Below are 105035 nucleotides of genomic sequence, written 5' to 3' on the forward strand. Positions count from 1 at the left end.
CAGGATTGATCACTCTGGGCGACCGACGGGACGACGGTGCGTCAAGGGTCACGTCCCGTGACTCGGCCTGTCGACGGATTTGTCGCGATAAGTCGACCGCCGGGGGATGTCTGATCTACCTGGGATGAAGATTATGAACTGGTTGACCCGGATATGTAGTTTTTGTAGGCCCGGAATTACGATCTTCATGCGAGGGTCGACCATACCCGGGAGTCGCCGACGGCGGCTCCGCAACCCCTTGGTCCGGTGGTGAAGTGAACGCGACGCGGCACGAGGAGTTCCGCGCGTACGTGGCGGAACGCGGGCCCGTGCTGCTGCGCGCCGCGACCCGGCTCACCTCCGACCGCGCCGAGGCCGAGGACCTCCTCCAGGCCGCCCTCGCCAAGACCTACCTCGCCTGGGACCGTATCGAGGACCGCGCCGCCGTGGACGGCTACGTCCGGCGCGCCATGGTCAACACGCAGATCTCCTGGTGGCGGCGCCGCAAACTGGAGGTCTACCCCACCGACCGGCTCCCGGACCGCCCCGTCGACGACCACACCGACCGCAGCGAGATGCGCGACGCCCTCGGCCGCGCGCTCGACCGCCTCCCCGAGCGGCAGCGCCTCGCCGTCATGCTCCGCTATTACGAGGACATGTCGGAAAGGGAGATCGCCGAAGTGCTCGGCGTCAGCGTGGGCACGGTGAAATCCACCGTCTCCCGAGCAATGGCCCGCCTAAGGGAGCTGTACTAGCCGCAGGCTTGGCCCAGGGAGCGACTCCCCCTACGCAAACAGGGATTCCAGGGGGTCGCCCCCCTGGGCCAACACTGCAAGAATCCGGTTCTGGAATCCGCTGCGAGCTGGAGGTCGCTCATGTGGAGCACCATGCAGGATTTCCCGCTGACGATTACGACGATCATGCGCTACGGCGCGGAGATCTTCGGTTCCGCCGAGGTCTCCACCTGGACGGGGGACGGCGCGCGGCGCCGGAGCTACGCGGAGGTCGGGGAGCGCGCCGGCCGGCTGGCCGGGGCGCTGCGCGGCCTCGGGGTGGACGGCGACCAGCGCGTCGCCACGTTCATGTGGAACAACGCCGAGCATCTGGAGGCGTACCTGGCGGTGCCGTCGATGGGCGCCGTCCTGCACACGCTCAACCTGCGGCTGTTCCCCGACCAGCTCGTCTACATCGCCGACCACGCCGAGGACCGGGTCGTCATCGTCGACGGGTCGCTGATCCCGCTGCTGGCGCCGGTGCTGCCGCAGCTGAAGACCGTCCAGCACGTGGTCGTGGTGGGGGACGGCGACCGGGCGCCGCTGGAGGGCGCGGGCAAGGAGCTGCACGGGTACGAGGAGCTGCTGGACGCGGCGCCGGCGGAGTTCGCGTGGCCGGAGATCGACGAGCGGTCCGCGGCGGCGATGTGCTACACGAGCGGCACGACCGGGAACCCGAAGGGCGTCGTCTACTCGCACCGGTCGGCGTACCTGCACTCGATGGCGACGTGCACGGGCAACGCGATCGGGCTGAGCGCGTCCGACGTCGTGCTGCCGGTGGTCCCGATGTTCCACGCGAACGCCTGGGGGATGCCCTACGCGGCGGTGATGGCGGGCGCCTCGCTGGCGATGCCGGACCGGTTCCTGCAGGCCGAGCCGCTCGTCCGGCTGATCGAGACCGAGCGCCCGACGGTCGCCGGGGCGGTGCCGACGATCTGGTCGGACGTCCTGCGGTACACGCGGGAGCACGGGTCCGACCTCAGCTCGCTGCGGCTCGTGCCGTGCGGCGGGTCGGCGGTGCCGGAGGCGCTGATGCGCGGGTTCGACGAGATCGGCGTCCGCATCGTGCAGGCGTGGGGGATGACCGAGACCTCGCCGGTCGCGTCGGTCGCGCACCCGCCGGCGAAGGCCGCGCCGGACGACGCGTGGCGGGCCCGGATCAGCCAGGGCCGCGTCCTCGCGGGCCTGGAGATGCGGATCGTCGGGGACGGCGACCGGGTGCTGCCGAACGACGGCGAGGCGGTGGGCGAGGTCGAGATCCGCGGCCCGTGGATCACCGGCGCCTACCACCTCGACGCGGACCCCGCGAAGTTCCACGACGGCTGGCTGCGCACCGGGGACGTGGGGACGCTGTCGGCGGACGGCTTCCTCGTCCTCACCGACCGGGCGAAGGACGTCATCAAGTCCGGCGGCGAGTGGATCTCGTCGGTGGAGCTGGAGAACCATCTGATGGCGCATCCGGACGTCGTCGAGGCGGCCGTGGTCGGCGTGCCCGACGAGCGGTGGCAGGAGCGGCCGCTGGCCTCGGTGGTGCTGCGCGAGGGCGCGGAGGTCACCCCGGCGGCGCTGCGGGAGTTCCTGTCCGACCGAATCCCGAAGTGGCAGCTGCCCGAGCGGTGGTCGTTCATCGCCGAGGTGCCGAAGACGTCCGTGGGCAAGTTCGACAAGAAGGTGCTGCGGCGCCGGTACGCCGACGGTGACCTGGAGGTTCGCCGCGCGGACTGAGCCGGCCGGGCGGCTGACTCGATTCTGACGACGAGTCATGCGCCACGTGGGCACGGAGAGAGGCGATAACGCGCCCGGGTGTTACCTTAATGGTGATTTCGGGAGATGATGTGGTGCGAATGGGGTCCGCGGGTGTATGCAAGGTGGGCTGATTGTCCGGATGACCCCCGTGGGGGCGGACCCCTCATGCCGCTGCCGGGAGCGTGAATGCCCAGGTTGTCCACCTCCGCACGCTCGGCCGACCACAAGCTGGTCAAGGGGCTGAACGAAGGCGACGAGGCGGCGCTCGCCGCACTCTACGACGAGTACGCCGAGCGCCTTTATGACTACGCACTGTCAATGTCGGGCGATGCGAAGGTCGCGGCCGACATCGTCCATGACGCGTTCATCGACGCCTGCCGCCGGGCCCCCCGGATGCGCGACCATCTGTACCTGAGTTCCTGGCTGTACGGGGCGGCGCGGCGGCGCTGCGTCCGGCGGGGCCGCGCGAAGGCGCTGTTCTTCGACCGGGACGCCGAGTTCGCCGACCCGCCGTTCCCGGACCGTGCCGACGGCGACGGCCCCGGCCTCGACTGGCCGCCGTCCGGCGACATGCACCGCCTGCTGCGCGCCGCCCTCGCCCGGCTGGAGCCGGTCGACCAGGAGGTGATGCTCCTGGCGTTCCGGCACGGGCTGCGGCCCGCCCGGCTCGGCGCCGCGCTCGGGCTGTCGCCGCGGCGGGCGGCGATGCGGGTGCGCAAGGTCCGCGCCGAGCTGGAGGACGCCCTCCGGGACGCGGTCCGCGCCGCCGAGCGCGCCTGCGCGGCGGGCCCGGTGGAGGAGGCCCCCGAAGCCGCGGGGGACGCCGGGATCGCCGTCCTGGCCGCCCGCGCCCCGGCGGAGGAGGCCGAGGAGGCGGCGCCGCCCGCGCCCGCCGCCCGTCCCGGCCCGGCCGGACGGGTGCTGCGGATGCTGCGCGGCGGGGGCGACGACTCCCCCGCCGACCCCGAGACCGAGCGGCACGTCGCCGACTGCCTCGCCTGCCTGCGCCGCGGCCGGGTGTCCCCCGCAGCGCTGCTGCGCCGGGCGCCCGCGCCGGTGCTGCCGGCCGCGCTGCGGCACCGCGTCATGCACACCGCCACCGACCCGGAGCTGGCCGGCTACCGGGCCGACATCGCCGCGCGCGGCGGCCCGCTCACCCCGTCCGGCCTGCCGAGCCAGCCGGACGTGCCGTCGCCGTTCACCCGCCGCTGGCTGTTCACCGTCGGCGGCATGGCGGGCGCGCTCGTCGCAGCGCTGGTCGCGGCGTTCGTGATGGGGCCCGGCATCGGCAGCGGCACGCTGTCATGGCCGCCGTTCCGCACGGGCCCGCAGCCGTCGATCACCCACGAGTCGCCGCAGGAGCGCGGCTCCGGCGGCGGCGGGCACCCGTCGCCCGGGGGCCCGAGCGGGGGGCCGCAGGCCCGGCCCGTGCAGCCGTCCCCCGGCCTGCGGCCGGACGAGAAGACGACCGTGCACCCCACGGACCCGTCCTCGCCGACGCCGCCGGCGCAGCCGACGCAGCCGCCCGCCAAGACCGGCGTCCTCGTGGTGAACCCCGCCAAGGTCGAGATGTACGGCACCAAGACCGCCCACGTCAGCCTCGCCGCCGAGAGCGGGCCGGTGTCGTGGACGGCGATGACGTCGTCGAACCAGCTGATCCTCTCGGAGATGCAGGGCGGCATGTCGGCGGGCGGCACGACGGAACTGACGCTCACCCTCCGCACGGCCCTCATCGGGCTGCCCGGCCAGGGCACGCTCACGTTCACCGACTCCGAGGGCGCGAGCCACCAGGTGAAGGTCGTCTGGGGCGCCACCCTGCTGTGACGGCTCAGCCGTCGGCGGGCTGCCGCTCCAGCGCGTCGCGGAGCGTTTCGAGCCGCTCGCCGAGCGCCTCCTGGACGCGGGCCTCCATCGCCCGCGCGATGAACGGGTCGACGACCATCTTCACCAGCGGCCGCATCCGGCGGACCACGGCGGCGATCTCCGCGACCTCGGCGCCGTCCGGGGACGGCTGCCGCTCCAGCCGGTCGAAGACGTTCTCCTGGACGAGGTTGACGAACCGTCCGGCGATCACGTCGCAGTCGGCGCGGATCTCGGCGGCGATGTCGAGGACGGAGTCGAGCGGGATGCCGGCGGCGACGAGTTCGGCGCCGACGTGCAGCAGGCGCGGGCTCGGCACCCGGAACGTGTCGCCGTCCGGCTCGATCAGACCGAGTTCGATCGTGCGCTCCCGGACGCGGGCCACCTCGTCCTCGTCGAGGCCGGCGCCGAAGATCTCGACCAGTTCCTCGTAGGTGGTGGTGCCGGGAATCTCGTCCGACCACGGGTCGGTGAGGACCTTCTCCAGCCCGAGCACCTCGCCGACGTCCTTGCCCGTCTCCCACGCCGACAGCAGGTCCTTGATGACCGCGAAGGTGTAGCCGCGGCCGAGCAGGTTGCCGATCAGCCGGAGCCGCGCGAGGTGCGAGTCGTCGTAGAGCCCGACGCGGCCCTCCAGGCGCGGCGGCGGCAGCAGCCCCCGGTCCTGGTAGGCGCGGATGTTGCGCACGGTGCTTCCGGCCAGCCGCGCCAGCTCGTCGATTCGGTACTCGGCCATGCCCCGTCCGCCGGCTCGTTCGATGTCCCCCCGTGATCTTACCCGCGCGGCATTGTTACATCGTCCGATGGCACATAGGCTGCCCGGCATGGCGGACGACATCGAGGAGACCCTCCTCGGCGGCCCCCTGCGCTACACGCGCAAGGAGGTCGAGGCCCTCTCGGGCGTCACGGACGACTACGCGCGCCGGATCTGGCAGGCGCTCGGCTTCCCGGCCCCGCCCGACGACGAGGTCGCGTTCACCGACGGCGACGTCGCCGCGCTCCGCGAGATCAAGGACCTGCTCTCCCACGCGATGGTGGACGAGGAGATGGTGCTCCAGCTCGCCCGCGCCGTCGGCCAGACGATGGGCCGGCTCGCGAGCTGGCTCGGGGACGTGTGGCTGCAGCGGCTCGCCGCGCTGCCGTCCGACGAGCCCGTCACGGCGGAGCTGGTCACCGCCGCGCTGGCCGCCACCGAGGAGCTGCGCCCGGCGTTCGAGCGGCTGCTGCTGCAGGGCTGGCGCCGCCAGCTCACCGCCGCCGGCATGCGCGCCGCCGCGACCACGGCCGCCGCCCAGTCCGACCCGGCGGCGGGCCTCGCCCACCTCGGCGTCGGCTTCGCCGACGTCGTGTCCTTCACCCGCCTGAGCCGCCGCCTCGACGGGGACGGCCTCGCCGCCTTCGTCGAGCGCTTCGAGTCGGCGACCGCCGAGATCGTCGCCGAGGCGGGCGGCCGCGTCGTGAAGACCCTGGGGGACGAGGTCCTGTTCGTCGCCCCGTCCCCGTCCGCCGCCGCCGAGATCGGCCTGCGCGTCGCGGAGCACTTCAACGAGGCCCCCGACTTCCCGCAGGTCCGCGTGGGTCTCGCGTACGGCGAGGTCATTCAGCGCCTGGGCGACGTGTTCGGCACACCGGTCAACATGGCCGCCCGGCTGACCTCCACCGCCTATCCGGGGACGGTCCTGGCCGGGCCGGACCTGGCGGCGGCCCTCCCGTCCGGCGCCTTCCACACGTCCGGCCTCCGCCCCCGCCCGCTCCAGGGACTGGGCCGCGTGCGGCCCTACGTGCTCCGCCGCCCCCGCCGCGCCTGATCGCCCGCCGCCGAGCGCGCCGTGTCGGTCGTGACCGGCCTTCGGCGGCCTGCGGCGGAGGAGAAGGCCGGTGATTCGCGCGATGCCTCAGGCGCCGGGGGCGGCGGACACTGTGCTTCCCCCAACCCGCTTCCACGGAGGCAACCATGCGCCTGGCATTACGGCTCCCCAAGCGGCGGGCGGCCGCCGCGACCCTCGGGGCGGTGCTGTCCGCGGCACTGCTCAGCGCCCCGGCCGCCGTCCCCGCCGCCCATGCGGCCACCGATCCGGTGACCAGTGTCCCGCCCGCCGGTGAGCACGGCTTCCCGTTCCTGGCCGCGGCCGAGGACCTCGGCTCGTTCGGCTACACCGAAAGCGAGTACTTCTTCTCCGGCACGGCCGCGTCCTACGCCAAGGCCGGCCTCTGGCGGTCGGACGGCCGCTGGGACGTGCGCGAGTCCGGCCGCGCGGCGTTCAAGAGCCGGCTCCTGGTGCGCCGCCCCGCCGATCCGGCGAAGTTCAACGGCACCGTCGTGGTCGAATGGCTCAACGTCAGCGGCCAGCTCGAAATCTCCCCCGACTACTGGTTCACGCGGGACGAGCTGCTCCGCAAGGGGTACGCCTGGGTCGGCGTCTCCGCGCAGTCGGTCGGCGTCAACGGCGGGCTCGGCGAGATCAAGGGGCTCAAGGGCTGGGACCCGGCCCGCTACGGCACCCTCGTCCACCCCGGCGACGCCTACGCGTACGACATCTTCTCCCAGGCCGGGCGGGCGCTGCGCAGCCCGGACGGCCCCGACCCGCTCGGCGGGCTGAAGGTCACGACGCTGCTCGCGGACGGCGAGTCGCAGTCCGCCGGCTTCATGACCACCTACGCCAACGCCGTCCAGCCCGTCGCGCGCGTCTACGACGGCTTCATGATCCACAGCAACAGCGCCGTCGCGTCCCCGATCAGCGGCGAGCTGGCCGACATCCTGTGGATGCCGAACCCGTCCCGGATCAGGACGGACCTGACCGTCCCGACGTTCGTCGTGCTCACCGAGACCGACGTCCCGGGCGCGTTCGCGGCCCGGCAGCCCGACACCGGAACCGTCGTCCACTGGGAGCTGGCCGGGACCGCCCACGGCGACCAGTGGGCGTTCGACCTGGGCGGTCCCACGATCAGGAAGTCGGCCGGCGACGCCGCGCCCAAGCCCGACTGCGCCGCCGGATCGGCGCCGTTCAACGACGGCCCCGGCCACTACTCGATGAACGCCGCGCTGCGCCTGCTGGCGGGCTGGGCGCGGGGCGGAGCGGCGCCGCCGAGCGGGCCGGAGCTGAGCACGGTCCTGCGCGACCCGCGCACGGGCCTCGCCACCGGCGGCATCCGGCTTCCGGACGTCGCGGTCCCCACCCGGACCCTCAGCGGCGAGCGCGACACCAGCGGCAGCGGCATCTTCTGCGGGCTGTACGGCGCCAGCGACCCGTGGAACGGCGACGCCGACCCGTGGGACCGGCACGACGGCGGCGACCCGTCCGACCCGTCGTTCCCCCGCACCGCCGAACCGGTGCTGAGCAGCCTCTACCCGACGCACGCCGACTACGTGGCCAAGGTGCGGGCCGCCGCGCAGCAGTCCGTGGACGCGCGCTACCTCCTGCCGGAGGACGCGGCGGCGATCGTCGCCGCGGCCGAGTCCGGACCGAATCGGTCAGGAATCGAGAAGCGCAGGTCAGGAGGCCGTGCCTAGCGTGGTGTCCATGGACATCACCATTCACACGAGCTTCCTGCCGCACGACGACCCGGAGGAGTCCCTGGCCTTCTACCGCGACGTCCTGGGCTTCGAGGTCCGCAACGACGTCGGGCAGGGCAAGATGCGCTGGATCACGGTCGGCCCCGCCGGCCAGCCCGACACCTCGATCCTGCTGGCGCCGCCCGCCACCGACCCCGGCATCACCGAGGACGAGCGCCGCACCATCGCGGAGATGATGGCGAAGGGCACCTACGGCTGGATCCTGCTGGCCACCCCGAACCTCGACGAGACCTTCGAGAAGGTGCAGGCCCACGACGTCGAGATCGTCCAGGAGCCGACCGACCAGCCGTACGGGATCCGCGACTGCGCGTTCCGCGACCCCGCCGGGAACTTGCTCCGCGTCCAGGAGCACCGCTGATCCATCCGTCCGCCGACCCGTCCACCGACCTGTCCACCGACCTGTCCACCGACCCGTCCGTCCCCCGTCCCGGCCCGGTACGTCCGGGCCGGGACGGGCTGCTTGTCCCCCGAGCGAGCTACCGGAGAGTGTCCACCGCACGGTGAAGATTCCGAATCGCGTGATCCATAGCGTTTCTCCTGGCCGCGGCGCCCATGCCGCGGGGATCTCGCGAAGGAGTCACCATGAAGCTGCTGATCCAGCTCCTGGCGGTCGGGGCGGTCGCCGCCATCGGCGGCGCCGCCACCCAGGCGGTCACGTGGAGCACGCTCCCCACGCTCGGCCTCGGCCTCGCGTCCGCCGTGCTGGCGCTGGTCGTGTACGCCTTCGTGGTCGGCCGGACGGAGCGCCGCCCGGTGGACGAGCTGGCCCGCGAGGGCGCGCTGCCCGCCCTCGGCCGGGGCGCGCTGATCGGCCTGGCGATGTTCGGCGCCGTCATCGTCAACCTCGCCTTCCTCGGTGACTACGAGGTCGACGGCATCGGCTCGTGGACGGGCCCGATCGCGCTGGTCGGCTTCATGGCCGCCGCCGCGGTGACGGAGGAACTGCTCTTCCGCGGCGTCCTGTTCCGCATCGTCGAGAAGCGCATCGGCACCTGGTGGTCGCTGGCGCTCACCGGCCTGGTGTTCGGCCTGATGCACCTGGGCAACGAGAACGCCACCTTCTGGGGCGCCATCGCCATCGCCATCGAGGCGGGCGGCATGCTCGGCGCCGCCTACGCCGCGACCCGGAGCCTGTGGCTGCCGATCGGCCTGCACTTCGCCTGGAACTTCGCCGGCGCCGGCATCTTCGGCACCGCGGTCTCCGGCAAGGACGCCCCCGAGGGGCTGCTGGACGGCGTGACCTCCGGCCCGACCCTGATCAGCGGCGGGGAGTTCGGCCCGGAGGCGAGCCTGTACTCGGTCGTGTTCGGCGCCCTGCTGACGGTCTTCTTCATGCGGCTGGCCCACCGGCGCGGCAACCTGGTTCCCCGGAGGCGCCGCGACCGCGCCGCCGCGACCGCTAGCCTCGCCCAGTGATCGATCTCCGGACGATCCCGGACATGTGGCGCCGATGGGACGTCATGGTCCGGGATCTGCCCCTCGCGCTGGTGCTGGTGGTCGGGTCGCTCATCCCGGCCCTGCACGGCTACGGAACCCACGTCGGCGACGTCGCGAACCGGCCCTACGACGCGCTGGCGATCGTGGCGGTCGTCCTGCAGGGCCTCCCCCTCGTGGTGCGCCGCCGGTGGCCGGACGTGTGCCTCGCCGTCGTCGCGGCCGGCTTCGCGATCGACCAGCTCCGCGGCTACCACACGTTCGCGGGCACCGGGCTGGCCATCGCGGTGCTGAGCATGGGCGCGCACCAGGAGCGGTTCCGCCGCACCGTTCTCGTCGTCGTCACCGCGGCGTACGCGGTGCTGGCGGTCGCCCTCGACCGGGCCGGCGGCGGCGACCGGCCGGACGAGTACGTGACGTTCTACCTGGCCCTGGGCGTCGTGTGGGGCGTGGGGGCGTGGCTGCGCTCCACCCGCGCCGCCGAGGCCGAGCGCCGCCTCCGCCTCGCCGAGGCCACCCGCGCCGCCGAGCGCAGCCGCATCGCCCGCGAACTCCACGACGTCGTGACCCACCACGTGACGGCGATGGTCGTCCAGGCGGAGGCGGCGCGCTACCTGACCGCCGCGCCCGACCGGCTGGACGACACCCTCACCGCCGTCACCGACACGGGCCGGCGCGCCATCAGCGACCTGCGGCAGCTGCTCGACGTGCTGAACCCCGACCACGGCGCCGAGCCGAGGATGCCGTCGATCGACGACCTCGGGACGCTCGTCGAGCAGACGCGGCGGGCCGGGCAGCCAGTGGAGTTCACCGAGGAGGGCACACCGGCCACCTCGACCGGTAACGCCGAATTCACCACCTACCGGGTGGTTCAGGAGGCCCTCACGAACGCGCTCAAGTACGCTCACGGCAGCCGTACCGAGGTACGCGTCCGCTACGCCGAAAAGGAGATCACCGTGGAGGTCGGGAACGACGGGTCCGGGTCGCGGTCCGCGTCTCCCGGGGGCGGCGGGCGCGGGCTCACCGGGCTGCGCGAGCGGGTCGGCACCCTCGGCGGCGAGTTCAGCGCGGACGGCCGGCCGGACGGCGGCTTCACCGTGCGGGCGCGCATCCCCGCGGGGAGCGGCTCGTGACCGATCCGGTCCGGGTGCTGGTCTGCGACGACCAGGCGCTGATCCGCACCGGCTTCGCGACGATCATCGACGCGCAGCCCGACCTGGAGGTGGTGGGCGAGTGCGGCGACGGCCGCACCGCCGTCGACCTCGTCGGCAGGCTGAAGCCCGACCTGGTGGTGATGGACGTCCGGATGCCCGTCCTCGACGGCATCGAGGCGACCCGGCTGCTCGCGGGCGCCGGGGTCGCCGACCCCGTGAAGGTGCTCGTGGTGACGACGTTCAACCTCGACGAGTACGTGTACGAGGCGCTGCGCGCGGGGGCGAGCGGGTTCCTGCTGAAGGACGCCCCGCCCGCTCAGCTGCTGCACGGCATCCGCACCGTCGCCTCGGGGGCGGCGCTGCTCGCGCCCGAGGTGACGCGGCAGCTCGTCGGCCGGTTCGCGGCCCGGATCCGGCCCACCGAGGACACCCCGCCCGAGACCGCGCTGACCCCGCGCGAGCTGGAGGTCCTGCGCCTCATCGCCGACGGCCTGTCCAACAGCGAGATCGCCGGGACGCTGGTGATCAGCCAGGAGACCGTCAAGACGTACGTGTCGCGGATCCTCACCAAGCTCGACCTGCGCGACCGCGTCCAGGCGGTCGTCTACGCCTACCGCCGCGGCCTGGTGACCTGACCCCCGGCGCCGGGCGGCCTACGAGCTGGACGGGACGGTCTTGATGACCTTGCCCTTCCGGTTGACGGCGAGGTAGCCGCCGCCGTAGTCGTCGGTGAGGTAGACCATCATCGTCGGCTGGTCGCCATTGAACGTCCAGGCGGCCTTCACGATGACGTACCGGTTGGTCGGCTTGGGCACCTTGAGCGTGCGCTCCGCGCGGCGCATCAGCGCGGGCAGCGCGTTCCAGTCGAAGGTCGCGGGGTTCACCTTGGCGTCGCCGGTCGTGATGGCGATGCTGGGCCGGCGGCGCACCGCCGCGTCCGCGCCCTTCTCGTAGGTGTAGTTGTCGAAGGCGCCGCGCCGCCCGGCCACCGGGGCGTCGGCGTCGGCGTGCTCGGGGTACACGGTGAGCTCGGCGAACTCCCTGCTGCCGGAGGCCGCCGCGAACTTCTTGATCACGTCCCGGACGGCGGCCGGGGTGAGCAGGGTCGCGGGCTCCTTCGGGCCGCTGCCGGTCTCGGCGAGGCTGTCGGTCGGGGACGTGTTGGGACGGCCCTCGCCGAGGGACGCCGACTCGCCGGCCGCGTCCAGGAGGCCGGGAAGGACGACGAAGGCGGTCCCGATGAGCGCGGCGATCGCGGTGACCACCGGGACGGCGGCGATGAGCGCGATCAGCCCGGCCCGGCTCCGCCGCCGCTGCGGCGGAGGGGCCGCCTGCGCGGGGTAGGTGCGGGGGCCGTTGCCAGGAGCGGGAGCAGGAGTAGGAGTAGGAGCGGGGCCGGGGGCGAAGGACAGGTGCGTCGGGCTCTGCCCGGCGACCTGGGCGAGCATGTGGTCGAGCTGGTCGGCCGTGGGACGGGCCGTCGGCTCTTGGACCAGCAGCGACTGCAGGACGGGCGCCAGAGCCCCGGCGTTGCGGGGCGGCGGCACCTGGGCCGTCATGATGGCGGCGAGCGTCGCGGCCGTCGTGGACCGCCGCAGCGGATTGGTCCCCTCGACGGCCACATAGAGCAGCAGGCCGAGGGACCAGAGGTCGGAGGCGGGGTCGCCCTCGTGCCCGTTCAGCCGTTCCGGCGCGATGTACTCCGGCGAGCCGACCAGCCCGCCGGTGGCGGTCACGCGGGACGCCTCCCGGAGCACCGCGATGCCGAAGTCGGTGAGGACCGGCGTCCCGTCCGCGCGCAGCAGGACGTTCGCGGGCTTGACGTCCCGGTGGCAGATCCCGGCCTCGTGCGCGGCGCGCAGCGCGGCCAGGAGCCCGCGCCCGACGGCGGCGGCCTCCCCGGGGTTCAGCGGCCCGCGCGCCAGCCGGTCGTGCAGGGACTCCCCGCGGACGAGCTCCATGACCAGCCACGGGTGCGGCATGTCGGGCGTGTCCACGATGTGGTGGATGGTCACCACGTTCGGATGGTCGAGCCGGGCGAGGGCGCGGGCCTCGCGCATCACCCGCTCGCGCAGCATCCGCGCGACGTCCGGGTCGGGGTCGGCGGCCCCGGCCTCGGCGAGCCGCACCTCCTTCAGCGCGACTTCGCGTTCCAGGGCGAGGTCGAACGCGCGCCAGACGGTGCCCATGCCGCCGCTGCCGAGGCGGTCGCGCAGTTCGAAACGGCCGTCGATCACCGTCTTCGCAGAGGTCACGGCGACAGCCTAAGCCCACGAACCCCGGCAAAGCGGAGCAAAACACAACCAGTGGGCGACGAGGCCCGGCCCGGACTACACCCGGGCCGGGTGGGAGCGGGCCGCCGCGCCCGCTCAGTGGTCGGCGACGACGAGCGGCGTGTCGACGAGGTGCTCGGCCAGGAACCAGGCTTGCAGCTCCCCGGTGCGGATGACGTCGGACACGAGCACGTCGTTGGTGCCGTCGTCGCCCTGCTCGGCGGTGCGCGCCGCGGCGTCGTGCGCCTCGGTGAGGATGATCTCGTGGGCCTCCAGCAGCCGGGACAGCATCGCCGGGACCTCCTCGACGCCGTCCGGCGGGCGCGGGACGGCGGTGATCTCGGCGACGTGCCGCGGGTCGCCGACGGCCACGCCGCCGAGGGTCTGCACCCGCTCGGCGATGGTGTCGACCAGCGCGAGCTGCTCTCCCGCGTGCTTGTCCAGCAGCAGATGCAGCTGGTAGAAGGTCTGCCCCCGGACGAGCCAGTGGTGCTTCTTGTAGAGCGCGTAGAGGATCTGCGTGTCCGCCAGGATCCGGTTGAGGCGCTGGCAGGAGTACAAGCGGGCGTCACGGGAGAGGGCCAGCGGGAACTGCCGTACCGTCCCGAACTGCTGGATCTCGCGTCCGTGCTGGTGCAGCCATGGCTGGCTGCCGGCGGGTCGGGTCCCGTCCGTGCTCATGTGCGGGTTCCTTCCGGGTTCACATCGAATGGCGAAGGGTGTGTTCCACCCGGCGAGGGGGCCAAACGGGTCCGGTCCCTGGTCACCGCCCTGGTCGCCGCCCTGGTCTCGCACCGGGGCCCGGGATTGTCCGATCCGGCCGCTAGCTTGCGGGGCCATGGGCCAGACGGTGGAGATTCCGGTCGAGTGGCATGAGCACGTCCATCCGCGGCGGGGCGGCATCGCCGGGCCCCGGCTCGTCCCCGACGAGGACGCCGCGCGCGGCGCCCGCGCGTGGGAGCGCGCCGCCCGCCCGATCGCCGCGGAGATGGCGGAGCACGCGGGTACCGCCCCCGACCTCGCCGCCGCCGTCCGGGCCTGGCTGGACGGCGATCCCGACCCGGTCGGCGCGGCGGCCGTCGCCGCGATCGCGGTGAAGCACGTCGAAGGCTGCGGCGGTGACGGCTTCGCCGACGCCTGGATCCTGGACCACGGGCTCGCCTTCGCCGCCTGCGCGCTCACCGAGGCGTCCTCCATCGCCCTCGGCCCCGTGCCGCGCCCGGCGCGCCGGGACACCGCCGGAGCGGTCTGGCTCGTCTCCTACAGCGGGCCGAACGAGGGATGGCGCGGCGAGATCCGGCGGGCGACCTTCGACGACCGGATGCGCGCGAGCGACTGGGGCACCGAGGACACCGCCGCCAGGCGGCTCCGCGCACTCCTGGCGGCGGCGCCCGAGGCCGAGTACGCCGACGCCGTCGCGCGGCTGGCCGCCCACCGCGGCGACGCGACGCGACGGCGCGTCGCCGCCTACCTCGTCCCGACCGAGACGGCCTGGGTGGACGAGTCCCTCACCGACGCCGCCCGCATGACCGTCGCCGACCACGAACTCCTGGTCTGCTCGCTGTCCACCGCCGAGCAGGCGCCCCACGCCGGCTGGATCAGGGTGACCCCGGCCGTGGTCGCGACGCTGCTCGACGGGCTCGGCGCGGACGCCTTCCCCCTGCTGGCCCAAGCCCTCAGGCCCGCCCACGACGCCGAGAAGACCCGCCCGATCGTGCTGAAGGCCCTCCTGGCGATCCCCGACGAGCAGATCTTCTCCGTGCTCCTCGACCACATCGGCGAGCAGGGCGTCCCGGCCGCCTTGCAGGAGGCGGTCGAACGGTACCCCGACCACGCGCTCCGGGTCCTGGAGCCGCTGGCCGGCGACGGCACGACCCGGGGCCTGCGGGCGGCCGGGCTGCTGCGCGGGCTGACGCGCACCGAACGGGCGGAGCCGGCCGTCCCCGACGCCGACGACCTGCCCGGCGTCCTCGCGGGGAAGCCGCCCGCCCGCAGTGCGAAGACCGACTGGGCCGACCCGGCGCGCCTGCCGCGCGTCCTCACCCGCGACCGCGACCGGGCGCTGCCGGCCGCCGCGACCCGGCGCCTGCTGCACCTCCTCGCCCGGAAGCCCCCGGAGGCCGCCGGCGTCCGCGACTTCTGCGACCGGCACTCGCTGGCCGAGTTCTCCTGGGCGGTGTTCGAGCGCTGGTACGCGCTCGGCGCGCCCACCAAGCACAACTGGGCGCTCGCGCAGCTCGGCCTGATCGGCGACGACACCACCGTGCGGCGGCTCAGCCCGCTCATCAAACGCTGGCCGGGCGAGGGCCTCACCGGCCGGGCCGCGTCCGCGCTGGACGTCCTCGCCGGCATCGGCTCCGACGTCGCCCTCACCCACCTCTTCGAGCTGACCCGCACCGGCAGGTACAAGGGGCTCAAGAACCGCGCCGCCAAGAAGATCGACGAGATCGCCGCCGCGCGCGGCATCACGCCGGACGCCCTCGCCGACCGCGCCGTCCCCGACTTCGGCCTGGACGACCAGGGCGCCCTCGTCCTCGACTACGGCCCCCGCCGGTTCACCGTGACCTTTGACGAGCAGCTCGTCCCCCTGGTCACGGCGCCGAACGGCAAGACCCGCAAGAGCGCCCCGAAGCCCGCCGCGACGGACGATCCCGCCCTCGCCGCGTCCGCGCACGCGCTCTTCACCGGCCTCAAGAAGGACCTGCGCACGCTGGCCGCCCAGGAGATCAAGCGCCTCGAACAGGCCATGACGACCCGCCGCAGCTGGACGCCCGACGACTTCCACACGTTCTTCGTCAGCCATCCGCTGCTGGGGCACATCGTCCGCCGGCTGGTGTGGATCACCGACTCCGGCACCGCGTTCCGCGTCGCCGAGGACCGCACCTACGCCGACGTCCGCGACGACGCGTTCACCCCCGCGCCGGACGACCGCATCGGCATCGCCCACCCGGTCCTGCTGGACGACCTCGAAGCCTGGGCGGAGCTCTTCGCCGACTACGAGATCCTGCAGCCGTTCGAGCAGCTCGGCCGTCCCGTGTACCGGCTCACCGCCGACGAGCGGGCCGCGCACCGGCTCGCCCGGGTCGAGGGGCTCGTGCTGCCCTACGGCAAGGCGAAGGGCCACTCGCAGGGCCGCTGGGAGTCCGTGGACGCCGACGGCGGTTTCGCGGGCGGCTGGCTGGCCCGCCGCGACCCCGCCGGCCTGTACGTCGTCGCCGGCCTGAGCCCCGGCCTCTACGCCTACATGTACGGCGAGGGCGACGACCAGAAGGTCACCGCCCTCTGGGCGGGCCCAGCCCCCGCGCAGACCCCGAAGGACGCCGTGCCGCTGGGCCGGGTCGACCCGGTCACGATGAGCGAGGCCGTCCACGACCTCCTCCGCAGCGCGTCCTGACCCGCCCGTTCAGTCGCCCGCGGACGCGGCGGCGCGGCGTTCACCGGGCTCCGTGCCCATGAGCCGCCCGCTGGAGAGGAGCAGCAAAGCGAGCAGCGGGACCAGGCCGACCGCGGCGAAGGCCGGGTCGCCGTGCCCGCCGTACAGGGGGACGCACACCATCGGGGCGAGCGCGCCGCCGAAGAACTGGGCGGAGAGCACCAGCGACGTCGCGCCCCCGCGGTTGGACGGAGCGCTGTCGGCGGCGAGCGCGTTCACGGTGTTGCGCAGGCCGGGCACCGCGATCCCGGCGACGACGACGCCGCACACCAGCAGCGTGAGGGACGGCCCCAGCGCGGCGGTCAGGACGCCGGCGGTCAGCACGACGCTCAGCGCGATGCCGAGGCGGCGCGGGCCCGCCCGGTCGAGGGCGCGGCCGAGCGCGGTGGCGCACATCAGCCCGGCGACGCCGAACCCGGCGCTGACGAGGCCCCGCTCGGCCGGTCCGAGCCCGAAGCGCTCCTCCGCGCGCAGCACCGTGAGGACGGTGAGCGCGACCGCGGGCAGGTAGCACAGGAACGACAGCGCCGCGGTCGCCGCGAGCCGCCGGTCCGCCAGGACCCGCCAGGACGCCCGGCCGGCCGCCCTGCGGGCGGTGGCGGCCGCCGAGGGCGGGAGCAGCACGAGCGCGAGGGCGACGGCGGTGGGGAAGGCGAACGCCAGCCGCCAGTCCGCGGCGGCCGAGATCCCGCTGATCAGCGGGCTGAACGACTGGCCGGCGGCCTGCATGGCGGCGAACCGGCCGAGCGCCCGCCCGAGCCGCTCCCGCGGCGTGATGTCGCTGATCGCGGCCAGCAGCAGCGGCGTCGTGAAGGCGTTCGTGGCGCCTTGCAGGACGCGTCCCGCCAGGAAGACCTCCATGGTGGGGGCGAGGGCGCAGACCCCGGACGCCAGGACGTAGCAGAGCAGGGAGAGCCGGAGGGTCCGGCGCCGGCCCCAGCGCTCCGCCCACGTCCCCGACACCAGCATCAGCGCCGCGAAGGGGATCATGTACGCGGTCACGGCGGCGGCGGCCGTCTCGGGCGTGCTGCCGAGGCCGTCCGCCGCCTCGTGCAGGATCGGCGTGACCATGGTGCCGCTGTAGGGGCCGAGGAAGCCGCCCGCGTACAGCGGCCAGACGCGCGGCGGGCGTTCCGGGCGCCCGCCGCGCGCCCGGAACCGTGAGAGGGACGGGGCGTTCAAGCCGCGCGCGGTCAGCCCTGGTCGATCTGCATGACGACGGCCTTCGGCTCGGTGAAGAACTCGCGGCTGAAGTCGCCGCCCTCGCGTCCGACGCCCGACGCCCCGACGCCGCCGAACGGGGCGCGCAGGTCGCGGATGAAGAAGCAGTTCACCCAGACCGTCCCGGCGCGGAGCGCCGCGGACACCCGGTGCGCCCGGCTGAGGTTCTCGGTGAACACCATGGCGTTGAGGCCGTACGGGGTGTCGTTGGCCAGGGCGACGGCCTCGGCCTCGGTGTCGAACGGGGCCACCACGACCAGCGGGCCGAAGATCTCCTCCCGGCAGTGCGGCGCGTCCTGCGGCATGTCCGTGACCACGGTGGGCCGGACGACCCAGCCGGAGCCGAGCCCGCCGGTGCGGATCCGGCCGCCCTGCGCCTCGATCGTCTCGACGTAGCCGCTGACCTTCTTGTAGTGCTCCTGCGAGGCCAGCGGGCCGAGCTGGGTGCCCGGGTCGGACGGGTCGCCGACCACCATCGCCTCGGCGGCGGCGGTGAAGCGGTCGAGGAACGCGTCGTAGATCTCGCGCTGCACGTAGAGCCGGCTGCCGGCGAGGCACACCTGCCCGGCGTTGGTGAAGATGGCCCGGATCGACCAGTCGACGGCGTTGTCCAGGTCGGCGTCGGCGAACACGACGTTGGCGCCCTTGCCGCCGAGTTCCAGGCTCACCGGCACGAGGTTGCCGCCGGCGATCTGGGCGATGGCCCGTCCGGTGCTGGACGCGCCGGTGAAGGTGATCCGGTCGACGCCGGCGTGCTCGGTGAGCGCCTGCCCCGCCGACCGCGGGCCGTACCCGTGCACGACGTTGAGGACGCCGGGCGGCAGGCCCGCCTCGGTCGCGAGCCGCGCGAGCAGCGTCGCCGAGGCCGGGGTGTCCTCGGCGGGCTTCAGCACGACGGTGTTCCCCCACGCCAGCGCGGGCGCGATCTTCCAGGTCTCCAGCATCAGCGGGAAGTTCCAGGGGGAGATGGCGGCGACGACCCCGGCCGGCCCGTAGGCGGTGTAGGCGTGGTGGCCGCTGTCCATCGGCAGCCGGTCCGCCGCCGAGAGGTGCGCGTGCTCGGCGAAGAACCGCAGGTTGTGGGCCGACCGGCCGACGTCGTTGCCGATGCTCTGGGTGACCGGCTTGCCCATGTCGCGGGTGTCGGCCATGCCGAGCCGGTCCTTGTTCTCCTCCACCAGGTCGGCGAGGCGGTGCAGGACGCGGCCGCGCTCGGCGTATCCCATGCGGGGCCACGGTCCGTCATCGAACGCGCGCCGCGCGGCCGCGACGGCGCGCTCGACGTCGTCCCGCGAGCCGAGCGCCACCTGCGCCCAGGGCTGCCGGGTCCAGGGATCGACGCTGTCGAACCGTGCGGCGTCCTGCGATTCGACTTCCTCGCCGTCGATGACGTGCCCGAAGAACTCCATGTGCTGCTAACCCTCATTCCTCTGTAGTGCCGGGGGCGGGGGTGCCGGGGGCCGTGCCGGTGGGACGGGCGCCGGCGCCGGGAGGGGCGCCGGGGCCGTCGCGCTCGGCGAGCGTGACGCCGCCGGCCGCCCAGTGCGTCTGCGGGAGCTCCTGGACGAGCACCCGGACCCGGGCCGGATCGCTACTGGTGGCGCGCACGACCGCGTCGTGCACCTCGGCGATCAGCCGCCGGATCTGGTCGGGCGGGCGCCCGGCGGCGAGGCTGATCTGGACGAGTGGCATGTGCTGCTCCTTCTGGGTCAGGGCCGCCGCGCGGAGGAGTCCGGCCGCACGGAGGGGATCAGCCGCGCCGCGTTGCCGGCGAGGACGGCGCGCTCGGCCGCCGGGTCCAGGGCCAGCCGCCGGATCGCGGCGACCGCGTCCACGTCGGCGAGGTCGAACGGCAGGTCCGTGCCGAGCAGGACCCGCTCGTGCCCGACGTCCTCGATGAGGCGGCGGAGCGCGGTGCCGTCGAAGACGGCGGTGTCGAAGTACAGCCGGCGCAGGTACTCGCGCGGCGACCGCGGGACGGTCCGCGCCTCCTTCTTGCGCTCCCAGCCGAGGGCCAGCCGGGGCGCCAGCGCGGGAAGGCAGCCGCCGCCGTGCACGAGGCACAGCACCGGGTCGTGCCGGTCCAGCACGCCGCCGAAGATGAGGCGGGCGGCGGCGAGCGCCGTCTCCGCCGGATAGCCGAGCAGCTGCACCAGGTAGAAGTCGCGGAGCCGGGCGGGGGCCGAGGCGCGGCTGGGGTGCACCAGGCCGAAGGCCCGGCGCTCGGTCATGAGGGCCCACACGTCCTCGTTGACGGGGTCGTCGAGTTCGCGGCCGCCGCCGTAGGTGCCCATCGCGAGTCCGGCCATGCCGAGTTCGTCCAGGCAGCGCGCCGCCTCCGCCGCCGCGCCGGGCAGGCCGACCGGCACCGTGCCGAGCGCCGCGAGCCGTCCCCCGCCCGCCGCCGCGTACTCGGCGAGCGCGTCGTTGGACCGGCGGGTGACGGCCATGACGAGCTCGCCGTCGTCCGAGTCCGACCCGAACACGAACGGCGGTGCCGAGACCAGCTGCAGGTCGATGGCGGCCGCGTCCAGCGCGGTGAGGCGGCGGGGGACGTCGTACTGGTCGGCGGGCAGCGGGATGCGGGCGCCCTTGGGGACGCCGGAGACGGCCGGGTCCAGCAGGAGCACGCCCGCGCCGACCTCGGACAGGTCGGCGAGGCCGCGGTCGGCGAGGTACCGGAGCAGCGGCATGGGCAGCGCGTGCGCGTGGACGTCGACGGTCGCCGGCCCGTCCGCCCCGGCGGGGGGCTCGGACGCGGCCCGGTCGTGACTCGGTGTCATGCCTTCCTCCGACCCTAGTTTCAGATAACCATTATGATGGATTATGTCGAAGCTGACAATCATCCGGATGGTGGGCCAGGTCAGAGGCGGTGCGGTCAAGAAGGATCATTGACTCTAACGAATATGGTGGTTAGAGTCGCGCCGAAGCGAGGGGCGAGGTAGCCCCCGGACCGTCTCCGCCGGCCGGACGACGAGTCGAGCGAGGAGTGCCATGTCGAAGATCTCGGTCAGTTCCCCCAACGCGCCCAAGGTCGGCTTCTCCGCCGGTACCGTCCCGCCGCTGTCACAGGCGATCGTGCACGGCGGCCTCATCTTCTGCTCCGGGACGGGGCCCCTGGACCCCGCGACGCGCGAGATCGTCTCCGACGACATCGCCGAGCAGGTGCGCCAGACGCTCACCAACCTGCTCGCGGTCGTGGAGGCCGCGGGCGGCACCAAGGACTCGATCCTCAAGTGCAACTGCTACCTGCGCGATGCCGCGCAGTTCCCCGAGTTCAACCAGGCGTACCGGGAGTTCTTCGCCGACTGCGAGAGCTTCCCGGCCCGCACGACGGTGAACGCCCCGCCGCACCGCGCCGGCGTGCGCGTCGAGGTGGAGTGCGTGGCGGCCGTCGTCGAGGCGGACTGACCCCCGGATGGGAGCGACCATGAGCCAGCCGTACCGCATGCCGGTCGTCGACCTCGACGCGATCGCCGAGCGCCTCGGCGAGAGCGGCAGGCGCGTCGAGGTGCTGTGGCAGGAGAGCGAGTCCCTCGCGTTCGTCGCGCGCGGCCGCGAGTACCGCAGCGAGTTCCACCTCAACCCGAGCGACGAGGTCATGTACACGATCCGGGGCGAGCTGCGGCTGCACAGCCGGCAGCCCGACGGCACCGAGGTGATCGACGTGATCCCGGAGGGGTCGGCGATCTTCACCCCGTCCCGGCTGCCGCACTCGCCCCGGTTCGACCCCGACGCCTTCATCATCGTCATCGAGCGGCTCCGCCGCCCCGGCGAACTGGACCGGTTCCAGTGGTTCTGCCAGGGCTGCGGGGAGTTCCTGCACGAGGAGTCGTGCCACATCGCCGACTACTCGACGGACCCGGTCGGCGAGGCCTACCAGCGCTTCTTCGACGACGTGGAGGCCCGCACCTGCAAGAGCTGCGGCGAAGTCCTGCAGCCCTACTGAACCCCCCTCGGTTACCGGCGGTGACCGGCCGCAGAGAGAGTCCACCATGGAACGAACACAGGTCGCCATCATCGGAGCCGGCCCGGCCGGCCTCCTCCTCGGGCGGATGCTGGAACTCGCCGGGGTCGACGCGGTGATCCTGGAGCACCGGACCCGGGCCTACGTGGAGGGCAGGATCCGGGCGGGGATGCTGGAGCACCGCACCGCCCTGCTCCTGGACGAGCTGGGCCTGGCGGAGCGCATGCACCGGGAGGCGGCCGTCCACCACCGGTTCGAGATGCGCTTCGACCGGCAGCGGTACCAGATCCCGATGGCCGAGCTGACCGGCGGCTGCACCGCCGTCATGTACAGCCAGCAGGAGATCGTCCGCGACGCGATCGAGGCGCGGATCGCCTCCGGCCTCCCGCTGGAGTTCGACGTCGACGACGTGCGCCTGGAGGACGTCGACGGCGCCGAGCCGAAGGTCCGCTACCGGGCCGCGGACGGCTCCGAGCACGTGCTGGCCTGCGACTTCATCGCGGGCTGCGACGGCTTTCACGGGGTGTCGCGGGCGTCGGTCCCGGCCGGCGTGCTGACCGGGTACGAGCACGAGTACCCGTTCGCGTGGCTCGGCGTGCTGGCGGACGTCCCGCCGTCCACCTTCGAGCTCATCTACGCCTGCCACGAGCGCGGCTTCGCGCTGCACAGCATGCGGTCGCCCGAGGTCAGCCGCTTCTACCTGCAGGTGAAGCCGGACGAGGACCTGGCCGCGTGGCCCGAGGAGCGGATCTGGAGCGAGCTGCGGACGCGGCTCGGCACCGACGACGGCTGGGAGCTCGCCGAAGGCGCCGTCACAAAGAAGGGCATCACCGCGATGCGGAGCTTCGTGGTGGAGCCGATGCAGTACGGGCGGCTGTTCCTGGCGGGGGACGCCGCGCACATCGTCCCGCCGACCGCGGCGAAGGGCCTCAACCTCGCCGCGGCGGACGTCCGGCTGCTCGCCGACGCGCTGTGCACCTGGTACGAGTCCGGTGACCGCGCGGCGCTCGACCGCTACTCCGACGACGCGCTCCGCGGCGTGTGGCGCGCGCAGCAGTTCTCCCGCTCCATGACGTCGCTGCTGCACCACGACCCGAGCAGCCCGATGGAGTGGCGGCTGCAGCACGCCGAGCTGAAGCACGTCTGCACGTCCGAGGCGGCGATGAAGGACTTCTGCGAGAACTACGTGGGGTACCCGGCGGTCGGACGCATCCACCGGCGCGCCCCCGAAAGGGCCGATACATGACCACTGGGACCGACATCCTCGACCGGGCGGCGGAGCGGCTGGACGCCGCGCAGCACACCGCGACCGCAGTCGAGCAGCTCCCCGCCGGGCTCACGCCCGCCGACGCGTACGCCGTGCAGGACGCGGTGATCGCCCGCCGGCTCGGCCGGGGCGAGCGCCCGGCCGGGCTCAAGCTCGGCTTCACCAGCAAGGCGAAGATGGCGCAGATGGGCGTCTCCGAGGTGATCGTCGGACGGCTCACCGACGCCATGCGCGTCGCCGACGGCGGGGAGGTGGCGCTGGGGCGCTTCATCCATCCGCGCGTCGAGCCGGAGATCGCCTACCGCATCGCCCGCGACGTCGCCCCGGACGACGAGGAGATCCCCGTGGACGCGGTCGCGCCCGCGCTGGAGATCATCGATTCGCGCTACCGCGACTTCCGGTTCAGCCTGCCGGACGTGATCGCCGACAACGCCTCGTCCGCCGGGTTCGTCGTCGGCCCCTGGCGGCCGCTGGGCGCCGACCTGGGCGATCTCGCCGTCCGGCTCTCCGTCGCCGGCGCCGTCGTCGAGACGGGCTCCACCGCGGCGATCCTCGGGCATCCGGACCGGGCGCTGCCCGCGCTGCTGGAGATCGCCCGCCGCCAGGGCATGGCGCTGCGCGCCGGGGACGTCGTCCTCGCCGGCGGCGCCACCGCCGCGGCGCCCTTCACCCCGGGCCGCGTCGAGGTCCACGTCGAGGGCCTCGGCACCGTGTCCGCGACCGGCACCGTGAGCTAAACCCGTAGGCGACGCGAAAAGGTGGGCCGGATCCGATCGGATCCGGCCCACCTTCTTCGGTTCGGGTCAGGACTTCGGTTCCTGGATCAGGTCGTCCAGGGTGACCGGCTTCTCGATGAGCTTGTACTTCTGGGTGAGGCGCACCAGCTCCTCCAGCGAGTCGCGCTGGAAGGCGGCCGGCCAGTCGACCATCTTGATCTGCGCGGCCTGGTCCGCGGGGATCTTGGCGTAGGTCGGGATGATCTTGCGCGCCTCCTCGGGGTGGGCGTTGGCGTACTCCAGGGACTGGCGCACCGCCGCGTCGAACCGCCGCACCACGTCAGGGTTGCTCTTGGCGTAGGCCGTCGACGTGAAGTACGAGGCGATCGCCAGGTTCGGGTGGGTCTCCGCGTAGTTGTTGAGGATGGTGCGGGCACCGCGCTCCAGCAGCGAGGTGACGAACGGCTCGCACTCCCAGGCCGCGTCGATGCGGCCCGTCTCGACCGCGGTGACCATGTCGGGGAAGCCGAGCTCGGTGAACTTCACCGAGCTCGGGTCGACGCCCTTCTTCTCCAGCGCGGCGCGGATCGTGACATCGCCGATGTTGTTGAGCGTGTTGACCGCGACGGTCTTGCCGGCCAGGCCCTTGACGTCGCGGATCGGGCTCTTCGCCGGGACCAGCACCTGGCAGGCCTCGTTCTTGCCGGGGGCGATGCCGACGCCCGGCGTGATGGCCTGCAGCGGTACGCCCTTGCTCTTGGCGATGATGAGCGAGACGTTGTTGGAGAAGCCGAACTGGTTGCTGTTGCTGACGACGGCCGGGACGATCGCCGCGCCGCCCGCGGCCAGCTGCGGCTCGACCTTGAGCTTCTGCGCGCTGAAGAAGCCCTTCTGGACGCCGAGGTACAGCGGGGCGACGTCCGTGATCGGGATCAGGCCCACTTTCACCGTGGTCACGCCGTCGGCGTCGCTCTTGCCGGCCGAGGTGCCCCCCGAGCCGCAGCCGGCGGCCAGGCCGACGGCGAGCGCCGCGACGACCACCCGGAGTCGGCGCCGTCGGATCGTTCTCATCATGGCTCACTCCTCTGAGTGGAGCGGCGTCTGCCGCCACTTAAACCCGAACGATTATCATCAATACGCGGGGAAGGTCAACGGTGTTCGCCGAGAGGGACCCCCTGATAACGTACAATCGTTATGAGGAATCTTCAGGGTGACTACATCGTCCGGGCCCGGAGCGTGCTCACCATGGACGCGGATCGGCCGCGCGGCGAGGCGCTCGCGGTCCGCGGCGCGCGCGTCGTCGCCGCGGGCTCGTTCGACGAGGCGCGCGCGGCGCTCGGCGAGCACGCGCCCGTCCTGGACCTGGGCGACGCGACCGTCCTGCCGGGACTGATCGACACGCACATGCACCTGCTGTGGACGGGCCTCGCGCACGTCCTGCTCGACCTGGAGGGCGAGCGCAGCATCGAGGGCATCCTCCGGGCGACCCGCGCCTGGGCCGACGCCCATCCCGCCGCACCCTGGGTCGTCTCGGCCGACGGGTGGGAGGTCGAGGACGTCGCCGAGCGGCGGCTGCCGACCCGCGACGAGCTCGACCGCGCCTGCCCCGACCGCCCGGTGCTGATCCTGCGCTGCGGCCACCAGGGCGCGGCGAACTCGGCCGCGCTGGCCCTGGCCGGCCTCACCGACGGCACGCCCGACCCGCCCGGCGGCCGCCTCGGCCGGGACGCCGCCGGACGCCTCACCGGCGAGCTGGTCGAGCCGCCCGCGATCGAGCTGGTGCGGCGGCACGTGCCGCCGCAGGACGACCGGGCCCGCCGCGCCGCGGTCGCCGCCGCGGCGGAGCGCGCCCTGGCCGCCGGGCTGACCTCGGTGATCGAGCCGGGGCTGCGCCCCGAGGAGCTCGCCACCTACCAGGGGATGCGCGCGGACGGCGAGCTGCCGCTGCGGGTGACCGCGATGCCGCTGCAGCTCGCCGGCGCCTCCGTCGAGGACGAGGTCGCGCGGCTGTCGGGCCTCGGGGTCGGCTCGGGCTTCGGCGACGACCTGCTGCGCCTGGGCCCGGTGAAGGTGTTCCTGGACGGCGGCGGCTCGCTGGGGACGGCCTACCTGCGCGAGCCCTGGCCGGGGCGGTGCGGCGACCACGGGCAGCTGCTGCTCGACCCCGACTCGATGCGCGCGCTCGCGTCCGGGCTGGTGGCGCATGGCTGGTCCCTCGGCGTGCACGCCGTCGGCGGCGGGGCGCTCGACCTGCTGTTCGAGGTGCTCGACCACGCCGACCGGGTGGCTCCGGTGAAGCCGCTGCGCTGCCAGGCCATCCACGCGTACCTGACGCCGTCGGAGCGCAACATGGCCGACGCCCGCCGGCTCGGCGTGGTCGTCGCGACGCAGCCGACGATGCAGGAGCAGTTCGCCGACCGGCTCATCGCCCAGCTCGGCGCCGAGGCCGCGGCGGCCGCCACCCCGCTGGCCACCTGGCACCGCGCGGGCGTCCGGCTGGCCGGCGGCTCGGACTCGCCGGTCACCCCGTTCCAGCCGCTGCGCGGGATCTGGCAGGCGGTGACCCGCCACCATCCGCCGTCCGGCGGCCCGCTCGGCCCGGACGAGCGGCTCGACGTGGCGGCGGCCCTGCGGATGTACACGGCGGACGCCGCCTACGCCGCGTTCAACGACCACGCCGTGGGCGTGCTGCGTCCCGGTATGCGCGCCGACTGGGTCGCGCTGGGCGCCGACCCGACCCGGTGCCCGCCCGACGAGTTGCGCGACCTGCCGGTGCTGGCCACGGCGGTCGACGGCCGGATCCGCCACCGCGCCTAGCCGGGACGGCTCCCGGGCGCGGCCTCGCGCCGGGCCGCGTCCGGGGGACCGGGGACGCGGCTCGGCGCGCCCGCGCGGCCGCCCCCGGTCAGCTGAGGGTCGTCTTGGGCGGGGTGTGCCGGCGCACCGCGCGGCGGACCCGCGCCGGGTCCTGCGACTCGACGGCGTCGACGAGCGCGACGTGCGTGCGGAAGGTCTTGCTGGCGGTGAAGAGGTCGTCGGAGCTGACGTGCTCGATCTCGTTCTCGATCATGTCGAGCATGGTGGTGTAGATGACGCGCAGCACCAGGTTGGGGGTGATGTCGGCCAGCCGCCGGTGCACCGCCCAGTTGGCGCGCAGGAACGCGGCGGCGTCGGTGCGCTGCTCGTCCATGCGGTCCAGCAGCTCGCGGAGGTCCGCGAGGTCCTCGTCGGTGCGGTGGGCGGCGGCGTCCATCAGGATGGGCTCCTCCAGCGCGTCGCGCACCGCCAGGCAGTTCGCGCTGGTGTCGCCGTTCTCGCGCAGCCCGAGGACCAGGTGGTTGATGCGCACGTGGCTCGGGGCGCGCAGGGTGAACAGGCCGCCGCCGGGGCCCGGCTTCGCCGAGACGACCCCGCGCGTCTCCAGCAGCCGGACGGCCTCGTTGACGGTCCCGACCGCGACGCCGTACTCCTGGCGGACGTCCTCCTTGGTGCCGAGCCTGCTGCCGTCGGGCAGCGCGGAGTCGATGATCTTGCGCTCGATCTCCCGCGCGATGGCCTCGGCGCGCGAGAGCCGCCACTCGGTGCGGTCGGTGTGGTCGGGACGACTCATCGGGTTGCTCTCCAGATCGTCGGTCGGATAGCGGCCGGTCAGCGAGGTGGTGGGGCGGGTGCCGCCATGCCTTGACAGATAATCATCATGCTTAATACCGTCATTATAGGGCTGAAGGAAGCCCCGCGGTGGCCACCCCGCCACCCGAACGGTTCGCGGTGTCCCGACGTGCCCCGACGTCCCCCGCGTGTGGCCAGGGTCGGCCGTTCCGCCGCTGCGGACGCGGCGGGGCCGTATCCGGAAGGAGCTTCCGTTGACCCGGACCTCGACCATGTCGACGTCAGTCGTCCCCGGCAGGAGGCGGCGGCTCGCCCGCTCGCCGAGACTCGCCGACGGCCTGCTCGGCGCGGCGGGGCTCGCCGCGACGCTGGCCGTCCTCGAGCTCTCCACGATCGCCGGGCTGCTGCCGGAACGGACGTTCCCGCGCATCTCCAGCGACCTCGGCGAACTCGCCCGGCTGGCCGGCGGCACCGAGCTGTGGACCGCGATCGGCCGCACCCTGCAGGGCTGGGCGATCAGTTTCGGCATCGCCGTGGCGGTCGCGGTGCTGCTCGGCGTCGCCATCGGCTCGAACAGCCTGCTGCGGGCCGCGACCAACGCCGTCATCGAGTTCCTGCGCCCGATCCCTTCGGTCGCGCTGATCCCGCTCGTCGTCCTGGTGCTCGGCACCGGCCTGCAGAGCAAGGTCTTCCTGGCCGCGTTCGCCGCGGCCTGGCCGGTCCTCATCGCCACCATCTACGGCATGCGCGACGTCGAACCGGTCGCCCTCGAAACGGCGCGCGCGTTCCGGGCGCGCCCGCACGACCGGCTGCTGTCGGTGGTGCTGCCCAGCGCGGTGCCCTACATCGCCACCGGGCTGCGCGTGGCGTCGACGACCGCGCTGATCCTCTGCGTCACCGCCGAGCTGGTGATCGGGTCGCCCGGGCTGGGCCAGTCGATCACCGTCGCGCAGGCGGGCGGCCAGTACCGGCTCATGTACGCGCTGATCATCGCGACCGGGCTGCTCGGCGTGCTGCTCAATCTCGTGTTCGTCGCGCTGGAGAGGCGGCTGCTCCGGTGGCACCCGTCGCAGCGCGCCAAGGAGGTCGTCCAGTGAGCCGCCGCGCAGTGCTTCTCGGCGTGCAGATCGCCGCGCCCGTCCTCGTCCTGCTCGGCTGGGGGCTGTGGTCGGCCGGCAGCGCCAACATCTTCTACCCGCCGCTGACCCAGATCCTCTCGGTGTTCCGCGAGACGTGGCTGTTCGACCGGGTCGGCTCGGACGTCGTCCCGAGCCTGACCAACATGTTCTCCGGCTTCGCGCTGTCGATCCTCATCGGCGTGCCGCTCGGCATCCTCATCGGCCTGGTGCGCAAGCTCGGCACGGCGCTGGCGCCGGTCATCGAGTTCGTCCGGGCGATCCCGCCGCCCGCGCTGATCCCGTTCGGCATCGTCGTGCTGGGCGTCGGGACGTCGATGAAGGTGTTCATCATCCTGATGGTCAGCCTGTTCCCGATCCTGATGCATACCATCGACGGGGTGCGCGGCGTGGACCCCGGCCTGCTGGACAGCGCGCGGGCCTACCGCGTCGGCCGGCGCGACCGGCTGGTGCGCGTGGTGCTGCCGGCCGCCGCGCCGCAGATCTTCGCGGGGGCGCGCGTCGCGCTGTCGCTCTCGCTGATCCTGATGGTGATCAGCGAGATGGTCGCGAGCACCCGCGGGATCGGCTACTTCATCCTGGAGGCCCAGCGCACCTTCGCGATCCCCGAGATGTGGTCGGGGATGGTGCTGCTCGGGGTCCTCGGCTACCTGTTCAATCTCGCCTTCGGCGTCATCGAGCGCCGCGCGCTGCGCTGGCACCACGGGGCACGAAAAGGAGCGTCTTGATGAGCAACGAAGCGCCGATGCTCGAGGTCGAGGGCCTCGGCAAGGTCTACGGCGGCGGCGACCAGGCGGTGCACGCGATCGACGAGATCAGCTTCACCGTCGCGCGCAGCGAGTTCGTGTGCGTGGTCGGCCCGTCCGGCTGCGGCAAGACGACGCTGCTGCGCTGCCTGTCCGGGCTGATGCCCGCCACGACCGGCGAGGTCCGCGTCGAGGGCAGGCCGATCGACCGGACCCCCGAGGACATGGCGATCGTCTTCCAGGACTACAGCAGGTCGCTGTTCCCCTGGATGTCGGTGGAGGAGAACATCGCCTTCCCGCTGCGGCGCAAGCGGCTGGACCGCAAGAAGCGGCAGGCGCTGATCAGCGACTCGCTCGCGGCCGTCGGCCTCGCCGACGCCGGCCGCCGGTACCCGTGGCAGCTGTCGGGCGGCATGCAGCAGCGCGTGGCGATCGCGCGCGCCCTCGCGTACGAACCGCAGATCCTGCTGATGGACGAGCCGTTCGCCTCGCTGGACGCGCAGACCCGCGCCGACCTGGAGGACCTGACCCTCAAGCTCCGCCACGAGTACGGCGTCACCGTCGTGTTCGTGACGCACGACATCGACGAGGCCGTCTACCTGGCCGACCGGGTCATCGCGCTGACCCCGCGTCCCACCCGGGTCCGCGGCATCGTCGACGTCGACCTGCCGCGCCCCCGCGACCAGCTCAGCACGAAGGAGCTGCCGGAGTTCGCCCGGCTGCGCGGGCGCGTCTACCGGGAGGTGCGCCAGCTCGGCGACCCGGAGGGCGCACCCGACCCGGTGGACGCGGGCGCCGGCGCCCACGGCTCCTAGCGGCGCGGAGCGCCGGCCAGGCCGTTGAGGAGGTGCTCGGCGGTGATCGGGCGGTCGCGGACGCGGACGCCGGTCGCGTGGAAGACGGCGTTGGCGACCGCGGCGCCCGAGCCGACCTGCCCGATCTCGCCGACGCCCTTGACGCCGAGCGGGCCGGTGACCGGGTCGTCCACCTCGATCAGCGCGATGTCGACGGCGGGCGCGTCGGCGTTGACCGGCACCAGGTAGTCGCCGAGGCTCGCGTTGGCCCAGCGGCCGAGGCCGGTGTCCATGCGGGTGCCTTCGAGGAGGGCCTGGCTCATCCCCCAGAGCATCCCGCCCATGAGCTGGCTGCGCGCCGTCATGGGGTTGAGGACGCGGCCCGGCGCGAACGCGGCGGTCATGCGCCGCACCCGGACGAGCCCGAGGTCGGCGTCGACCGCGACCTCGGCGAACTGGGCCCCGAACGTCAGCAGCCCCCACGGGGTGTCCAGCGGCGGCGGGTCCCAGCCGCCGATGGCCTCGGCGTCGTTCATGAGGTGCCGCTCCATCAGGTCGCGGTAGGTCTCGGCGCCGCCGGAGGCGGTCATCCGCCCGTCCGCGACGGTGACGGTGACGGGGTCGGCGCCGTGCAGCGGCGAGTCCGGGTCGCCGACGGCCGCGGCGATCATCTGGTCGCGGACGGCGACGGCGGCGTTGTGCACGGCGGCGCTCACCATCATCGCGCCGTTGGAGCCCACGGGTGACCCGGCGGTCGGCATGTCGGTGTCGCCGTACTCCAGCCGCACGTCCGCGAGGCCGACGCCGAGGCCGTCGGCGGCGACCTGGGTGAGGACGGTCGTCATCCCGGTGCCGAACTCCTGCGCGGCGGTGGATATGACGGCGGTGCCGTCGGAGTACAGGCGGGCGCGGGCGCGCTGGGTGCGCATGAAGAACGCCACCGGGTAGGCGGCGGTGGCCATGCCGGTCCCGATCAGCCAGTCGCCTTCGCGGCGGACGCCGGGCGCGGGGTCGCGGCCGTCCCAGCCGAACCGCTCCGCTCCTTGCCGCAGGCAGTCGGCCAGCCCGCTGCTGGACCACGGGTGGCCGGTGTTGGGGTCGACGTCGCTGATGTTGCGCAGCCGCAGCTCGACCGGGTCGATCCCGAGTTCGTGGGCGAGTTCGTCCATCGCGCATTCGAGGCTGAACATCCCGGCGGACTCGCCGGGCCCGCGGGTGAACGTCGGCGTCATCGTGTTGCCGCGCACCAGCCGGTGGACGCCCTCGAACGCGGGGCTGGCGTACACCTGGGACGACGCGCCGAACGCGGGTTCGGCCCAGTCGTCGAACGGCGAGGTGACGGAGATCTTGTGGTGCCGGATCGCGGTGAGCGTCCCGTCGCGCCGCGCCCCGAGCACGATGTGCTGCTCCTGCTCCTCCCGGTGCCCGCAGGAGGTGAACATCTGCTCGCGCGTGACCGTGAGCCGGACCGGCCGGCGGACGTGCCGGGCGGCCAGCGCGGCGAGGGTCACGTGCGGCCAGACCATCGCCTTGGACCCGAACGCGCCGCCCACGAACCGCGTCAGCACCCGGATCTTCGACGGCGACATGCCGAGCAGGGCGGCGACCGTCAGCTGCACGGCCTTGATGCCCTGGCACGAGTCGTACAAGGTCAACCGGTCGCCGTCCCACACGGCGGTGGTGGTCATGGGCTCCAGCGCGTTGTGGTGGTTGGCGGCGAACCGGAACACCGTGTCGATCTGCGTGTCGGCCGCCGCGAGCCCGTCCTCTATGTCGCCGCGCCGCAGCTGGGCGGGCATGAAGCCGCCGAAGATCTTCTCGGGTTCGTAGGCGTCCGCGCGGCCCTGCTCGACGACGGTGACGGACGGCGCCTCGGCGTACTCGACCCGGACGAGGGACGCGGCGTACTGCGCCTGCTCCAGCCCGTCGGCCACGACGACCGCGACCGGCTGGCCCGCGTAGTGGACCGTGTCGTCCTGCATCGGGAAGAACGTCTCGCCGGGCGCCGGACCGCCCATCAGGGACGGCACCAGCGGCACCTTGGCGACCTCGGGCAGGTCGTGCCTGGTCAGCACGGCGGCGACCCCGGCGGCGCGCTCCGCCTCCGCCGTGTCGATCGAGGCGACGCGCCCGGCCGCCACCCGCGCGCCGACGATCCGCGCGTGCGCGAGGCCGGGCAGCGCGATCTCCCCCGAGTAGCGCGCCGCGCCGGTGACCTTCTCCCGGCCGTCGACCCGCGGGACCTCCCGTCCGATGGATCCGCTCATCGGTCATCCCCGTTCGTGAGCATCGTCAGCGCCCGGACGATCGTCCGGCGCGCCAGTTCGACCTTGAAGGCGTTCTGCGGCCGGGGCTCGGCCGACGCCAGTTCCCGTGCGGCGGCCTCGGCGAAGGCGTCGGGCGTCGCGGGCCCGCCGAGCAGGCTCCGCTCGGCGGCCCGCGCCCGCCACGGCTTGGTCGCGACGCCGCCGAGCGCCAGCCGCACCTCGGCGACGGCGCCGTCCCGGACGTCCACCGCCGCCGCGACCGAGACCAGCGCGAACTCGTAGGACGCGCGGTCGCGGACCTTCAGGTACACCGACCGGCGGGCCGTCGGGACCGGCGGCACCTCGATCGCCGTGATCAGCTCCCCGTGCTCCAGCGGACGCTCCCGGTGCGGGGTGTCGCCGGGGAGCAGGAAGAAGTCGTCGATCGGGATGCCCCGCTCGCCGCCCGGCCCGCGCGTGCGGACGACCGCGTCCACGGCGACCAGCGCCACCGCGACATCGGACGGGTGCGTCGCGATGCACAGGTCGCTGGTGCCGAGCACCGCGTGCCCGCGATGGAGGCCGCCTAGGGCCGAGCAGCCGCTGCCGGGCTCCCGCTTGTTGCACGGCGAGACGGCGTCGCGGTAGTAGCCGCACCGGACCCGCTGGCACAGGTTGCCGCCCATCGACGCCATGTTCCGCAGCTGCGCGGACGCGCCGAGCAGCAGCGACTGCGCGATGAGCGGGAACCTGTCCACCACCCCGGCCGCGCGGGCGACGTCGCTCATGCGCGCGAGCGCGCCGATGCGCAGCCCGCCGTCGGGGAGGTCCTCGACGCGGTCCAGGGGCAGGTCGTTGATGTCGACGAGCAGGTCCGGGCGCAGGACGTTCTGGCGCACCAGGTCGACCTCCGTCGTGCCGCCCGCGAGGAACGCGCCGGCCGGGTGGGCGCCGACCGCCGCGATCGCCGTGTCCACGCCGTCCGCCCGCGCGTAGTCGAACGCCCTCACCGCCCCGCGCCGCCCTTCGCGTCGCGGACGTCGCGGATCGCGGCCCGGATGTTCGGGTAGGCGGTGCACCGGCAGAGGTTGCCGCTCATCCATTCGGCGATCTCGCCGTCGTCGGCGGCGCGGCCCTCCTCCAGCAGCGCGACCGCCGACATGATCTGTCCCGGCGTGCAGTAGCCGCACTGGAACGCGTCCCGGGCGATGAACGCCTCCTGCATCGGGTGCAGGCGGTCGCCGTCCGACAGGCCCTCGATCGTGGTGACCTCGCGTCCTTCGCAGGCGATCGCGAGGGTGAGGCAGGCCAGCACGCGGCGGCCGTCCACCCACACCGTGCAGGCGCCGCACGTGCCCTGGTCGCAGCCCTTCTTCGAGCCGGTCAGCCCGAGATGCTCGCGCAGCGCGTCCAGCAGGCTCACGCGGGGTTCGATCCGCACGGGCCGCTCCCGGCCGTTGACGGTGAGAACGACCGCGCGCGCCTCCGGGCCGCGCTCCAGCGGCCGTGTCCCGACGTCCATCCCCATGGGGACTCCTTAATGATCAGATGTCGCTCACTCTCCGTATCGGGGCATTGCCCATAGGTGCCGGGTCTTCACATCGGACGGGGGCCACGATGACGACATCCGACAGCACGGCCGGTGGCGGGGCGCCGCGCGGGCGGCCTGACGCGGTCGCCGTGCTCGCCGCGGACGGGACCGTGACCGGCTGGACGCGCGCCGCGCGCGAACTCCTCGGCCACGGCGACACCGGTCTCGGCCGTGGCGAGGTGCGTCTGCTCCCGCCGCGCGGCCCGGACGCCGGGCCGCCCACCTGGCCGGACGGGACGGAACAGCACTGGTCGGGCCTGCTGGAGGTGCAGGGCGGCGACGGCGGCGCGCTCGTCGTGCACGCCGACGTCCTCCGGCTGGACGGCGCCGGGGAGCGGCCGTCCTGGCTGGTCTGCATGGGCTCCGTGGAGGACGCGTCCGACCGCATGTCCTCGATGCTCGAACCGCTCCTGCGGCGCTCGCCCCTCGCCCTGCTCGTCTGGGACCGCGACCTGAGGTGCGTCTGGGTGAACACGGCGGCCGAGCGCCTCCAGCCGGTGTTCCCGCACTACCGGGTCGGCCGCCGGCTCACCGATCCGCCGCCCGGGATCGACACGCGGGCGGCGGTGGAGGCGGTCAGCCGGGTGCTCGCCGACGGCGTCCCGCTGTTCGACGAGGAGGTGCACCGGACCTCGCCCGACGGCCGCGAGGACGTCACCCTGTCGATCTCCCACTTCCGGCTCGACGGCGTGGACGGCCGGCCGCTCGGCGTGTGCTCGGTCGCGCTGGACATCAGCGACAGCCGGGCCCGCCGCCGCCTCGCCGTGCTGCGCGAGGCCAGCACCCGCATCGGCACGACCCTCGACGTCCGGCAGACCGCGCAGGAGATGGCGGACCTGGCCGTCCCGGACCTCGCCGACTTCGTGACCGTCGACCTGGCCGAGTCCGTCCTGCCGGACGCCGAGCCATTGCAGCATCTGACCTCGTCGGAGAACAGCGTCCCGGTGTTCCGCCGCGCGGGGGCGGCGTCGATCCACGACGGCGTCCCCGAGTCGATGTGGCCGATCGGGGAGCCGGTGTACGTGCCGCCGGCCTCGCCGTTCACCCGCGTCCTGGACACGGGCCGGTCCCATTTCGAGCCGGTGCTCGACACCTCGCCCGGCGGCTGGCTCGACGTCGACCCGGACCGGTCCCGGGTCATCGCCGCCACCGGGATGCACACGCTGATCGTCGTCCCGCTGAAGGCGCGCGGCGACATCCTGGGCGTGACCGTGTTCGTCCGCACCGACAACCGGACGCCGTTCACCCGCGACGACCTGGTCCTCGCCGAGGAACTGGCCGCGCGGGCGGCGCTGAGCCTGGACAACGCCCGCCAGTACACCCGCGAGCACGCCGCCGCCCTCGCGCTGCAGCGCAACCTGCTGCCGCGCAACCTGACCGGCGGCGGCGCGGTCGACGTCGCCTCCCGCTACCTGCCGTCCGACGCGCACGTCGGCGTCGGCGGCGACTGGTACGACGCGATCCCGCTGGACGGCGGCCGGATCGCCCTGGTCGTCGGGGACGTGACCGGCCACGGCATCAACGCGGCGGCGACGATGGGCCGCCTGCGCACCGCCGTCCGCACCCTCGCCTACCTGGACCTGCCGCCGCACCGGGTGCTCCTCCAGCTGGACCGGCTGGTCGTCCGGCAGGCCGAGGAGGAGCGCACCCCCTTCGACCCCGCGGGCGCGACCTGCGTCTACGCCGTGTACGACCCGGCGTCCGGGTTCTGCACGATCGCCACCGCCGGGCATCCGCCGCCCGCGATCGTCCATCCGGACGGCGAGGTCGCCTTCCCGCGCCCGCCGGGCGGCCTGCCGATCGGGCTGGGGATCGGCGACTACGAGCCGCTCACCGTCGATCTCGCCGAAGGCAGCCTCATCGCCCTCTACACCGACGGCCTGATCGAGACCCGCGACGCCGACATCGAAACGGGCATCGAGCGCCTGGGCACGGCGCTGGCCCAGGCTGAGCCGCCCTTGGACGACTTCTGCACCACCGTCATCCGGCTCATGACCGGGAACAGGCAGGCCGAGGACGACATCGCCCTCCTCGTCGCGCGAACCCTGCGCACCTAGCCCCTGGGTGAGTCACCTTCGGCGGCCCTGGTGCGTCTGGTGTGTAGACGAACACGAAGGACAGGAGGGGACGTGAGTACCGACCAGGCAGCGGCCTTCGACCGCGAGCGACCGCATCTGCTGGCGGTGGCGTTCCGCATCCTCGGGTCGGACGCGGACGCGCAGGACGTCGTCCAGGAGTCATGGACCAGGTACGCCCGCGCCGAACCGGCCGACATCCGCAACACACAGGCGTGGCTGACCACCGTGGTGACCCGCCTCTGCCTGGACGTCCTGCGCCGCACCCACGAGACCCCGCGGAGCCCCGAGGAACTCCCGACCCCCGCGACCGGCGAGGACCCCGAGGACGTCGCGCTGCTCGCCGCCGAGCTCACCGCGGCCTTCACGGTGGTGGTCGAGGAGCTGACGCCTCCGCAGCGCGTCGCGCTCATCCTCCACGACGTGTTCGGCGCGCCCTTCGAGGAGATCGCCCACATCCTGGACACGACACCGGGCTCGGCGAAGAAGCTGGCCAGCCGCGCCCGGGGCCGCGTCCGCCGCACAGAGTGGCCGGACGCGGAGTCGGGCGAGGCCCAGCGCGTGGTCACCGCCTTCATGAAGGCGGCCCAGCAGGGCGACATCGACGGCCTGGTCGAGGTCCTGCATCCCGATGTGGTCAGGACGGCCGACCCGCAGGTGCTGCGCCCCGGCTCCCCGCAGCGGGTGCACGGGATCGAGGCCGTCGTCGAGGAGACCCGCGCGATGCGCTCCGCCGCCGTGCGGGCACGCCTCGTCCGCATCGACGGACGGCCCGGCATCGCCGTCGGCCCGGGCCGCCCGCGCGCCGCCCTCGTGTTCCACATCGCCGGCGGCCTCATCGTCCGCTACGACGTCGTCGCCGACCCCCGGCGGCTGGCGCTGCTCCACATCGAGGACTGACCATGTCCACCACGTACATCGCCGTCACGCTCATCACGGTCGCGATCAACGCCGCGATCGTCGTCGCCGACCTGGCGAAGGCCCGGTTCGTCCTGGCGAACTCGGCGGAGGTCGGGGTGCCGCGCTCGATGCTCCCGCTCCTCGCCGCGCTCAAGGGCGCCGGCGCCGCCGGGCTCGTCCTCGGACTGCTCGGCCTGCACGTCATCGGGATCGCCGCGGCCGCCGGGCTCGTCGCCTTCTTCGTCATCGCGGTGGCCGCGCACGTCCGGGCGAGGGTCTTCTACAACATCGCCTTCCCCGGCGCCTACCTGGCCTTGGCCGCCGCCTCACTCACCCTGGCCATCGCCAACTGAGATGGCGACCTTTCCCCGAGCGTGGCCGCGTTCGATGTACCGCAGCGCCTCGGGGACCTCGGCGAACGGGTAGGTCCGATCGATGACGGGCGTGACCTTCCCGCTCTCCATCAGCTCCGCCAGGTACTCCAGGTCGGCAGAGTTGGGCTTCCAGCTGACGTTGGCGATGCGCTGGCCGACGAAGGGCGACACCAGGACGCCTCGCAGCCCCAGGGCGGCGGGGCCGAGCAGCCTGCCGCGAGCCGAGGCGATACCGCCCACGATCACGAGCGTCCCGCGCGCGACCAGCGGACGCCGCAGCCGCACCAGCGACCGGTTGCCCACGATGTCCATGACGAGGTCGTACCGCCCGTCCCGCTCGGTGAAGTCTTCGCGGGTGTAGTCGACGACGTCGTCCGCGCCCAGGGAGCGGACCAGCTCGACGTTCCGGGTGCTGCACACGCCGGTGACCTCGGCCCCGAGCGCCTTGGCGAGCTGGACGGCGAACGTGCCGATCCCGCCGGACGCCCCGTTCACGAGGACCCGCTGCCCGGCGGCGATCCGGCCGTAGTCGCGCAGCCCTTGCAGCGCGGTGTGCGCGGCCATCGACACCGACGCCGCCTGCTCGAACGTGAGGCGCGCGGGCTTGGCGGCCAGCCTGTCCTGCGGGACGGCGGCGGCCTCGGCGAACGAGCCCAGCTTGACCTCCCCGAACACTGCGTCGCCGGGCCGGAACCGGGTCACCCCTTCGCCGACCCGCTCGACGACGCCGGCGAGGTCGGCCCCGAGGACCAGCCCCGGCTTCGGCCTCCGCAGCCCGGCGCTGAGCCGCGCCAGCTTCGGGTCGGCCATCGCGTGGCGCCAGTCGTAGGGGTTGGCGGACGCGGCCCGCACGCGCACGAGCACGTCGTCCGGGCCGACGCCGGGCTCAGCGGCGTCCACGAGCGTCAGGACTTCGGACGGCGGACCGTAACGGTGCCAGCTCCAAGCCTTCATGGCGGGTTCCCTTCGGGGGGTGATGGAGTCCCGTGCCTGTCTTCGTCGTACGTCGTAAGTCTGTCGTACCCTGTAAGGCTAACGTACGCCGTAAGAGAGTCAAGGGGCTCGCTGAAGAAAGGGTCACCCGATGGAGGTCACTCGGTCGGCGTTACGAACCGGCGGCGCGGCGCCGCTCCAGCCCTTCCAGGATCAGGTCCAGCGCGAACTCGAACTCGAACTGGTCGTCGCAGAAGCCCAGCGTGCCGTCCGGATCGTCGTGGACGGCGTCCGCCAGCATCCCGACGATGTTGGGGAACCGGTCGCCCATCTCCGCCATGGCGGCCTCGGCGTCCACGCCTTGGGCGGCGTCCGGCTGGAACAACTCCTGCGTGAAGCCAAGGGCGCGGCTGCCCAGGACGTGCAGCGCGCGGTGCGCGAGATCAAAGGAGAACCCGCCCGCCCGCAAGATGCCGACGACCTGGTCGTAGTAGGCGATGACGAGCGGATTCGTGCGGGTCGCGAGCAACTGCGGAGCCCACCGGTGGCGCAGCAGCACCTCCCGGGCCGCGAGGACCCGCGCCCGCAGGGCCGCGCGCCAGTCCTCCGCCGGGTCGGGCGCTTCGACCTTGCCCACGGCCTCCATGACCTCTTCGAGGACCATCTCCGCCAGGCCGTCGAACACGGCCTCCTTGTTGGCGACGTGGTGGTAGAGCGACATCGCCTCCGCCCCGACCTCCTGCGCGAGCTTGCGCATGGTGAGCGAGTCGACGCCGTCCCGGTCGGCCAGCCGCACCGCGCCGCGCAGCACCCGCCTCCGACTCAACGGAATTCGGGGCAGATCGTCGGTATTACTCGGCAGGGTCATAACTCGGTCCTCCGGACGCACCCTATCCGTCCGCGCGGACGAGGCCCGTGCCCGCGCCAACAGAGGCGGCGGCGCGGGCCGGGGCCTCGCCATCGTCGACTCCCCGGTCCGGGCCGACGGCGGCCACGTGGAGGTTCGCACGACCCCGGACACCGGCACGACCTTCCGCGCCCTGCTACCCCCGCATCCTTGACACGGCCACCCGGCCGTTGCGCAGCGACCGGCTGTGCGCGGCGGGCGATCCGATCTCACGGGCGAGGCGCAGCAGGTCGGCGTCCCTCTCGACGGCGAAGCCCCGCGCCGCCAGGAGGCCGGCCATCTCGGCGGGCCTCCATGCCGAGCGCCACGGCTCGTCCGCCGTGGCCGTCTCGACGCGGCCGGCACGGGCGACGAGGTTGAGCACGCCTCGGCCGAGCGCGGCCGTCAGCGAAGGCACCTGGTAGTTCACCAGCAGGACGCTGCCGGGCGCCGACCGTCCCGCCAGCGCGGTCGCCGTCGCGGCGACCTCGGGCTCGCGCAGGTAGGGCACGACTCCCTCCCAGACCCAGACGGTCGGCGCCGCCCGGTCATGCCCGGTGGCCTCGAGGGCGGCGTCCAGCGGCTCGGTGGTCAGGTCGACCGGGGCGAACACCAGCCGTCCCGCCACCGGCGTCAGCCCGGCGGCACGCTCGCGGGCGTCGGCCTGCGTGGCGGGGTGATCGACGCAGAACACCGTCGCGGCCGCCAAGGCGGGCAGGCGCCACGGCCTGCCGTCCAGCCCGGCGCCGAGCAGGACCACCTGCATGCCGTTCCGGTCCGTCACGGCGCGGGTCACCGCCTCGTCGATCACCACCGTGCGGGGGACCACGACCTCGGCGCAGGCGCGGACGGACTCCACCGCCCACCGCTCCCGGCCGCCGGCCCGCTCGGCGGCGGCCTCGTCCCGCGCCGCCTCGACCGGCTCCAGCTCGTCCGGCCGGAGCAGTCGCCTTGCCACCGGATCGCTGAACCGCCCCGCGGCCAGCCTGCCGTCCGCCACCGCGCGCCCCTGGCACACGAAGACCGCCGTCCGGCTGGCTCCGCCCGACTTCATCGCACACCCCCTCGCCGCAACGGTCGCACCTCAACGCGCTCACGAGCAACGCGCGGCACGTGTGGACGCCTGGCGGATGTCCAGGCGACCAGCGCGCACGTTGCGAAAGCGGCGCCGAGGAGGCTGGAGCCCGTCCAGCCGTGGGAGGCGAAGACGGCGGTGGTCGCGGCCGCGCCCAAGGCGGAGCCGAGCGAGTAGAAGACCATGTAGCCGCCGATGGCGCTGCTGGTGCGATCTGGATACGAGGCGGTCAGGACGTGCTGGTTGCTCACGTGCACGGCCTGGACCGCGAAGTCGAGGACCACGATTCCGACGCCGAGGAGCCACAGCGACCACGGCAGTTGCCCGATCGCCGCCCACGAGACGATCAGCAGGACGAGCGCCAGAACGGTGACCGGTGCCGCCCGTCCCGCGTCCGCCCCCCTGCCCGCACGTGCCGCGCCGAGCGCGCCCGCCAGCCCGGCGACGCCGAACAGGCCGATCTGGCTCTCGCTCAGGTGCCACGGCCCGCCCGCCAGCGGCAGGGACAGCCCGCTCCACAGGCTTCCGAACGAGGCGAACAGGAAGAACGCGATGAGCCCGCGGGTCAGGAAGACGCGCTGCCCGAACAGCCCGCCGAGCGAGACGACGGCCTGCCCGTACCCCGTCCGATCGCGACGCTCTTCCGCCGGTAGAACGGCAAGGACCAGGCCCGCGAGCCCGAGCGACAGCACCGCGAGCACGGCGTAGACGCTCCGCCAGCTCCACACCTCGGCGAGCATGCCGGTGACGACCCGCGCGCCCAGGATGCCGACCACGACGCCGGAGGTCACGACGCCGATGGTCCGTCCGCGCTCGCCGGGCGGCGAGACGGACGCGGCGTAGGCCACGGTCGTCTGCACCACGACCGCGAACACCCCGGCCGCCGCGAGCCCCGCGAACGCGACCCATGCGGCCGGCGCCGAGGCCGTGACGATCATGCCGAGGGCGGTGAGCGCAAGGTGCACGGCGATGAGCCGGCGCCTGTCGACCACATCGCCGAGCGGCACCAGCAGCACGAGCCCCGCCAGGTAACCGACCTGCCCGACCGCGATGATCCACCCGGTGTGCCGTGCTGGCACACCGAGATCGCGTCCCATCGGCTCCAGAACCGGCTGCGCTGCGTAGATGCTCGCCACCGCGACACCGCACACCACCGCGAGCAGCAACCGCCGCCACACGCCCATCGCCCCTCCAAGCTGATTAGTAGCAAATTGCAACCAATCGGACCGTACGGCATGATGGTTTCAATCCGCAACCAATCGGGAGGGGTCATGGGGCGCGCTCAGGACGTCGACTGGACGGACCCCACCTGCCCTGTCGCGCGCACGCTCGACCTCGTCGGCGACAGGTGGAGCCTGCTCATCGTCCGCGACGCGATGGACGGGGCACGCTCGTTCACCGAGTTCCAGCGACGCACCGGCATAGCCCGCAACATCCTCACGGACCGCCTGCGCAAGCTCACCGCCCACGGGCTCCTCGACCAGCGCACCGCGCCGTCCGGCCGCCGCCAGGAGTACGTCCTCACCGACGCAGGCCGCGACCTCTTCCCCGTCGTCCTCACCCTGCGGCAGTGGGGAGAACGCCACGCCTTCGCCCCCGGCGAGGCCCACTCAACCCTCGTAGACCAGCACGGCGACCCCGTACCGGAACTCACCCCGACCAGCACCGACGGCACCGTCCTAGACGCCGACACCACCCACGTACAGAAGCCCCACTAACCGACCGTCCTCAGCCCGCTGTCTCGCTGAGTACTGCTCTGCCTAGGCGCGGGTTGGCCAAGGTGGCGGCCGCCGGGCGGCAACTCGGCTCGCACAGAGGGACCGGGAGAACAACGCAAGAAGGACGGACTGATGTGTCCGCCCTTCTTGCGACATCACGTGCAGATGACCAGTTGCTCGACCGGACGAACCGGGCGTCTAGGTTCGACTCGTCCGACGCCTCCTTCAGGAACTGATCACTGAGTTGAACAGTCCGATCGCTGCGCCCCCGGCGGCACCGCCGGCGATGAGGGCCTCGGGGACGGAACGGCGTGTCGCGTAGGTGAGCAGGCAGACTGCGACCGCGACGAGCGCGGCCAGGAGGAAGATCAGCGCGCTGCGGATGGTGAGTAGAGCCGGCCCCTGATCGGAGTTGGGACGCTGAGCCATGATGTCGCACTCTCCTTGAGAGAGGGGCTGAAGTGGTGGACGCCAAGGCATAGGCCCATCCGTCCCGTTTCCCCTCGCGTTGATCGAGTGAACTGATCTGGGTGGTGTTCTCCCAGCTCAAGGCTGTTGCGTGAGGGACGCCCCAAAAAACCTGGTGATGGCGCGAGGGGAAACCTGCGTTGCCGTCCTATGTCGTCGTGCACGGTAGTAACCCTCAAGAGCCGCGACGGGACGGAGGCGTGGCATGTCCACGGTGCAGGATGAATCGCCAGGGCCGCACGTCCCGCCCGGGACGGGTTCTGCGACGGGCCAGGACCACGAGGTGGAGGTGCCCCAAGACGAGGCTGAGTTGGCCATCGACCTCGACCTGACTCAAGAGTTGATCGCCGATGCCGAGGCGGAGCTGGTACCGGAGGCATCGGGGCAACCCGCACCAATTTCCAAGGCCGAACGGCTGAAGGCCGACCACCTGATGGTCACGATGGTGATCGAAGAGGGGGTTGGCGGCCCTCGCGAGGCTTATCTCCTGCAGCAGTTGGTGCGGTACGCGCGTCCTGTGCTCAAGGCGTTGTTGCGCGACGGCCGGATCTTCGCCAAGTGCAGCAGACTGCATCGGCCGGTCGGCGATGAGATCTCCTTCCTGGATTGGTCGGACATGGACCGCGACGAGATCGCCCAGGACATGATCTCCGATGCGTTGCCGGTGTTCAGGAAGAGCGTCTTCGAGCAGCGAAGGTGGGCTCCTGAAAAAGGGGCTTCTCTCGCCACATACTTCGTCAATGCCTGTGCTCTCCAGTTTCCGGCCATCTATCGCAAGTGGAATGAAAATCGTCGGCGGATGGTGTCGCTTGAAGACGAGCACATCAAGGCTCTGTCGGATGGCCGGAGCGCCGACCCGGCCTTGCAGGCGGTGACCCAGGACAGGCTTGCTCGGGCGCTGGGACCCGTGGACCCGCAGATAAAAAATGCTCTTGCATATTACGCCGCAGGATTTACAATGAAAGAAGCCGCCGAGCGAGCAGGAATAACGGAGAAGCGGCTTGAGGGAGCGTTGGCCAGGCTTCGTAAGAAGCAAGCAGGTGGAAGGGATCCACGGCCTGGCGGAGGGGAAGGGCAGTGCTGATGGCTGGACAGGATGACTTCGAAGCCCCGACCGATGTTCCCGAATCCCAACCGGACGACAGGCCGGCGGAGGCCAATGAGGCGGGGCAGGTGGACGATCAGTTCCGCATGCTTCTTGAGACTTCCTCGCTCGGCACTCCCGCGGCCCGCCGAATCAGGTCTATGACCGCTCCGGAGGAAGCCGAACAGATCATGCAGGAGCAATCTTCCGGTTCCTCCGCGGATGCCGGTGAACTACCACCCGCAGGATCCGGAGCCGTTGAGTCCGCGATGCTCGCAGTACCAGAGCGGTTCCCGAACGCCGAGTACGGCGATGACATCATCGAGACCATGATCGGCGCGATGAAGCCACGTGAGCAGCGCGGCGGCTTCACGCTCGTGGTGTCCTTTTGTCGAGAAGAACCACTTGCCGACCGCTATCACCTCCTCAAGCTGGTCACCGATGCCATGACCGCATCGCATCCTTTGCGCTGGTATTGGACGGCGCTCAATGACGCTGACGCTTTCCTCTTGCCGATCACGCTGGCAGATGTCTCCTTGGTCGGGGATGTGGTCAAGCTGCTCGAACAGAAACTGGCCGCCTACAACACTGGCCAGGAGAGGCCATCCCAGTTGAAGGTCACGCTGCATGCGGGCATGGCCGCTCTTGGTTTCGAGGCGAACAGCCCGGCTCCGATCTTCACCAGGCGCCTCCTCGGGGCGAAGGAATTCGATCGGTTCTTGGACCTGTCGCCGTCGGCGGGCCTGGCGATGATCCTTCCTGACTGGATCTTTCGGCGGATCCAAGAGTCCCGGTATGACATCGGTATGAGTCCGAAGATGTTCCGCCGGACCTATCTCCGAGAGCTTTCAACGGCCGTCTGGGTCTATGTCGGAAGGTCGAGCGGTCTTGAAGGGGGAGGAGTAAGCGGTCCAGGCTCCTCTCCCGTGCGGGACCACGTCCACGAGATCGAGCGAAACCTCGGAGCATCGACTGATCCGCAAGCCGGCCAGGCGCTGGTGTCGTCCGGGGTGTTCATCATGTGTGTGGATTCCCTCGACGACGGAGAGTCTTTTCCGCAACGCTCCTGGGCGGCGGTGATGTACGCACTGCAGTCCGCCGCGTTCGCGACGGGCGTGGTGTTGCAGGAGCCGCGATGCTTTGAACGCAACGGATACGCCGTTTTCGCCATCTCGGCTCTCCCCCAATGGGAGGCGGCCAGCATTTTGCCAGCCGTCGCGACCCGGTTGCGAACCTCCAGCGCTCATACCTTGCCGGTCCGAGCGGGCTGGGTGAACATGCCGGAGGCTGCTGGAAGCGACTTGTTGGCTGATCTCGCACTGCTGGCCGAGCCCGGCGATTGCGGGTTGAGGAGCAAACGAACGCGGTCGATGCCTCGGACGCTGCCGGCCGAGTCGTCTTCCGGACGTGTGCTCCAGCGACAACGATCACTGCTGCTGGCAGTGGAGTTGAACTACAAGGAGGCCCAGGGTCGGGACGGGTTCCTGCGTCGTTACCCCTCCGGCGGCGAAGCCGATGTGGCGAGCGTGCTCTACGCGATGATCCATCAAGCGTTGGCAGCCGCAGCGCGCATCTGGAACCCGACGACGTACGAGACCGGTGAGAGCGGTTTGCTGGTCGTGGTGCAGGCACCGATCTGGCAAAGCTCCGAACTGCACGAACTGGTAGAGGACCTCGTCGGGCTGGTGGGCCGCTTCAACAGTGTCCGTTCCGCCGCCGACCACGTGAGAATCACCCTTGCTCTCCATGGAGCGGGGCGCACCGGTCAGGACGAACGGCCCAATCGGCAGCTGATGCAGTTGATGCAGCTGCTCGAGATCGCGCGTGCCGACAGTACGCCGCGAGCGGACTTGGCGGTCATCACGTCCGACCACATCCATTCCGAGTTGCGAGCCGGGCCGTACTTCTCCAATGCCTCCCCAGTCACGGTCAGCGGCCGGCCGGCGGGCTGGCTGGCCTATCCAACCGGGCGTCCGCACGAGATCAACGACCGACCTGGCCGTCCGCGCTTCTCGCTGAACGGCCCACGTCTCAAGGCCCCTGCCGTTCCTGAGAGCAGCGAACGGGCACACGGCCAGGCTGCGGATGCGGGTAGAACATGCTCCGAGATGTGGGAGTCGGATCTGGATTCGGTCGCTACCCCTGCTGCATTCGCCGCCGCACTCAAAAGGGTGCACGCAGGCGCGGGTAGCCCCTCATATCGCCGCCTAGAGGCGGTCACCAAGGATTCCCCGTTCCCCCTGCGCCGTTCAACCATCGCCGACTTTCTCGCCGCGCGGCGGATGCCCAGTAAGGGGGCACTCGAGACATTCCTGCGAGCATGTGATGTGGCGCCACCCCGTATCGCCGCCTGGGAGGCGGCATGGCGACGTCTCAAGTCCGATGACAGGCAACGCAGCGACAGGCGACGCGGCGCCCCTGCGACCGCCGGTCCCGCGGCTCCAGCCCAAGAGGGCTCCTCCTCCCAGCGGCCCGGGTTCTGGAGTGCCCTCACTAGTGTTGAGAGAGCCGACCTTCTCGCGATCGCGCAGGAAGCCGTGCATCCGGCCGGGACGGTGCTGTGGGAGGAAGACGATGTCGCCGACCACGCCATCGTGATCAAATCCGGATCGGTGCGCGTCTGCGTGGAGCGGGACGGGCGCGAACGGATCATCGCCTTCCGAGGCCGCGGCGACATCGTCGGCGAGCGCGCCGCCCTGCTACTGCGGCGGCGGTCGGCGACCATCGTCGCGATGGAGCCGCTGCACGTGCTCGGCCTGACCACGCAACAGTTCGTCGGCTACTTGAGCGCACATCCCCGCGTGGTGGGCGTATTGGAAGGCGAGATGTACGAGCGGCTTACCGAGGAGCCGCTCCAGCAGCAAGGTGCACAATGGACGGCCGCAGGGTTGGACGGGGAGGCGTCACAGTACGCCCCGCCCCATCCGGCGTCGTTGGTCAGAGCCATGACACCATCTCGACGGAGCAGCCTTTACGACACAGACGCATTGGCGAGCATCCTCACCACTCCTGCCGGAGGCACCCCAAGCGCTAGTGGTTTGGTTTCCATGGGGGAGCCGTCCGTCCGCACTCCTTCGTTGCTGTCTGGAGGGAGCATGCAGTCATCGCCTCTCGCGCAGCAGACCCCGTCGATGGCCTTTACTCCGGCCGCATCCTCCGGTCCGGCGCCGGCACACCAGCACTGCACCATCGTGTTCACTGATATCACTGGCTTCAGCTCCCGCAGCCGCGACGAGAAGAGCAGGATCGAGATGCGGCGTGCCATGTTCGCCGCCCTGCGTGAGTCGTTCGAGGAGGCGCGGATTCCCTGGGAATCGTGCTACAGCGAGGATCGCGGCGATGGGGCATTGATCGTCGTGCCGGCCGAGGTCCCCAGCGCTACGGTCGTCGACCCGGTCATCGCTTCCCTTGAAATGCGTCTGCGTCGTCACAACCGGCGGTCTGCCAGCGCGGCCCGCATCCAGCTCAGGGTCGCGGTCGACGTCGGACCCGTGCTGCCCGATCCACCGGGTGTCTCCGGCTGGACGATCATCAACGCGGCCCGGCTCCTCGACGCCGCACCACTGAGGCAAAGACTCGCCGCGACGGGGGCCGACCTAGGCGTCATCGCGTCAGGGCTGACCTATGACACCGTCATCGCACACAATCCCGGCCATGTAAACGCCGATGAATACGAATCCGTCAGTTGGGATGTGAAGGGAACACGCATCAAAGGCTGGATCTACTTGTCCGGATGTCCGCAACGGTTCACGATGCCGGCGGGCGGTGTTCTATTGGGCAGTGGCGTACGTCCAGCAACAGAAAGCCAGACCAGCCATCCGGCACCGGCTCTGGAGTGCTGACCGGCGACTAGGGAACCGCGCCCGACTCAGATCTTGTCACCCGCCTACTTGCTTGACGTCCACGTAGTGGTCGTCATTGTTCCGACAACCGTTCATGCTCCGGTCTGGGGACGGACGGACAGCCCCGCTCCTCGTAGTAGCGAAGTCGCCAGTGGTGTCGCAGATCCTGCACTGAGCATGATGCCCGATGGGACGAAGCCGTCCTCAGCCTGCCGTCCAGTGGCGGAGCTTTTCGGGGTTGCGCATTACCCAGATGTGCTTGATGCGGTCGCCGACGACGTCGAACGCGAACACCGTCACGGTGACGCCGTCCTCCTGAGCCACTAGGCCAGGCTGACCGTTCACCGTGCGTTCCAAGAGCGCCATGTTGGCGGGCCTCAGGTTGGCCAGTTCGACCCAAGCGTGCGCGATCGGCTCGCCGCCTTCGATGGGGTCCAGGAAGGCGACGGCTTGGCCGCCGCCGTCGGCGATCGCCGTGGCGTCCGGGTCGAGCAGGCCGATGAGGGCGTCGATGTCCTTGGCCTCCCACGCCCGCTTGAAGTCCCTGACAACCTCGGCGCGCTGGGCGGTCGTCCTCGCGGGGGCCTGCGCATTGCGGATGCGGCGGCGCGCCGACGAGGCCAGCTGGCGGCAGGCCGCCGGCGTGCGGCCGACGATCTCGGCGACTTCGGCAAAGGAGTGGCAGAAGACGTCGTGCAGGATGAACGCGACGCGCTCCGCCGGAGTCATCGATTCGAGCACGACCAGGAAGGCCAGGTTGACCGACTCGTCCAGGGTGATCCGGTCGGCCGGGTCGGCGGGGACGCCGCCGGTCCACTCCGCGCGTTCGGGGAGCGGCTCGGGGATCCACTCGCCCACGTAGGTCTCGCGCCGCGCGCGCGCCGAGTTGAGCACGTTGAGGCAGATGCGGCTCGCGACCGTCGTCAGCCAGGCGCCCGGCGACTGGATGGCGTCCTGCTGCTCCCGCGACATGGCGTACCAGCGGGCGTAGGTCTCCTGGACGGCGTCCTCGGCCTCGGCCACCGATCCGAGCAGCCGGTACGCGAGATTGATCAGCTGGCGCCGCTCTCTCATGATCGCGTCCAGACCCGGGTCGAGCGGGTCCTCCCCTCGGGTGGTCATGGTGCCGGCGGCTCCCTCGGTCGCTTCCGTCCTCACCTGTCCGACAAGACGGCGCCCCGGAATGTGAGGCCGGCCCGCCGCCTCACATTCCGGACGGCCACGTTGTCGAACCACCGAGACCAGCACATCACCCGGAGGCTCACGAAGACCATGACCACCTCAACGCCGGAAGCACCGTTCACCGTCCCGGCGCCCACGCAGCGCTTGGAACGGGCGGCCGCCGCACTGACCGCGCACGGTTTCACCGTCGAGATCCTCGATGACGCCGCCGCGGCGCGTGAGCGCGTCAAGGAGCTGATTCCCGAGGGCGCCGACGTGTTCACCGGGGCCAGCGAGACCCTCCGCCTGTCCGGGATCGACGAGGACATCAACGGCAGCGGGCGGTACGCGTCCGTCAAGGCGCGCAGCAGGACCATGGACCGTGCCACCCAGCTGAACGAGATGTGGCGGATGATCGCCTGCCCCGACGTCATCGTGGGCAGCGTCGCCGCGGTCACCGAGACCGGATCCCTCGTCGCCGGCTCGGCCAGCGGAAGCCAGCTGGCCGGTTACTCGGGCGCCGCGATGCGCGCGATCTGGATCGTCGGAGCGCAGAAGGTCGTGCCCGACCTGGACACGGCGCTGCGCCGAGTCGAGGACCACTGCCTCCCGCTTGAGAACCAGCGGGCCATGGGCGTCTACGGGCAGCCCAGCGCCCTCAACCGCGTCCTCATCCTCAACGCCGAACCCGAGCCGGGGCGCGGCATCGTGCTGCTGCTCCGCGAAGCCATCGGCTTCTGAACCGGGACCGGTCCCTCCGACCAGCGCGAGGGACCGGTTTTTGGTTACTCTCCAGCGCGGTGCGGTCACAGGACGGTATCCTCCTGCCCGGGCAAGCCACGCCTGCCCGTCTGAGCACTGAGCGCCTACGCCGCTGGTGCGCCGACGACGAAGCGTCCTCGGACGACGCGTGGTACCCGAGCCCATGCCGTCCAGCGGTGCGCGTAGGACTCCGCCGGAGGACGTCGTGACCGCCGACCCCCATCGTCGCCCTTCCCGCAACCTGCAGCGCCGCATCCGCCGCCGCCAGGCCGCCACCGGCGAGCCCTACATGGCCGCGGCCACCGCCGTCCGGACGGAATGGGAGCGCGGCCAGCGCTACCTGTCCGACCCGTCGGTACCCGAGGACGTGGCCGCCGCCGTGCGGCGCGTCGGATTCATCCCCCTCGAACCCTTCGACCTGTCGGTCCACTGGGAATGGTGGTGCCGCTGCCAGTGGTGCGACGCGGTCGTCGAGGTGAGCCCCCGCGGCCACGGCTACCAATCACCGGGCCGCTGCCCCTACATCGTCTACGGCAGCATGCACGTGGACGGCCGCTGCACCCTCCCCGCACCGGACCCGGTGATCCGCACAGAGCCGCTCACCGAAGAGGAACTCCAGCAAATCTGGCAGCTCCCCCCACAACGCGCCCACAAAGTCTTCCCAACCCCAGGCCGCCGCCCCAGCCGATGAACACCGCGGCCTCACCGCCCCACGATGGGAGGCCGCCGGCGCCCCAAGCTGTGGATGCCGTCGGCGCGCTGCGCTACAGGCTGGCCGACGCCAGGGGCTAGGGAAGTGACTCCCCTCCCCGGGCTCTCAGGGAGGCATCAGGAGGTGCCGGCCCCGGCTGGTCAGGCGGTGCCTGACATGGGTGCCGTCCCGCTCGCTGTGGACCAGGCCCGCGTCCCGCAGCACCTTCAGGTGACCGCTCACCGTGGACGCGGGCATGCCCAGGCGGACGGCGACGGCCCCCGTCGTGAACCTGACGGTCAGGGCGCTGAGCACACGGGCCCGGCCGCTGCCCAGCAGGGCGGCGAGGGCGTCAGCGTGGCGGGTGGCGGTGCCGGACTCCCGGGGCTCGCCGCGGATCGGGTAGACCACGACCGGCGGCAGGCTGGGGTCGGCGATGGCGATCGGCGCGGTGTGGCAGAAGAAGGACGGGATCAGCCGGACGCCGCGTCCGTTCAGGCGCAGTTCGGCGTTCACCGGGTACGGCGCGGTGAGGACGGGGTCTCGCCACACGAACGGTGCCAGCGTCTCCAGCATCGCCACCGGGCCGCCCTCCAGCGCCTCCATCCGCCGCTCCCAGTCGGTGGCGACGGTGGCCTCGACCTCGCTCCAGTCCGGTGCGATCAGCCGGGTGTGGAAGTGCAGGACGGCGTCCGCGACCTGGTCGAGCAGGGCGCGGTCGCCCGAGGCGAGCCGCCGGGTCCAGCCGGGGAGCGTCCGATGGCGGGCCGCCTCGCGCAGTTCGCGGGCCAGCCGGGCGCCGGGCGTGGCGCGCAGCGTCCGCAAGGCGGCCGCCATCCCCTCCTCCGACTCGGTGGGGGTCAGAAAGTCGGGAAAATACGCGGCGTCGGCGGGCGCCAGGTCCCGGAGCAGCCGGGACGCCGCGCGCAGGTCGTCGTCCCGCAGCCGTTCCACCGCTCGGCGCCGCCACGGGTGCAGCCGCCGGGGCAGCCGGGCCAGGGACGTGGTGAGGACGTGGAGCCCGAGGAACGCCTCCCATATCGGATCGGCGGATCTCGCGAGCTGCACGTGCCGAAAATCGCGGTCACTGAAGTGAATGCGCAGGACGCCGCCCATCGCCCAAGATTAAAGAGCGGCGGTCACGAGGGGATTTCGACTGGGCCCGAATACCTCCGCCGCCTTCTGTTTCCCAGGCCCTTACCATCCGCTGCGTGCTGATTCGTCTCCCGAGTGCCGACGCGGAACCGCGGCCGAAAGAGCCCCGAGGCGGCGGATCCGCGCGCGTCCTGCCGGGGCGCCGTCTCCGCTGCCCGGGGCACCTCCGCTGCCGAGGTCCGCCGCTCCCGGCCGCGGCTCCGCGCACCCGGCGGCACGTGTCCGCGGGCCGTCGCCATCGCCGGTCCGCCTCTCATTCCCGGACCGGACGGCCATTCCGGGGGAGCACGCACGAGTCGTCCGACCGGCCGCGGCGGCCGCATCCCTGGATTCTTCGCGGTCGCCTCCGGGGCGCGACTTCCGGAGTTCCGCCAAACCGATCTTCTTCCGACCGGAGCAAGGAAATCCCCCACCAGGAGGTTCGGGTGAGCCAATCGAACATGTCCCGCCGGCAGGTGCTGAAGACCGCCGGCGGCGTGACCGCCGCGGCCGCGCTCGGCGGCGCGGGAGTCATCGGATCCGCCACCGCCGCCCACGCGGCCGGTGACGGGTTCGGCCTGCGGATCGTCGAACGCAACGAGAGCGACCCCCGCATGAAGTACTACCGTTTCGCCACTGACGCGATCGGATGGAACCCCGGGGTCAATGTCCTCCTTCCCAGCGACTACTCGAGCGGGCGGCGCTACCCCGTCTTGTACCTGTTCCACGGCGGCGGCCTCGACCAGGACTTCATCGCCTTCGACCGATGGGGCATCCGTCCCATCACCGTCGGCAAGCCCATCATCATCGTCATGCCCGACGGGGGGCACGCCGGCTGGTACAGCAACCCCGTCTCCTCCAACGTCGGCCCCCGCAACTGGGAGACGTTCCACATCGCCCAGCTCCTGCCCTGGATCGACGCGAACTTCCGCACCTACGCCGAGTACAACGGACGCGCGGTCTCCGGCTTCTCCATGGGCGGCTTCGGCGCGCTGAAGTACGCGGCGAAGTACTACGGCCACTTCGCGTCCGTCAGCGCCCACTCCGGCCCCGCGAGCCTGCGCCGCGACGCGGGCCTCGTCGTGCACTGGGCGAACGTCAGCTCCGCGGTCGCCGACCTCGCGGGCGGCACCGTGTACGGGGCGCCGCTGTGGGATGAGGCCAGGGTCACCGCGGACAACCCCGTGGAACGCATCCCCAGCTACCTCAACAAGCGGATCTTCCTGGTCGCCGGGACCAGCCCCGACCCGGTGAACTGGGCCGACTATGTCAACGAGACCCAGGTGCTCGCCGGCCAGCGGGAGTTCCGCGCCCGCCTCGGCGACGCCGGCATCCCCCACGAATGGCATGAGGAGCCGGGCGGCCACGTCCTCCGCGAGGGCATGTTCCGCCTCGACCTCGACGGCATCATCGGTCGGCTCCGCAAAGCGTGACCAGTCGTTCCCGGACGTCCCGGTCCCTGCTCCCCCGCCCCTCCTCGTGATCCCCACACGACGCCCGCCCCAGGAGCCCCGATGCGCAGGAGACTCATCCCACCCGCCATAGGTACCGCCGTCGCGACCGCCGCCGTCCTCACCGGCCTGGCCGGACCGGCCGCCGCGCAGGATCCCCCGTCCCCGGCCCCGGTGATCGTGGCCGGCCATGCGACCTCCGCCGGAACGGCCCTGGTCGCCGGCCAGAACAGGCCAGGAACCCGGCTGCACGTCGAGCCCGCGCGGACCACCGCCGTCCGCACGCTGGAGATCGACTACCAGGTCCAGGAGACCGGCTACTGGTGCGGGCCCGCAGCCACCCGCATCGCCCTCTCCGCGCGTGTCGCGCCGCCGAGCCAGGCGACCCTGGCCGCCGAACTGGGCACCACGCAGAACGGCACGGACCACATCAGCCAGGTGACATGGGTGCTCAACGCCCGGCTCGGAACGGGCTGGTACGAGACCAAGGAGATGCCCGACGACCCGCCCACGCAGGCGCAGCGCGACCTGCTGTGGCGGGACGTCGTGCTCGACATCGACAACAACTATCCGATCGTCGCGAACATCGTGGCCCCGCCCGGCAACCAGCCGCCCGGCTACCCGTCCGACCAGACGATCTACCACTACTTCACCGTGATCGGCTACGACGACGTGCAGCGCACCGTCCTCATCGCCGACCCCGCCTCGTTCGGGGGCTACCAGATCTACTGGCTCTCGTTCAACCAGCTCGCGACGCTGATCCCACCGAAGGGCTACTCGGCCTGACCTGGTGACGCGCGGTCTCGCCGCCCGGCCTTCCGACCGGCGGGACCGCGGTGGCGGGGAAGGTCGTGATCTCCGGCCGCGGAGCCCACCCGGGCGGCGCCGCTCCCGCACCCGACCGGGCGTCGGCGGCGCGGGGAAACACCCACCTGCCCACAAATCGTGCCGCCTCCGGCAGCGCTGCCGGAGGCGGCCAGGCATTCGATTCCGACCCTTCCATGACTATTCTCGGGCCCTGTGACGACAACTGGGCAGAATCGGCTCCTCCGTACGCAGCGAGAGCTTGAGGCGGTCGCGAGCAGCGATCCGGACGCCATCGCAGCGGTGCTTCGGGGCCACGCGCCTCATTTGGGGGAGAGGGAGGTAGTGCTGCGGGGATTGCTGCTCCTCGGTGGGCGCGGTGACGTCCCGTTCTCCCCGAACCCCTGGGGTATATCCGCCTCTTACGGCCTCGACGAGGCGCTGAGCCGCGTGTGGCTTCCGGTCGCCGAGCGGTGTCCGCAATTCCTGGCCGCCGTCCGGCGGGAGATTTTCGGGCTGGCGCTAGTGGAAGCGTCGGGTGAGTTCTCACTCGCCTACCTATTCCTGCGATGCTTCGGCCGACGGGCCTCCTCGTCGGCGCCGAGGAGCCTGGATGCGCTGCTCTCGCGAGCCGAAGAGGGAGCCCGGCTGGAGGTGATGTGGGGAGAGAGGCCGTTCCCGCCGGACTCGCCTCCCATTTCGGTGCTGGACGTATCCGTTCCCGCCGCAATCCAGGCGCTGGCCGGGGTGCACACCGTGCTGAGGTCCCCTGAGTCCCATTTGCAGTTCACCGACTCCGGCGGCGAAACCCTCGGCGACCTGCTGCGGGAGCGCAATGCCGAGTTCTATGAAGAAGACGTGGACGAGGAAGAGGAGGAAGAGGAGGACTGGCAGCTCGCGGATCTCCGCGCGGGAGTGTTCGACCGATGCATCTATCTAGGGCACTGCGATGAGGCCGCCGAGGGGTATTACTACGACCTCGGCAACGGGCGACCGTCCCCGGACCCGTTGGTCGTGACACATGACCAGGACGGCTCCTCGCACGGCGACAGTCTCCTGGAATGGTTCGACCGCCGTGCCCAGGAATTGCTCCTGTGCGTCCCCTCGGGCTGACGTGACGATCACAACGCGCCGTTCCGGCAGCGGCTGATAGATCCACACGTCCAGGAGCGGACCAGCCTTCACGCTCCAACCGCTCTCTTCGGGTGCTGAGGGGCCCCGCCTGCGTGACCGGGCCCGCGTGAAAGCGATCCGGGAAGCGAGCGAAGTACGGGTGACGACCATCCACCCGGAGGTGCCCATGCCGGACCCCACGGAAGGGGCGGCAGCATGACCGCCCCGCCCGACACGGCTCCGACGGACGCGGAACTGCTCGCCGCTTCCGTCCGCGACGGCGACCACTTCGCCGCCGTCTACGACCGGCATTACGCCGATGTCCACCGCTACATCGCCGGGCGCCTCGGCCCGCAGGCGGCCGACGACGTCGTGGCCGAGACCTTCCTCGCCGCCTTCCGCAGCCGCGCCGCCTTCGACCCGTCCCGCGGGTCCGTCCGGCCCTGGCTGTTCGGCATCGCGACCAACCTCGTCGCCCGGCACCGCCGCACCGAGACCCGGCGCTACCGGGCGTTCGCGCAGGTCGGGGTGGACCGCGACCCCGGCGGCCACGACGACCGGGTCGCGGCCTCGGTGTCCGCGGCGCGGCTCCAGCCCGCGCTGGCCCGTGCGCTCGCCTCGCTGTCCCGCAAGGACCGCGACGTCGTGCTGCTCAAGGCCCTGGCCCAGCTCACCCACGAGGAGATCGCCGACGTCCTCGGCATCCCGTACGGCACCGTCGGCTCCCGCCTGAACCGGGCGCGCAAGAAGTTGCGCGCCGGACTGCCCGCCCACACGGAAGGACTGTGACCATGGACGAGTTCCAGATGATCGCCACGATGCTGGACGAGCCGCCCACGCCGGAGACCGAGGCGGCCGTCCGCCACCAGGTCCTCAACGGGATGCGCGGGGCGCAGCGGCCCGCGCGCCGCGTCTGGCGCCGTCCCGCCCTGTGGAGCGGCTTCGGCCTGGCCGCCACCGCCGCCGCCGTCACGGGGACGGTCGTCCTGTCGTCCGGGACGACCCCGCGTGCGCCCGATCCCGGCCACGGGCCGGCCGCCGTGCAGCCGATGTCGGCGAAGACCGTGCTCCTCACCGCCGCCGAGCACGCCGAGACCGCCCCGGCCGGCGGCAAGTACTGGCATGTCCTGAGGGTGCAGTCGAGCGCCTTCTGGAACGAGAAGGAAGACTACTGGTCGTACGGACGCCAGCTGATCGGGCAGTGGAGCCGCCCGGACGGCCGGTCCTGGACGGGAACCCGAGGACTCGACCCCGTGCCCATGTCCCCCAAGGACGCGGCCCCCTTCCGGCGGGCCGGCTCGCCCGACCCGAACCCGATCCGCCCCACGCTCGACAAGGACACCGGGACGAAGACCTTCCTGGTCTGCGACAGGGGCATGACGTTCAAGCAGGTCCAGGCGCTGCCGACCGACCCCGGCGAGCTGAGGAGCGCGCTGAAGCGGGCGATCCCGCGCGACCACCCCACCGCGGGGGGCACACCGGACGAGGTCGTGAAGAACTGCGCGACCGATCTGCTCAGCTCCGTCCCCGTGCCCCCGAAGGTTCGCGCCGCCACCTACCGGATGCTCGCCGCCATGCCCGGGGTCACGGCCGTGGGCGCGGTGACCGACGAGCGCGGACGCAAGGGAGTCGGGCTGCACGTGCGGGTCATGCGCGAGGTGGCCGACACCCTGGTCATCGACCCGGAGTCCTCCTTCGTGCTGAGCCTGTCGCGCACCACTGCCAATGTCCCCGGCGAGGTCGACAAGACCCTGTACCTCCAGGCCGGCTGGACCGACAGCGCCCCGAGGATCCCCACCCTGCCCTGACCGTCCACGCGAGCGCCCTTGGATGACGAGCCGCAGGAACTGGTGAGCCGGGTCTGGACGGCCGCGTGATCGCGGCCGTCCAGACGCCGTCCCAGGCCGTGCGGATGTCGGAGACCGGATCGGTGACGGGGTCAAGGCGGCTAATGGGTTGCATGCGGCGCACGTCTGCAGAAGGCTCCCTTGAATGGAGCCGTTAGCGCCGTCGGATCCCGCCCGCATCGCCTCCTACGAGTTGCTGGCCCGGCTCGGCGCGGGCGGTATGGGCCTCGTCTACCTGGCACGTTCTCCCGGGGGACGGCTCGTCGCGGTAAAGGTCATCCACACTCACCTCACCGACGCCCCCGGCTTCCTGCGGCGCTTCCGGCGCGAGGTCGAGGCCGCCAGAGCGGTCAGCGGCTTCTATACGGCCCCCGTCATCGACGCCGATACCGACGGCCGCCCCGCATGGCTCGCGACAGCGCACGTGGCGGGTCCCGCACTCGACGCCGTCGTCCGCACGCGCGGGCCCTTGCCCCGGCGGACGGTCACGGCGCTGGCGGCGGCGCTCGCGGAGGCGCTCAAGGCCGTTCATACGGCCGGGCTGGTCCACCGGGACCTCAAGCCGTCCAACATCCTGCTCGCCGAGGACGGGCCCCGGGTGATCGACTTCGGGATCGTGCGGGCGGCGGACGGCACCGAGACGACCGGCGGGTTCGTCGGCACACCCGCCTACATGTCGCCGGAACAGGTCCACGGCGGGGAGATCGGCCCCGCGAGCGACGTGTTCTCGTTGGGCGGCGTGCTGTACTTCGCCGCCACCGGCCACCCGCCCTTCGGGTCCGGTGACCTCCCGGCGGTCCTGCACCGCGTGTTGACACAGGAACCCGACCTGGCCCCCGTCCCGGCGGAGCGGCGCGACCTCATCGGCCGCTGCCTGGCCAAAGAGCCGTCCATGCGCCCCGTACCGGACGAGATCCTCGCTGAACTGGCCGACTCGGTCGCGGAGGGCCCGGTCGACTGGACGGCCGGGCCGCAGCGCACGCTGATCGACGAGTACGCCACCAGGATCTCGTCGTACACCGGCCCGAAACCCGCCCCGGAGCCGCAGCCGGAACCGGAGCCGGAACCGAGGCGGAGACCCGAGCCGGACCCGGAGATCGAGACCGAGCCGCCGCTCCAGCCGGCCCCCGAGCCGAGGCCCGCCGCTTCACGGCCCCGCCCTCCTGAGGCGATCGTCCGCACGTCCCGGCGGTCCCGGCGACGTGGTTGGACGATGCTGGCGCTCGCGGCGCTGCTGGGCACGATCGTCTTCACCGTGCTGGATCTGGGCGGCTCGGGGCGGGATGGAGGTTTCCGGCCGTGGTCCGTCGATGACGCGGTCGGAGCCGCCGTCGTCTCCGACGGGCTGGTCTACATCGGTAAGAAGGACGGGACCGCCGCCCATGACGCGCGGACGGGCAGGCGGCGCTGGGAGTCTAAGGCAGGCGAGAGAGAAGTGGTGGTCGGCCGTCACGGCGCCGTGCTCGTCGTCTGGAGCCCGACGCGGCTGAGCGCCCTCGATCCGCGGTCGGGGAATCGGCTCTGGCGGATCCCGATGGATCCGGACGGCTGCGCGACCCGGCCCGGCTCTTCGGGCCTCATCCTGGTGATCGACAAGAGCGACCGGCAGGACGGCGCGCGCGTGTCGGCCGTCGAAACCGCCACCGGAGCCCGGATCTGGAGCAAGACGCTCCGCGCCAGTGCCTGCACATCCGACATAGGGGTCACCGAGCGAGGCATCATCGCGGTCACGTCCGGCAAGGACGAGGACGAGAACGTCCTGGTCTTCTTGGCGGCCGAATCCGGCGAAGGCTGGCGCGCGACGACCGAACGGGTGGCGACCTTCACGGCCGGCGACTCGAACGTCTACACGGCCACCAAGGCCGAAGACGGGTATCGGATCCGCGCATATGCCGCGGACACGGGCCGCCGTCGCTGGGACGTCGCACTGCCGAGCCCGGACGGTGCGAATGATGTCGACGACCCCGAGATGACCACGGCGGGCTCGGATCTATACGTGCTCGAAGACGGCACTCTCTACGCCTTCCGAGGTTCGGACGGGCGTCAACTCTGGAAGTCCCCCATCTCGGATGAGACCTCTGGGCGCCTCTTCGTCACGGGCGGCGTGGCCTACGTTGACTGGAACGACAGCTATACCCGCTACATCCACACCGTTGAGCGAACTTCGCTGGCGGCGATCGACGTCCAGACCGGCCGGCGCCTATGGCACAAGCGCCTCGACTCGGGAGCGGGTTTCGCCGGGGTCGAGGGGCGCACGGTCTATGTGGCCTCCCACAAGGACCGCTCCTTCCGGCCGGACGACAACACGCTCATCGCCTTCGACGCGCGAACGGGGCACCAGCGCTGGACACGGGACTCGGACGTCAGAAGCGGCATCGTCGTCGCTTCCGGCGTTCTCTACGTCCTCAACGAGGACAAACTCGAAGCGATCGACGCCGCCACCGGCGGCGGGCCCTGAACCCGCGGTCCGGGAATGTCCGAGGCGGTCGTCAGGACGCCCTTCTCGGAGCTGATGCGCTGGAGTGACGCATGGGTGCGGAGCATCGATACCGAACCTGACCCGGACGTGGTGCGCACTCGCCGGCTCGGTTTCGCCTGTGAGAGGGGCGGGGGGCAGCGGCCCGTCCGGGATGTGGGACGGGACATGCGACTCGCCGCTACTCAAGGGGGCCAGCGGGGTGGTAGTGCCGGGTGGTCAGTGAATGTCGGTGGCGGATTGGACGGCTGTGCGGAGGGCTGCGCGGGTCAGTAGGAGGACGGGGCCGTCCGGGTCCTTGCTGTCGCGGACGGCGACCGCGCCGGTGACGGCGGCCAACTCGACGCAATTGCCGCCGTTGGAGCCGGTGTGGGTGCTCTTGCGCCAGTGGGTGTCGGGAACGCTCGCCAGCTCGACGCAGTCGCCGCCGTTCTCGCCACTGTGGGCACTTCGGCGCCAGTTGAGGTCTTTCAGAGACATGGAGCCAGTGTCGGACGCGCGGTCGAGCTTGTCAGCGGGCGTGTCCGTCCGGTTGGGGTTGCCCCTGGGGAAGGTGGACGGGCTTGGGCTCCGCCTGTGGCGATGGGTGAGGTGCGGCGGGTCGTCCGGGGCGGGCGATGCGACGACTCGCCGCTACTCAAGGGGGCCCAGCAGGGTGGTGGTGCCGGGTGGTCAGTGGGTGTCGGTGGTGGATTGGAGGGCTGTGCGGAGGGCTGCGCGGGTCAGTAGGAGGACGGGGCCGTCCGGGTCTTTGCTGTCGCGGACGGCGATCGCGCCGGTGACGGCGGCCAACTCGACGCAATTGCCGCCGTTGGAGGTGGTGTAGGTGCTCTTGCGCCAGTGGGTGTCGGGGATGCTCGCCAGTTCGACGCAGTCGCCGCCGTTGGAGGCACTGTAAGTGCTGCGGCGCCAGTTGACGTTTTCCAGGGGCATGGGGCCAGTGTCGGACGCGTGGTTGAGCTTGTCAGCGAGCGTGTCCGTTCGGCTGGGGTTGCCTCTGGGGGAGGTGGACGGGCTCGGGTCTCGCCTGTGGCGAAGGGTGAGGTGCGGCGGGTCGTCCGGGCAGGCGATGCGACGACTCGCCGCTACTCAAGGAGGGCGGCGGGGTGGTGGTGCCGGGTGGTCAGTGGGTGTTGGTGGCGGATTGGACGGCTGTGCGGAGGGCTGCGCGGGTCAGTAGGAGGACGGGGCCGTCCGGGTCCTTGCTGTCCCGCACCGCCACCACCGACGCACCGACCGCTCCAGCCACGTCCGCTAGCTCGACGCACTCACCGCCGTTGGGACCGCTGTAGCTGCTCTTTAGCCAGGAGAGCCCTGTCAGTTCGACGCAGTTACCGCCGTTGGAACCGCTGTGGCTGCTCTTGCGCCACTTGGCGTTTGTCAGGTCCATCTTTCCTCGATGACCTTTCGGATCAGTTCACGCGACATCGCCTGCGTGAGCGCCTGAGAACGGAGCTCGACCAGAGTTTTCGCGAGGTTGGACAGATCCGCGGGGTTGTCTGTGGTGATACCTCGGATCGCTGTCTCGATGTAGGCGATCTCGCTCCGATCCTCCATCGTCGCGACCACGAAGGCGCCCAGGACGCCTTCGTGCTCACCACTAGACAACACTACTTGAACCGTGACGTTGGGCAACAAACTCAGCTCTAGAAGGTGTTCGAGCTGTTCACGCATCGTCTCCGGCGTCCCGACGAGGTTGTACAGGACGTGCTCGTCGAGTAGGAACAGGACTGTCGGTGGGGCTGGGTCGTCCCTGGTGAGGATGGCCTGGCGGCTGATACGAGCGTCGGCGGCTTCCTGGTTGCCGCGCAGCATTGCCAAGGCGTAGGCAGGTGTCTGGGCCAGCCCAGGGACTACGGAGTTCTGCCAGTTCACCAGCATGACCGCGTCCGACTCGATCTGTGGCCAGTCGAACCAGATCGGTACCGGGTGCCCGTCCTTGTTCAGGTCTTCCCACAGGCTGATGAGAGAGCCGCCTGCCTCCAGGTGGTCGTCCACGGCGACCACGAATGACCGTGTTGCGCGCTTCTTTCCGTTCTCGATGCGGCTGACCTGGGGGCCGCTCACCTTCGTCAGATGAGCGATGGTCTCCTGCTTGATGTCTTTGGCCTCCCTCAACCGGCGCATTTGGCGACCGAAGGCGACGAGGGCGGGCGACTCACGGGGGCGTTGGCGTCGTGGGGGCATGGGTTTTACCTCTCGGCGGAATCTGTCGAGTTCGGGGGATGACCTACCACTGCCTGCCACCTCACAGCGGTAGCCACATCTTAACGCGAAAATAGCGCACTGTGTGTTGCACGCCACACACAGTGAGGAGAGGTCATGGGGCAGGCGGCGACGCAGAACGAGATGGTGGTGAAGCGGGATCCCAAGGTCGTCGCGGAGGTCCGGCAGTTCGTGCGGCTGGTCACCGGCGAGTACGGGATGGACGACTTCGTGCCGTGTCTGGTGGCCAGCGAGTTGGTCACCAATGCGCTTCAGCACGCGAAGTCGGAGACGGACGAGGACGTGGTGCTGCGGTTGAGCCGGACCGAGGACGACGCGCTGTGGATGGAGGTCCAGGACGCCGCCTGCGGCCTGCCGCACATGCTGGCGGCCGATACGACGAGCGAGACGGGCCGGGGCCTGTTCATCGTCGATCAGTACGCCCGCTGCTGGGGCATCCGCTCCCTGGCCGGCAATGTCGGCAAGGTCGTCTTCGCGGTCATCGACCGCACCTGAAGGCCAGCGGAGGGGCGTTCCCTCCCGTCCGCCCCTCCGCCCCCTCCGGGAAGACCGGTGCCGCGCCACACAGAGCCAGGGCCGGCCGGCATTGACGGTCGCCTGGAAGGTGGCGGGGTGTGGCGGGTCGTGCAGGGTGCTGAGGGACCGGCGCCGCGTCCACCGCGGTCACGGCCGTGACCTATATGCCCTGACGGCCTGACCCGCGTGCTCGGTTGTGGCTGCTCGGCAGCGGACGGGGCCGCCATCGCGATGGTTTCGCCGGCGTGAACTGGTCCGGCTTGAGCGACATATCGTTTATCGTTAATATCGAGATTCGATATGCGTCAGCCTGGGGACGAGGAGGTGCCAGAGACGTGAGCGACATGCGCTGGTGGACCTGGAGCAAGGGAGACAGCCGCATCCTGGAAGCGACCGTAGGTCTGGCCTTGCTGCTCGTGGCCCTGTTCGGTGCGCTCTTGCCGATTCTGGGCGTGACCGGGCTGCGAGAGCCGACCCGCACCCGTCAGGTCGAAATCGAGGATCTTGCGCAGGTGCCCGCGGCGGCGTCGGCAGGCAGTGTGAGACTGCGCGGCACGCACACCGCCGAGCTGAGCCTGGCCGACCCCGGCCTCGCCGAGCGCCTGCTGCTCGTCCTTCCCGGCCTTGTCCAGGCAGCGCTGCTGCTGGTGATCCTGGGACTCCTCTACCGGATGGCGCGCACCCTGCGATACGGCGACGTCTTCGTGACGCAGAACGCCCGACGGCTGGGCGTCATCGCACTGGCCATCCTGACCACCGCCACCATCGTCCCGCTCGCCGACACCGTCACCACCCACCTTCTGGTCAGCGGCACGGCACTCGCCTCCAAGGTCCCGACCACCTACGAGCTGTCCGGCTCCACCCTGCTCCTCGGGTTCTTGGTCGCCGCCGCCGCTGAGGCATTCCGCCAAGGCACCCTGCTGCGCGCCGACACCCAAGGGCTGGTCTGATGCCACCCGAAGAACCGCACCAGATCAAGGTCCACCTCGACCGCCTCCTGGCCGAACGCGACATGACCCTGGCCGAACTCGCCGAACGTGTCGGCGTGACCGTCGTCAACCTGTCCATCCTCAAGAACGATCGCGCCAAGGCCATCCGTTTCACCACCCTCAGCGCCATCTGCCGCGAACTCGGCTGCCAGCCCGGCGACCTCCTCACCTCCGACCACCCATAGGCCCACCCTCCGCCTGTGGCGTGGGCGGGGTGCGGCGGGCCATGTGTCCGGTCGCGGACTGGACACACCACCCTCCGAGTACGGCGCGCCACGATTGTCCTCGCGCATCGCGAAACTCGATGCGGTGGTCGCGGCGGGCTGGAGCCGGTGTCGTTTCCGTCCAAGACGGGTTCATGTCCGCGGCCTAGTGTGAAACTCGGCAGCCGGCTCGGAACATGAGGAGAAAACGCTATGCGCAAGCTGGTCTACACCGGTTTCATGTCGCTCGACGGGGTCGTGGACTCGCCCGGCGGTGGGCCGGGGGAGGGGCACCGCAGCGGCGGCTGGGTGTTCAAGGACCTCGAGTTCGTTCCGGAAGCCTGGTCGCTGAAGGGCGAGGAGCTCGCCGACACGACGGCGCTGATGTTCGGCCGCCGCAGTTACGAGGCGTTCGCGCCGGTCTGGCCCGGCTCGGCGGACCACGCCGACTACAAGGAACTGCCCAAGTACGTGGTGTCGACCACGCTGGGCGACGACGCCCTCGTCGACGGGTGGGGGCCGACGACGATCCTGCGCTCGACCGAGGACGTCGCCGCGCTCAAGGAGTCCGACGGCGGCGCGATCTTCATCCACGGGAGCGCGGAACTGGCCCGGCGGCTGGCGGACGCGGACCTGATCGACCAGTACAACCTGCTCGTCTTCCCCGTGCTGCTCGGTGCCGGGAAGAGCGTGTTCGCGCGGGCCGACCGCGACAAGCAGATGCTGAAGCTCCGGGAGTCGGAGACCTACCGGAACGGGATCCTGAAGCTGGTCTACGACGTCGCGCGCTGATCCAGGGCGAGGCCGATCGCGCCTCCGCCGCCCTCGCGCAGCTGCCCGGCGGTGCGTCCGACGTAGGTGCGCAGCGCCCGGGCCAGGTGCGGCTCGTCGAAGTAGTCGAGCTTGGCGACGACGGCGGCCGCCGGGTCGCCGGCCGCCAGCAGCCCGGCCGCCGTGCGGGCCCGCTCGATCTGCCGGACGGCGCCGCGCGTCAGCCCGGTCGCGGCGCGGAACCGGCGTTCGACCGTGCGCCCCGAGACGTCCGGGCGGTGCCCCCGCAGCACCTCGGCGACGAGCGGGTCGGCGACCACGATCCCCGACCGGACGAGACGGTCGACCAGGGCCTCGGCGTCGTCGGGGCCGGGCGTCTCCCAGCGCGCGCCGTCCAGCCGGAACGTCCGGCGGGTGGTGTCGGGGAGCACGACGCCCGTGTCCACCAGCGCCGGCGTGGGCATGGCCCGCAGCGAGGTGCCGACCGCGAAATCGATGCCCGTGAAGGTCGCGCCCTCCGGCACCGGCGCCGTGCTGGTCCGGGTCTCGGGCCCGGTGACGGTCGTGTGCGCGCGGCCGTCCTGCTCCCAGAACACCAGGCCCCAGCGCACCCCTGCGACGGACGTCATCTCCGTGACCTGCTCGCTCGTGCAGGTCCAGACGGCGTCGATCCAGGGCGAATCGGACTCGCGCGTCCCGAAGCGCAGCTCCACGGCCGAAGGATACGCCGCACCGCGGACCCGCGCGGGAGGCCACTTTGTTGATGCTAACATCAGGTTCATATCTGCCCCGTGCGGCCGAGCCTCCACCGCGGTTCCGGTGCGCGGCGCGGTGCGGTCCAGCGAGCAAAAGCCGATGTTAGGTTCAGGTGTGGAGAAGGCACAGACCCCCCGTCCGACACAGCGCGGGCGCAAGACGCTCGCGGCCATCGAGGCGGCCGCCCGTCGGATCATCGCCCGTAAAGGCTTCCTGTTGATGACGGTCGCCGACATAGCGCAGGAGGCCGGGCGCTCGCCCGCCTCCTTCTACAACTACTACGACTCCAAGGAAGACCTGCTCGCCCACTGGGCGGGCGGCTTCCGCGAGGAGGCCAAGGCCCGCGCCGTCGTCGCCTACAAGCACGGGGTCCCGCACCGCGAGCGCGTCATGGAGTCGGCGCGCGCCCACTGGGAGACCTACCGCGAGCGGCTGGCCGAGATGGTGGGCGTCTTCCAGCTCGCCATGATCAACGAGGAGTTCGCCGGGCACTGGCGGGAGCTGTGCGACGACGCCGTGCAGAGCATCGCCGACGGGGTCCGGCGCGCCCAGCGCGAGGGGTACTGCCCCGGCGCCGACCCCGAGCTCACGGCCAGGGCCATCGTCGCGATGCTCAACCAGTTCTGCTACGACCTGCTCGCCGGGGCCGGCGAGGGCGCCGACATCGACGACGAGGCCGCCGTCCGCACGCTCGGCGAGATCTGGTACCGGGCGATCTACTGGCGGGCCGACGACGACTGAACCGCGGCCGCCCCGCCGGGCGCGGCGGCCCGAGCAAGGAGCGCGAAGATGGCGCCGACGACGCTCGCCGGAAAGATCTGGGACCGTCATGTCATCGAGCGGGGCGATTCCGACCTCCTCTACATCGACCTCCATCTCCTGCACGAACTGACCTCGCCGCAGGCGTTCGAGGGGCTGCGCACGGCCGGACGCGCGGTCCGCCGCCCCGACCTCGCCGTGGCGACCGCCGACCACAACGTCCCCACCTCGGCCGAGGGGCTGTCCCTGCTGGACGGCCTGAGCGCCCGGCAGCTGCGGATCCAGCGCGACAACTGCCGGCAGGCCGGCATCGAACTCCATCCGCTCGGGTCGCCGGGGCAGGGCATCGTGCACGTCATCGGCCCCGAACTCGGCCTGACCCAGCCGGGCATGACGATCGTGTGCGGCGACAGCCACACCGCCACCCTCGGCGCGTTCGGCGCGATCGCGTTCGGCATCGGGACGAGCCAGGTCGAGCACGTCCTGGCCACGCAGACGCTCTGGGCGCCGCGGCCGCGCACCATGGCCGTGACGGTGCGCGGAACACCGCGTCCCGGCACCACCGCCAAGGACCTGACCCTCGCGATCATCGCCCGCATCGGCACCGCCGGGGGCGCCGGGACGCTCATCGAGTACCGGGGCGAGGCGATCGCGGCGCTGCCGATGGAGGGGCGCATGACCGTGTGCAACATGGCCATCGAGGCCGGGGCGCGCAGCGGGATGATCGCCCCCGACGAGACCACCTTCGCCTACCTGGAGCACCGCGAGCGCTCACCGCGCGGACGGCTCTGGGAACGTGCGCTGGACGACTGGCGCACCCTCCGCACCGACGACGGCGCGGTCTTCGACCGCGAGGCCGTCATCGACGCGGCCTCGATCGGGCCGCAGGCGAGCTGGGGCACCAACCCGGCGCAGACCACCGGCATCGACGGGGCCGTGCCCGCGCCGGAGTCCTTCGCGGACCCCGCCGAACGCGCCGCCGCCGAACGGGCACTGGCCTACATGGACCTCGCGCCCGGCACGGCCATGCGCGACATCGGGATCTCCACGGTCTTCATCGGGTCGTGCACCAACGGCCGGCTCGCCGACCTGCGCGCCGCCGCCGACGTGCTCCGCGGCCGCAGGATCGCGCCCGGCGTCCGGGCCCTGGTCGTGCCCGGCTCGACGCGGGTCAAGCGGCTGGCCGAGGAGGAGGGCCTGGACGAGGTCTTCCGCGCCGCCGGGTTCGAATGGCGCTCCTCCGGCTGCTCGATGTGCGTCGGGATGAACGGCGACGCCGTCGAGCCGGGCGGGCGCAGCGCGTCCACGTCCAACCGCAACTTCGAGGGACGCCAGGGGCCGGGCGCGCGCACGCACCTGGTGTCGCCCGAGTCCGCCGCCGCCTCGGCGGTCCTCGGGCACCTGGCGAGCGCCGCCGATCTCCGGGAGCACTGATGGAGCCCGTCACGGTCGTCACCGGCCGCGCCGTCCCGCTGGACCGGGGCGACGTGGACACCGACCAGATCATCCCGGCCCGCTGGATGAAGCGGGTCGAGCGCACCGGCTACGCGGACGGCCTGTTCGAGAAGTGGCGCCGCGATCCGGACTTCGTGCTGAACCGCCCGGAGTACCGCGGGGGGACGATCTTGATCGGCGGCCCGAACTTCGGCTGCGGCTCCTCCCGCGAGCACGCGCCGTGGGCGCTCCGCGACTACGGCTTCCGGGCGATCGTCGCGCCGGGCTTCGCCGACATCTTCCGCGGCAACCTGCCGAACAGCGGCCTGGTCCCGGTGCAGGTGGCGCCCGAGATCGCCGCGGCCCTGCTCGCCGCGGCGACCGCCGACCCCGCCACGGAGATCGTCATCGACGTCGTGGAACGATCCATCGACTGCCCGGCCGCCGGGGTCCGCGACAGCCCCTTCCACCTGGACGACTCCGCCCATCACCGGCTCGTGAACGGCCTGGACGAGATCGACCTGACCCTGGGCCGGAACGAGGCCATCACCGCCTACGAACGCACGCGTTCTCCCTGGTTGCCGACGGGCCGCGCCTGACATCGGTGCCGCTCCGCGTATGGACATCGTCCTCGGCCGCGGGCTAAGGTCCAAATCCGACGTCAGGTTTACTTTTGGGAGTGTCGCCATGCCGGTGGAGCGTCTTTTCGTCGGGCTCGACTCCCCCACGGCCCAGCGGGCCGGTGCCGGGGGACACCCGTGCCAGGGGGTGTACCACCGCCCATCGGGCCGGTCCCCGAAGATCGCGCTGATCGCGACGCACTACTCCGTCGACTTCTCCGAGCACTACCTCGCCGACTTCATCGCCGAGCGCGGCCTGGGGTTCCTGGGCTGGAACACGCGCTTCCGGGGCGCCGAGAGCCACTTCCTGCTCGACCACGCCCTCGTCGACATCGGCAGCGGGGTCCGGTGGCTGCGCGAGGAGGCGGGGGTCGAGCGGGTCGTCCTGCTGGGGAACTCGGGCGGGGGGTCCCTGATGGCCGCCTACCAGTCGCAGGCCAGGGAGCCCAACGTCGCGCCGCTCCCGGGCATGCGGCCCGCGCGCGGCGTCGAGGAGCTTCCGGCGGCCGACGCGTACATCTCGACCGCCGCGCACCTGGGCCGCCCCGAGGTGCTCACGGCGTGGATGGACCCGTCGGTCGTCGACGAGTCGGACCCGGTTTCGACCGACCCCGCGCTCAGCCTCTTCGACGAGGGGAACCCGGCGCCCTACTCGGCGGAGTTCCTCGCCCGGTACCGCGAGGCCCAGACGCGGCGCAACCACCGCATCACCCGCTGGGTGAAGGACGAGATGCGCCGGCTCAAGGCGGCCGGGGTCCACGACCGCCTGTTCAACGTCCACCGCACCTGGGCGGACCCGCGCATGGTGGACCCCACGATCGAACCGACGCGGCGCGAGCCCAACTCCTGCTACGGCGGGGAGCCCGCCCGCGCCAACGCGTCGGTCTTCGGCATCGCGAGCACCTGCACGCTGCGCACCTGGCTCTCCCTCTGGAGCCTGGAGGACTCCCAGACCCGCGCGACGCCGCACCTCGCCCGCATCAAGGAGCCCGCGCTCGTGGTGAACGCCGACATGGACACGGGCGTCTTCCCCAGCGACGCGGACGCGATCCTGGAGGCGCTCGGCTCCGCGGACAAGGAGTCCCACGTCATCGCGGCCGACCACTACTTCCGCCGGGACGGGGGCGACGCGGCCCGCGCCGAGCTGGCGGACCTGGTCGCGGACTGGACGAAGGCGCGCCTGGCATGACCGGTGCGTCGGCCGACATCGGCCTGCTCGCGCTGCGCGTCGTCTTCGGGCTGTACCTCGCCGGGCACGGGCTGCAGAAGTTCGGCCGGCTGGGCGGGCCGGGGCTGGCCGCGACCGCGCAGGCTTTTGAGCGGGGCGGCTTCCGTCCGGGACGTCCCATGGCGGCCCTCGCCGGAAGCCTCGAGATCGCCGCAGGGCTGGCCCTGGTCGCCGGGTTCGCGGGCCCGGCCGCCGCCGCGACGGTCGTCGGCGTGATGCTGGTGGCCTGCTCGCTGCACGTCCCGAACGGCCTGTGGGAGAGCAGGAAGGGCGTGGAACTGCCCGCGGTCTTCGCGACCGCCGGCCTCGCCCTGCTCTTCACCGGGACCGGACGCGTCTCGCTCGACCATCTTCTCGGCATCGACGACCTCGCGGGCCTCCGCGAGTCGGCGCTTCTTCTCGCCGTGGTCCTCGCCGGGGTCGTCGCGACCCTCGTGCGCCGCCGCGCGCAGCTGCGGTCGGCGGCCGTCCGCTCCGCTGAGCAGCAGTAATTCGCTCCCGAAGTATTGACACTGACGTTAGCTTCGTAAATGCTTAGCTAAATCTGAGGTCAGTGTCACATCCCCCGCCAGCCTTCAGCGAATCATGAGGTAGCGCCTTGAGAACACGACTCGCCTGCATCTCCCTGGTGGCCACCGCCGCGCTGGCCGGCGCATGCGCCACCCCGGCCGCGTCCACGAGCAAGGACGGCGTGAAGGTCGACGCCGGAGTCACCGCCGACGAGATCAAGATCGGTCTCTTCAACGGCTACACCGGCCCCGTCGCCGCGGGGGCGATCGCGGGGGCCGCCGGCTTCGACGCGCGCCTGGCCAAGGCCAACGCGGCCGGCGGCGTGTGCGGGCGCAAGCTCGTCTCGGTCCGCGCCGACACCAAGTACGACCCGGCCGTGGCGGTGCAGGTGTACCGCGCCAACGTCAAGGACATCGTCATGATCGGGCAGCTGCTCGGCGCGACGAGCATCTACGGGCTGAGCCAGCAGATCGCCCGCGACGACATCGCCACCCTCGCCGCGACCAGCGCGGCCGAGGTGATCAAGCTGGAGAACGTCTACCTGTTCACCACCCCGTTCCCCATGTACGTGATCAACGGGCTGGACTGGGCGAAGCGGGAGCAGGCCGGGTCCGGCGGCAAGCTCAAGGTCGGCGTCATCTACCAGGACGACGCGTTCGGCCAGGAGGGCCAGAAGGCGGTGCGCTACGTCGCCGCCAACGACCCGGACGTCGAGGTCGTCGCCGAGGCGGGCTACGACGTGAAGGCGGAGGACTTCACCGCCCAGATCCTGAAGATGAAGAAGGCGGGCGCCGAGACCGTGTGGATCCACGGCATCGCCTCCAAGACCGGCCCCATCCTCAGCCAGGCGTCCCAGCTGGACTTCTCGCCCCACTGGCTGACCGTCGACTCGGGCTACGAGAGCGCGCTGGCGCCCCAGCTCGGCAAGCTGCTCGACAAGCTGCACGTCGTGACCAGCAGCGTCCTCTACACCGAGAACGTGCCCGCGATGGCCGAGGTGAAGAAGAACGTCGAGAAGGTGGCGCCCGGCACCAAGCCCGACCAGCTCGTCATCGCCGGCTGGATCGACGCGTCCGTCGCCGTCGCGGCGCTGGAGAAGGCCTGCGAGAAGAAGGACCTCACCCAGAAGGGCGTGGTCGCGGCCATGTCCGGGCTCAGCGTCACGACGGACGGGCTCAGCCCCGACCTCGAGTACGGCGCGGCCGGCCCCGACAGCCGGATCCCCTCGCGGCAGACCCGGGTCAACAAGATCGACCTGAAGACCGGGATCCCGGTGCCGGTCACCGGCTTCGGCGCGACGGACCTGGCCGCCAAGTGGCGGCTGGCCGACGGCGCCAAGGGCTGACGGGCCGGCGAGGCGATCATGAACAACTTCCTGCAGCTGGCCTTCCAGGGGATGACCCTCGGGTGCATCTACGCGCTGATCGGCCTGGGCTTCGTCATGGTGTTCAAGAGCTCCGGCGTGTTCAACTTCGCGCACCCGGTGTTCGTGATGATCAGCGCCTACATCGTCGCCGCGCTCGCCCCCCACGGGTTCGGCTGGGGCGTCCTGGTCGCCCTGGTGTGCATGGCGGCGCTCGCGATCGTGTGCGAGAAGGTCATCCTGCGCCGCCTGGCGGGACGCTCCCTCTACGTCGTGATCATGGCGACGCTCGGCCTGTCCGTGATGGGGCAGGCGGTCGTCGCGATGTCGTGGGGCGTCAACCCGAAGGGGTCGACCGAGGGGCCGATGGGGCGCGGAGTGCTGCGCGTCGGCGGCGTCGCCCTCTCCTGGACGGGCGTGTGGATCATCACCGTCTCCCTGCTGCTCCTCGCGCTGCTGTGGACGTTCTTCCAGCGGACCCGCTACGGCCTCGCCCTGCGGGCCGCCGCGGACCACCATGAGGCGGCCCTGGCGCAGGGCATCAACATGCGCTGGGTCCAGACCGTCTCCTGGGGCATCGCCGGGGTGCTGGCGGTCGCCGGCGGGGTCTTCCTCGGCGCCTTCCCGCGCCGCGTCTCGCCGGACATGGTCGACACGGCGCTCGGCGCGCTGCCGGCGCTGGTGATCGGCGGGTTCAACTCGCTGGCCGGCGCGGTCGTCGGCGGGATGAGCGTGGGGCTGCTGCTGGTGCTCGGCTCCGGCTACCTGGCGGAGTACGGCGGCGTGCACGTCGTCCTCCCGTACCTGGCGATGCTGCTGGTGCTCACGCTGCGGCCCTCCGGACTGTTCGGGCACCACGAAGCGGAGCGCATCTGATGACCTCCACCGTCTCCACCCGTCCCGGCACCGGCGCCGCCTCGGCGCCGGGCGGCCGGCCCCGCCCGTGGACGTCCCGCGCCCCGCGCGCCGCGGCGGTCGCCGCGCTGCTGGCCGTCCCGCTGTTCACCACGCCGCAGTGGCAGGCGATCGCCGTCTTCTCGGTCATCTACGCGATCGCCGCGCTCGGCCTGCACGTCCTGACCGGGATGGCCGGGCAGGTCTCGCTCGGCCACTCCGCCTTCGTCGCGGTCGGCGGCTACACCGCGATCTGGCTGGGCGCCGACCAGGGCCTGCCCATCTGGGTGTGGCTCCCGGCCGCGGCCCTGGTCAGCGCGGCGGTCGGGCTGCTCGTCGTCCCGTTCGCGGCCCGGCTGCGCGGGCTCTACCTCGCGGTGGTCACGCTCGCCGTCCTCTTCGCCGCCGAGTACCTGTGGGACGTCTGGGAGACGCTCACCGGCGGGAGCAAGGGCCGGCCCTCGCAGTCGGCCGTCCTGTTCGGCCACGACCTGCTGGACGACGTCATCATCGGCCGGTTCATGCTGACCGGCGACCAGCAGTTCTTCTACCTGGCCTGCGCGGTGCTCGCGGTGGCCGCGGTGGCGGCCCGCAACCTGAGCCGCACCCGGCCGGGGCGGGGCTTCGCCGCGATCCGCGACCGGGACCTGACCGCCGCCGTCGTCGGCGTCCCGGTCGCCCGGATGAAGAGCGCGGCGTTCGCCGTCGCCGCCGCGTACGCGGGCATCGCCGGCGCGCTCCTCGTCGCCTACCAGACGTACGCGGTCCCCGACCAGTGGGACCTGATGCTGTCGGTCGAGCTGCTCGCGATGATCATCATCGGCGGCGTCGGGTCGCTGCGCGGCGCCATCGCGGGCGCGGTCTTCGTGACCGCCATCCCGCAGGTGGTGACGCTCCTCGCCCGCGTCGTCCCGGGGATCAGCACGACCCCCTCGGCGGGCGGCGGCGTCTCCGTCGACGTGCTCGCGAACTTCCTCTACGGGCTCACCGTGGTGGCGGTGCTGGTCTTCGAGCCGCGCGGGCTCGCCGGCATCTCCGAACGGGTGCTGGACGCCGCCGGCCGGAAGAACCGGAAGGGACGGTCAGATGGCTGAGAAGAACGCGGCTGAGAAGAACGCGGCGGCGAGCCTCGCCGTCGACGACCTCACCGTGGGCTACCGGACGGGCGGCGTCGTCCTGGAGGAGGTCTCCCTGAAGGTGCCCGCCGGCCGGATCGTGACGCTGGTCGGGCCGAACGGCGCCGGCAAGACGTCGCTGCTGCGCGCGGTCTCCGGGCTCCTCAAGCACCACGAGGGCGCGGTCCACCGCGGGCGGGTCACGCTGGACGACGACGTCATCACCGGCGCGGACGCCTCCGCCGTCGTGCGGCGCGGCGTGGCGCAGGTGCTCGAAGGGCGGCAGGTCTTCCCCAACCTCACGGTGCGGGAGAACCTGCTGGCCGGCGCGCACACCCTGCGCCGCGACGACGCCCGCCGGGAGCCGGCGTTCGAGGAGATCCTCGACCTGTTCCCGGTGCTGCGGCGGCGGCTCGGGCAGCGGGCGGGCTTCCTGTCCGGCGGCGAGCAGCAGATGCTCGCGATCGGCCGGGCGCTGATGACCCAGCCCCGGCTGCTGGTCCTGGACGAGCCGAGCCTCGGGCTGGCGCCGCGCATCGTCGAGGAGATCCGCGACGTCGTCCTGGCGATCAACGCCAAGGGCACCACCGTCCTGCTGGTCGAGCAGAACGCCCTGCTGGCCTTCCAGGTCGCCGAGTACGGCTACGTGCTGGAGGGCGGCCGGATCGTGTGCGGCGGCCCGGCCGCCGAGCTGGCCGGCGACGAGCGGATCGCGCGCTACTACATGGGCGGGCAGGACATGAGCGGGCGGCGTGCCCGGCGGACCGCGGAGAGGGCGAGCCGATGACCACCACCGAGCACCCCGTGGTACTCGAACTCCAGGACGTCACGCTGAACTTCAGCGGCGTCAGGTCCCTCGACGGCGTCTCGCTGGAGATCCGCGAGGGGGAGACCTTCGGCATCATCGGGCCCAACGGTGCGGGCAAGTCCTCGCTGTTCAACTGCGTGTCCGGGGTCTACCGCCCGCAGGAGGGCAGGATCCGGCACCGCGGCCGGGACATCCTCGGTTCCCGGCCCGACCGGGTCAACGCGCTCGGCATCGGGCGGACGTTCCAGAACGTCGAGTCCTTCCCCACCATGACCGTCCTCGACAGCGTGCTGCTCGGCTGCATCGCCCGGCAGCGCGCCGGCATCCTGCGCGGCATGCTCTGGTACGGCTGGGCCGCGCGCGAGGAGCGCGAGAGCAGGGCCAAGGCCGAGGAGACCCTGGAGATGTTCGGCCTGGGCGAGCTGCGGGACACGCGGATGGGCGAACTGCCCGGCGGGACGCAGCGCCAGGTCGAGCTGTGCCGGGCCCTCGCCGCCGAGCCCGACGTGCTGCTGCTGGACGAGCCCGTCGCCGGGATGACGCACGACGAGGTCGAGTCCATGGTCGACGCCATCCTCGACGCCCACGAGCGGCTCGGGCTCACGGTGGTGCTGATCGAGCACAACATGGGCGTGGTGATGGACATCTGCGACCGGATCGCCGTCCTCGACTTCGGCCGCCTCGTCGCCGTCGGCACCCCCGAGGAGATCGGCCGCGATCCCGCGGTCCTCGCCGCCTACCTCGGCAGCGCCGAGGCCGACCCCGCGTGACGTCCGAAGAACCCTCCAGCCGTCAGGAGCATTAAGTGGCCGAGCCACAGTCCGATCTGTTCGACCTCACCGGGCGCGGCGTGATCGTCACCGGTGCCTCGTCCGGTCTGGGCCGGCGCTTCGTCCGGTGCCTGGCCGGGCGCGGGGCCCGGGTCGCGGCGGCCGCGCGCCGCACCCGCGACCTGGAGGAGCTGGCGCGGGAGCTGGGCGAGGACCGCGTCCTGCCGGTGACGGCGGACGTGACCGTCGAGGCCGAGGTGCGCGAGCTCGTCGACCGGGCGCGGGCGTGGGCGGGACGGCTCGACGTGCTGGTGAACAACGCCGGCGCGACCCATGTGAAGACGGTGGCCGAGGAGACCACCGACGACTTCCGCCGCCTGCTGGAGGTCAACCTGGTCGGCCTCTACACCTGCGCCCGGTACGCCGGGCTCGCGATGGTCGAGCAGGGCGGGGGGAGCATCGTCAACATCGCCTCCGCGCTGGGCCTGGTCGGGTCCAAGCGCATCCCGCACGCGGGGTACTGCGCCAGCAAGGCCGGAGCCGTCAACCTCACGCGGGAACTGGCCTCGCAGTGGGCGCGCGAGGGGGTGCGCGTGAACGCGATCGCGCCGGGCTACTTCGAGTCGGAGATGAGCCAGGAGCTCTTCTCCACCGACCAGGGCCGCGCCTATATCCGCCGCACTATCCCGATGGGCCGCGGAGGGCGTGCCGACGAGCTGGACGGGGCGCTCGTGTACCTGGCTTCGGACGCCTCCACGTACGTCACCGGCAGCACGCTATCCGTCGACGGTGGATGGACGGCGGTCTAGGAGAGGTGACCATGTCAGCACCCCATGAGGGCATGCCGTCGGCGGCTTCTCCTGCGTCCGCGACCGGCCGTCCGTCCGGTGAGGTGGGCGTCGAGGACGTGGGGGCGGTGCGCGTCTTCAGGCTCAACCGGCCTGGCAAGAGGAACGCCTTCACCATGGAGTCCATGGCCGTCTTGCAGGGGCGGCTGGAGGAGGCGCTGGACGACCCTGGGGTCCGGGTCTTCGTCCTTACCGGCTCCGAGGGGACGTTCTGCGCCGGTGTGGACATCGCCGTCCTGCACAACGCGACCGTCGCCTCGACCCATGACAACCTCGTCGCGCTTCATCGCACGGTCCGCACGCTGGCGGCGGGCCGGAAGCCGGTGGTCGCCGCGGTAGAGGGGCATGCGGTCGGTGCCGGGCTGTCCTTGGCGCTGGCCTGCGATCTGGTGGTCGTCGCCGAGGACGCGACGTTCCGGTGCGCCTTCCCGCGCCTGGGGCTCATGGCGGATCTGGGTCTGCTCTGGTCTCTGCCGCACCGGGTGGGCTACGGCATGGCTCGCCGGATGCTGCTGCTAGACGAGCCGGTGCGCGGGGCAGAGGCGGTCGACGCTGGCCTTGCCGACTACCGGTCGCGGCCAGGGGAGGCTTTGGAACGCGCCATGGAGATAGCCCGCGTGCTGGCCGAACAACCCCAGGCGGCCGTGGCGTTCACCAAGGCCATGCTGGCCGCCGGTCCCCAAGGGCTGGATGCGGTGCTGCGCCAAGAGGCGAGCGACCAGGCGCTGCTGCACGGAACGGACGACTTCCGCGAGGGCGTGCGCGCGTTCACCGAACGCCGTCCGCCGGTGTTCACGCGCCGCTGACACGCGGCGCTCCGCGCTTCGCCGGGGAGTTCCGGCGGCCTAAAACTGAATCTAACGACAGATTTATCCCGCTCTATTCGGAGGTGCACGCAATGCCGGCCCCAGGAATCCACCACGTCGCCTATGCCTGCCGCGACCTTGAGGCGACCACACGCTTCTACGAGGAACTGATGGGGTTCCCGCTCGTCCACACCGAGGTGGCGGCGGGACCGAGCGGCGGGTTCTTCCGCCACACGTTCCACGACACGGGCGACGGCAGTTGCATCGCGTTCTTCGACCTGCACGGGGCGGGGGAGCGCGAGGGCTGGAGCTCGGAGATCTCCATCGGCAACAACCTGCCCCGGTGGGTGAACCACATCGCGTTCAACGTCACCGCCGAGAAGGTCGCCGAGGTGCGCGCCCGGATGGACGCCGCCGAAGTCAAGCCGTACATGGAGGTGGACCACGACTACCTGCGCTCGCTGTACTACATCGACCCCAACGGGATCATGATCGAGCTGTGCGTCGACACCCCCGGCTTCGAGGCCGATCCGGCGGAGGCGCACCGGCTGCTGACCGCGACGCTCGACGACGTCGACCACAGCCGGAACAAGTCGATGCTGTCCACGCGCGAGTAGCCGCAGATGAATCCATCGACTCTCACCAGCGCGTTCTCGGTGCCCGAGCACGTCGTGCCGCTCCGCCGGGCGGTGCACCGGTTCCTCACCGAACGCGTCGAACCCGTCGAGCACGCGCTCGGCACGCGCAGCCCCGAGTCCCGCGAGCTGCTCGCGGAGCTGCAGGCCCAGGCCAAGAAGGAAGGGCTCTGGGCGCTCGGGCATCCCGCAGACATCGGCGGCGGCGGGATGCCGTTCCTCGACTACGTCTACGTGAACGAAGTCCAGGGGCGCTCGGACTTCGGCCAGTACGCCCTCGGCACCTGGACGCTCCAGGACTCGCTCATGCTGTCCCGGCACGCGGCGGGCGAGTGCCGCGACCGCTTCCTCGACCCGCTGGTGCGGGGCGAGGTGGGGCCGAGCTTCGCCATGACCGAGCCGGACGTGGCGTCCTCGGACCCGACCGGGCTCACCACGTCCGCCGAACTCGTGGACGGCGAATGGGTGCTGAACGGCCGGAAGTGGTTCATCACGGGCGCCGGTGACGCGGCCTTCACCACGGTGCTGTGCCGCACCGAGCCGGACGCGCCGCCGCACCGCGCGTTCTCGCTGATCGTCGTGCCGACCGACACGCCAGGGTTCCGGATCGTCCGGGAGACCCCGGTGCTGGGGATCTCTAGCGGGCACTACGAGCTGACCCTGACCGACGTGCGGGTGCCCGCCGGCTACCTGCTCGGCGAGCGCGGCGCGGGCTTCGCCATCGCCCAAGAGCGGCTCGGACCGGGACGCATCTTCCACTGCATGCGCTGGCTGGGCCAGGCGCAGCGGGCCTTCGAGCTGATGTGCGACCGCCTCAACGGCCGCATGCTCAAGGGAGCACCCCTGGGCGAGACGCAGCTGATGCAGCGGCACGTCTTCGAGAGCTGGGCGCAGATCCAGTCCTGTCGGCTGCTCACCCTGGACGCGGCCAGCAAGATCGACCGCGGGCACGGCGCACGCGTCGAGATCGGCGCGATCAAGGTCGTCGGGGCGCGCATGCTGCACGACGTCATCGACCGGGCCGTCCAGGTGCACGGGGCGGCCGGCCTGACCGACGACACCCCGCTGAGCCGGATGTACCGGGCCGCCCGGTCGGGCCGCATCTACGACGGCCCGGACGAGGTGCACGTGGTCAACGTGGCGCGGCGGCTGCTCCGCGAGTTCCGTAACGGGAACGGCTGGGACTTCGGAGCATGAGCGCGGCCGAGGAAGGAGACGAGGGCGCATGGTGACGAGCGAACGGGCGACCGAGCCGGCGGCGCAGGCAGGGTCGGTGGCGCAGGCAGGGGCGGTGGCGCAGGCCGGGGTGGACGAGCTCGTCCGGCCGGACAGGCTCGGCGCCGCCCTGGCCCGGGCGACCGGCGACGCGGCCTGGACCGAGCTGACCGCGACCCTGCTCGCCGGCGGGAAGTCGAACCTGACCTTCCTGCTCACCAGCCCCGCCGGGGAACTGGTGATGCGCCGGCCGCCGTCCGGCGAACTGCTGCCGAGCGCCCACGACATGGCCCGCGAGGCGCGGGTGCAGCGGGCGCTCGCCTCCTCCCCCGTGCCGGTGGCCCGCGTCGTCCTCGACGACGACGGCGCCCTCATCGGCTCGCCGTTCTACGTCATGGAACGCGTCCAGGGCCATGTCATCCGGGACCGCATGCCCGACGGCTACGCCGACGGCCCCGGGCAGCGGGCGGAGCTGGCGTTCGCGCTCGTCGACGTCCTGGCCGCCCTGCACCGGATCGACCCGCGGTCGGTCGGGCTGGACGGCTTCGGCAGGCCGGACGGCTTCCTCGACCGGCAGGTCCGCCGCTGGACCGACCAGTGGCGGCGGTCGCGCACCGCGGCCGTGGCCCCGGTCGAGGAGCTGGGGCGCCGCGTCGCGGAGGCCGTGCCCGCGTCGCGGGGGGCCTCGATCGTCCACGGGGACTTCAAGCTCGACAACTGCGTGATGGACCCGCACGACCCGGGCCGGATGCGGGCCCTGCTCGACTGGGAGATGTCCACGCTCGGCGATCCGCTGACCGATCTCGCCCTGCTGCTCTTCTACTGGCAGGAGCCCGGCGAGCCGGGCCTGCGGCTGACCCCGGCCGTCACCGCGCTGCCCGGCTTCCCGAGCCGCGCCGAGATCGCCGCCCGCTACTGCCGCCAGACCGGCGTGGAGATGGCCGACCTGCCCTTCTACGAGGCGCTGGCGCACTTCAAGTGCGCGGTCATCACCCAGGGCGTCGCCGCCCGGCAGCGGGCGGGCGCGATGGCCGGCCAGGAGTTCGGCGACCTCGACGACGAGGTCCGCGCGATCGCCGAGCGGGGGCTGCGGCGGCTCGACGCCCGCAGAACATCTTATTGAAAGTGACGTCAGGTTAGTGATAGGTACGGGTGACCGCTGTCCCGGCCCCCGGATGCGCCCCGCCGGCGGCATCGGGACGGAACCGGTCCGAAGTTCGGTGGGAGGCGCATTCAGCATGGACGACCGCGGATTCACCAGCACGATGGCCGACATGGTCGACCATTGGGCCCGGGAGGCACCGGACCGGCCCGCCACCGGCAACGCCGGCGGCAGGCAGCTCACCTTCGCCGAGCTCGCGCACCGCTCCGCCCAGGTCGCGAACGCGCTGGCGGACACCGGCGGCCCGGTCGCGTACCTCGGCCGCGACGCCGCCGTCTGGGCCGAGCTGATGGCGGGCGCGAACAGGCGCGGCATACCCGCCGTCCCGCTCAACTGGCGGCTCGCGCCGGCCGAACTCGCGCGCGTCCTCGACCACGCCAGGCCGGAGGCCGTCGTCGCCGACACCGCGTACCTGCGGGCGCTGGGCCTGGCGGAGGAGGACGTCGCGCCCGCCGGGGAGAACGTCGTGGTGCTGGGAGGCGACCTGCGGCTCGTCTCCGGCTACGACGCCTGGCTCGACGGGCGTCCCACGACCGCCGACCGGCATCCGGCGGACCCCGGCGACACGACCCTCCTGATCTACACCTCCGGGACCTCGGGCCACCCGAAGGCGGTGCAGCTGACCAACGCCAACATCGCCGCGAACCTGGCGACGCCCGCGCCCTGGGAGGTCGGCCCGGGATCGGTCGTGTCCGTCCCCGCGCCGCTGTTCCACGTCTCGGGGACGGGGTGGCTGTTCTACTGCCTGGGCCGGGGAGCGCGGTCGGTCTTCCTCACCGACGCCTCGCCCGAGGGCGTCCTGCGCGTGCTGGCGGACGTCCGCGCCACGCACATGCTGAGCGTCCCGGCGGTCGTCCAGACCCTGGTGCAGAGCCCGGCGGTGGCGGACGCCGACCTGAGCAGCCTGAAGACCCTCATCTACGGCGGGTCCCCGATGCCGCCCGCGGTGATCGAGGAGGCGCGGACGGCGCTCGGCTGCGACCTCGTGCAGAGCTACGGGATGACCGAGGCGTGCGGGCCCATCACGTTCCTCGGCCCCGACGACCACCGTGCGGGAGGCGTGCGGCTGGCCTCCGCCGGGCGCGCCGCCGAAGGGGTGGAGATCCAGATCCGCGATCCCGCGACCGAGAAGGAACTGCCCGCCGGGGCGACCGGCGAGGTGTGGACGCGCAGCGCCCTGCTCACCCGCGGCTACCTCGGCAACGAGGCCGACACCGCCCGCGTGTTCCGCGCGGGCGGCTGGTTCCGCACCGGCGACGCCGGCCATCTGGACGAGGACGGCTACCTGTTCCTCACCGACCGCATCACCGACATGATCATCACCGGGGGAGAGAACGTCTACCCGGTGGAGGTCGAGAACGTCCTCGCCGAACACCCCGGAGTGGCGGAGGCCGCCGTCGTCGGCGTCCCCCACCCGCGCTGGGGCGAGACGGTCGTCGCGACGATCGTCGCCAGGGACGGCGCCCGGCTCACCGAGCCGGAAGTGATCGCCTTCTGCCGGGAAAGGCTCGCACACTACAAATGCCCGACCCGGGTCGACCTGGTCGACGCGCTGCCCCGCACGCCCAGCGGCAAGGTGCTCAAGCGCAGCCTCCGTGAGCCGGTCGCGGGGAGCGTGCCCGCGAACCCGTGAGCGCGCACGGCGCCGCGGCCCCGGAACCGGCCGGGCCCGTGCGCGCGTCGTGGCCGGCCGTCGTGCAAGAGAAGGAGAGCGTGTGCGTATCGTCGACATTCGAGAAATGTCCATCCCCCTTCAGGGGAACGTGACCAACTCCGTGGTCAGCTTCGCCGACCACACCGTCTCCCTGGTCGCGCTGATCAGCGATGTGCGCCGGAACGGACGCCCGCTCGCCGGCGTGGCGTTCAACTCCATCGGACGCTTCGCGCAGGGCGGCATCCTGCGCGAACGCATGATCCCGCGCGTGCTGAGCGCCGACCCGGATTCGCTGCTCGCGCCCGACACGGGACTCCTGGACCCGGGCCGCGTGCTGAAGCGCGCCATGAAGGACGAGAAGCCCGGCGGCCACGGCGACCGCGCCGCCGCGGCCGCCGCCCTCGAACTCGCCTGCTGGGACCTGCTCGCCAAGCACGCCGCCGAACCGGCGCACGTGGTGATCGCCAAGGCGTACGGACGCGCCCCCGGCTGGGACGGCGCCCCGGTCTATGCCGCGGGCGGCTACTACCGTCCCGGCGACGACGTCCGGCATCTGAGGACCGAGCTGAGCGGCTACCGGGACGACGGGTACCCGGCGGTGAAGATCAAGATCGGCGGCCTGCCGCTCGGCGAGGACCTGCGCCGCGTCGAGGCGGCGGTCGAGGTGATGGGCGGCGGCGGCGCGGTCGCCGTCGACGCGAACGGGCGCTTCGGCTGGACGCAGGCGCTCGCGTACGCCGAGGCGCTCGCCGGCCACCGGCTCCGCTGGTACGAGGAGGCCGGGGACCCGCTCGCTTTCGACCTGCACCGGCGGCTCGCGGAGGTCTATCCGGGAGCCGTCGCCACCGGCGAGAACCTGTTCTCCGTCCAGGACGTGCGGAACCTGCTGCTCTACGGCGGCGTCCGCGCCGGCCTCGACGTGTTCCAGATGGACGCGGGCCTGAGCTACGGGCTCACCGAGTACGTCCAGATGATCGAGCTGATGGAGGAGCACGGGATCGACCGCCGGTCGGCGTACCCGCACGGCGGTCACCTGATCAACCTGCACATCGTGACCGGCCTCGGCCTCGGCGGCTGCGAAGCCTACCCGGGCGTCTTCCAGCCGTTCGGCGGCTACGGCCCCGGCTGCCGGCTCGCGGACGGCCGGATCCATCCCGCCGACGACCCCGGCTTCGGACTCGAGGCGAAGCCGGGCCTCACCGAGCAGATCGCCCGGCTGGTCGCATGACCGCGGAAGGAAGAGCCATGAGAATCGCCGTCGTCGGATGCGGCGCGATGGGATCGGTGTACGCCGGACGGCTCGCGTCGGCGGGCCACGACGTCCTCGTCGTCGACCGATGGGCCGAGCACATGGCGGCCATCGCCGAGCACGGGCTGCTGGTCTCCGGGCCGGACGGGGAGACCCGGGTCCCGGTGCGGGCGCACACGACCCCGCCCCGGCAGCCGGTGGACCTCGTCGTCCTCGCCGTCAAGGCCGCGGACGTCGAAACCGCCACGCTCCAGGCGCGGCCGCTCCTCGCGCCCGAGACCGTCGTCCTGACGATCCAGAACGGCTTCGGCTCGGCGGACGTGGTCGCCGCCCAGCTCGGCGGCGACCGGCTCGCCGTCGGGGTGGCGAGCGGCTTCGGCGCGTCCGTGAAACGCCCCGGCGAGGTCCACCACAACGCGATGCGCGCGCTCCGCTTCGGCGGCCACGGCGACCTCGACCACGCCGAGGTCGAGCGCGTCGCCGCCGCCTGGCGCGATGCCGGATTCGACGCCCGGGCCGTGACCGACATAGCCGCGATGCAGTGGGAGAAGCTCATCTGCAACGTCGCCTACAGCGCCCCGTGCGCGCTGACCGGGCTGACGGTCGGCGAGGTCATGGACCACGAGCACATCGGCCCGGTCAGCCGCGCGGCGGCCACCGAGGCATGGGACGTCGCCCGCGCCCGCGGCGTCGCCGTCTCCGCGGCCGACCCCGTCGCGCTGGTCCGCGACTTCGGCGCCCAGATGCCGGCGGCCAAGCCCTCCGCGCTGCTCGACCACGAAGCCCGGCGCGTCAGCGAGATCATGTTCATCAACGGCGCCGTCCCCCGCGAGGCCGCCAAGATCGGACGCGAGGCCCCCGTCAACGCGACGCTGACCGCCCTGGTGCGCGAACGCGAGACCTCCTGGTCAGAGACCTGACCGATGCCGCTGACCGGTCAGTTTGTCTGCTCGGCGAGAGCGATGAGGATGCCCGCCGGGCCGCGAAGGTAGCAGAGCCGGTAGCTGTTCTCGTACTGCACCAGCTCGCCGAGGAGTTCGGCTCCGTGCGGCCGCAGGCGGTCGATGATGTCGTCGATGTCGTCGACGGCGAACATGATGCGATGTGCGCCCAGCATGTTCGCCGGAGCGTGCGGGTCGCCGTCCGGGCTTGGCGGCGAGTGGTACTTGGTCAGCTCCAGCCGCCCGTGGCCGTCCGGGGTGCGCATCATCGCGATGTCCGATCGGACTCCCTCAAGTCCGACGAGACGGTCCACGGCGCTGCCCTCGACCGTAGCCTCGCCTTCCAGTTCCAGCCCGAGTTCGGCGAAGAACGCCTTGGCGGCCGGGAGGTCGTCGACGACGATGGCGATGTTGTCCATCCGCTGGATCGTCCCGCGCTGCGGGTGGTCGGTGTCGTTCATGAAGGTCTCCTTCGGGACCGGCCGCCGAGGTCGGCGGTGCCGCGGATCATCTTGAATGCTCCGGGTGCGGTCGGCGGCCGTTTGTCAGGCGTCATTGTTCTGGAAGGGCGGGCGCGGAAACATCCTGATCCCGGGGCGTTCGGCACGAATCCCGGAGAGTGCCGTGTCCGTCAGTTCGGTATCGACCAGGTCGAGGTGATCGAGGTCGTACCGGCTCAGCACTGGAACGATCGCATCGCTGACCGGAGTGCCGCGAAGGCTCAGCGACTTGATATGCGTGACGCCGTCGAGCAGTGCTGCCACGTCCTCATCGGTTGCGGCGGTGAGGTGGATCGACAGGCGGTCGAGCGTTTCCGGCAGTCTTGTTGGGCCGACGACCTTGGCTGCCGTAAGGCTCACGTCACGCACGGACGAAGGGAAGGCGGCATCCGACCAGAGGGTTTCCTCCGCAGCGAGGTTCACGCTCGTGAGGTGAGGGGCGACTTCGGGCAGCATCTCCTGCCCCCACGGACGCGGCGGAAGCCCGGTGATCGTCAGAGCGGTGAGGGCGTTGAGCCGTCCGCCACCGGCGGCGGCGTGGAAGCCGCTCAGTTCGCCGAGATGCAGGCGCAGGACCCGCAGTTCGGGGAACCGGAGAAAGGCCGACATGGCTTCGCCCCCGAGCGTGCGTGCACACCCGATGTTCGATGATCTCAACGCTCGGCAGATCCGGCAGCGCGGAAAGCAGCTCGTCGTCGAACTCGTCGGTCATCACGGTGAACGACCACACCTTGTCGGAGGCGGTCGCCAGATGTTCGAGGTCGAAACGATTCCAGCATTCAGCTCGCGTGTGAATGCTGAACGGGGTGCCGTCGTGCCGAGGCGGCAGGGCCGGGCCGAGGACGTGAAATGGCGGCCACCCCTCTTCGGAGTGGTAGAGACGGGAATCGTCGCTCGTGAAGCGTCCGCAGCAGACCACTTCGACGACCGTTTCCGTCCCCGTCTCGCCGACCACCGCGACGTTCACCCATTCGGGGACGTGGCCGTCGCGCCACAGCGTGGCCACGGCGGTCTCCGCGTCGCATCTGCTCAGCGCGACGGCCGTGCGGTGGGCGCCGTCCTCGGGAAATCTCAACTCGCCGGGTCGTGGGGCGTGCCCGTCGTAGGACTGGTTGAGCCGTACCCGGAACACCAGCGGCTCGGGCAATCGTTCGCTGACCAGCGACTGGGCGAACCGCCATGCTGCCCGGGTCGATTCGGCGAACCGCGCGGCGAACACCTCTCGATCCACCCGGCCAACCTACTGCCCGAGCACACGGCGTCCGGGGCGTTGCCCGTCGCGTAGACGAGCATCTGGCGCGGGCCGGCGCGTGATACGGCCGACGGCGTGGATTCGTTCGGTCAGTGAGGTGAGGGGCGGGTGTGCGCCTCTTTCAGGGACCAGGTGCCGTGGCCGCCGGTGACCTGGAGGAGCGAGTGGGAGCGGAGGCGGATTTCCGTGTCGCCCTCCGGGAGGGCGAGTGTCCGAACGGGGGTCAGTGCGGCGTCGAGTAGCAGGAGGCCGAAGCCGTCTCCGCTGCGGAACAGCACGGGCCCCGGCGGGCCCAGGTAGCGCACTACCGCAGGCCGGGCACCCGTTAGGGAGTGCTCGAACGGCCGGACGTGCCCGGTGGGCGGCACGGTGATGTCGTCCACGTCGGCCTTTTCCAGGGGCGTTACGTCGATGCGCCAGTCTGCCTCGGCGGTTCTCACCTGGAGTACCGCATGTGCCGGAACGGCGAAGGTGCTCCGGCTCGGCGGGGCCTCGTCGCCCGGCACCGGGCTGGGTGCGTCAGCGAACACGACTGGATCGCAGCCATGCAGGACGGCGAGGTCCGGCCCGTGCAGGTAGACCTGGTGGGGCTGCCCACTGGGGCATGTCACGACGGCGATTCCGGCCGGCCCCTGGTAGCTGAGCACTTCGGACCCGGTGCCCGTGGTCGAGCGGGTGAAGCCGCGTGCGCGTTCCGGTCCGCTGATCGTGACGGTCCAGGGGCCCTCGGCCTCGACGTGCAGGTACCTCTTCGTGAGCTCCCTGTCGGACAGCAGCCGGTCGTCCAGGACGGTCGTGACCGGCGGGTCTCCGGGTCCGGACACCATGACCGGCGTCCCCCGGCCGAACTCGGTGCGCCGAAGCCAGGCCCGCAGCGTCCCGGGGCCCTCGTGGGCGAACTCGGCCAGCACCGGCCGGGGAAGCCGTCCCTTGATCTTGACGCGCGCCGCGCCGACGCCACGGTGCGTCCGGACCGTGCCGTCATGGGGGTGATCGACCGGCACGGCCTCCGGCGGGCGCGTCCCGCCCTCCGCCAGCCAGCGGTCGAGGTCGGCGGCCACCTTGCGCGGATCCTTCACCCGAAGACACAACCGGCGGAAGAGAAAACCCCGCTGAGGCATCCTCGTCTGCGGATCCAGATCCCTCAGGGTCAGCAGGACCCAGAACCAGTTCCCCCACCGCAGCCGGCGCGCGGGAAGGGAGACGCCCTCCCGCATCCGCAGGACGAGATTGAGCTCTTCCCGGAACGGTGTCAACTGGGCCGAATGCTCCTCGTCCCGCCGCCGCGGGCCGTCGCCGTAGTGGATCGACGCGATCTCCGCGCGCGGGATTCGCAGCACCTTCCACAGCAGCAGCGCGTCCCAGATGACCAGCTCATCGTCGGTCGCCCACATCCGGGGCCGTGCCAGCACGAGCCTGAGCGTCTGGACGGCGACGCCCGCGACGACGATCGCGAAGACCGGCGCCCACGAGGCGGCGACCAGTTCGGCGAGGGTGATCTCCTTGTTGAACTCGTCCCAGAGCAGACCGAACGCCAGGAGCGACGCCGCCAGCGAGAGCATGCCGACCGCACCGGCCAGGGTCCGCCCCCCGGACCTGGCGATCTTCACCTCGGTCGCGGAAGAGCCGGGTCGCGCCGACCAGATCCACCGGTCCCGGTCGGCGAGGCGGCGCAGTGCGGAGCCCTCGCGTTCCCTGGCCGCTCGTCTGCGCGACGCGGGGGCGGCCCGTGTCCAGTAGACGCCCCACAGAACCATGCAGATCAGGAATGTCCCGAGACCGCCGGTGAAGACACCGAGAACGCCGGCGCCGAGCGGCTCCCCCCACTCCGGCGACCCGCCCCGCATGTGGACGAAGTCCCCCGAGCCGACGTAGAGAGCGGGAACCGAGTCCCCGACCTGGATGGAACGGCCGCCGTCCCCCCTCAGCTCGACTCTCTCCAGGGTCAGCTGAAAGAAGTCGCCGGTCGTGTACGGGCCGTACCAGTTGCATCCGCCTTTTCCGCACACCTCCGAGTGGGCCGTGAACGTGCCCGGAACCCCTTCGCCTTTCGCGGCGTGCCTGGTGGCCGTGGCCTCTTCCACGATGCCGCCGAAGACGAAGGGCCAGATCATCAGCAGTCCGACGCCCAGCAGAAGCTGGGTCATGGCGAAGTGCCCGAGCCTGGCGGGGCCGTATTTCTCCGAGGCCCGGTCGAGCAGGCGTTTCCCGTTCATCACCGTCCCGTCCAGACCGCCGCCGGAGCCCGCACCGGACGGCACCTTCGCGGAACAAGGATCACATGTCGGGCCAGGAAGATCGAATGCCTTCCCGCCGCCCCTGCCCGCTCGACCGCCGTCGCGTCATCGCGAACTGGAGCCGGGGCCGCGCCAGTACTGCTGCCTGCCCTTGTCGCGGACGACGATGCCGATCCGGGCCAGCTCGCGGCGCAGTTCCTTGACGGAGTCGCCGGAATCCGAGGACTCCATGGCCTTCGCGCGGGCCGCGAGCAGGGCGTTCGCGAGGTCGGGCAATTCCGGGGTCTGGGGAAACCAGATCCGGAACTCGTCCTCGTACGGGTCGCCGTCCACCCAGGTGTAGCCGTGCTGGGTGAAGGCCGCGGCCAGGCGCCGGGCGTTGAGGTCGCACTTCTCCCGGGCGATCTCCTCGCCCTGGAGGCCGAGCAGCACCAGCCGGTCCTTCTCCCGGAAGACATGCCCGACCTGTTCGCGAGCGATCTTCTGCGGGCGGCCCGCCCGCTTCAGGACCACCCACTCGCCGGACACGGTGACCGACACCTGCTCCAGCGAGTCGAAGAAAATCAGGGCTATCCCCGCGAGCGCTCCCAGGCCGATCAGGCTCACGGTGAGCCACGGCTCGGGAACGGAGACCAGCAGTTCAGCGGGGCCCTGCATCGGCGCCCACTTCAGGCTCACCAGCCAGTTCGCGAGCGGATCGAGCAACCAGCCGACTCCGGCCAGCAGCACCGCCGCCGCCGCGTACAGCGCCCCCTGCGCCCAGACCGACCGAGCCAGCGTCGTGGAGGCGTCCGGATGCGATCGCATGTTCAGAACCTCCCTGCCGGCGCGACGGTCTCCTTCGAGCGGCGCAACCGATGGTCGATGAGACCAAGAAGGAGCAGCATGCCCAGCAGCAAGACGGTATTGACGCTGTACTTCACCGGATACGACGTCTCGCCGAGCGGCTCGACCACGAAGGCCAACGCCGAGTTGACCACGAGCGCCGCTCCACTGGCCGCCAGGACGTGCCGGTGGTTCCAGCCGAGGCGCCCCGAGAACAGCAGCAGGCAGCCGGCCGCGAGAGCGAGGGCGAGCGCCGACAACGCCACCCCCGTCCAGGACGCGGGGGCCAACTGGTGGACGCCCCACAGCACCACGGCCCCGCAACCCACCAGCCACGGCGGCGGAACCCGCCCTGGCGCGGGAGCAGAACGCCGGGGAAGGGCGAAGGCGGCGACGCCCAGCAGCACGGCGATCGCTGCGGTGACGCCGAGCTGCGCCGGGCTCGCCATGAAATCCTCGGTGTGCTCGTGGAAGATGATCGCCGCCCCCAGGGCGTACAGGACGACCATCGCCGTGATGCCCGCCCGTCCCAGCCACGGACGCCGCGCGTACCTCGGCGCGCACGCCTCGATGACCGCGATGGGCGCGCCGAAACTCCAGATCACATGGCCCGCGACGAAGACCAGCAGGTACTTGGCGCTGAGGCCCAGCTCCGGGAGGTGGGTCGGCAGCCGGTCGCGGTCCCAGGACGGCTCGTCCACGAAGTCCGGGTTGAACAGGCTCTGGTCGATCAGCCCCGCCTGGACGAGCCCGAACGCGGAGCTCAGCAGCACGATCGTCGGCCAGCCCCGCCCGGTACGGCGCGCGGCCTCACGGATCAGTACCGCGACGGTCCCGTACAGCGGGGCGAGGATGAGCAGCCCGCCGAGCAACTCCAGCGGACGCCCGATGATCTGGTCGTAGCCGATGAGGTACTCGGCGCAGATCGGCGACAGCAGTAGCAGCGCCGCCACCAGCGCGATCCGGCGCGGGAGCGGAGGCGGGCCGGGGGCTTCCACGTTCATGATCTCGAACCTAGGAGGCCGCTACCGCGCCGACAGCCGTCCAAAGACGACCATCACCGGCTCGAAGGTCGCTCCTTGGACACCCTTTGGTCGCCCCTCCCCTTCCCACCGGGCCCGCCGAGCCCTTCCCGCGTTGCACGGTCACGACGGAGTGGAACCAGGACGGCCCCGGCTCCACTCCGTCGTGCGCTCGTGTCACTGGAACTGTGCGAAGAACCTCCAGATCTCTCCCTTGGTCCAGGTGGCGACGCCGCTCTCGTTGGGGGAGCCGTCGACCGGGCCCGGTATGTGGTCTCCGTCGAATGCCGCCCATTGGACGGGATACCCGGCGCGGCAGCCCGAGTAGGCGGTGGTGATGTGCGTCCGGCTGCCCGGGGCTGGCTCGCGCGGGCTCTGGGGAGTGCAGCCGTTGTTGGCGACGAACTTGTCGCGCAGCGACCGTCCTTGCGCGATGTTGAGGACGGAGTCGCCGATGCCGTGGATTCCGAAATAGGCGATGGGCTGGGTGCCGCCGTCGCACCCGCTGATCTGTGCGCCCGAGAGGACCGCGACGGCCCGGAAGACGTTCGGCCGGGCGCATGCGAGGGCGTAGCTCATGCCGCCGCCCCAACTGAAGCCCGTGGCGAAGCGCTGCGCCGTGTCGACGCAGAGGCCGCCCTCGATTCGCCGGATCATGTCGTCGACGAAGGTGACGTCCTCACCGCCCGAATTGGCCCAGCCGTTGCCGAGGCCCTGAGGGGCGACGAGGATCGCGCTGTCATTCGACTGTTCCTGCTGGCCGTAGTAGGACCAGGCGCTTCCGCTCGTCCCGCCCGACGCGACGTCGTTGGCGGTTCCGCCCCGCCAGTGGAAGGCGAAGATCAGCCGGTAGGGGTGGTCGTTGTCGTAGTTGGACGGAACCCGGAGGATGAAGCTGCGGCTCTTACCGCTGCTCTGGATCGTGTACGTACCGCTGGTGAGCGTCGGAGCGCTCCCGCACCCGCCGCCGCCACCATCGGACGACAGTTTGACCATTTCCCACTGCTGATTGGCGCCGCCCCAGTCGGTGTACTGGACGACGTTGCCGCCGTCGGCCGTGGAGCCGCCCTGCACCTCCACGGCCTTGCCGCTGCTGCGGCTGATCAGCCGGACGTGGCCCGCGTCGGAGTCGGCCAAGCGGAACTGCTGGTTGGTCCCGTTGTGGTCGGCCCACTGCTGGATTCCGGCGCCGTCGGCCGTGGAGGCGCCGGCCACGTCGAGCACCTTGCCCGAATGCCTGGCCTTCAGCCGGTAGAAGCCGCCGCCGGAGTCCACGAACTGCCATTGCTGATTGGCTCCGTCATTGCGCGTCCATTGGGTGACACGCGCGCCGTCGCCGGTGGACGCGCCGTACACGTCCAGTGCCTTGCCGCTGTTGCGATTGACCATGACGTACCAGGCGTTGGTGTCCACCGTCGCCGCGTCCGCGGGCGTCGGGTTCACCGCGACGAGCGTGCCCATCGCGAGGGCCGTCGCCAGTGCGGCGGCGAACCGGGACCGCAGGCGACGCCTTGGCGGAGGAGGGGCGGGCGGAGCCGCGCCGTAGCTCTTCATCGATTCACACCCCGGTTCAGGCGCGGGTCCAGCGCTGGTTGCTGCCGTTCCAGCAGGTGTAGAGCTGGATCGGGGCGCCGTTGGCGCTGCCGGCGGCGTCCAGGCAGAGGCCGGACTGGACGCCGACGATGGATCCGTCGGAGTTCAGGCGCCACTTCTGGTTGTCGCCGCCCCAGCAGCTGTAGATCTGGACCTTGGCGCCGTTACCGGTGCCGGCGGCGTCCAGGCACTTGTTGCCGTACACCCTGAGCTCGCTCGCGTCGGTGTAGGTCCACTGCTGGTTGGTGCCGCCGTGGCAGTCCCACAGTTGGAGCTGGGTGCCGTCGGCGGTGCTGGCGTTGGGCACGTCCAGGCAGCGGCCCGAGCCGACTCCCTGGATCGTCCCGGCGCCGGGGGTGGGGGGCTCGGAGGTGCCGCCGTTGAGGGCGTTGAGGACGGCGGTGTAGGCGGCCTTCTTGTTGCCGTTGCCGTCGAACAGGAGCGGTGTCTGGTCCGAGCGCCAGGAGTCGGTGTCGCGCACACCCCAGACGGTGATGCCGAGGCACCGCGAGACGGCCAGGCAGTCGTTGGTCACGTTGGCGTAGGTCGTGGCCGAGGCGCCCTGGATGTCGAGTTCGGTGATGGCGACGTCGACGCCGAGGGCGGCGAAGCTCTGCAGGGTGGTGCGGAAGTTGCTGTTGTAGGGGCTGCCGCTGTTGAAGTGGGACTGGAAGCCGACGCAGTCGATGGGCACGCCGCGCTGCTTGAAGTCGCGGACCATCGCGTAGACGCCCTGGGTTTTGGCCCAGGTCCAGTTCTCGATGTTGTAGTCGTTGTAGCAGAGCTTGGCGGACGGGTCGGCGGCGCGCGCGGTGCGGAAGGCGACCTCGATCCAGTCGTTGCCGGTGCGCTGCAGGTTGGAGTCGCGGCGGCCGCCCGAGCTGCCGTCGGCGAACGCCTCGTTCACGACGTCCCACTGGACGATCTTGCCCTTGTAGTGGGCCATGACGCCGTTGATGTGGTCGATCATCGCCTGGCGCAGGGTGCTGCCGCTGAGGTTCTGCATCCAGCCGGGTTGCTGGGAGTGCCAGGCCAGGGTGTGGCCGCGCACCTTCTTGTCGTTCTGGACGGCCCAGTTGTAGACGCGGTCGCCGGCGGTGAAGTTGAACTGGCCCCGCTGGGGTTCGGTGGCGTCGATCTTCATTTCGTTCTCGGCGGTCACCATGTTGAATTCGCGGCTCGCGATCGTGGTGTACACCGAGTCGTTGAGCCTGCCCGAGGCGATGGCGGTGCCGAAGTAGCGGCCGCTCTGCGCCGCCGCGGCGCCCAGCGTGCTCTCCGCGGCGGAGGCGGGGGGCGGGGCGACCAGAGCGGCGGTCATGCTGAGCGCCCCGAAGGCGGCCGCGAGGGCGGCCCGCTTGCGGATCCGGGGCCTGGGCGTGGCGTTCGTACGCACGTCTGTTTCCTCCATGAATGAACGATGGGCGGAAGCACGGACAGGGCCGTGCGACAGACGCCGCGCTCCGGTATGGGAGCGCACACACCACCGGGGCGTCGCGGACTCAGTGTGAGAGCCCTCCCAGATCCCGTCAACAGTTTCAAAGAATTTTCATCGCGGGCATCCGGCTGCCGCTTTGTGCACGCGTTCTAGCAGGAGATCTGTACTCGAAAGTTTTCGAAGTGCCCGGAGCCTTGACGATGCCGCGTTGCCTCGTATTTACTCCGGGCCACCACCACCTCCCGATCCCCCGATGGAAAGAAGGTCCCGCCCGCCCTGGAAATGTTAGCGCTAACATTCGCCTGAAGGGAAGAAGCTCATGTTGAGGACCGGTGCGGCCGTGCTGGCATCGCTCCTGCTGTCGGTGCTCCTGTCCGTGACGAACGCAGAGCCGGCTCAGGCCGCGACAGTGGACGTGAACAAGTGGTACGTCCTGGTCAACCGCAACAGCGGCAAGGCCCTGGACGTCTACAACCTGGCGACCAACGACGGCGCCCGCATCACCCAGTGGACCAGGAACGACCAGAACCAGCAGCAGTGGCAGTTCGTCGACTCCGGCGGCGGCTACTACCGCATCAAATCCCGCCACTCCGGCAAGGTGCTGGACGTCTACAACTTCTCCACCGCCAACGGCGGCTCGATCGTCCAATGGTCCGACCTGAACGGCACCAACCAGCAGTGGCGGCTGGAGGACAGCCCGGGAGGCTACGTCAGGTTCGTCTCGCGCCACAGCAACAAGGCCCTCGAAGTGCAGGGCGGCTCCACCGCCGACGGCGCGAACATCGTCCAGTACGACGACTGGGGCGGGAACAACCAGCAGTGGCAGCTCGTCGAGGTGGGCGGCGGCGACCCCGCCCCCGGGTGCGACCTCCCATCGTCCTACCGCTGGACGTCCACGGGCCCGCTTGCGCAGCCCAAGGCGGGATGGGTCTCGCTCAAGGACTTCACCGTCGCCCCCTACAACGGCAGGCATCTCGTCTACGCGACGACGCACGACACGGGGACGAGATGGGGGTCGATGAACTTCGGCCTGTTCAGCAACTGGTCGGATATGGCATCGGCCAGCCAGAACACCATGTCGAATGCCACCGTCGCCCCGACGCTCTTCTACTTCGCGCCGAAGAACATCTGGGTGCTCGCCTACCAGTGGGGCAGCACCGCCTTCTCCTATCGGACGTCCAGCGACCCGACCAACCCGAATGGCTGGTCATCGCCGCAGGTGCTCTTCTCCGGAAGCATCTCGGGTTCCGGAACGGGACCCATCGACCAGACGGTCATCGGCGACGGCACGAACATGTACCTTTTCTTCGCCGGCGACAACGGCAAGATCTACCGGGCCAGCATGCCGATCGGGAACTTCCCGGGCAGTTTCGGCTCGACCTCGACAGTGATCATGAGCGATTCGACCAACAACCTGTTCGAGGCCGTTCAGGTCTACAAGCTCAAGGACCAGAACCGCTACCTCATGCTCGTCGAGGCGATCGGCTCCCAGGGGCGCTACTTCCGCTCCTTCACGTCCACCAGCCTGAACGGTTCGTGGACGCCGCAGGCCGCGACCGAGGGCAACCCCTTCGCCGGCAAGGCCAACAGCGGCGCCACCTGGACCAACGACATCAGCCACGGTGAACTGATCCGCACCAGTGCCGACCAGACCTTCACCGTCGACCCCTGCAACCTGCAACTGCTCTACCAGGGGCGCAGCCCCAACTCCGGCGGCGACTACGGACTCCTGCCCTACCGGCCGGGTCTGCTGACGCTGCAGCGCTAGTAACGGAGACACGGGTCCGGCTCTGGCGCGGACCCTGCGTGGCGGGCTCGGCGACAAGCCGGGCCCGCCACTTTTTCATGCCCGGCCGGGCCTTCCCCCGGTGAGGCGGCGCTGCCCCGAGACGCCACGTCCCCTCCGGTCGCCGTCCCCTCCTCCCCAGGCGCGCCTCGATCGCCGCCTAGCAGATCGAGATCAAGCACTGAGACGCCTCTGAAGTGTTGACATTCGATCCTTATGCCCGCACGATGGGTCGAAATCAAGCAGAGGAGTGTTCTGTGTCACAGGCGGAGGTCCTCCGGGACCAGCTGATCGAGCAGGGCGTCAAGTACGTCTTCGGCTTCTATGTCGACATCCACGGCGTGCCGAAGAGCAAGTGCGTCCCGGTGGAGTCGCTGCCGTCCATGGCGAAGGGCTCGGAGCTGTACACCGTGGGAGCGCTGGAGGGCATGGGCGACCTCGGCCCCCACGAGGACGAGTGCGCGGGCATCCCCGACCTTGACCGGCTGGTCGTCCTGCCCTGGAACCCGGAGTTCGCGGTGGTGCCGACCAGCCTGCACCTCGACGGCGAGCTCTACCCGCAGGAGGCGCGCAACTTCCTGCTCCGCCAAGTCGACGAAGCTGCGGAGATGGGCTTCACCGTGAACGTCGGGATCGAGCCGGAGTTCTACGTCGTCCGCGAGACGGCCCAGGGGTGGGAGCCGCTGGTGCCGCAGGACCGGCTGGACGCGCCGACGCGCGGCTACGACCTGGAGACCACGGTGCTCGCCGCGCCCTTCCTCGGGCCGATGGTCGAGTACATGAACCAGCTCGGCTACGGCGTCTACTCCTTCGACCACGAGGGCGGCGACGGCCAGTACGAGTTCAACTTCGACTACACCGACGCGCTCACCATGGCCGACCGCATGGTGATCTTCCGGCTGATGGCCAAGCACGTCGCCCGCGAACTCGGCTGCATCGCGACGTTCATGGCCAAGCCGTTCCAGGACGACTTCGGCTCCGCGTCCCACGTGAACATCAGCCTGGCGGACGGGGAGACCGGCCGGAACGTCTTCGAGGCCGCGTCCGGCGGCGGCTACAGCGACACCGCCCGCCACTTCGTGGCCGGCGTGCTCGCCCACGCGGGCGCCATCTGCGCGGTGACGTCGCCGACGGTCAACTCCTACAAGCGGTTCACCAGCAAGGGCTTCATGGACGAGATCTCCTGGGCCCCGGTCTACCGCAGCTGGGGCGAGAACAACCGGACCCTCATGTGCCGCATGCCGGTGAACCGGCACTGCCTCGAGGTCCGCACCGTGGACGCCTCGGTCAACTACCACCTCGGCATCGGGCTGATCCTCGCCGCCGGGCTGGACGGCGTCGCCAACAAGCTCGACCCGGGCGAGCCCCTCAACCGCGACACCTACCGGATGAGCGCGGAGGAACTCGCCGGCTACGGAGACCTCGCGCTGCCGCGCTCGCTGGAGCAGGCGCTGGACCTGTTCGAGGCCGACGCCCTCGCCGAGCGGGTCATGGGCAAGGAGTTCCACCGGACGTTCCTGGACTACAAGCGGGCGGAGTGCCGCGAGTACGGATCAGTGGTCACCGACTGGGAGACCCGGAACTACCTGCAGAGGCTTTGAGATGTCCACAGTGAACGAGACCTCGGCCGACACGCGCCGTCCGCAGGCCGATGCCGAAGAGCGCCGCCTGCGGGCCAACGCCGAGGCCCTGGAGCGGATGGTCGGCGCCGAGCCCGTGCTCGTGGGCGTGGCCGCGGCCGGCGACGTCGTGCCCGGGATGACGCCCACCACGATCCTGACCTCCGGGGCACCGCTGGAATGGCACCAGTACACGGGCGGCCAGCGGCGCGCCATCCTCTACGGCGCGGTATACGAGGGCCTGGCGGACGGCGTCGAGGACGCCGAGGCCAAGCTCGACCGCGGCGACATCCGGGTGCGCTCCACCCAGCAGCACGACTGCATCGGCTCGGTCGCCGGCATCTACACCGCCTCGATGCCGGTGTTCATCGTCGAGGACGAGACGCACGGCAACCGCGCCTTCTGCAACTTCTACGAGGGCAAGAGCCGCTACCGCCTCAACTACGGGTCCTACGACCAGGAGGTCGCGGACGGGCTCCGGTGGCTGGAGTCGACCATGGCGCCGGTGCTGGCCGAGTGCCTCGCCGATCACCCGATCCGGCTCAAGCCGATGATGGCCCGGGCGCTGCGGCTCGGCGACGAGCTGCACAGCCGCAACACCGCGGCCACCCTGCTGCTACAGCGGGAACTGACCCCGCGGCTGTTCGCGCTGGCGGCCACGGACCAGTGGCGGACGCGGGTGGAAGAGGTCATGGACTTCTTCCTGGCGAACGACTACACCTTCCTCAGGCTCAGCATGGCCGCGGCCAAGGCCACCGCGGACGCCGCCCACGGCGTCGAGCACAGCAGCCTGATCACCGGAATGGCGATCAACTGCCGCGAGTTCGCCGTCCGCGTCAGCGGTCTCGGCGAGGAGTGGTTCCGCGGCGGCCACCCCGAACTGCAGGGCCGGTTCTTCGACGGCTTCACCGAGGCCGACGCCGAATGGATCGGCGGAGAGAGCTGCGTCACCGAGACCGTCGGCCTCGGCGGGATGGCCCAGGCGTGCGCCCCGTCGCTCATGGATTACCAGGGCGGCAGTTTCCAGGCCATGCTGGGCAACAACGAGGCGATGTACGCCATCGCGTCGTCCGAGCACCCCGACTACCGCATCCCGGCGTTCGACTTCCGCGGGACCCCGGTCGGCATCGACCTGCACGCCGTCGTCGCCTCCGGTGTCACCCCGCTGATCGACGGCGGGCTCGCCGGACGCGCCGGCGGCCAGATCGGAGCCGGCGTCCTGCGGCCCCGCATCGAGGCGTTCACCGCCGCGGCCGCCGGCTACGCCGACCGCTACCCGACCCCGACCGCTTCCTGACCACCATGCACCGCTGGAGAGAGCCATGACGTACTCGGAGCAGGCGAACCCCGCCGGCGGCGAAGCGACGAAGGCGGCCGCACCCCATATCCAGGGCCGGATGGGACCGTTCGAACTGGCCTTCTTCGTCGTCGCCGCGGCCGGACCGCTCCTGGTGGTCGCCGGATTCGCCCCGCTGGCCTTCATGATCGGCGGGATCGGGGCGCCCGGCGCCCAGCTCGTCGCCGGCATCGTGCTCCTGCTGTTCGCGGTCGGCCTGACCAGGATGGCGCTGCGCATCAAGAACGCCGGCGCCTTCTACTCCTACATCGGGCAGGGCCTCGGCCGCCCGGTCGGCGGAGGCGCCGCCACCCTCGCGATGGCGGCGTACTCGGTGATCGCGATCGGCCAGCTCGGCGCGGTCGGGGCCTTCGCCGCGGTGCCGGTCAAGGACGCCCTCGGGATCGACGTGCCGTGGCCGGTCTTCTCCTTCGCCGCGCTGGCGATCGTGGTCTACCTCGGGCACCGGCAGATCTCGCTCAGCGCGAAGGTGCTGGGCATCGCCCTGCTGTCGGAGGCCGCGATCCTGCTCGTCCTCGCCGCGCCGGTGCTCTGGCAGGGCGGCGCGGACGGGCTCGACGTGAGCTCCTTCTCCCCGTCGGCGATCTTCGCCGGCGGCGGCACGGGCGCGATGTTCGCCATCGTGTTCGGCGCGTTCATCGGGTTCGAGTCGACCGCGATCTACTCGGAGGAGGCCCGCGACCCCGAGCGGACCGTCCCCCGGGCCGTCTACCTGGCCGTGGGATTCCTGGCCCTCTTCTACACGTTCATGGCCTGGATCGTCTACGTCGCCTACGGCAAGGCGTCGATCGTGGACGCCGCCACCGCCGACCCGGTCGGGCTGGTGTTCGCCGCGACCGAGAAGTACGTCGGGCACGGCGCGGTGGTCGTGATGGAGATCCTGCTGGTGACCAGCGCGTTCGCGTCCACGCTGGCCTTCCACAACACCGCGTCGCGGTACCTGTTCACGCTCGGACGCGAGAAGATGCTGCCCGGCCGGCTCGCCCGCGTCCACCCCGAGCACCGCTCGCCGTACGTGGCCAGCGCCGTCCAGGGCGCCATCGGCCTGGTGGCGGTCACCGCGTTTATGCTCGCCGGAGCCGACCCCTACCTTCAGGTCTTCCTGCTGATGGTGGCGCCGGGGGTGCTCGCCGTGATCGTCTTGCAGGCGCTGTGCTCCCTGGCGATCGCGGTCTACTTCAACCGGGTGAACACCACGCACGGGCTCAGCGTGTGGAGCACGGCGGTGGCGCCGCTGCTCAGCCTCATCGGCCTCGGCGTCGCGTCGTGGCTGGTGGCGCGCAACTTCGACCTGCTGTCCGGACGGACCGACTGGGTGAACTACCTCCTCCTCAGCTTCATCCCGCTGGCGTTCCTCATCGGAACCGTGCGGTCGCTGCAGCTCAAGCGGGGCCGGCCCGAGGTGTACGCCCAGCTGACCAGGACCGAGGTCTTCTGAATGCCCCGCCGCTGCGAAACGCCGACCGCGAGGTAGTGGTGACGGGCAAACCCCTGATCGGCATCAGCGCCGACCTGGCGGACGCCGCATGGGACGTGTGGCGGCGGCGAGCGATCGTCCTGCCGGTGGCCTACCACGAGCAAGTGGTGGCCGCCGGCGGGATCGCCGTCGTCCTCCCGCCCCAGCCGCGGGCCGCGTCCGACATGATCGAGAGGCTGGACGGCCTGGTGCTGGCGGGGGGAGGGGACATCGACCCCCGCCGGTACGGGGCCCGGCCGCACCCGTCCGCGCGCCCCGCGGACCCCCTGCGGGACGAGTGGGAGATCCGGCTCGCCCGCTCCGCCCTGGCCGCCGACCTGCCCGTCCTCGGCATCTGCCGGGGGATGCAACTGCTGAACGTCGCGCTCGGCGGCACCCTCGTCCAGCACATTCCCGACATCGTCGGCACCGACGCGCACCTCCCGGACCCGTCAGGGTTCGGAAAGCACCCGATCACCATCCGGCCCGGCAGCGAACTGCACGCCGCACTCGGGGAACGCGCCGACATCGCCACCCACCACCACCAGTCGGTCGGCGACCTCGGCCGGGGAGTCGTGGAGACGGCGTGGACCCCGGACGGGATCGTCGAGGGCATCGAAGTCCGCGACCGGACCTTCGCCTGCGGAGTGCAGGGCCACGCGGAGGAGAGCGGCATGACCGGCCTGTTCGAGCGCCTCGTCCGCGCCGCCGCACGCCGGACCGGAACGGCTCAGCCGAGCTCCCACTCGTAGGAGAACTTCTCGATCTTGAGGATCAGGGACGTCTCCACGGCGGTGATCCCCGGCAGTGCCCCGAGCACGTCGGTGGTGAACCGCAGCAGATGCTCCTTGTCGTAGAAGAACGCCTCGATCATCACGTCGAAACGCCCCGTGGACAGCCCGCAATAGCGGACCTCCGACGCCTCGACCAGTTTCCGGCTCACTTCGCGAAGATGCGGCAGGCTCACCGACAACCCGATGATCGCCGAGATGTTGTACCCGGCCAGCCGCGGCGTGGGCACCGCCACGATCTCCATGAGGTCGCGGTCGCGCATCGCCGCGATCCGCTTACGCACGGTCGTCTCGGTGATCCCCAATTGCCGGGCGATCGCGGAGTTCGACGTACGCCCGTCTTTCTGGAGGATCCGGAGGATCTCACGATCCGTCGTGTCCAGCGCCGCCAGCGGAGGGACTCCCTGCCCCGGCTTGGAACCGTTCTGGGGCCCCTCCTTGTTCACCATTCGCCCAGCATATCGCCAGAATGCCCGTTCCCGCGCAATGAACGACCGTCCCGGAGCCGAGGTGCATAGGGGCGGGCCGAAGAGCCGATTAAGTCTCCGATGGGCGCGAGAGTTGGGCGCCTCGTCGGTGCGAGAAGGGCGGGGGCGTTCGCGTCAGCTGATCTTGTCGCCACATTGCCTTCTTTTTCGCCTTCGAGTGATGTCGACGCCCAGACGATCACACCGTCCGGAAAGTAAGGGGTGGCCCACGCCGCTGACGGGTCACCCACCCGACAACCGCGCCGTCGGCACACCGAGGCCCGCCAGCGCTGCCAGTGACGGTCTTCGCCCTACCGACGAGGTTGCACCCCTGCGCGTCAGAGCCACCCGGTCAGCAACCGACATACGGCCTCTCGTCGGGTTGAGGCCCCTGACCTGGACTGATGTAGTTCCGGGCGGGAAGAACCCGAGGCCGGAGGCCCGCTGTTGGGGGGATTGCCATGGCCACTGGGTTCGATCCGGCGCGCGTCGCGCATCTGACTGGGACGTTCGCGCCGGTGACCGAGGAGGTGGACGAGGCCGGGCTGCAGGTGGAGGGGGAACTGCCCGCCGAACTGGACGGGGTGTACCTGCGCAACGGGCCGAACCCGCGCTTCGCCCCGATCGGTTCCTACCTGTTCCCGATCGACGGCGACGGCATGGTGCACGGCGTGTGGATGAGCGAGGGGCGGGCCCGGTACCGGAACCGCTTCGTGCGCACGCCCGCCATGCGCGCGGAGGAGAAGGCAGGCCACGCCCTATGGGGCGGGATCGAGTCGCTGATCACTCCAGGCCCCGAGAAGGTCGGCCCCGAGCTGGCGCACACACTCAAGGACTTGCCGGACATCAACGTCGTCCGGCACGGGGGACGACTCCTGGCCCTCGCCGAGTCCGACTGCCCGTTCCGGATGGCGCCGGACCTGGAGACCCTCGGCAAGGAGACCTTCGAGGGCGGCCTGCCGGCCGGGATCACCGCCCACCCGAAGATCGATCCACGGACCGGGGAGATGGCGGTCTTCTGCTACGCGCTGGAGGAGCCGTACCTCACCTGGGCAATGCTCGACCGGAACGGACACGTGAGCCGTGCCCCGACACCAGTGGCGGACGTCGACGAGCCGGTGATGATCCACGACATGGCTCTGACCGGGCGCTATCTCGTCCTCGTCCTCGCGCCGGCCTTCCTCGATCTAGGGGCCGCCATGCGGGGCGGCTCATTCCTGGACTGGTGCCCCGAGCGCGGCACGCGGATCGCCCTGATCCCCCGGGACGGCGGCCCGGTGCGCTGGGCGCACGACTCGGCCTTCTGGGTCTGGCACACCGTGAACGCCCACGACACAGCGGACGGACGGGTCGTCCTCGACTACATACAGTGGCCCAGCCCCGGCCTGGGCCCGCGCCCGGCCTCCTCCGACGGCGCCGCCCACGGCCTCGCGTGCGCCGTCATGGACCCGGCCACCGGTTCCATCCAGCGCAATCTCCTCGACGACGCACGGGTGGAGTTCCCCCGAGTGGACGATCGCGCCCTGACAGGCCCGCACCGACGGATCGCCACGGCCGCCGGCAGCGGACGCACGCCGGGCCTGCTGCCCGGCGAGTACGACGCGCTGCGCTGGTACGACGTCGGCGACGACGACACAGCCGTCGAGATCTGGGACGCAGGTGACCTCTCGGTCGGCGAGCCGGTCTTCGCCCCTGTCCCCGGACGAAGCGGTGCCGACGAGGGCTACTGGCTCACCTTCGCCACGAACCGTACCGACCTCTCCAGTTGGCTACTGGTCCTACCGGGAAGCAACCCGTCCGACGGGCCACTCGCACGCCTCCGCATCCCCGTACGCGTACCACTGGGCCTGCACGGAGCATGGCTCCCCACCCAGGAATGAAGAGAGCCGACGCTGTTCATCAGCCGCGCCACCGAGTGGACGTAGTTCGGCGCGCATTTTGAGCAAGAAGAGGCGAGTCCTGAGCCTCAGGCCGAAGAATTCCTAGACCAAAGAGTAATAGCCGATCGAGTGGCTAGGGGTTGAGGTTACCTGCGTACTGAAGCGCGTCATTCACCAAGAGGGCAAGGCGGCGTGTGTCCTCTACGGAGAGGATTTCACTCTGCCAGGCACAGACCACATGCCAACCATGATCAGTCAGCGGGAGTACAGGATCCAGGGTTTCGATGTCGTTCGGCAGTCGCGGAAGTCTGACCATCAGCCAACTGGTTCCAAGAGCAACGACAGCGGCGATTCCGTTGGACGCGAGTGCGGGAACACCGAATAGCGGGATGACCAGGGTGTCGTCCGGAGCGATTTGCGAGAGCCGTCCAAGCAGGTCGGGATGGGTGTGCAGCACCCATCCATCAAGGCTGTAGGTGCCTAAGCGCGGCCCGGCGGATCGACACGAACCCACCGCTGGTAGTCGTCCAGATCGACGTTGCTACCGCAGATGATGGTGACCACGTTGCGGCCGGCGAAGCGGTCCGGGTCCTCCAGAACGGCGGCGACGCCAAGGGCCGCTGAGGGTTCGACGACCAGACCCGCGTGCTGCAAGAGCATCCGCATGCCCGCGACGATGGACGCCTCCTCGACCAGGACGGCATCATCGGCCACGGCCAAGAGATCATCCAGTACGGCGGGGATGGGACGCCGACCGGCAACGCCGTCGGCGATGGTGTCGGTGGACTCGGTCGTGATGACCCGGCGCTCCTGCCAGGAGAGGGTCATCGCGGGTGCACCACGAGGCTGCACACAGATCACCTCGGCTCCAGGCATCAGAGCCTTCAAGACGTAGCCCACCCCGGTGGCCATGGCGCCGCCTCCCAGGGCGATCAGCACGACGTCCAAGGAGGGCGCCTGTTGCGCCAGTTCGAGCCCGATGGTCGCCGCACCCTCACAGGTCTCGACGTCCAGACTGTCTTCGACCAGCCGGACGCCGCGCCGCCGCGCGATCCCCGCCGCCCACTCCCGGGCCAGGTCGAAGTCGCCATCGACCACTTCCAGCGTCGCACTTGAAGCGCGAATCCGCTCAAGCTTGGCGGCCGGCGCCCGCCGCGACGCCACGACCGTCACGTCCAGGCCATGGCGGCGACCCGACCAGCCCAGCGCCCACCCCAGATTGCCGGCGCTGGCGCACACCACGGCCGTCCGGCCCTGATCGCTCAGCCGACCCGCGACAACCTCGGTACCCCGCCCTTTAAAACTGCGGACCGGGTTCGCCGTCTCCAGCTTGATGCTCACCGCACAGCCCAGCGCGTGCCCCAAGGCTTCGCACCGGAACAACGGAGTGTCCAGGAACACCGGGTCGATCACACGGCGAGCCGCGCGAATCCGGTCAAGATCGAGCCGCGTCTCGAGCACGACGCAACAACGTACCCGACACAAACGTCCCTCAACAGCCACCACCACGAACCCGCCCCACCCTCCACCGAATCGCTCCCACGACCCACCCACCACTCCACGACAGAGCCGAACGGCCCACGGCAGAAGAGCGCAAGCCAGCAAAAGCGTCGCCGCGCAGCTAAGACAGCGCCCAACAACATCAGCAAACCTGGCCAGCCACGTTTCCCCTATGGAGCGATACGTAGAACCTGCTGAGAGGCTCCCGCCGCTCCTCTTCGTCCGAAGAACGCAGCGCAAGCAGCGGACCCCGGTCGGCTCAGGTGGCGTGACGCCAGGGAACCCCGGGAAGCTCTTCCTCTCGGCCGTCCGTGCGCCTCAGCCGTACTTCGCGTTCCTCGGTGGCGTAGCCGATGTCGAAGAACTGAAGACCGGCGTCCGCGAAGTTCTTGGAGAGCTGCGACGCTACGTCTTCCCCGACGGTGAAGACCAGTTGGAAATCCACCGAGTCGCCCAGGATGACCGAGGTCAGATCACCGTCGGTCAGCCGTGCGACCTCGGCCACGATGTCGGCGACGGGGAGTGCGCTCTCCTCGACTACGAAGCCGACGCCACTGGCGGCCGCCAGCGACTGAACGCCGGCCTTCAGGCCGTCCGAGGTGTCCTGGCAACTCGTGACCACACCGCTCGTGCTCAGGCAGCGCCCCTCCCGTACGAGCGCCTGCGGGCGCCGCCATGCGGATATCAGCGCCTCCTCCTCGGCCAGCGGGAGTTTCGTCGTGCCGGTGCCGAGACCGCCGAAGTAGCGCTGGGCGGATGCCGCTACCCCCGTCGGCCCGGTGACGCAGAGGCGATCTCCCGCGCGGGCACCGGTCCGCAGCAGTGAGCCACCTCGTTCGACGATGCCCACGGCGGACGCGGACAGGATGATCCTCTCCGCGCTGCCGATATCGCCTCCGACGTTCGGCGCGCCCACCTGCCGGCAGGCATCGCGGATCCCTTCCATGAGGGCCGTGAAGTCATCGTCCGGCAGTGACCGCGGATAACGAACGACCGTCAGGAGCGCGATCGGAAGCGCGCCCATGGCGGCGATATCGCTGAGATTGGCCATCGCCAGGTAGTAGCCGATGTCGTAGTTCGACAGGTAACCGAGTTCGTACAGTAGGAACTTCGGTCCGCGGACGTAGTCCGATCCGACGACGATCTCCATGGGTCCGTCGAGTCCGAAGACCGCGCAGTCGTCCTGGGCGTCGGCGCCCGCGACGAGTTCGGCCTGGACTCCGTTCTTGAGCCGCTGCGACCATCCTGACTGCCCGCCGAACATGGGCGCGATGATGTCGGCCAGCCGCGTCGGCTCGTCGGAGGCGATGCCGGCGCTCTGCATGGTACCCATCCCATCCTCAACTTTCTGCGGGGTGTCAATGGCCTAAGGCAGCGAAAGCCTCCAGTGTGCAGTCTCTTTCATCGTCGCCATTAGGACGTCTTTCCGGACTACGACTGCGTAGTCCCACTCCGGGTCTGCGATGCCCAGGAGTCTCCCGGCCACTGATCGGAGATATTGACGGGGCCTTGCCTGCACCGCAGCGTACACCTGGTGTTCGGTGGCGTCTCCGCAATAGAAGTATGGGAGATCGTCATGCCCGAACTGTTCTAGATCGGCGAGGTCGCCCAGGGTGGTCGACACCAGACCGTCCCGAGCCATCAGCGCGTTGACCTCATCAAATGGCAGGGGAAGCAGGTGGATATGCGCGTGGGTGACGCATGCGGACCCTTCCATCCGCATTGTGGAGCCATGCTCAAGAAAGACTGGTTCGCCAAAACTTGCCGCATATGGTGGAACTATCTGCTTGAGTGCCGTTGCCACCTCTTCGGCGTGCCCGCACATCACAGCGCCAAAGCTGAAGTAGTGGTCGTTGGGCACCAGCAGCAGATGCCCCCGGGTCAGTGGCGACATATCCGCGATCAACGTGAGGGTGCTGCCGCGTCCGATGATCCTTCCCGGTGGAGACCCGCCGTAGACGCGATGGAAGGCGACGTCCTCGGCCCCGGCGAGTTCCTCGCAGAAGTCGGATCCGACACAAGAGGCTCGTTCGACCACGGATCACCTCGGCCGCGATTCGGGCTGCCTTATTCGCCTTCTTTGACTGACCGGAATATGGACAGCCAAGTCGGCAGTCATATTGTTACTCGTCCGAGGTATAGTTTGGCAAGCCCGTGGCGGGGTCGCGGTGTGGCGAGCGGGGATGAGCGACAGATGAAGTTGTCGGCGGCGCGTGCCATAGACCGCTTAATCGTGCTGGCGGCGACGGTGACACTTGCCGGCAGGCAGTACGGCTTCCCCTCGGACGAGTTGTGGAGCGATGTCGAACGCGAATACTCGTACGTCCTGGTCACCTTGATCCTTATCGCCGGAGTCTTCGGCGTCGCGGCCCCCTGCGAGTCCTGGTCTCGGCATCTTCACGTCGAGCGCCGTCTGGTCATGCGCAGGCATGTCCTCACCGCATTCGGGCAACTGATCGAAGTTTGCGCGGCCGTTGCGCCCGCGATCGCGGTGAGCGATCTGGGGTTGCACATCTGGCAGCGGAAACGCAATTACCGGCATCCGCTTCGCGGTGAGCTCACGCGCGTGGCCACGTACCGCCTCGGTGCGTCACCGGCGACTCGAAGGATTCGGCCGACGCCGGGTGTCGGTGTTGTGGGGCTATGTTGGAAGCTCGATCAGGAAGTGAGCGTCGATGTGGCGAGCCTTGCCCGAGATCTTGTCGACGAGGACGCATTCGCCTCATTCCGGGCGCAGCAGGGCGCGGATGCCGTTATGGGGTTCAATTGGGAGGAGTTCCAGCGTTACCGTCATCGTGGCGCGGTCTTCGCCACTCCGATCAGAAACGGTCGTTCCAGGTTCGTAGGCTGCGTCAGCTTCGATGTCTCGCATGGCTACGATGGCCTCAATGTGCAGCGCATCTGGCATATTCTCAATTCATTGAGCTTCGTGGTGGGAGAGGATGGGTTCGAGAATGTCTGAGGCGGGCGAGATCACCCGTGAGACCTGTGGCTGCTATGACGCCAATGCGAACTCCTATGGCGAAGCCTCCGAGGACTACGACCGGTTTCCGGGACTGCGTGCGGAGGTCGTCGAGTTCGCGCGGCTCGCTCCTCGCCACCTGCCCGTCCTGGACCTGGGATGCGGCGGTGGCCGGGACGCCCGGCTGCTGGCATCGCTCGGCCGCACGGTGATCGCGGGTGACTACGCCCCGGCCATGCTCGAATGGGCTCGGGACCGATCGAGAGGGGAAGGGCGCACGCTCGGTTTCCTGCGGCTGAACGCCCTGGCACTCCCACTGCGGGACGCGTCGGTGGCCGGGGTGTGGGCTTCGGGGAGCCTGCTCCACATCCCATCGGCCGGGATGGCACGCGCGCTGGCCGAGCTCCACCGTGAGCTGATTCCAACCTGAGTCCGCAGGTCACGGGGCGGTTGCGGACGGGTGACCGCCGCCCATAAGTAGCGAAGCTCCTGCTAGATGAGGTTGTCGACCAAGATCAACCCTGTCTGCACAGGAGCTTCACGTGCTGTTGTACCGTGCCGCGCT

Annotated in this window: 100 protein-coding genes; 64 read left to right on the plus strand and 36 right to left on the minus strand. The window is 71.1% G+C overall.

Annotation, left to right across the window (positions count from 1 at the left end; all coding sequences use genetic code 11):
- The first annotated feature begins 254 nt into the window (after positions 1-254).
- The 3 genes from ACGFI1_RS38000 (at position 255) to ACGFI1_RS38010 (ending at position 4322) form a co-directional block, all read left to right on the plus strand.
- A complete protein-coding gene (locus ACGFI1_RS38000) occupies positions 255-734 on the plus strand; it encodes a SigE family RNA polymerase sigma factor (protein WP_138636987.1) in 480 nt (159 codons plus the stop codon).
- Between the two features lie 132 nt (positions 735-866).
- Positions 867-2477, plus strand: a complete 1611-nt coding sequence (locus ACGFI1_RS38005; protein WP_392792528.1) for a long-chain fatty acid--CoA ligase — start codon at positions 867-869, stop codon at positions 2475-2477.
- Positions 2478-2684: 207 nt separating this feature from the next.
- Positions 2685-4322 carry an RNA polymerase sigma factor gene (locus ACGFI1_RS38010; RefSeq protein WP_392792530.1) on the plus strand — a complete coding sequence of 546 codons (1638 nt, stop codon included), beginning with the start codon at positions 2685-2687 and terminating at the stop codon, positions 4320-4322.
- Between the two features lie 4 nt (positions 4323-4326).
- Here the strand turns inward: ACGFI1_RS38010 and ACGFI1_RS38015 are convergent, their stop codons facing one another.
- A complete protein-coding gene (locus ACGFI1_RS38015; RefSeq protein WP_392792531.1) occupies positions 4327-5094 on the minus strand; it encodes a MerR family transcriptional regulator in 768 nt (255 codons plus the stop codon).
- 67 nt (positions 5095-5161) lie between these two features.
- On the opposite strand from ACGFI1_RS38015, the gene ACGFI1_RS38020 reads away from it, so the two are divergent.
- From ACGFI1_RS38020 to ACGFI1_RS38045, 6 genes are all read left to right on the plus strand, one after another.
- Complete coding sequence (locus tag ACGFI1_RS38020) at positions 5162-6166, plus strand: adenylate/guanylate cyclase domain-containing protein (protein WP_392792533.1); 1005 nt, start codon at positions 5162-5164, stop codon at positions 6164-6166.
- Between the two features lie 146 nt (positions 6167-6312).
- Positions 6313-7869 (plus strand): alpha/beta hydrolase domain-containing protein, encoded by a 1557-nt coding sequence (locus ACGFI1_RS38025; RefSeq protein ID WP_392792534.1) that lies wholly within the window; start codon positions 6313-6315, stop codon positions 7867-7869.
- Positions 7870-7879: 10 nt separating this feature from the next.
- Positions 7880-8290 (plus strand): VOC family protein, encoded by a 411-nt coding sequence (locus tag ACGFI1_RS38030; protein ID WP_387069041.1) that lies wholly within the window; start codon positions 7880-7882, stop codon positions 8288-8290.
- A gap of 224 nt (positions 8291-8514) precedes the next feature.
- Complete coding sequence (locus tag ACGFI1_RS38035) at positions 8515-9348, plus strand: CPBP family intramembrane glutamic endopeptidase (protein WP_392792536.1); 834 nt, start codon at positions 8515-8517, stop codon at positions 9346-9348.
- Entirely contained in the window at positions 9345-10499 is a 1155-nt protein-coding gene (locus ACGFI1_RS38040; RefSeq protein ID WP_364548880.1) for a sensor histidine kinase, read from the plus strand. Before ACGFI1_RS38035 ends, ACGFI1_RS38040 begins: the two co-directional genes overlap by 4 nt.
- The gene (locus ACGFI1_RS38045; protein WP_138636979.1) at positions 10496-11155 is read left to right on the plus strand and encodes a response regulator; all 660 of its coding nucleotides are present in this window, start codon (positions 10496-10498) and stop codon (positions 11153-11155) included. Before ACGFI1_RS38040 ends, ACGFI1_RS38045 begins: the two co-directional genes overlap by 4 nt.
- An 18-nt stretch (positions 11156-11173) precedes the next feature.
- On the opposite strand, the gene ACGFI1_RS38050 is transcribed toward ACGFI1_RS38045, so the two are convergent.
- Positions 11174-12775 carry a serine/threonine-protein kinase gene (locus ACGFI1_RS38050; protein ID WP_392792537.1) on the minus strand — a complete coding sequence of 534 codons (1602 nt, stop codon included), beginning with the start codon at positions 12773-12775 and terminating at the stop codon, positions 11174-11176.
- Positions 12776-12889: 114 nt separating this feature from the next.
- On the minus strand, positions 12890-13474 hold the full coding sequence (locus ACGFI1_RS38055; protein WP_138641370.1) for a Dps family protein: 585 nt from the start codon (positions 13472-13474) through the stop codon (positions 12890-12892).
- A 157-nt stretch (positions 13475-13631) separates the two neighbouring features.
- Here ACGFI1_RS38055 and ACGFI1_RS38060 point away from each other — a divergent pair, with 157 nt between their 5' ends.
- Entirely contained in the window at positions 13632-16187 is a 2556-nt protein-coding gene (locus tag ACGFI1_RS38060) for a DUF4132 domain-containing protein (protein WP_392792538.1), read from the plus strand.
- Positions 16188-16196: 9 nt separating this feature from the next.
- Here the strand turns inward: ACGFI1_RS38060 and ACGFI1_RS38065 are convergent, their stop codons facing one another.
- The 4 genes from ACGFI1_RS38065 to ACGFI1_RS38080 are packed head-to-tail and all read right to left on the minus strand — an operon-like array spanning position 16197 to position 20230.
- Positions 16197-17408 (minus strand): MFS transporter, encoded by a 1212-nt coding sequence (locus tag ACGFI1_RS38065; protein WP_392792539.1) that lies wholly within the window; start codon positions 17406-17408, stop codon positions 16197-16199.
- Positions 17409-17419: 11 nt separating this feature from the next.
- Positions 17420-18856: an aldehyde dehydrogenase gene (locus ACGFI1_RS38070; protein ID WP_387069047.1), complete on the minus strand. Its 1437-nt coding sequence runs from the start codon at positions 18854-18856 to the stop codon at positions 17420-17422.
- 13 nt (positions 18857-18869) lie between these two features.
- A complete protein-coding gene (locus ACGFI1_RS38075) occupies positions 18870-19139 on the minus strand; it encodes a tautomerase family protein (protein ID WP_387069049.1) in 270 nt (89 codons plus the stop codon).
- Between the two features lie 17 nt (positions 19140-19156).
- Positions 19157-20230 (minus strand): amidohydrolase family protein, encoded by a 1074-nt coding sequence (locus tag ACGFI1_RS38080; protein WP_392792541.1) that lies wholly within the window; start codon positions 20228-20230, stop codon positions 19157-19159.
- Between the two features lie 211 nt (positions 20231-20441).
- Between ACGFI1_RS38080 and ACGFI1_RS38085 the strand changes: the two genes are divergently transcribed.
- From ACGFI1_RS38085 to ACGFI1_RS38100, 4 genes are read left to right on the plus strand one after another with little or no spacing between them, the layout of a single operon-like run.
- Entirely contained in the window at positions 20442-20858 is a 417-nt protein-coding gene (locus tag ACGFI1_RS38085; protein ID WP_138635643.1) for a RidA family protein, read from the plus strand.
- Positions 20859-20877: 19 nt separating this feature from the next.
- Positions 20878-21396, plus strand: a complete 519-nt coding sequence (locus ACGFI1_RS38090; RefSeq protein ID WP_364548901.1) for a 3-hydroxyanthranilate 3,4-dioxygenase — start codon at positions 20878-20880, stop codon at positions 21394-21396.
- A gap of 46 nt (positions 21397-21442) precedes the next feature.
- Complete coding sequence (locus tag ACGFI1_RS38095) at positions 21443-22660, plus strand: 4-hydroxybenzoate 3-monooxygenase (RefSeq protein ID WP_387069052.1); 1218 nt, start codon at positions 21443-21445, stop codon at positions 22658-22660.
- A complete protein-coding gene (locus ACGFI1_RS38100; RefSeq protein WP_392792543.1) occupies positions 22657-23418 on the plus strand; it encodes a 2-keto-4-pentenoate hydratase in 762 nt (253 codons plus the stop codon). Before ACGFI1_RS38095 ends, ACGFI1_RS38100 begins: the two co-directional genes overlap by 4 nt.
- Before the next feature lie 66 nt (positions 23419-23484).
- Here the strand turns inward: ACGFI1_RS38100 and ACGFI1_RS38105 are convergent, their stop codons facing one another.
- Positions 23485-24471: an ABC transporter substrate-binding protein gene (locus tag ACGFI1_RS38105; RefSeq protein WP_138635639.1), complete on the minus strand. Its 987-nt coding sequence runs from the start codon at positions 24469-24471 to the stop codon at positions 23485-23487.
- A 120-nt stretch (positions 24472-24591) separates the two neighbouring features.
- On the opposite strand from ACGFI1_RS38105, the gene ACGFI1_RS38110 reads away from it, so the two are divergent.
- A complete protein-coding gene (locus tag ACGFI1_RS38110) occupies positions 24592-26214 on the plus strand; it encodes an amidohydrolase (RefSeq protein ID WP_392792545.1) in 1623 nt (540 codons plus the stop codon).
- Positions 26215-26302: 88 nt separating this feature from the next.
- On the opposite strand, the gene ACGFI1_RS38115 is transcribed toward ACGFI1_RS38110, so the two are convergent.
- A complete protein-coding gene (locus ACGFI1_RS38115; RefSeq protein ID WP_386874981.1) occupies positions 26303-27007 on the minus strand; it encodes a FadR/GntR family transcriptional regulator in 705 nt (234 codons plus the stop codon).
- Between the two features lie 253 nt (positions 27008-27260).
- Here ACGFI1_RS38115 and ACGFI1_RS38120 point away from each other — a divergent pair, with 253 nt between their 5' ends.
- Genes ACGFI1_RS38120 through ACGFI1_RS38130 form a run of 3 tightly spaced genes read left to right on the plus strand, consistent with a single transcriptional unit; the run spans position 27261 to position 29703 of the window.
- Positions 27261-28103 carry an ABC transporter permease gene (locus ACGFI1_RS38120; protein ID WP_301175097.1) on the plus strand — a complete coding sequence of 281 codons (843 nt, stop codon included), beginning with the start codon at positions 27261-27263 and terminating at the stop codon, positions 28101-28103.
- Positions 28100-28870 (plus strand): ABC transporter permease, encoded by a 771-nt coding sequence (locus ACGFI1_RS38125; protein ID WP_138635635.1) that lies wholly within the window; start codon positions 28100-28102, stop codon positions 28868-28870. Before ACGFI1_RS38120 ends, ACGFI1_RS38125 begins: the two co-directional genes overlap by 4 nt.
- Positions 28870-29703, plus strand: a complete 834-nt coding sequence (locus ACGFI1_RS38130) for an ABC transporter ATP-binding protein (protein WP_364548914.1) — start codon at positions 28870-28872, stop codon at positions 29701-29703. Before ACGFI1_RS38125 ends, ACGFI1_RS38130 begins: the two co-directional genes overlap by 1 nt.
- Here the strand turns inward: ACGFI1_RS38130 and ACGFI1_RS38135 are convergent.
- The 3 genes from ACGFI1_RS38135 to ACGFI1_RS38145 are packed head-to-tail and all read right to left on the minus strand — an operon-like array spanning position 29700 to position 33456.
- Positions 29700-31949 carry a xanthine dehydrogenase family protein molybdopterin-binding subunit gene (locus tag ACGFI1_RS38135; RefSeq protein ID WP_392792546.1) on the minus strand — a complete coding sequence of 750 codons (2250 nt, stop codon included), beginning with the start codon at positions 31947-31949 and terminating at the stop codon, positions 29700-29702. The genes ACGFI1_RS38130 and ACGFI1_RS38135 overlap by 4 nt on opposite strands.
- A complete protein-coding gene (locus tag ACGFI1_RS38140) occupies positions 31946-32938 on the minus strand; it encodes an FAD binding domain-containing protein (protein WP_392792548.1) in 993 nt (330 codons plus the stop codon). Before ACGFI1_RS38140 ends, ACGFI1_RS38135 begins: the two co-directional genes overlap by 4 nt.
- Positions 32935-33456 (minus strand): (2Fe-2S)-binding protein, encoded by a 522-nt coding sequence (locus ACGFI1_RS38145; RefSeq protein ID WP_387069061.1) that lies wholly within the window; start codon positions 33454-33456, stop codon positions 32935-32937. Before ACGFI1_RS38145 ends, ACGFI1_RS38140 begins: the two co-directional genes overlap by 4 nt.
- An 89-nt stretch (positions 33457-33545) precedes the next feature.
- Here ACGFI1_RS38145 and ACGFI1_RS38150 point away from each other — a divergent pair, with 89 nt between their 5' ends.
- From ACGFI1_RS38150 to ACGFI1_RS38160, 3 genes are all read left to right on the plus strand, one after another.
- On the plus strand, positions 33546-35576 hold the full coding sequence (locus tag ACGFI1_RS38150) for a SpoIIE family protein phosphatase (protein WP_392792550.1): 2031 nt from the start codon (positions 33546-33548) through the stop codon (positions 35574-35576).
- Between the two features lie 72 nt (positions 35577-35648).
- Positions 35649-36494: a sigma-70 family RNA polymerase sigma factor gene (locus tag ACGFI1_RS38155; RefSeq protein WP_392792551.1), complete on the plus strand. Its 846-nt coding sequence runs from the start codon at positions 35649-35651 to the stop codon at positions 36492-36494.
- 2 nt (positions 36495-36496) lie between these two features.
- On the plus strand, positions 36497-36847 hold the full coding sequence (locus ACGFI1_RS38160) for a DoxX family protein (protein WP_138635630.1): 351 nt from the start codon (positions 36497-36499) through the stop codon (positions 36845-36847).
- Here the strand turns inward: ACGFI1_RS38160 and ACGFI1_RS38165 are convergent.
- Both ACGFI1_RS38165 and ACGFI1_RS38170 read right to left on the minus strand, forming a co-directional pair.
- Positions 36821-37822, minus strand: a complete 1002-nt coding sequence (locus ACGFI1_RS38165) for an NAD(P)-dependent alcohol dehydrogenase (RefSeq protein ID WP_392792552.1) — start codon at positions 37820-37822, stop codon at positions 36821-36823. The two genes, ACGFI1_RS38160 and ACGFI1_RS38165, sit on opposite strands and share 27 nt — an antisense overlap.
- Positions 37823-37973: 151 nt before the next feature.
- Positions 37974-38669 (minus strand): TetR/AcrR family transcriptional regulator C-terminal domain-containing protein, encoded by a 696-nt coding sequence (locus ACGFI1_RS38170; protein ID WP_392792553.1) that lies wholly within the window; start codon positions 38667-38669, stop codon positions 37974-37976.
- Here ACGFI1_RS38170 and ACGFI1_RS38175 point away from each other — a divergent pair.
- The gene (locus tag ACGFI1_RS38175) at positions 38557-38862 is read left to right on the plus strand and encodes an ATP-binding protein (RefSeq protein ID WP_392792554.1); all 306 of its coding nucleotides are present in this window, start codon (positions 38557-38559) and stop codon (positions 38860-38862) included. The genes ACGFI1_RS38170 and ACGFI1_RS38175 overlap by 113 nt on opposite strands.
- On the opposite strand, the gene ACGFI1_RS38180 is transcribed toward ACGFI1_RS38175, so the two are convergent.
- Positions 38845-39741 carry a class I SAM-dependent methyltransferase gene (locus ACGFI1_RS38180; RefSeq protein WP_392792555.1) on the minus strand — a complete coding sequence of 299 codons (897 nt, stop codon included), beginning with the start codon at positions 39739-39741 and terminating at the stop codon, positions 38845-38847. The two genes, ACGFI1_RS38175 and ACGFI1_RS38180, sit on opposite strands and share 18 nt — an antisense overlap.
- Positions 39738-40946, minus strand: coding sequence for an MFS transporter (locus ACGFI1_RS38185; RefSeq protein ID WP_392792556.1), 1209 nt, complete (start codon positions 40944-40946; stop codon positions 39738-39740). Before ACGFI1_RS38185 ends, ACGFI1_RS38180 begins: the two co-directional genes overlap by 4 nt.
- An 87-nt stretch (positions 40947-41033) precedes the next feature.
- On the opposite strand from ACGFI1_RS38185, the gene ACGFI1_RS38190 reads away from it, so the two are divergent.
- Positions 41034-41480 (plus strand): winged helix-turn-helix transcriptional regulator, encoded by a 447-nt coding sequence (locus tag ACGFI1_RS38190; protein WP_392792557.1) that lies wholly within the window; start codon positions 41034-41036, stop codon positions 41478-41480.
- A 225-nt stretch (positions 41481-41705) separates the two neighbouring features.
- Here ACGFI1_RS38190 and ACGFI1_RS38195 read toward each other — a convergent pair whose 3' ends face one another.
- Positions 41706-41909: a hypothetical protein gene (locus ACGFI1_RS38195; RefSeq protein WP_138635620.1), complete on the minus strand. Its 204-nt coding sequence runs from the start codon at positions 41907-41909 to the stop codon at positions 41706-41708.
- A 244-nt stretch (positions 41910-42153) separates the two neighbouring features.
- On the opposite strand from ACGFI1_RS38195, the gene ACGFI1_RS38200 reads away from it, so the two are divergent.
- Positions 42154-43032, plus strand: a complete 879-nt coding sequence (locus tag ACGFI1_RS38200; protein ID WP_392792559.1) for a hypothetical protein — start codon at positions 42154-42156, stop codon at positions 43030-43032.
- Positions 43032-46874: a cyclic nucleotide-binding domain-containing protein gene (locus ACGFI1_RS38205; protein ID WP_392792560.1), complete on the plus strand. Its 3843-nt coding sequence runs from the start codon at positions 43032-43034 to the stop codon at positions 46872-46874. Before ACGFI1_RS38200 ends, ACGFI1_RS38205 begins: the two co-directional genes overlap by 1 nt.
- Positions 46875-47078: 204 nt before the next feature.
- On the opposite strand, the gene sigJ is transcribed toward ACGFI1_RS38205, so the two are convergent.
- Positions 47079-47996, minus strand: coding sequence for an RNA polymerase sigma factor SigJ (sigJ, locus tag ACGFI1_RS38210; protein WP_392792562.1), 918 nt, complete (start codon positions 47994-47996; stop codon positions 47079-47081).
- 150 nt (positions 47997-48146) lie between these two features.
- On the opposite strand from sigJ, the gene ACGFI1_RS38215 reads away from it, so the two are divergent.
- Together ACGFI1_RS38215 and ACGFI1_RS38220 are read left to right on the plus strand one after the other, a co-directional pair.
- A complete protein-coding gene (locus ACGFI1_RS38215) occupies positions 48147-48776 on the plus strand; it encodes an LUD domain-containing protein (protein ID WP_392792563.1) in 630 nt (209 codons plus the stop codon).
- 226 nt (positions 48777-49002) lie between these two features.
- A complete protein-coding gene (locus ACGFI1_RS38220) occupies positions 49003-49488 on the plus strand; it encodes a hypothetical protein (protein ID WP_392792564.1) in 486 nt (161 codons plus the stop codon).
- 126 nt (positions 49489-49614) lie between these two features.
- Here ACGFI1_RS38220 and ACGFI1_RS38225 read toward each other — a convergent pair whose 3' ends face one another.
- A complete protein-coding gene (locus ACGFI1_RS38225; RefSeq protein ID WP_386874964.1) occupies positions 49615-50556 on the minus strand; it encodes a helix-turn-helix domain-containing protein in 942 nt (313 codons plus the stop codon).
- Positions 50557-51068: 512 nt separating this feature from the next.
- On the opposite strand from ACGFI1_RS38225, the gene ACGFI1_RS38230 reads away from it, so the two are divergent.
- The 6 genes from ACGFI1_RS38230 to ACGFI1_RS38255 all read left to right on the plus strand — a co-directional run bounded on the left by ACGFI1_RS38230 (position 51069) and on the right by ACGFI1_RS38255 (position 58295).
- Positions 51069-52055 (plus strand): alpha/beta hydrolase, encoded by a 987-nt coding sequence (locus ACGFI1_RS38230; protein WP_386874963.1) that lies wholly within the window; start codon positions 51069-51071, stop codon positions 52053-52055.
- A gap of 81 nt (positions 52056-52136) precedes the next feature.
- Positions 52137-52859 (plus strand): C39 family peptidase, encoded by a 723-nt coding sequence (locus tag ACGFI1_RS38235; RefSeq protein ID WP_392792565.1) that lies wholly within the window; start codon positions 52137-52139, stop codon positions 52857-52859.
- 234 nt (positions 52860-53093) lie between these two features.
- Entirely contained in the window at positions 53094-53990 is an 897-nt protein-coding gene (locus ACGFI1_RS38240; protein ID WP_392792566.1) for a hypothetical protein, read from the plus strand.
- Positions 53991-54206: 216 nt separating this feature from the next.
- The gene (locus tag ACGFI1_RS38245) at positions 54207-54779 is read left to right on the plus strand and encodes an RNA polymerase sigma factor (RefSeq protein WP_386874960.1); all 573 of its coding nucleotides are present in this window, start codon (positions 54207-54209) and stop codon (positions 54777-54779) included.
- 2 nt (positions 54780-54781) lie between these two features.
- The gene (locus tag ACGFI1_RS38250) at positions 54782-55798 is read left to right on the plus strand and encodes a CU044_5270 family protein (RefSeq protein ID WP_392792567.1); all 1017 of its coding nucleotides are present in this window, start codon (positions 54782-54784) and stop codon (positions 55796-55798) included.
- A 184-nt stretch (positions 55799-55982) separates the two neighbouring features.
- The gene (locus ACGFI1_RS38255) at positions 55983-58295 is read left to right on the plus strand and encodes a protein kinase domain-containing protein (RefSeq protein WP_392792569.1); all 2313 of its coding nucleotides are present in this window, start codon (positions 55983-55985) and stop codon (positions 58293-58295) included.
- Positions 58296-58532: 237 nt separating this feature from the next.
- Here the strand turns inward: ACGFI1_RS38255 and ACGFI1_RS38260 are convergent, their stop codons facing one another.
- The 4 genes from ACGFI1_RS38260 to ACGFI1_RS38275 all read right to left on the minus strand — a co-directional run bounded on the left by ACGFI1_RS38260 (position 58533) and on the right by ACGFI1_RS38275 (position 60500).
- Positions 58533-58793 carry a DUF397 domain-containing protein gene (locus ACGFI1_RS38260; protein ID WP_392792571.1) on the minus strand — a complete coding sequence of 87 codons (261 nt, stop codon included), beginning with the start codon at positions 58791-58793 and terminating at the stop codon, positions 58533-58535.
- A 192-nt stretch (positions 58794-58985) separates the two neighbouring features.
- The gene (locus tag ACGFI1_RS38265) at positions 58986-59246 is read right to left on the minus strand and encodes a DUF397 domain-containing protein (RefSeq protein ID WP_392792573.1); all 261 of its coding nucleotides are present in this window, start codon (positions 59244-59246) and stop codon (positions 58986-58988) included.
- 190 nt (positions 59247-59436) lie between these two features.
- On the minus strand, positions 59437-59703 hold the full coding sequence (locus ACGFI1_RS38270) for a DUF397 domain-containing protein (protein ID WP_387069092.1): 267 nt from the start codon (positions 59701-59703) through the stop codon (positions 59437-59439).
- A complete protein-coding gene (locus ACGFI1_RS38275; RefSeq protein ID WP_392735335.1) occupies positions 59694-60500 on the minus strand; it encodes a helix-turn-helix domain-containing protein in 807 nt (268 codons plus the stop codon). Before ACGFI1_RS38275 ends, ACGFI1_RS38270 begins: the two co-directional genes overlap by 10 nt.
- A 135-nt stretch (positions 60501-60635) precedes the next feature.
- On the opposite strand from ACGFI1_RS38275, the gene ACGFI1_RS38280 reads away from it, so the two are divergent.
- The 4 genes from ACGFI1_RS38280 (at position 60636) to ACGFI1_RS38295 (ending at position 63039) form a co-directional block, all read left to right on the plus strand.
- Positions 60636-61034, plus strand: a complete 399-nt coding sequence (locus tag ACGFI1_RS38280) for an ATP-binding protein (RefSeq protein ID WP_392792574.1) — start codon at positions 60636-60638, stop codon at positions 61032-61034.
- 356 nt (positions 61035-61390) lie between these two features.
- Positions 61391-62005, plus strand: coding sequence for a DUF2975 domain-containing protein (locus ACGFI1_RS38285; protein WP_392792575.1), 615 nt, complete (start codon positions 61391-61393; stop codon positions 62003-62005).
- On the plus strand, positions 62005-62229 hold the full coding sequence (locus ACGFI1_RS38290; protein ID WP_387069100.1) for a helix-turn-helix domain-containing protein: 225 nt from the start codon (positions 62005-62007) through the stop codon (positions 62227-62229). Before ACGFI1_RS38285 ends, ACGFI1_RS38290 begins: the two co-directional genes overlap by 1 nt.
- Positions 62230-62460: 231 nt before the next feature.
- Positions 62461-63039 carry a dihydrofolate reductase family protein gene (locus ACGFI1_RS38295; protein WP_138633333.1) on the plus strand — a complete coding sequence of 193 codons (579 nt, stop codon included), beginning with the start codon at positions 62461-62463 and terminating at the stop codon, positions 63037-63039.
- Here ACGFI1_RS38295 and ACGFI1_RS38300 read toward each other — a convergent pair.
- Entirely contained in the window at positions 63021-63731 is a 711-nt protein-coding gene (locus tag ACGFI1_RS38300; protein ID WP_138633330.1) for a helix-turn-helix domain-containing protein, read from the minus strand. The genes ACGFI1_RS38295 and ACGFI1_RS38300 overlap by 19 nt on opposite strands.
- Before the next feature lie 157 nt (positions 63732-63888).
- Here ACGFI1_RS38300 and ACGFI1_RS38305 point away from each other — a divergent pair, with 157 nt between their 5' ends.
- The 18 genes from ACGFI1_RS38305 to ACGFI1_RS38390 all read left to right on the plus strand — a co-directional run bounded on the left by ACGFI1_RS38305 (position 63889) and on the right by ACGFI1_RS38390 (position 81764).
- Positions 63889-64515: a TetR/AcrR family transcriptional regulator gene (locus ACGFI1_RS38305; protein ID WP_364548997.1), complete on the plus strand. Its 627-nt coding sequence runs from the start codon at positions 63889-63891 to the stop codon at positions 64513-64515.
- Between the two features lie 48 nt (positions 64516-64563).
- On the plus strand, positions 64564-65967 hold the full coding sequence (gene leuC / locus ACGFI1_RS38310; protein ID WP_392792576.1) for a 3-isopropylmalate dehydratase large subunit: 1404 nt from the start codon (positions 64564-64566) through the stop codon (positions 65965-65967).
- On the plus strand, positions 65967-66566 hold the full coding sequence (leuD, locus tag ACGFI1_RS38315) for a 3-isopropylmalate dehydratase small subunit (protein WP_392792577.1): 600 nt from the start codon (positions 65967-65969) through the stop codon (positions 66564-66566). The genes leuC and leuD overlap by 1 nt, the downstream gene beginning before the upstream one ends.
- Before the next feature lie 88 nt (positions 66567-66654).
- Complete coding sequence (locus ACGFI1_RS38320; protein WP_392792579.1) at positions 66655-67776, plus strand: alpha/beta hydrolase; 1122 nt, start codon at positions 66655-66657, stop codon at positions 67774-67776.
- Positions 67773-68306, plus strand: coding sequence for a DoxX family protein (locus ACGFI1_RS38325; protein WP_392792581.1), 534 nt, complete (start codon positions 67773-67775; stop codon positions 68304-68306). Before ACGFI1_RS38320 ends, ACGFI1_RS38325 begins: the two co-directional genes overlap by 4 nt.
- Positions 68307-68413: 107 nt before the next feature.
- Positions 68414-69670 carry an ABC transporter substrate-binding protein gene (locus ACGFI1_RS38330; RefSeq protein WP_301176395.1) on the plus strand — a complete coding sequence of 419 codons (1257 nt, stop codon included), beginning with the start codon at positions 68414-68416 and terminating at the stop codon, positions 69668-69670.
- Between the two features lie 18 nt (positions 69671-69688).
- Positions 69689-70564 carry a branched-chain amino acid ABC transporter permease gene (locus tag ACGFI1_RS38335; RefSeq protein ID WP_386874946.1) on the plus strand — a complete coding sequence of 292 codons (876 nt, stop codon included), beginning with the start codon at positions 69689-69691 and terminating at the stop codon, positions 70562-70564.
- Positions 70564-71676 (plus strand): branched-chain amino acid ABC transporter permease, encoded by a 1113-nt coding sequence (locus ACGFI1_RS38340; RefSeq protein ID WP_386874945.1) that lies wholly within the window; start codon positions 70564-70566, stop codon positions 71674-71676. Before ACGFI1_RS38335 ends, ACGFI1_RS38340 begins: the two co-directional genes overlap by 1 nt.
- A complete protein-coding gene (locus ACGFI1_RS38345) occupies positions 71669-72484 on the plus strand; it encodes an ABC transporter ATP-binding protein (RefSeq protein ID WP_392792582.1) in 816 nt (271 codons plus the stop codon). Before ACGFI1_RS38340 ends, ACGFI1_RS38345 begins: the two co-directional genes overlap by 8 nt.
- A complete protein-coding gene (locus tag ACGFI1_RS38350) occupies positions 72481-73275 on the plus strand; it encodes an ABC transporter ATP-binding protein (RefSeq protein WP_138633300.1) in 795 nt (264 codons plus the stop codon). The genes ACGFI1_RS38345 and ACGFI1_RS38350 overlap by 4 nt, the downstream gene beginning before the upstream one ends.
- 35 nt (positions 73276-73310) lie before the next feature.
- The gene (locus tag ACGFI1_RS38355) at positions 73311-74084 is read left to right on the plus strand and encodes an SDR family NAD(P)-dependent oxidoreductase (protein ID WP_138633297.1); all 774 of its coding nucleotides are present in this window, start codon (positions 73311-73313) and stop codon (positions 74082-74084) included.
- A gap of 11 nt (positions 74085-74095) precedes the next feature.
- The gene (locus tag ACGFI1_RS38360) at positions 74096-74929 is read left to right on the plus strand and encodes an enoyl-CoA hydratase/isomerase family protein (protein WP_392792618.1); all 834 of its coding nucleotides are present in this window, start codon (positions 74096-74098) and stop codon (positions 74927-74929) included.
- Between the two features lie 92 nt (positions 74930-75021).
- Complete coding sequence (locus tag ACGFI1_RS38365) at positions 75022-75546, plus strand: VOC family protein (RefSeq protein WP_138633291.1); 525 nt, start codon at positions 75022-75024, stop codon at positions 75544-75546.
- A 6-nt stretch (positions 75547-75552) separates the two neighbouring features.
- Positions 75553-76761 (plus strand): acyl-CoA dehydrogenase family protein, encoded by a 1209-nt coding sequence (locus ACGFI1_RS38370; RefSeq protein WP_392792584.1) that lies wholly within the window; start codon positions 75553-75555, stop codon positions 76759-76761.
- 28 nt (positions 76762-76789) lie between these two features.
- Positions 76790-77902 (plus strand): phosphotransferase family protein, encoded by a 1113-nt coding sequence (locus tag ACGFI1_RS38375; RefSeq protein ID WP_392792585.1) that lies wholly within the window; start codon positions 76790-76792, stop codon positions 77900-77902.
- 115 nt (positions 77903-78017) lie between these two features.
- Positions 78018-79574, plus strand: a complete 1557-nt coding sequence (locus ACGFI1_RS38380; protein ID WP_392792586.1) for an AMP-binding protein — start codon at positions 78018-78020, stop codon at positions 79572-79574.
- Positions 79575-79680: 106 nt separating this feature from the next.
- Entirely contained in the window at positions 79681-80823 is a 1143-nt protein-coding gene (locus ACGFI1_RS38385) for an enolase C-terminal domain-like protein (protein ID WP_392792588.1), read from the plus strand.
- Positions 80824-80840: 17 nt separating this feature from the next.
- On the plus strand, positions 80841-81764 hold the full coding sequence (locus tag ACGFI1_RS38390) for a ketopantoate reductase family protein (RefSeq protein ID WP_392792589.1): 924 nt from the start codon (positions 80841-80843) through the stop codon (positions 81762-81764).
- A gap of 17 nt (positions 81765-81781) precedes the next feature.
- On the opposite strand, the gene ACGFI1_RS38395 is transcribed toward ACGFI1_RS38390, so the two are convergent.
- On the minus strand, positions 81782-82246 hold the full coding sequence (locus ACGFI1_RS38395) for a VOC family protein (protein WP_392792590.1): 465 nt from the start codon (positions 82244-82246) through the stop codon (positions 81782-81784).
- 84 nt (positions 82247-82330) lie between these two features.
- Positions 82331-82894, minus strand: a complete 564-nt coding sequence (locus ACGFI1_RS38400; protein ID WP_392792591.1) for a hypothetical protein — start codon at positions 82892-82894, stop codon at positions 82331-82333.
- 31 nt (positions 82895-82925) lie between these two features.
- Between ACGFI1_RS38400 and ACGFI1_RS38405 the strand changes: the two genes are divergently transcribed.
- Positions 82926-83570: a hypothetical protein gene (locus ACGFI1_RS38405; protein WP_392792592.1), complete on the plus strand. Its 645-nt coding sequence runs from the start codon at positions 82926-82928 to the stop codon at positions 83568-83570.
- Between the two features lie 56 nt (positions 83571-83626).
- Here ACGFI1_RS38405 and ACGFI1_RS38410 read toward each other — a convergent pair whose 3' ends face one another.
- The 5 genes from ACGFI1_RS38410 to ACGFI1_RS38430 all read right to left on the minus strand — a co-directional run bounded on the left by ACGFI1_RS38410 (position 83627) and on the right by ACGFI1_RS38430 (position 90610).
- Complete coding sequence (locus ACGFI1_RS38410; protein WP_392792594.1) at positions 83627-85798, minus strand: hypothetical protein; 2172 nt, start codon at positions 85796-85798, stop codon at positions 83627-83629.
- Positions 85799-85879: 81 nt separating this feature from the next.
- A complete protein-coding gene (locus ACGFI1_RS38415) occupies positions 85880-86581 on the minus strand; it encodes a YqeB family protein (protein ID WP_392735306.1) in 702 nt (233 codons plus the stop codon).
- A 2-nt stretch (positions 86582-86583) separates the two neighbouring features.
- Positions 86584-87603 (minus strand): hypothetical protein, encoded by a 1020-nt coding sequence (locus tag ACGFI1_RS38420; protein WP_392792595.1) that lies wholly within the window; start codon positions 87601-87603, stop codon positions 86584-86586.
- A gap of 195 nt (positions 87604-87798) precedes the next feature.
- The gene (locus ACGFI1_RS38425; RefSeq protein ID WP_392792596.1) at positions 87799-89082 is read right to left on the minus strand and encodes an RICIN domain-containing protein; all 1284 of its coding nucleotides are present in this window, start codon (positions 89080-89082) and stop codon (positions 87799-87801) included.
- Positions 89083-89191: 109 nt separating this feature from the next.
- Positions 89192-90610 (minus strand): endo-1,4-beta-xylanase, encoded by a 1419-nt coding sequence (locus ACGFI1_RS38430; RefSeq protein WP_392792598.1) that lies wholly within the window; start codon positions 90608-90610, stop codon positions 89192-89194.
- Between the two features lie 361 nt (positions 90611-90971).
- On the opposite strand from ACGFI1_RS38430, the gene ACGFI1_RS38435 reads away from it, so the two are divergent.
- The 5 genes from ACGFI1_RS38435 (at position 90972) to ACGFI1_RS38455 (ending at position 97622) form a co-directional block, all read left to right on the plus strand.
- Positions 90972-92420, plus strand: a complete 1449-nt coding sequence (locus ACGFI1_RS38435; protein ID WP_138633255.1) for a non-reducing end alpha-L-arabinofuranosidase family hydrolase — start codon at positions 90972-90974, stop codon at positions 92418-92420.
- Positions 92421-92695: 275 nt separating this feature from the next.
- Positions 92696-94039: a hypothetical protein gene (locus ACGFI1_RS38440; RefSeq protein ID WP_301173689.1), complete on the plus strand. Its 1344-nt coding sequence runs from the start codon at positions 92696-92698 to the stop codon at positions 94037-94039.
- Positions 94040-94049: 10 nt separating this feature from the next.
- Complete coding sequence (locus tag ACGFI1_RS38445) at positions 94050-95354, plus strand: YlbE family protein (protein ID WP_392792599.1); 1305 nt, start codon at positions 94050-94052, stop codon at positions 95352-95354.
- Between the two features lie 25 nt (positions 95355-95379).
- Entirely contained in the window at positions 95380-96852 is a 1473-nt protein-coding gene (locus ACGFI1_RS38450; protein WP_386874929.1) for an APC family permease, read from the plus strand.
- Positions 96853-96890: 38 nt separating this feature from the next.
- Positions 96891-97622, plus strand: coding sequence for a gamma-glutamyl-gamma-aminobutyrate hydrolase family protein (locus ACGFI1_RS38455; RefSeq protein ID WP_392792601.1), 732 nt, complete (start codon positions 96891-96893; stop codon positions 97620-97622).
- Here the strand turns inward: ACGFI1_RS38455 and ACGFI1_RS38460 are convergent.
- A complete protein-coding gene (locus tag ACGFI1_RS38460) occupies positions 97601-98110 on the minus strand; it encodes an Lrp/AsnC family transcriptional regulator (RefSeq protein ID WP_138633241.1) in 510 nt (169 codons plus the stop codon). The two genes, ACGFI1_RS38455 and ACGFI1_RS38460, sit on opposite strands and share 22 nt — an antisense overlap.
- Positions 98111-98589: 479 nt before the next feature.
- On the opposite strand from ACGFI1_RS38460, the gene ACGFI1_RS38465 reads away from it, so the two are divergent.
- Entirely contained in the window at positions 98590-100008 is a 1419-nt protein-coding gene (locus ACGFI1_RS38465; RefSeq protein ID WP_392792603.1) for a carotenoid oxygenase family protein, read from the plus strand.
- A 133-nt stretch (positions 100009-100141) separates the two neighbouring features.
- On the opposite strand, the gene ACGFI1_RS38470 is transcribed toward ACGFI1_RS38465, so the two are convergent.
- From ACGFI1_RS38470 to ACGFI1_RS38485, 4 genes are all read right to left on the minus strand, one after another.
- Positions 100142-100465 carry a hypothetical protein gene (locus ACGFI1_RS38470; RefSeq protein WP_392792605.1) on the minus strand — a complete coding sequence of 108 codons (324 nt, stop codon included), beginning with the start codon at positions 100463-100465 and terminating at the stop codon, positions 100142-100144.
- Between the two features lie 23 nt (positions 100466-100488).
- A complete protein-coding gene (locus ACGFI1_RS38475) occupies positions 100489-101469 on the minus strand; it encodes a threonine ammonia-lyase (RefSeq protein WP_392792606.1) in 981 nt (326 codons plus the stop codon).
- Between the two features lie 298 nt (positions 101470-101767).
- A complete protein-coding gene (gene thiL, locus ACGFI1_RS38480) occupies positions 101768-102841 on the minus strand; it encodes a thiamine-phosphate kinase (protein WP_392792608.1) in 1074 nt (357 codons plus the stop codon).
- Between the two features lie 33 nt (positions 102842-102874).
- Positions 102875-103546, minus strand: a complete 672-nt coding sequence (locus ACGFI1_RS38485; RefSeq protein WP_392792609.1) for a hypothetical protein — start codon at positions 103544-103546, stop codon at positions 102875-102877.
- 156 nt (positions 103547-103702) lie between these two features.
- On the opposite strand from ACGFI1_RS38485, the gene ACGFI1_RS38490 reads away from it, so the two are divergent.
- Together ACGFI1_RS38490 and ACGFI1_RS38495 are read left to right on the plus strand one after the other, a co-directional pair.
- On the plus strand, positions 103703-104470 hold the full coding sequence (locus ACGFI1_RS38490; protein WP_392792611.1) for a hypothetical protein: 768 nt from the start codon (positions 103703-103705) through the stop codon (positions 104468-104470).
- Positions 104463-104900, plus strand: coding sequence for a class I SAM-dependent methyltransferase (locus tag ACGFI1_RS38495; RefSeq protein ID WP_392792613.1), 438 nt, complete (start codon positions 104463-104465; stop codon positions 104898-104900). The genes ACGFI1_RS38490 and ACGFI1_RS38495 overlap by 8 nt, the downstream gene beginning before the upstream one ends.
- Positions 104901-105035 lie beyond the last annotated feature (135 nt).

Origin of the sequence: Actinomadura geliboluensis (assembly GCF_043197915.1) — a bacterium.
Classification (GTDB): Bacteria; Actinomycetota; Actinomycetes; order Streptosporangiales; family Streptosporangiaceae; genus Spirillospora; species Spirillospora geliboluensis.

Excerpts from the sequence above, each read along its gene's own strand:
- ACGFI1_RS38005 (WP_392792528.1), top strand. The coding sequence starts at position 867 with ATGCAGGATTTCCCGCTGACGATTACGACGATCATGCGCTACGGCGCG.
- ACGFI1_RS38010 (WP_392792530.1), top strand. The coding sequence starts at position 2,685 with ATGCCCAGGTTGTCCACCTCCGCACGCTCGGCCGACCACAAGCTGGTC.
- ACGFI1_RS38015 (WP_392792531.1), bottom strand. The coding sequence starts at position 5,094 with ATGGCCGAGTACCGAATCGACGAGCTGGCGCGGCTGGCCGGAAGCACC.
- ACGFI1_RS38020 (WP_392792533.1), top strand. The coding sequence starts at position 5,162 with ATGGCACATAGGCTGCCCGGCATGGCGGACGACATCGAGGAGACCCTC.
- ACGFI1_RS38025 (WP_392792534.1), top strand. The coding sequence starts at position 6,313 with ATGCGCCTGGCATTACGGCTCCCCAAGCGGCGGGCGGCCGCCGCGACC.
- ACGFI1_RS38030 (WP_387069041.1), top strand. The coding sequence starts at position 7,880 with ATGGACATCACCATTCACACGAGCTTCCTGCCGCACGACGACCCGGAG.
- ACGFI1_RS38035 (WP_392792536.1), top strand. The coding sequence starts at position 8,515 with ATGAAGCTGCTGATCCAGCTCCTGGCGGTCGGGGCGGTCGCCGCCATC.
- ACGFI1_RS38055 (WP_138641370.1), bottom strand. The coding sequence starts at position 13,474 with ATGAGCACGGACGGGACCCGACCCGCCGGCAGCCAGCCATGGCTGCAC.
- ACGFI1_RS38060 (WP_392792538.1), top strand. The coding sequence starts at position 13,632 with ATGGGCCAGACGGTGGAGATTCCGGTCGAGTGGCATGAGCACGTCCAT.
- ACGFI1_RS38070 (WP_387069047.1), bottom strand. The coding sequence starts at position 18,856 with ATGGAGTTCTTCGGGCACGTCATCGACGGCGAGGAAGTCGAATCGCAG.
- ACGFI1_RS38075 (WP_387069049.1), bottom strand. The coding sequence starts at position 19,139 with ATGCCACTCGTCCAGATCAGCCTCGCCGCCGGGCGCCCGCCCGACCAG.
- ACGFI1_RS38080 (WP_392792541.1), bottom strand. The coding sequence starts at position 20,230 with ATGACACCGAGTCACGACCGGGCCGCGTCCGAGCCCCCCGCCGGGGCG.
- ACGFI1_RS38085 (WP_138635643.1), top strand. The coding sequence starts at position 20,442 with ATGTCGAAGATCTCGGTCAGTTCCCCCAACGCGCCCAAGGTCGGCTTC.
- ACGFI1_RS38090 (WP_364548901.1), top strand. The coding sequence starts at position 20,878 with ATGAGCCAGCCGTACCGCATGCCGGTCGTCGACCTCGACGCGATCGCC.
- ACGFI1_RS38095 (WP_387069052.1), top strand. The coding sequence starts at position 21,443 with ATGGAACGAACACAGGTCGCCATCATCGGAGCCGGCCCGGCCGGCCTC.
- ACGFI1_RS38100 (WP_392792543.1), top strand. The coding sequence starts at position 22,657 with ATGACCACTGGGACCGACATCCTCGACCGGGCGGCGGAGCGGCTGGAC.
- ACGFI1_RS38105 (WP_138635639.1), bottom strand. The coding sequence starts at position 24,471 with ATGATGAGAACGATCCGACGGCGCCGACTCCGGGTGGTCGTCGCGGCG.
- ACGFI1_RS38110 (WP_392792545.1), top strand. The coding sequence starts at position 24,592 with ATGAGGAATCTTCAGGGTGACTACATCGTCCGGGCCCGGAGCGTGCTC.
- ACGFI1_RS38115 (WP_386874981.1), bottom strand. The coding sequence starts at position 27,007 with ATGAGTCGTCCCGACCACACCGACCGCACCGAGTGGCGGCTCTCGCGC.
- ACGFI1_RS38130 (WP_364548914.1), top strand. The coding sequence starts at position 28,870 with ATGAGCAACGAAGCGCCGATGCTCGAGGTCGAGGGCCTCGGCAAGGTC.
- ACGFI1_RS38135 (WP_392792546.1), bottom strand. The coding sequence starts at position 31,949 with ATGAGCGGATCCATCGGACGGGAGGTCCCGCGGGTCGACGGCCGGGAG.
- ACGFI1_RS38145 (WP_387069061.1), bottom strand. The coding sequence starts at position 33,456 with ATGGGGATGGACGTCGGGACACGGCCGCTGGAGCGCGGCCCGGAGGCG.
- ACGFI1_RS38150 (WP_392792550.1), top strand. The coding sequence starts at position 33,546 with ATGACGACATCCGACAGCACGGCCGGTGGCGGGGCGCCGCGCGGGCGG.
- ACGFI1_RS38160 (WP_138635630.1), top strand. The coding sequence starts at position 36,497 with ATGTCCACCACGTACATCGCCGTCACGCTCATCACGGTCGCGATCAAC.
- ACGFI1_RS38165 (WP_392792552.1), bottom strand. The coding sequence starts at position 37,822 with ATGAAGGCTTGGAGCTGGCACCGTTACGGTCCGCCGTCCGAAGTCCTG.
- ACGFI1_RS38175 (WP_392792554.1), top strand. The coding sequence starts at position 38,557 with ATGGTGAGCGAGTCGACGCCGTCCCGGTCGGCCAGCCGCACCGCGCCG.
- ACGFI1_RS38170 (WP_392792553.1), bottom strand. The coding sequence starts at position 38,669 with ATGACCCTGCCGAGTAATACCGACGATCTGCCCCGAATTCCGTTGAGT.
- ACGFI1_RS38180 (WP_392792555.1), bottom strand. The coding sequence starts at position 39,741 with ATGAAGTCGGGCGGAGCCAGCCGGACGGCGGTCTTCGTGTGCCAGGGG.
- ACGFI1_RS38185 (WP_392792556.1), bottom strand. The coding sequence starts at position 40,946 with ATGGGCGTGTGGCGGCGGTTGCTGCTCGCGGTGGTGTGCGGTGTCGCG.
- ACGFI1_RS38190 (WP_392792557.1), top strand. The coding sequence starts at position 41,034 with ATGGGGCGCGCTCAGGACGTCGACTGGACGGACCCCACCTGCCCTGTC.
- ACGFI1_RS38195 (WP_138635620.1), bottom strand. The coding sequence starts at position 41,909 with ATGGCTCAGCGTCCCAACTCCGATCAGGGGCCGGCTCTACTCACCATC.
- ACGFI1_RS38200 (WP_392792559.1), top strand. The coding sequence starts at position 42,154 with ATGTCCACGGTGCAGGATGAATCGCCAGGGCCGCACGTCCCGCCCGGG.
- ACGFI1_RS38205 (WP_392792560.1), top strand. The coding sequence starts at position 43,032 with ATGGCTGGACAGGATGACTTCGAAGCCCCGACCGATGTTCCCGAATCC.
- sigJ (WP_392792562.1), bottom strand. The coding sequence starts at position 47,996 with ATGACCACCCGAGGGGAGGACCCGCTCGACCCGGGTCTGGACGCGATC.
- ACGFI1_RS38215 (WP_392792563.1), top strand. The coding sequence starts at position 48,147 with ATGACCACCTCAACGCCGGAAGCACCGTTCACCGTCCCGGCGCCCACG.
- ACGFI1_RS38235 (WP_392792565.1), top strand. The coding sequence starts at position 52,137 with ATGCGCAGGAGACTCATCCCACCCGCCATAGGTACCGCCGTCGCGACC.
- ACGFI1_RS38245 (WP_386874960.1), top strand. The coding sequence starts at position 54,207 with ATGACCGCCCCGCCCGACACGGCTCCGACGGACGCGGAACTGCTCGCC.
- ACGFI1_RS38250 (WP_392792567.1), top strand. The coding sequence starts at position 54,782 with ATGGACGAGTTCCAGATGATCGCCACGATGCTGGACGAGCCGCCCACG.
- ACGFI1_RS38255 (WP_392792569.1), top strand. The coding sequence starts at position 55,983 with ATGGAGCCGTTAGCGCCGTCGGATCCCGCCCGCATCGCCTCCTACGAG.
- ACGFI1_RS38260 (WP_392792571.1), bottom strand. The coding sequence starts at position 58,793 with ATGTCTCTGAAAGACCTCAACTGGCGCCGAAGTGCCCACAGTGGCGAG.
- ACGFI1_RS38265 (WP_392792573.1), bottom strand. The coding sequence starts at position 59,246 with ATGCCCCTGGAAAACGTCAACTGGCGCCGCAGCACTTACAGTGCCTCC.
- ACGFI1_RS38270 (WP_387069092.1), bottom strand. The coding sequence starts at position 59,703 with ATGGACCTGACAAACGCCAAGTGGCGCAAGAGCAGCCACAGCGGTTCC.
- ACGFI1_RS38275 (WP_392735335.1), bottom strand. The coding sequence starts at position 60,500 with ATGCCCCCACGACGCCAACGCCCCCGTGAGTCGCCCGCCCTCGTCGCC.
- ACGFI1_RS38280 (WP_392792574.1), top strand. The coding sequence starts at position 60,636 with ATGGGGCAGGCGGCGACGCAGAACGAGATGGTGGTGAAGCGGGATCCC.
- ACGFI1_RS38290 (WP_387069100.1), top strand. The coding sequence starts at position 62,005 with ATGCCACCCGAAGAACCGCACCAGATCAAGGTCCACCTCGACCGCCTC.
- ACGFI1_RS38295 (WP_138633333.1), top strand. The coding sequence starts at position 62,461 with ATGCGCAAGCTGGTCTACACCGGTTTCATGTCGCTCGACGGGGTCGTG.
- leuC (WP_392792576.1), top strand. The coding sequence starts at position 64,564 with ATGGCGCCGACGACGCTCGCCGGAAAGATCTGGGACCGTCATGTCATC.
- leuD (WP_392792577.1), top strand. The coding sequence starts at position 65,967 with ATGGAGCCCGTCACGGTCGTCACCGGCCGCGCCGTCCCGCTGGACCGG.
- ACGFI1_RS38320 (WP_392792579.1), top strand. The coding sequence starts at position 66,655 with ATGCCGGTGGAGCGTCTTTTCGTCGGGCTCGACTCCCCCACGGCCCAG.
- ACGFI1_RS38325 (WP_392792581.1), top strand. The coding sequence starts at position 67,773 with ATGACCGGTGCGTCGGCCGACATCGGCCTGCTCGCGCTGCGCGTCGTC.
- ACGFI1_RS38335 (WP_386874946.1), top strand. The coding sequence starts at position 69,689 with ATGAACAACTTCCTGCAGCTGGCCTTCCAGGGGATGACCCTCGGGTGC.
- ACGFI1_RS38340 (WP_386874945.1), top strand. The coding sequence starts at position 70,564 with ATGACCTCCACCGTCTCCACCCGTCCCGGCACCGGCGCCGCCTCGGCG.
- ACGFI1_RS38345 (WP_392792582.1), top strand. The coding sequence starts at position 71,669 with ATGGCTGAGAAGAACGCGGCTGAGAAGAACGCGGCGGCGAGCCTCGCC.
- ACGFI1_RS38350 (WP_138633300.1), top strand. The coding sequence starts at position 72,481 with ATGACCACCACCGAGCACCCCGTGGTACTCGAACTCCAGGACGTCACG.
- ACGFI1_RS38360 (WP_392792618.1), top strand. The coding sequence starts at position 74,096 with ATGTCAGCACCCCATGAGGGCATGCCGTCGGCGGCTTCTCCTGCGTCC.
- ACGFI1_RS38365 (WP_138633291.1), top strand. The coding sequence starts at position 75,022 with ATGCCGGCCCCAGGAATCCACCACGTCGCCTATGCCTGCCGCGACCTT.
- ACGFI1_RS38370 (WP_392792584.1), top strand. The coding sequence starts at position 75,553 with ATGAATCCATCGACTCTCACCAGCGCGTTCTCGGTGCCCGAGCACGTC.
- ACGFI1_RS38375 (WP_392792585.1), top strand. The coding sequence starts at position 76,790 with ATGGTGACGAGCGAACGGGCGACCGAGCCGGCGGCGCAGGCAGGGTCG.
- ACGFI1_RS38380 (WP_392792586.1), top strand. The coding sequence starts at position 78,018 with ATGGACGACCGCGGATTCACCAGCACGATGGCCGACATGGTCGACCAT.
- ACGFI1_RS38385 (WP_392792588.1), top strand. The coding sequence starts at position 79,681 with ATGTCCATCCCCCTTCAGGGGAACGTGACCAACTCCGTGGTCAGCTTC.
- ACGFI1_RS38390 (WP_392792589.1), top strand. The coding sequence starts at position 80,841 with ATGAGAATCGCCGTCGTCGGATGCGGCGCGATGGGATCGGTGTACGCC.
- ACGFI1_RS38395 (WP_392792590.1), bottom strand. The coding sequence starts at position 82,246 with ATGAACGACACCGACCACCCGCAGCGCGGGACGATCCAGCGGATGGAC.
- ACGFI1_RS38400 (WP_392792591.1), bottom strand. The coding sequence starts at position 82,894 with ATGTCGGCCTTTCTCCGGTTCCCCGAACTGCGGGTCCTGCGCCTGCAT.
- ACGFI1_RS38405 (WP_392792592.1), top strand. The coding sequence starts at position 82,926 with ATGTTCGATGATCTCAACGCTCGGCAGATCCGGCAGCGCGGAAAGCAG.
- ACGFI1_RS38415 (WP_392735306.1), bottom strand. The coding sequence starts at position 86,581 with ATGCGATCGCATCCGGACGCCTCCACGACGCTGGCTCGGTCGGTCTGG.
- ACGFI1_RS38420 (WP_392792595.1), bottom strand. The coding sequence starts at position 87,603 with ATGAACGTGGAAGCCCCCGGCCCGCCTCCGCTCCCGCGCCGGATCGCG.
- ACGFI1_RS38425 (WP_392792596.1), bottom strand. The coding sequence starts at position 89,082 with ATGGGCACGCTCGTCGCGGTGAACCCGACGCCCGCGGACGCGGCGACG.
- ACGFI1_RS38435 (WP_138633255.1), top strand. The coding sequence starts at position 90,972 with ATGTTGAGGACCGGTGCGGCCGTGCTGGCATCGCTCCTGCTGTCGGTG.
- ACGFI1_RS38450 (WP_386874929.1), top strand. The coding sequence starts at position 95,380 with ATGACGTACTCGGAGCAGGCGAACCCCGCCGGCGGCGAAGCGACGAAG.
- ACGFI1_RS38460 (WP_138633241.1), bottom strand. The coding sequence starts at position 98,110 with ATGGTGAACAAGGAGGGGCCCCAGAACGGTTCCAAGCCGGGGCAGGGA.
- ACGFI1_RS38465 (WP_392792603.1), top strand. The coding sequence starts at position 98,590 with ATGGCCACTGGGTTCGATCCGGCGCGCGTCGCGCATCTGACTGGGACG.
- thiL (WP_392792608.1), bottom strand. The coding sequence starts at position 102,841 with ATGGGTACCATGCAGAGCGCCGGCATCGCCTCCGACGAGCCGACGCGG.
- ACGFI1_RS38490 (WP_392792611.1), top strand. The coding sequence starts at position 103,703 with ATGAAGTTGTCGGCGGCGCGTGCCATAGACCGCTTAATCGTGCTGGCG.
- ACGFI1_RS38495 (WP_392792613.1), top strand. The coding sequence starts at position 104,463 with ATGTCTGAGGCGGGCGAGATCACCCGTGAGACCTGTGGCTGCTATGAC.